Here is a 112,745-nt window from a genome sequence, read left to right as displayed (position 1 = left end):
CTGATCTCGTAGAGGGTGACGCTGGCGGCGATACCGGCGTTGAGGCTCTCGGCCGCAGCGGTGATCGGCACGGACACGATGGCGTCGCAGGTCTCGGTGACGATGCGCGACAGGCCCTTGCCCTCCGAGCCGACGACGATGACGAGGGGCTGATCGGCGAGCTCGAGCCCGGGGAGCTGCACGTCGCCGCCGCCGTCGAGGCCGAGCACGAACACGCCCGCCTCTTTGAACGACTTCAGGGTCTGCGTGAGGTTCGACGCCATGGCCACCGGGACGCGGGCAGCGGCACCCGCCGACGTCTTCCACGCCGACGCGGTCACTCCGACGCTGCGGCGCTGAGGCACGATGACGGCCTGACCGCCGAACGCCGCGACGGAGCGGATGATCGCGCCGAGGTTGCGCGGGTCGGTGATGCCGTCGAGCGCGACGAACAGCGGCTTCTGACCGCGGCGACGCGTCTGCTCGAGCAGCTCCATCGGGTGCGCGTACTCGTAGGGCGGCACCTTGAGCGCGAGACCCTGGTGCACCGAGTCGGGGCCGGTGAGGCGGTCGAGCTCCGGGCGCATGACCTCCAGCACGGGGATGCCGCGACGGGTGGCCAGCGTCAGCACCTCCTTGACGCGGTCGTCCATCTCGAGGCGGGCGGCGATGTAGAGCGTCGACGCGGGGATGCGCGCGCGCAGGGCCTCGAGCACCGAGTTGCGGCCGGTCACGATCTCGCTGTCGTCGGAGGCCTTCTTCGAGCGCGGCGGAACGGTGCGGTCGACGGCGGTCCGGGCCGTGCGGATCGGACGCTCAGCCTGGCTGCCGGCCTTGCCGCGGGCGGAGGCCAGGCGATCCTGCGCCGCCTTGCGCTTTCCGGCGGGGTGGTACGGACGGTCTTCGGCCTTCGGCGTGGGCTTCTTGCCCTCGAGGGCCTGGCGACCCTGGCCGCCGGACCCGACCTGCTTGCCCTTGCCGCCCTGGCGGACGGCGCCCGGGCGACCCTTGCGCTCACCTGACGTGTTCTTCATTGTTCAAGACTCCAATGCGACCCCGAGGGGCTGTCTTCGATCGTGATGCCCGCAGCGGCCAGGTCGGCTCGAATGCGGTCGGCGTTCGCGAAATCCTTGGCGGCTCGGGCGCTGTTGCGAGCCTCGAGCAGCTTGTCGACCAGGGTGGCCAGCGCGGTGTGCGCGGCGCCCTCGTCGGACCCCCTCCACTCCGGAGCGTACGGGTCGAGCCCGAGGACCTCCACCATGGCACGGGTGTGCTGCCATTCGCGCGCGGCGGTGTCGAGGTCGTCGTCGTCGAGGGCTGCGTTGCCGCGGCGGACGCTGTCGTGCAGGGCGCCGAGGGCCTGGGGCACGTTGAGGTCGTCGTCCATGGCCTCGGCGAAGGCGTCGGACACGACCCGGCTGCCGACTCCGACGAAGCGGGTGCCGGCCAGGCGGCGACCGGCCCGGCCGAGGAACACCTCGACGCGGTCGAGTGCGGCCTCGGCCTCTTCGAGGGCGCCGTCGTGGTAGTCGATCGTCGAGCGGTAGTGCGCCGCGGCGAGGAAGTAGCGGACCACGATGGGGCGCGCCATGGCCAGGAACTCCGACGCGAAGATCGAGTTGCCCAGCGACTTCGACATCTTCTGGCCGTCGACGTTCACGAGGCCGTTGTGCATCCAGTGGTGCGCGAAGTCGTCGCCCGCGGCCGTCGACTGCGCCAGCTCGTTCTCGTGGTGCGGGAAGCGCAGGTCGAGCCCGCCGCCGTGGATGTCGAACGCGGCGCCCAGGTAGCGCTTCGACATGGCGGAGCACTCGATGTGCCAGCCCGGACGGCCCGGGCCCCACGGCGACTCCCAGCTCGCCGACTCGGGCTCACCGGCCTTGGTGCCCTTCCAGAGCGCGAAGTCGCGCGGGTCGCGCTTGCCGCGCGGATCGGCGTCGGTCGCCGACACCATGTCGTCGAGCTTCTGATTGGTCAGCGCGCCGTAGGTCGGCCACGAGACCGTGTCGAAGTAGACGTCGCCCGAGCCGTCGGGCGCCGGGTAGGCATGGCCTCGCTCGATGAGAGTCGCGACGATGGCCTGCATCTCGGAGACGCTCGCCGTCGCGCGCGGCTCGTAGGTCGGCGGCAGGATGCCCAGCGCCGTGTAGCCGGCGGTGAACTCGAGCTCGTAGCGGTAGGCGCGCGCCCACCACTCCTCCGCGGTGTCGGCGGCGAGGTTCAGGATCTTGTCGTCGATGTCGGTCACGTTGCGCACCAGCGTGACGCGCAGCCCGCGGTAGGTGAACCAGCGGCGCCACAGGTCGTAGACGAGAGCCGAGCGGAGGTGGCCGATGTGCGGCGACGACTGCACCGTCGGGCCGCAGACGTACAGGCCCACTTCACCGTCGACGAGCGGGACGAAGTCGGTGATCGACTGCGCGCGGGAATCGTAGAGGCGAATGGTCACCGCCACAGCCTAATCGGCGTGCGGCTCGCGAGTCAGCGCCGGCAAGCCGAGCCAGCGCCGGCATGGACCGCTCAGCGGGCGGCGACCTCGACGAGCGCCGTGGCGATGACTGTCACGCCCTCGCCGCGACCGGTGAACCCGAGGCCGTCGGTCGTCGTCGCCGAGACCGAGACGGGAGCGCCGACGATCGCGGTGAGCGCCGCCTCCATCTCCATGCGGCGAGCGGCGAGGCGCGGGCGATTGCCGACGACCTGCACCGACACGTTCACGATCCGGGCTCCGGCCTCGGCGAGCAGCTCGAGCGTGCCCTCCAGGAAGACGGCGCCCGACGCACCGGCGTAGCGCGGATCGGCCGTTCCGAACCGCGAGCCGATGTCGCCCAGCCCGGCCGCCGACAGGATCGCGTCGACCATGGCGTGCGCGACCGCGTCGCCGTCGCTGTGCCCCGCCAGCCCGGGCTCGCCCGGCCAGTCGAGCGTGCCGAGGCGAAGCGTCTGGTCGGCGTCGAAACCATGCACGTCGATCCCCACCCCCACACGGTGCTCGACAGGGGCATCGGGCGCAGGAACCGCACTGCCCCCGGCGAGCATCTCGGCTCGCTGCAAGTCCCACGGCGTCGTGATCTTGAACGCGTCGTGCGAGCCCTCGACGACGACGACGTCGTGCCCGGCGGCGGAGAAGAGGGCCGCGTCGTCGGTGTGGTCGACCTCCGCTTCGGCGTACGCGGCGTCGAGCGCCGCCCGCGGGAAGCCCTGAGGCGTCTGCATCGCGACGAGCTCCGACCGGTCGACGGTCTCGGCGACGAGGCCCGAGGATGTGATGCGCTTGATCGTGTCGCTGACCGGGAGCCCGGGAACGACGCCCCCACCCGTCTGCTCGACCATCAGGGCGACCGCCTCGAACTGGGCGGGCGGCGTGAAGCAGCGCGCCGAATCGTGAACCAGGACGGTGGTGACCGCGGGGGCGACGGCGGCGAGGCCGGCCGCCACGGAGGCCTGGCGGGAGGGGCCGCCCGCGACGACGGTGACGAGCGGGGCGGCGTGGCCGGCGGTGGTGGCGGCGAGTTCCTGCGCCCGGGTCGTCAGGCTCGGCGGGACGACGAGGACGATCTGGTACGGCACCGGGCACCGGAGGATGCCGCGGATCGACCACTCGAGGATCGTGCGGCCGGCGACCTCGACGAACGCCTTCGGGAGCCCCTGCGCCAGGCGGGTGCCGCTGCCGGCGGCGACGACGACGACCGCGCGGCTCGGAGCTTCGCCTACGATGCGAGGACCTCGTCGAGGACGGTCTCGGCCGCCGCCTCGTCGGTGTTCTCGGCCAGGGCGAGCTCGGACACCAGGATCTGCCGCGCCTTCGCGAGCATGCTCTTCTCGCCGGCGGAGAGGCCCTTGTCGTGGTCACGGCGCCACAGGTCGCGGACGACCTCGGAGACCTTGATGACGTCGCCGGAGGCCAGCTTCTCGACGTTCGCCTTGTAGCGACGCGACCAGTTCGTGGGCTCTTCGGTGAAGGAAGCGCGCAGCACGTCGAACACCTGCTCGACGCCCTCGCGGCCGATGACGTCGCGGACGCCCACCAGGTCGACGTTCTCGGCCGGGACCTCGATGACGAGGTCGCCCTGCGTGACCTTGAGGGTGAGGTACAGCTTCTCTGCGCCCTTGATGACGCGCGTCTTGACAGCCGTGATCTCTGCCGCACCGTGGTGCGGATAGACGACGGTCTCGCCGACCTCGAACTGCATGCTGGGGCTCCGTTCCGGTGGCCCAGATTACCATGCGGGCGCCCTACCAGACCCGCCCGTGACATCGACGAGGGCCGCTCTAGGCTAGGCTGGGAGAGCATTCGAAACCCGTTCTGGAGGAACCTGTGAGAGCACGCACCACGGCAGCCGTCGTCATTGCCGGAGCCGTGATGGTCCTCACCGCGGGCTGCAACTTCATCAGCCCCCAGGCCACCACCGAGCACTACGACGCGAGCGACGGGGTCAGCATCAACGTCGGCGACGTCGAGGTCCGCAACGCGATCGTGTTCACCGACAACGGCGACGAGGCCAGCCTCAGCGTCACGCTGCTCAACGAGGGCTCCTCCGACGCCAACGTGAAGATCCAGTACGAGTCGCTCGGGTCGCCGAAGACCGTGAGCGTCGACGTCCCGGCCGGCGAGACCGTCAGCCGCGGCACGCAGGGCGGTGACGAGCAGATCCTGATGAACGGCATCGGCGAGCAGGCCGGCTCCCTCCTCAAGGTCTACATCCAGTACGGCTCGTCCACCGGCAAAGACCTCAAGGTGCCCGTGCTCGACGGCTCGTTCGCCGAGTACGCGACGCTCCTCCCGTCGCCGGTCGCGACCAATGACGTCGTGCCGACCGACTCGGCGACGCCGGCTCCGTAGCGATCAGCCCACCCCCGCACTTCTCACGAAGGCCCCCACCTCGCGGTGGGGGCCTTCGTCGTCCTGCGCGGTGCGCCCGGGTGCTTGGGCGGGTGCCCGTCGGCTTCGGCGCGTCTCCGGAGACGCCCCGAAGCCGACGAACCCCCGCCGACCCGAGCGGTCAGGCCTCGATGCGATAGCCGAGACCGCGGACCGTCACGAGCGCCTTGGGCTCGGAGGGGACGGACTCGATCTTCGAGCGGATGCGCTTGATGTGCACGTCGAGGGTCTTGGTGTCGCCGAAGTAGTCGGACCCCCAGACGCGGTCGATGAGCTGACCGCGGGTCAGGACGCGGCCGGCGTTGCGCATGAGCAGCTCGAGGAGCTCGAACTCCTTCAGCGGCATGGCGATGTCCGTGCCGCGGACCGTGACGACGTGGCGCTCGACGTCCATCGAAATCTCGCCGGCGGTCAGGGTCGAGTCGCTCAGCTCCTCGAGGTCGACGCGGCGGCGAAGGACGGCCCGGATGCGAGCCAGCAGCTCGCGCGTCGAGTACGGCTTGGTGACGTAGTCGTCGGCGCCGAGCTCGAGCCCCACCACGATGTCGACCTCGCTGTCCTTGGCGGTCAGCATGACGATCGGCACCTGCGAGCGGTTGCGCAGCTCGCGGCAGACCTCGGTGCCCGGCAGTCCCGGCAGCATCAGGTCGAGCAGCACGAGGTCGGCGCCCTCCCGGTCGAACGCCGCGAGCGCCTTGGGGCCGTCGTCGGCGACCGTGATCTGGTAGCCCTCACGCTCCAGGATGAACGCGAGGGGCTCGCTCAGGGATTCTTCGTCTTCGACGATCAGGATGTGGGTGGGCATGTCAGTTGTCTCCTCGGACGGGGACCGTGGCCGTTGAGGCCTCGGGAAGACGGATGGTGAAGGTGGATCCGGAGCCGAGCTGCGACCACAGGCGGATGTCGCCGCCGTGATTCTGCACCACGTGCTTGACGATCGCGAGGCCCAGGCCGGTGCCGCCGGTGCGACGCGACCGCGCAGGGTCGACCCGGTAGAAGCGCTCGAAGATGCGCTCGCGGTCGGCATCGGAGATGCCGTCGCCCTGGTCGGTGACCGCGACCTCGACGATCCCCTGGTCGGTGATCGTCGCGCCGATGCCTATCCGCGAGCCGTCGGGCGAGTAGTGGACGGCGTTCGCCACGAGGTTGTGGACGGCCATGGCCAGCTGATCGGCGTTGCCGACCACGGTGGCCTTCTTGCCGCCGCGGGCGAGGATCTCGATCCCTCGCGCGTCAGCCTCGACGCGATTGCGCTCGACGGCCGCCCGGATGACTGTGCGGATGTCGACGATCGACGGCTCGGACAGCGGATCGACCGCCTGCAGGCGCGAGAGCTCGATGATGTCCTGCGTCAGGCGTCCGAGTCGGAGCGACTCGCGAGTGAGGCTCTTGGCGAAGTAGCGCACCTGCTCCTCGTCGTCGGCGGCCTGCTCGAGGGCCTCGGCCAGGAGGCCGACCGCGCCGATCGGAGTCTTGAGCTCGTGGCTGATGTTCGCCACGAAGTCGCGACGGACCTCCTCGAGGCGGTGCGACTCCGTGTTGTCCTGAGCGAGGACCAGTACGTAGCGCGTACCGAGCCGGGCGGCCCGGACGTGCATCCGCAGGTCGGTCTCCTGGCGGAGGGTGCGCGCGATCAGGAGGTCTTCGGTCACCGGGTCCTCCGAGAGCCGCGCCCGCTCGATGAGGTCGACCATCTCCGAGTGCGACACCTGCTGCATCGCGACGAGGCCGTGGGCGATAGCCATCGCGGAGGCCTTCTGGACGTTGTTCGACGGATCGACGACGAAGCCGGCGGTGTCGAGCGCGTCGAGGATGGCGCCGACGCCATCGGGAAGGGACACGTCGCTGAGAGCACGAGCCCGACGACCGCGTTCGGCCGCAAAGAAGATCAGGAGAACGAGCCCCGCGCCGATGACGATGCCGAATGCCAGGGAGATCGGCACCAGCCAGGGGGAGTACATGGTTCTCAGGTTAGTGAACAGCAGGTGGACCGCCAGTGCCGCGGTGTCGGCGGCCGCACTAGGTTGGAGACTGTTCTCCTGCGGCTCACCGGTCGTTAACCTGGGCGGTGGAGGCTCGGTCACACTGCGCGGGCGAGATTCTGCGGATCGAGACAGATAATTCTTGACGGGCGCGTCCTGAACCAGGACGCCCCGCACCATGCGGCATGCCGCAACGAAAGGGTCGACCAAGACAATGCGCGAGGTATTCCAGCTAGAGCTCCAGGAGGTCCAGGAGCGGCTCGTAGAGATCTCGTCGATGGTTGCCGTCTCGATCGAGAACGCCACGCGCGCGTTCGGCGAGTCGAACGTCAGCCTGGCCGAGCAGGTCATCGTGGACGACGAGCGGATCGACTCCCTCGCCATCAGCCTCGACGAGCTCGCCATCGACATCCTGGCCCGCCAGCAGCCGGTCGCCCGCGACCTCCGCATCGTCGTCAGCGCCCTCCGCATCTCGGCCTCGCTCGAGCGCATGGGCGACATGGCCGAGCACATCGCTCAGCTCGCCCGCTACCGCTTCCCCGAGAAGGTCGTGCCGAAGAGCCTTCGCCCCACGTTCACCGAGCTCGGCCAGCTCGACGTCGCGATCGCGAAGAAGCTCACCGAGCTCCTCACCACCGAAGACATGCGTCTCGCCGAGGAGATCCGCAACGACGACGACCGCATCGACGAGCTGCACCTGAGCGTGTTCGACAAGGTGCTCGGCGAGACCTGGAAGGGCGCTCCGGCCGACACGGTCGACGCCACGCTGGCCAGCCGCTACCACGAGCGCTTCGCCGACCATGCGGTCTCGATCGCCAAGAAGGTCCAGTACCTCGCGACCGGAGACTGGGTCGGCGCCGAGGTCTAGATCCGCGGGGGAAGGGGGCCTCGAGCGCTGCTCGAGGCCCTTTTCAGTTGCGTCTCGGTTTGCGTTCAAGTCTTGACGACAGTCATTTCGAGGGCAATGATTCGAGCGTGTCAAATCTCCAAGGTCCACCGGCGGACCGCAGGCAGTTCCCGCCTGCCGGGCAGAGTCCCGGCTCGCAGACCTCCCTCCGCAAGCGCAATCAGCAGCGTGTCGTCGAGACGCTCATGCGCGTCGGGGCATCTACTCAGGCGGACCTCGCCCGCAGCACCGGCCTCAGCACCGCGACCATCTCGAACATCGTCACGTACATGGCGAAGAACGGCATGGTCAGTCTCACCCCGACGACCAGTTCCGGCCGCAGAGCTGTGTCGGTGCAGCTCATCACCCAGAACGGCACGGTCGCCGCGGGGATCGGCTTCGGCCGCCGGCACCTCAGGGTCGTGCTCGTCTACCCCGACTACACGATCGCGGCCGAGGAGAACGTCGTCCTCGAGCAGAAGTACGATCCGCGCCACGGCTTCGACGTCGCCAAGCAGGTCCTCACTCGCTTGATGGAGCAGACGGGGGTCTCGTGGGAGGCGCTCTCGGGTGTCGGCGTCGGCATCCCGGGATCGATCGACCGCCGCGACCTCATGCCCGTGATCGGCACCGTCTGGGCCGAGTGGGCGTTCGTCGACGTGGTCGTCGAGCTCGAGGACCGCCTCGGCGTCCCGGTCGTGCTCGACAACGACGCCAACCTCGGCAGCGTCGCCGAGACGATCTGGGGGCTCTACGGCGGCACCCGCAATCTCGTGTACCTCAAGGTGGGCTCCGGCATCGGCGCCGGGCTCATCCTGAACGGGCAGCCGTTCAACGGGGCCACCGGCGTGACCGGCGAGGTCGGGCACGTGCAGGTCGTGCCCGACGGTCAGGCCTGCCGCTGCGGCAACCGCGGCTGTCTCGAGGCAGAGGCCTCGATCACCGCGATGCTCGACCGGCTCGGCACCGTCACGCCCATCCAGTCGACGGAGCAGCTCGTCGCCTCGGTCCAGGCGGGCGACGTGGCGGCCCTGCGCGTCATCGAGGATGCCGGCCGTCTCATCGGCCGCGTGGTCGGCGACCTCGCCAGCATCATCAGCCCGGAGGTGATCGTGCTCGGCGGCCCCCTCGCCGTGCTCGGCGACACCCTCCTCGAGCCGATCTCGCGCTCGTTCGCGCGTCACGTCCTGCCGCTGGTCCGCGACGCGACCGAGATCGTGGCCTCCACGCTCGACGATCGGGGCGAGGCGCTGGGCGCCGCGGCCCTGGTCTTCCACCAGGCGGCAGTCCGCGTTATCTGAACCTTGCTCGCCTTCAGGCCGCAACGGAGTAGACCGAATGTGAGCGCTCCCAATGGCAGAGGTTCGTGAAGCCGTTACAAATTCGTTGCGTTAACCTTTTGACGCCAGCGCCGGATCGGCCTACTGTGATCCCGGGCCAAGTGGCCAGCGGGGCGACGAAGCTCAACCCGACAACGATGTCTTTAGAAAAATGGCGGTGCACAATGGCTGGTTCACCAACCATCCTCGAGATGCGCTCGATCACCAAGGAGTTCCCTGGTGTGAAGGCCCTCTCTGACGTGAACCTGACCGTGAAGGCCGGCGAGATCCACGCGATCTGCGGCGAGAACGGTGCAGGCAAGTCGACCCTGATGAAGGTCCTCTCGGGCGTCTACCCCTTCGGGACGTACTCGGGCGACATCGTCTACGAGTCGCAGGTCGCCCAGTTCTCGGGCATCAAGCAGTCCGAGGCCGCAGGCATCGTGATCATCCACCAGGAGCTCGCGCTCATCCCCGAGCTGTCGATCACCGAGAACATCTTCCTCGGCAACGAGCCCGGCAAGCGCGGCGTCATCAACTGGATCGAAGCCCAGCGCACGGCGAAAGACCTGCTGGCCCGCGTCGGACTCACCGAGAACCCCGACCAGAAGATCAAATCGCTCGGCGTCGGCAAGCAGCAGCTCGTGGAGATCGCGAAAGCCCTCAACAAGAGCGTCAAGCTGCTCATCCTCGACGAGCCCACCGCCGCGCTGAACGAGCAGGAGTCGCAGCACCTCCTCGACCTCATCGTCGGCCTCAAGGCCCGCGGCATCACCTCGATCATGATCAGCCACAAGCTGAACGAGATCGAGCAGATCGCTGACACCATCACGATCCTCCGCGACGGCAAGACGATCGAGTCGCTCGACGTCAAGGCCGACGGTGTCAACGAAGACCGCATCATCCGCGGCATGGTCGGCCGCTCGCTCGAGAGCCGCTTCCCCGACCGCACGCCGAACATCGGCGAGAAGTTCTTCGAGGTCACCAACTGGACGGTGCGCCACCCGCTCGACCCCGAGCGCCTCGTCTGCAAGAACGAGAACTTCTTCGTCCGCCGCGGCGAGATCGTCGGCTTCGCGGGCCTCATGGGCGCCGGCCGCACCGAGCTCGCGATGAGCATCTTCGGCCACTCGTACGGCACCTTCGTGTCGGGCGAGGTCTACAAGGACGGCCGCGAGATCCGCACCGACACGGTGGCCCACGCCATCAAGAACGGCATCGGCTACGTCTCCGAAGACCGCAAGGCCCTCGGCCTGAACCTGCTCGACACGATCAAGCGATCGACGGTCGCCGCGGGCCTCCCCAAGATCACGCACAACGGCGTCGTCTCCTCGGTCGAGGAGTACGAGGTCTCCGAGCGCTACCGCCGCAGCCTCCGCACGAAGGCCTCGAGCGTCGACCAGGGCGTCTCGAAGCTGTCAGGCGGCAACCAGCAGAAGGTCGTCCTCGCCAAGTGGATGTTCACCGACCCCGACCTGCTGATCCTCGACGAGCCGACCCGCGGCATCGACGTGGGCGCCAAGTTCGAGATCTACGGCATCATCCAGGACCTCGCGGCCCAGGGCAAAGCCGTGATCCTCATCTCCTCCGAGCTCCCGGAGCTCCTCGGCCTCTCGGATCGCATCTACACGATCTTCGAAGGCTCCATCACCAATGAATTGACCGCAGCCGAGGCCGACCCCGAGTCGCTGATGGTGAGCATGACCTCGAAAAGGACAACGGTTCGATGACGAACATCAAGAAGAACATCGACAGCATCCTCGGCAACAAGGGGGGCGGGATCAGCCAGTACGGCATGATCATCGCGCTGATCGTGATCATCATCGGCTTCCAGATCTGGACCGGTGGCAACACCCTCGCTCCCGGAAACGTCATCAACGTCTTCCAGCAGTACTCGTACATCCTGATTCTGGCCATCGGCATGGTGATGGTAATCGTCGCCGGTCACATCGACCTGTCGGTCGGCTCCGTCGCGGCGTTCGTCGGCATCATCGTGGCGCAGGCCATGGCGGTCTGGCACTGGTCGTGGTGGGCCGCGATCATCCTCGGCCTCGTGGTCGGCGTGCTCGTCGGCGCATGGCAGGGCTTCTGGGTCGCCTACGTGCGAGTCCCCGCGTTCATCGTGACCCTCGCCGGTCAGCTGATCTTCCGAGGCGCCAACCAGGCCATCGGCAACTCGACCGCCGTGCCGGTGCCCGACGACTTCCAGAACATCGGCAACGGCTACATCAGCGACTTCGGCCCCAACACCGGCTTCAGCAACGGCACCCTGCTCCTCGGCATCGTCACGATCGTCGCGATCGTCATCTTCGAGTTCCGTGCCCGCAACAACCGCGTCAAGATGGGCGCGCAGCCGGCTCCGCTGTGGACCAGCATCGTCCGCATCGTCGTGCTCGGCGGCGTCACCGCCTACGCCACCATCCTGTTCGCCTCGGGTCGCCCCAACACGTCCGTCCCGATCGTCGCGATCATCCTCGGCGTGCTCGTCATCATCTACGGCTTCGTCACGAACACCACCACCTTCGGCCGCCACCTCTACGCGGTCGGCGGCAACTCGAACGCCGCGGTCCTCTCGGGCGTCAACTCGCGCCGCGTCAACTTCCTCGTCATGCTCAACATGTCGGTGCTCGCCGCCGTCGCCGGCATGGTCTTCGTCGGCTACTCGGGTTCGTCCGGCCCGGCTGACGGAACCGGCTGGGAGCTCGACGCGATCGCCGCCGTCTTCGTCGGTGGAGCCGCGGTCGCGGGTGGCGTCGGAACCGTCGTCGCCTCGATCATCGGCGGTCTCGTCCTCGCGTTCCTGGCCAACGGCCTCTCGCTCAAGGGCATCGACACCAACCTGGTCCAGATCATCCGCGGTCTCGTCCTCCTGATCGCCGTCGCGTTCGACGTCTACAACAAGACTCAGGGCCGCCCGTCGATCACCGGCTACCTGACCCGCGGCTTCGGTCGCAAGAACAAGAAGGACGACGGACCCACGTCCGGCGGCCTGAAGGGCTCCGGCGCGCAGCCGCAGTCGATCGACCAGGACTCACAGGTTTTGCTTCCCTGAGCGGCGCACTCGCAGGCCCCTCAGGCACCAGCAGAAACACGGGATGCACCACTCGTCCCACAGCACCGGATGCACCAGCACCCACACCACGTGCGCCCAGGCGCACACCACCACAGAAATGAAAGAAGCCTTTCAATGAAGAAACAGCTCATCGGCGGCCTCGCGGTCGCTGCTCTGACCGTCGTCACGCTGACCTCGTGCTCCGGAACCGCCCGCGGCGGCTCGGACTCGGGTTCGTCGGTCGACATCCCCAAGGGCTCGACCATCGGCGTCGCGCTGCCCGCCAAGACCTCGCAGAACTGGGTGCTCGCCAAGGCCGCGTTCGAGAAGTCGCTCGCCGCCGCCGGCTTCAAGGCCGACGTGCAGTACGCCGCCGCCTCGTCGACGGTCACCGACCAGCAGAACCAGATCTCGGGCATGGTCACCAAGGGCGACAAGGCGATCATCATCGCCGCCCAGGACGGCTCGCAGCTCGGCACCCAGGTCAAGCAGGCCAAGGACGCCGGCATCCCCGTCATCGCATGGGACCGCAACATCACCGGCACGAAGAACGTCGACTACTACGTCGCGTTCAACAACTTCAAGGTCGGCCAGCTGCAGGGCCAGGCGCTCCTCGACGGTCTCGCCAAGCTGAAGGGCGACGGCCCGTACAACATCGAGCTGTTCGCCGGTTCGCCCGACGACGCCAACGCCCCGGTGTTCTTCAACGGCGCCATGGACGTGCTCCAGCCGAAGATCGACGACGGCACGCTCAAGGTCGTCTCGAAGCAGACCACCTTCAAGCAGGTCTCGACGCAGGGCTGGCTCGCTCAGAACGCCCAGTCGCGCATGAGCAACCTGCTCCAGGCCGACTACTCCGGTTCGACGAAGCTCGACGGCGTCCTCTCCCCCAACGACACCCTGGGCCGTGCGATCCTGCAGGCCACGAAGTCCGCTGGAAAGCCCAACCCGGTCGTCACGGGTCAGGACTCCGAGACCGCGTCGATCCCGCTCATCATGAACGGCACGCAGTACTCGACCATCTACAAGAACACCGACACCGAGGCTCAGGCCGCGGTCGACCTCGTCACCACCCTCTCGAAGGGCGACAAGCCGAAGACGGTGCTCGACAAGAAGAACAACTACAACGGCGTCAAGACGGTTCCGGCCATCGAGCTGACCCCGATCCTCATCACCAAGGACAACGCGGTGAAGGAGTACGCCAACAACTCGACCCTCGAGGCGCTGGCCAAGGCCGGTCAGTAACACCTCCCGGCTCGCACAGGACCCCCGCTCGGCTTCGGCCGGGCGGGGGTCCTCGCGTCGAGGCGCGGGCGCAGGAACTGCCTGCCGTCGATCAGCTGAGCCGTCATCGGCGGGTACTCGTCCATTCGGGCTCACCCCCGGAGGCCTGCCCGTTCCGGCGGGCACCCGCCGAAGCGCCCCCTACTGCCGCGCGGCGATCTCGCGGTCGAGCCACTCGCCCAGCAGCTCGCGCTCCGGCACCGACAGCGACTCGAGCGAGGGCGAGACGGCACGCAGGGCCACCGCAGCGGCCAGGACGCCTGCGTCTGCGGCCGGGCGCGCCGGCGCGTCGGTCAGGATCTGAGCCAGCACGGCCTCGTACATCGCGTCGGCGGTGCCGAGGTCGTAGCGCTCGAGGACGCCGGCCCGAGCGTCGCCGACCGGGCCGCGCGCCAGCGTCGTGGTGATCGCGCCGACGCCCGCCGAGCTGATCATGTCGACGGCACGGCTCTCGCTGACGCGGAGCCGCCCGGTGAGCGCTACGCGGTGGAGCCTCGCCTCGAGCACGCGCTGCCCGGCCTTCGCGGAGGGCGAGTGCCGCACCCGCAACGGGTCGCTGAGCAACGAGAAGAGGGCCGGGCTCGACAGTCCGAACTCGAGCTGAGCCGTCCAGCCAGCGCGAAGGTCGACGAGCGGATCGATGTCGCCGGCCTCGGCATCAGCCACGACCGCCGCCTTAGCCGAGACGAACGCCTCCATGACCGTCTCGGCGACGGCCTCGAGCAGGCCCTCCTTGTCGCCGAAGATCCGGTAGATGGTCGGGGCCTGGACGCCCGCGGCCTGGGCAACACCCCGCGTCGTGACGGCGACAGGCCCCTCGTCGCGGAGCAGCCGGGCAGCCACGTCGACGATCCGGGTGCGTGTATCGGCACGGTCGCTGGCCTTGGCGGTCTCGGTCATGAATCGACGATAACGCAGTCTTGCTATCAATGTGTTTCCGCTGGTAGCGTCCCACTGTAGTCATCGATAACGGTGATTCGTCGAACGCACGAGAGGCACACCCATGATCGTCATCACCGGAGCCACCGGCGCGCTGAACGGCGCGACCGTCGACCAGCTGCTCACGAGGGTTCCCGCCGCCGAGCTCGCAGTCGTCGCGCGCGACGTCGCGAAAGCCCAGCACTTCGCCGACCTCGGCATCGACGTGCGCCGCGGCGACTACGCCGACGCGAAGTCGCTTCCTTCCGCGTTCGACGCCGCCGACCAGCTGCTGCTCGTGTCGTCCAGCGACCCCCGCGCCGATGCCGTCGAGCTGCACCGCACGGCCATCGGCGCCGCCGCAGCCGCGGGCGTCGGCCGGATCCTCTACACGAGCCACCAGGGCGCCGCCGCCGATACCCCGTTCGGCCCGGGCCGCGATCACTACGCGACCGAGAAGCTCCTCGCCGAGTCCGGCGTCGCATGGACCTCGCTCCGCAACGGCTTCTATGCCCACAGCCTCGCCTGGCTGCTCGGCCCCTGGCGCGAGACCGGAGTGATCGAGGTGCCCGCCGACGGACCCGTCTCGTGGACCTCGCGCGGCGACGCGGCCGAGGCTGCGGCGCATATCCTGACCGCGGCGACTCCGCGCGAGGGCCTCGTCACGATCACGGCGAGCGCCGCCCCCACCTTCGTCGAGGTCGCCGCGATCGCCTCCGAGCTGACCGGCCGCGAGGTCACGACCCGCGTGGTCGACCCGGAGGAGTGGGTCGCCCGTCAGGTGGCAGCGGGCCAGCCGGAGTTCCTGGCGCGATTCATGCTGGGCATGTACGAGGCCGCCGACCAGGGCTTCTTCGCCGGCACCGATCCCCTGCTCGGCGAGCTGCTCGGGCGCCAGCCGGTCACGGTGCGCGAAGTGCTGGCCGCCCCGGTACCCCAGGGGCACTAGGCCGGGCGCCGGCGGAGACGCGAGCGGCCCCCGCCGTCGGGGTGCGACGGCGGGGGCCGGTTCCTGCGCCCGTGTCGGGACTCAGATGGACGAGGTCAGGCCTCTTGCAGCGTGGCCTCGGCGCGCTCGGGAGTGCCCTCGGCGAGACCCGTGGCGATGGCCCGGCGCGATGCGAGCCACAGCACCACAGCGGCGACGAACACCAGGATCTCGGTGACGGTGAGCGACCAGATGATTCCGCCGAGGCCGAACCAGAGGTTGCCGAAGATCACGATCGGGATGAACAGGACACCCTGCGCCATCGAGATGACGATGGCCGCCGTGGCACGGCCGGTCGCTTGGAAGAGCGAGGTGAGAAGGCCGGTGAAGCCGTTGGCGATCATGGCGACGAGCTGCGCCGTCATGATGGTGGCGCCGATGGCCAGCACCTTCGGGTCGCTGACGAAGGCCGAGAAGATCGGGTCGCGGAAGACGAAGACGACGACGGCCGAGACGACGGTGATCGTTCCGACAGTCAGTGCGCCGGCTCGGAGCGCCGAGGCGAGACGAGCGCCGTCGCCCTTGCCGAACGAGTAGGCGAGGAGCGGCAGGATGCCTAGCGTGACGCCCATCACCAGGAACTCCGGCACCTGAGCGATGCGGACGGCGACTCCCATGGCGGCGAGCGGACCGTCGCCGTAGCCGGCGGCGAGGTTGTTGAGCACGAGCGACGTGACGATGAGGAAGGCCGACTGGAGCAGCTCGCCGACTCCGACGCCGAAGACCGGCTTGACGATGGCGGGCGAGAGGCTGAACCACTTCGGCGCCAGGCTGATGTTCTCGCTGTGGCGGGTGAGCCAGGTGACGAAGTAGACGATGGTGACGACGTTCGAGAGGCCGATCGCCAGAGCGGCGCCTGCGACGCCCCAGTGGAGCACGAGGATGAACAGCACGTCGAACACGAGGTTCGCGACGGTGGAGGCGATCAGGCCGATCATGACCTGGCGGGCTGCGCCCTCGGCGCGCACGATCTGCTCGAGGCAGAACGCGGCGGCCAGCACGGGCACGAACGCCAGCATCACGCCGACGAAGGCGGCTGTCGGTGCGACGGCCACCCCGTGGGCGCCGAGGACCCCGACCAGCGGGTGCAGGAGCACGAGGCCGAGGCCGCCGAGCACGACGCCGACGATGACAGCGCCCCACACCGCGAACGACGCGACGTGCTTGATGTCGCCGGCCTTCTCGGGATCGTTCTCGCTGGCTCCGAGGAGGCGCGAGATGAGTGCGCTTCCGCCGACGCCGAAGACGCCGCCGACGGCCATGACCAGGCCGAGGATCGGCGAGCCGAACGTGACTGCGGCGAGGAGGGCGGTGTCGTGGAGCGAGCCGATGAAGCCGGCGTTGATGACGTTGTAGACGGCGCCGACGATCATCGCGGCGGCCATGGGCACGCAGAGGTGCAGGAGGGCACGCACCATGGGCGCGTTGGACAGGTACCACCGGTTGGACCGCGCGGACGTCTCGACGTTCGGGGAGGAGGTTTCGGTGCTCATGACTGCTCCTTTCCGGGCAGGGCAAAGCTTCTTGTCGACGGGGCCGACGAAGAGAGAGGTAAGAGGGAGCGCTACTCGGGCCGGGTCGGCTGCGGAAGCACGGAGGTGATCTTGGCGAGCAGGTCGTGGAGCGTGACACGCTCGGCCTCGTCGAGGGGGGCGAGGATCGACTCCTCGGCATCGCGCATGGCGACGTCGAATCCGTCGATGAGCTCGACGCCGGCCGGGGTGGCGAACACGCGCTTGCTGCGCGAGTCGCCCCCGGAGGTGCGGCGCTCGATGAGCCCTCGCCGTTCGAGCCCCTGCAGGAGGCTCGACACGCTCGCGGCGCTCGTCCGGGTGATCGCAGCGATGTCGCGCTGGATCGATCCGGGGTTCTGAACGAGGAATCCCAGTGCGAAGCTCTGCTCGTGCGTGAGCTCGCGCTCGCGAATCCAGTCCATGCCGGCTTCGCGCTGCGCCCAGCCGATCCAGCGCAGGAGGTCCAGGCTGGTCGTGAGGGGTGGGGTGTCCGCGTTCATGGTTAGAACTCTAACCGTTTGAGTTCTAACTGTCAATACTCGAACCTTTGGCGGGTGGCGAGGTGGCCTTCGCCGTCGCACGGCGGACGGCGACCCGACGACGAGGGCCATCTCGAGCCCCGGCGGGCACCGACGTCCGGGACCGTTCGTTCTCCAGCGCCGCCCGCGGCACGCCCGCCGACCCGACGCGGGAGGCCACCTCGCGGACGCCGACCGACGCGGACAGGACGCGGCGCACGCCGGCGCGAAGAGCGCCGGCACATCCGGCAGGATTGACCCATGGCCCAGGTCGCAATCATCGTCAACGGCACCCCCGATCCCCGCAAGACCGAGATCGCCCGCGCGCTCGGAATCCTGCTCGGGTGCCCCGTGCTCGACCCGTCCGTCGTTCAGGAGGCGATCACGAAGCAGACCGGCCCGGTGGCGCCGCGTGAGGCCGTGCGCACGCTCGGCGTCGAGACCGTGTGGCGGACGGCTGGGCTCATCGAGGCGGGCGTGATCGTCGACGCGACCCTCACGGCCGACGACGCCGAGACCGTTCGCGCCGGCATCGCGACGGCCGGAGCCCCCCGCGTCGTCGAGGTGTGGTGCGGCCCGGCCGGCGGCGCACTGGACATCACGCCGCTCGTCGAGGTCGACGATGTAGCGACCGTCGACATGGACGCCCTCGTGCAGCAGATCAGCGCCCTGTTCGTCTAGCTGCCGCCCGCGACCCGCGCCGCTGAGCCGCTGAACTGCGGCAGCGCGGCAACGCGGAGGCGCTGAAGCCTCCCGATCGGCGCCAGCGATAGTCCCCGGACACCTGTTCAGGCCGATCTCGAGGGTCGAGCGGAGCGGGCGGGCGGGACGGGCGCGGCGGAGCGGGCGGGGCGGGCGGAGCTACAGCAGCCGCCGCTCCAGCGCCCACGCCGTCAGCTCATGGCGCGACGAGAGCTGCAGCTTGCGCAGCACGCTCGACACGTGCGTCTCGACGGTCTTGATCGAGATGAACAGCTCGCTCGCGACCTCCTTGTAGGCGTAGCCGCGCGCGATGAGGCGCATCACCTCGCGCTCGCGGGCCGAAAGGCGGTCGAGCTCGTCGGCCGCGTCAGCCTGCTCGCCGCTCGCGGCCCCGAAGGCGTCGAGCACGAAGCCCGCCAGCCGCGGCGAGAACACGGCGTCTCCCCCGGCGACCGCACGCACGGCGGCACTCACCTCGGCACCCGAGCTGGTCTTCGTGATGTAGCCGCGGGCGCCGCCCCGGATGACCCCGACGACGTCCTCTGCCGAGTCCGAGACGCTCAGCGCCAGGAAGCGCGTGCCGGGAACCCGCGACACCGTCCGCTTCAGCACCTCGGCCCCTCCACCGCCCTGCCCTCCGGGAAGATGCACGTCGAGCAGCACGACGTCGGGCTTCCGCACCAGGATCTCCTCGACGGCGGTCGGCACGTCGGCGGCCTCGGCGAGGACGTCGAGGTCGGGATCGAGGTCGGCGCGGAGTCCCGACCGGAAGATGGAGTGGTCGTCGACGATGAGCACCGAGATGCGCGGGGCCTGGTCGGCGCCGGGGAGTTCCTGCGCGTCGGTCATTCGTCGTCTGCCTTCTCGAGATGGAGCTGCACTTCGGTGCCCACGCCGCCCGCGCCCGGCCGCACGCGGGCGGTTCCGCCGGCGCGGCGCATGCGACCCAGTATCGACTCCCGCACGCCGAGGCGGTCTTCGGGCACGTCGTCGAGCCGGAATCCGGGGCCGCGATCGCGCACGAAGACGTCGACCGAGGCCCGCGTGCTCTCGAGGTAGACCGACACCTCGCCGCCGGCGTGGCGCGCGGCATTGAACATGGCCTCGCGGGCGGCCGCGGCAAGCTCGCCGGTGCCGAGCTCGCTCGTGTCGCCGACCACGACGACCTCGATGCGCACGGCGTAGTCGAGCTCCAGGGCGGCGGCGAACTCGCGGAGCTCTCCGGCCAGGTCGCGCCCGGAGGAGGTCGCGCCGGCGTAGAGCCAGTCGCGGAGCTCGCGTTCCTGCGCCCGGGCGATGCGCGCCACCTCGCTCGAGGCGCCCGCCCGGTTCTGGATCAGCGCCAGCGTCTGCAGCACCGAATCGTGCAGGTGCGCGGCCATCTCGGCGCGCTGCTCGTCGCGGACAACCGCGGTGCGGCGGTCGGCGGCATCTCGACGCAGCGTGAGCACCTGCGGCCCCACGGCGACGGCCGCGGCGGCAGCGGCGACCACGGCGACCAGCAGCCACAGCCACCCCGCCCGCGGCAGTGTCGCGGTCGCCGCCAGCAGCACTGCCACCAGCACGAGACCACCGAAGACCCCGACGCGCAGGAACTGCGCCGACCGCCGCCCCTCCCCCGTCAGCGGCGGCTCGATCGACCGCGACCACCCGACCGCGCCGAGTCCCAGCGCGACCGCCAGCGGCACCGTCACCCCGAACGCCGACGTCGTGCCGGCCGTCAGGGTCACCCCGAACGCCCCCGCCACGAGCACCGTTGCGGATGCGACGAGAAGCGCCGGGACGGAGACCGTCCGGGTCGGCGTCGTATCGCCGGGACGGACGGGCGTCAGCGCCCACAGCCACAGGTAGAGCAGGACGCCCGCGCCGGCGGCGAGGTTCGAAAGCACGAAGGCCCACCGCACCGCGGACGGGCTCCAGCCGAGGTGCTCGGCGACTCCGGCGCTGACCCCGCTCACGACGCACTCGCGCGGACGCGTCACCACGCGCGCGGATCGAGGGGTCGGAGTGGTCACCCCAGAATCAAACCATCCGCGGGCTGGTCATCGGGGGCTCGGGGCCGGATCTCAGGGTGCGATCAGGGTGTCACCCCATAGCGGGGACCGCGACGCGGGGCCACCATCGGAGCATGTCAGATCACACCTCCTCTCCGTCCCCGGGGGCCTCGACCTCCGGACGACCCGCGCCGACTCCCGGCCAGGGCTTCTTCGACTGGGTGCGGCGCCTCGGGATCGTCCGTGGCGACGCCTGGGTCGGCGGCGTCTGCGGCGGGATCGCCGCGCGCCTCGGCATCGACCCGCTCATCGTCCGCGGCATCGCCGTCGTCGTCGCACTCCTCGGCGGGCCCGCCTTCCTCGTCTACGCGATCGCCTGGCTCCTGCTCCCCGACGAGGTCGACCGGATCCATCTGCAGACCCTCATCGGCGGTGTGTTCGAGGCGGCGACGGCCGGCGTGATCGTGTTCGTGCTGCTGTCGTTCCTGCCGTTGGCGCAGGGCGTGTGGTGGGCGGCCGCCTGGCCGTTCGGCAGCAGCATCGGCTGGGCCGACAGCCTGGGGCGCGTCTTCTGGAGCGCCCTGGTCATCGGAGCCATCGTGTGGCTCGTCGTCTGGGCGACGCGGCGAGCGGGGTGGAACGGCCGCTCGTGGGGGGCGTCGGCTTCTCAGGACGCACCGTCCAGCGCTTCGGCCCCCGCTGCTCCGGACTCTGCTGCGCCGGCCCCAGCTGCTGCGGCGGCCGCGGACGCCCGGACCATGGCGGCCAGCTTCCTCGACAAGGAGCCGGCGGGCGCCGCACCGACCGCACCACCTCGTCCCGCGGCCGGCGCGACCCCGGCCGCCGTCGACGAGTGGCGCGCACGGCAGGACGAGTGGCGCGCCCGCTACGACGAGTGGAAGGACCGGCAGGCCGACTCCAACCGCGCCGCCCGCGAGCAGCGGAACGCCGAAGCTGCGGCGCGCAGCGCCGAGGCCTTCGAGCGGGCCCGACTCGACCGCATCGCCAACCCGCGCATCAGCGGCTCCTTCGTTGCGATCACGCTCGGACTCGCCCTGATGGCCGGTGCGATCTGCGTGGCGGTGGGCTGGTCGATGCCCGGGGTCCGCGGCTGGGAGGCGGCGGTCGGCACGGCCGCAGCGACGGTCGTCGTCGGCCTGGCGATGATTGTCGCCGGTGCCCTGAAACGACGGAGCGGCGTCCTGGCGTTCTTCGCCATCGTGCTGACCGTGGTCACCGCGATGCTGCTCCTCGGCACGACCTTCATCGGTCGCGGCTACTCGCTCTACTTCACGTACTGAACCGAAAGCGATCATCATGAACGACACCAGCACTCCGGCTACGCCGTCGCGCGAAGGGCCCTCGGGCCCGGCTTCAGAACCCGCCACCGCGCCGTTCGCCGCCACCCCGTTCGCCGCCCCGCCGGCCCCCTCGACTCCGGCGCTCCCCCGGGTCCGCTGGGCCGGGATCGTCTGGGGCGCCGTGTTCGCCGCCCTCGGCATCACGGTCATGAGCGTGCTGTCGAGCGACGCCTCCCGCTACTCCTTCGCCGTCTGGGCGCAGAGCCTCGGCCCGTGGGGGGCCGGCCTCGTGGCGGTCGTCGCGCTCGGGGCACTGCTGCTCGTGACCGGCGTGCTCGGCGCGATCGCGCGAGCTCAACGGCCGCGCTGAGCCTCCGCTCGCTGAACTTCCGCTCGCCGACTCTCCGCTCGCTGACCCTCCGCCCCGCCTGAACTCTCCGAACCGGGCCGAACCCTCCGAACCGGGCCGAACCCTCCGAACCGGGCCGAACCCTCCGAACCGGGCCGAACCCTCCGAACCGGGCCGAACCCTCCGAACCGGGCTGAACCCTCCCAACCGGCCACCGGATCCGCCCGCGGACGGGTGCTCAGCCCGGATCAGGGGGCCTAGCGTGTCCGGGCCTAGGACGGCCAGGCCTGGCGCACCCCGGCCTGACGCACCCGGGTCAGGCGCCGAGCGCCCCCGTCACGAACCGGAGCGCATCGGCCTGCGAGACGCCGAGCCGCGCGATCCTCTCCGCGTAGGCCTGAGCGGCCTCCTGGGCCTGCTGCGCGGCGACCTCGCCCTGAGCCCGCACGACCGTCCCGTTGCGTCCGCGTGTCTCGACGAACCCGTCGGCTTCGAGCTCTCGGTAGGCGCGCGCCACCGTGTTGGGAGCGATCCCGAGGTCCTCGGCAAGGCGGCGCACCGTCGGCAGTCGCTGGCCCATGGGGAGGGTGCCGTCCCGCACCTGCTCGGCGAGCTGGAGGCGCAGCTGCTCGAAGGGCGGTACCGGCGACCGCGGGTCGAGGATGATCATGCGTGCCGCGCCTGGGCGCTCTCGCGTTCTCGACGCGCTTGACGCTCCTCCGGCGTTCCGCGCCGCGCGTTCGGCCACAGCTGCGTGAGGTACCAAGTCGGGGTCGACCGGTAGATCCAGGCGAACACCGCGTACACGCCCAGAAGAGACAGCGCCACTCCGATCGACAGGCCCGACGGGCTCGCCGGGCCCGGCGTGATCACCGTCCAGTACGAGCCGAGGCCGACCGCGAGCACGGGCGCGTAGAGCATGTCGCGGAGAGCCGACGAGGTGAGAGCGTCATTCCAGACGAGCTCGTCGGTGGAGGTCGACGGACGCCCCCGCCGCACGAGTCGGCGGCCGAGCACTTCGAACAGGATCAGGCACGCGACGGCGATCACCACCAGGACCTCGCCCGGCCCGACGCTGAGGCCCGGGCCTCGCAGCGCGCCCTGCTGCCAGCGGACCACGGCGACGGTCACCGCGGCGAGCACCACGACCGCCCAGGCGAGCCCTCTGAGCAGAGAGACGATGTAGTCCGAGATCGTCACTACGTCGGCGCGAGCGATTCGCGGTCGATCGTCGAGTCGCGTCTCGGCCCGTAGCGCCGCCCACGCCGTTCCCAGGGCCGTCCCGGTGGCGGAGCCCGCAAGCACGACGTACAGGGCGACCAGCTGCTCGTTCATGTCGCCGCGGGTCCAGCCGTAGCCCCACGAGAAGAACACGCAGGGCACCAGCCCGATGACACCGCCGATGCTGCTGGCCAGGAGCCGCGAGGCCACTCGGTCGCGGATCATGCCGTCGAGCTCGTCGGGCACGCCGAGCCCGACGCGTTCGGCGAGCTTGCCGATCCGCCAGGTCTGGAACGCAGGAACTCGCGAGAGCACCGCCGTGCCCACCAGCAGGCCGCCCAGGATGACGGACTCGACTACGAAGAAAAGACTCATCAGCTACTCCTTTGTAGCGACTATTGTCTCAATGTGTTGCTACAAAAGCAACGGGTCGCGTGGGCGCTCTACTTCTTGCCCTGCGCGGCGACAGCGGCAGCACCGGCGGCAGCGGCCTCGGGGTCGAGGTACCTGCCCGGGCCGGTCGGGTGGAAGTCGTCGTCGAGCTCGTAGACGAGCGGGATGCCGGTGGGGATGTTCAGCTCGGCGATCTCGTCGTCCGAGATGCCGTCGAGGTGCTTGACCAGCGCGCGCAGCGAGTTGCCGTGCGCAGTGACCAGCACGACGTCGCCGGCGGCCAGGCTCTCCGTGATGTCGCTCTCCCAGTAGGGGATCATGCGCTCGATGACGAGTGCGAGCGACTCCGTGCGGGGGGCGTCGATCCCGAGCTCGGCGTAGCGCTTGTCGTGCGCCTGCGAGAACTCGCTGTCGTCATCGAGCGGCGGCGGCGGCACGTCGAACGAGCGGCGCCAGGTCTGGAACTGCTCGGGGCCGTACTCCTCGAGGGTCTGCGCCTTGTCTTTGCCCTGGAGGGCGCCGTAGTGACGCTCGTTCAGACGCCAGGATCGCTTGACGTCGATCCAGAGGCGGTCGATCTCTTCGAGAGCGATGTCGGCGGTCTGGATCGCCCGGGTCAGGCGCGATGTGTAGAGGATGTCGGGCAGCAGGTCGGCTTCGCGGAGAAGCTCGCCGGCGCGCTTCGCCTCGGCGAGACCCTGCTCGCTCAGGCGGACGTCGACCCACCCGGTGAAGAGGTTCTTCTGGTTCCACTCGCTGTTGCCGTGCCTGAGGAGGATGAGGGTCGAAGTCATGGCCACGATCCTATCGCCGCCTCTCGGCAGGCGACGCCGTCTTACGATGGGTGCCATGCCGATCGGTCAGGTCACACGGGGGACGACGGGCGCGAACCGTCTTCGCCGCGTCGATCGGTGGATCGCCGCGCTTCCCGAGTTCCTGCGCTCCCCTGATCCGCTCGTGGTCGACCTCGGCTACGGTGCCAGCGCGACGACTCCGCTCGAGCTGCACCAGCGCCTCTCGCGGGTGCGCGACGACGTCGAGGTGATCGGCATCGAGATCGAGCCGGAGCGCGTGGCGACGGCATCGCTGTCGGCGAGGCCCGGGGTGTCGTTCCGGCTCGGCGGCTTCGAGGTGCCGCTCGACGGCGACCGGCGGCCCGCAGTGATCCGCGCGTTCAACGTGCTGCGGCAGTACTCCGAAGCAGACGTCCCCGCCGCCTGGGACCTCATGACGTCGCGCCTGGCTCCTGACGGGGTGCTCGTCGAGGGCACCTGCAACGAGGTCGGCCGGGTCGCGAGCTGGATCGACCTCACCGCCGACGGCCCGCGCACCTTCACTGCCTCGCTGCACCTGGCGTCGCTCGAGACTCCGTCGATCATCGCCGAGCGGCTTCCCAAGGCGCTGATCCACCGCAATGTCGAGGGTGAGCGCGTGCACGCCTTCCTCGACGACCTGAGCCGGAACTGGCAGTACAACGCCGGGCTCGCCGTCTACTCGCCGGTGCAGCGGTGGCTCGCCACCGTCGATGCCATGCGCGACGGGGGCTGGCCCGTGCTGCACGGCCGCACCCGCTGGCGTCTCGGCGAGATCACGGTGCCGTGGGCCTCGGTCGCGCCGGCTGCTGCGACCCTGCCGCCGGGGGCGCAGTAGCGGCCAGCTCAACCCCCGTGCTCGCCGGGCCGGACGCCGGCTAGAGCGCCGGCAGACGCCCGCGGGCGTCGTCGTGCGCCATCCCCGTCGCCATGAGCAGGTCGATGACGAGCGGGCGCAGCATGAGCACGAGCACGGTCTCGCCGACCGGCGCTCCGGGCAGGACGAGAGCCGGGTCGAGCCGGCCGCCGACGGCCTCCAGCGCGTCACGGGCAGCGGGCCGCTTCTCGACGTCGGCGAGCGACTCCCCCAGCACCTGGGTCGCGACGGCGATCCGCGATACGAGGTCGGCCAGCTCGGGACGTCGTCGGCCGTCGCCGATCGTCGTGTCGATTCGGCGCGTGACGACCCGCAGGTTGCGAACGGCGAGGTCGAGGTAGCGCAGCAGGCGGGCCTCCTCGGTCACGGCAGGGAGCCGCCGCCTCAGGAAGGGCGAGATGCGCGAGATCGACTGCGCCGTTCCGAGGGTCGCCGCCCAGTCATCCAGAAGCGGCTGCGTCGCCCGCAGCCGGTCGAGCGCCGCGTCGGCCCTGCGCACGTCGTCATGCCGCAGAGCGGCGACGATCGCGGCGAAGGCGGGCTCGAGCTCGGCGAAGAGACGCCGGGCGTCGGCGCGAGCGAGGCCGATCGGGTCACGCGGGATGATCGCCGTGACAGCGATCGCGACGCCGCCTCCGACCAGGCCGTCGAGCGACCGGGTGAAGGGCCCTCCCGCAGGATCCGGCAGCAGCATCACGAACATCGACTGGGTCGCTGCCGCCACCGCGAACGCGCTCGACGCCGAGAAGAACCTGGCGATCACGAGCGCGGCGAGCAGCACGACGCCGTACTGCCAGACGCCCTTGCCGAACACGATGAGCAGCAGCTCGCTCAGGGCGATGCCGATGACGACGCCGATCGCATTCTCGAGCACCCGCCGGGGGCGTGCGTCGCGGGCGAACCCGAGCGACGAGATGGTGACCGTCACGGCCAGGATCGGGATGGCGTGCCCGATTCCGTAGTGCGTGATGGCGTAGGCCGCGCCCGCGGCGAGGACGATCTGGATTATCGCCGGGATCGACGACCGGACCCGGGCGAGGGAGGTGACGAGATCGGTACGCGAGAAGAACGGGACGCGCACGGTCAGCGCCGCACGGCTCCCAGGCGCGGCAGACGCGGGACACCCGCGGCGGCACCGGCCTCGGGAGGCACGATGACCTCCTGCGCGGCCGCGATCTCGATGCCGTCGGCGCTCACGACGAGCTGCGCGCTCACGTCGACCGTCCGCTTGACGACAGCCAGCGCGATCGGGCCCAGCTCGAAGTGGATCGCGCTCGACGTGATCGAGCCGACCTCGTTCTCACCGGCGAAGACGGGGGATCCCGGCGCCGGCAGCACGGTGTCGGAGCCGTCGAGGTGCAGCATCACGAGGCGTCGCGGCGGGTGCCCCAGGTTGTGCACCTTCGCGACGGTCTCCTGGCCGCGGTAGCAGCCCTTGTCGAGGTGGACGGCCGACCGGAGCCAGTCGAGCTCGTGGGGGATCGTGCGCTCGTCGCGCTCGTGCACGAGGCTGGGCCGCCAGGCGGCGACGCGGAGCGCCTCGAGGGCGAGCGAACCGGCCACGGGCACGCCGGACGCCGCGACCTCGGCCAGCGACTCGCGGCTCACGACGGTCTCGCGATACGACCAGTCGCGCGCGGGGTGGATGGCGGCGTCGGAGTAGCCCACGCCGCCGACCGCGATGGACGCCCACGGGTCGAGCCAGACGAGCGGGACGCCCGACGGCGCGGCGGCGGGAAGCCCGAGCTCGCCGAACGAGCCGAGCACGGCGAAGTCGGCGCTGCGGTCGGCGACCTCGACGCGGAGCATGAATCGCATCCGGTCGAGCCAGACGGCGAACGACTCGACGGCAGCCGCGTCGACGAGGAGCCACGTCGTCTCGCCGTCGTCGACGACACCGGCAGCGTGCTCGACACGGCCCGAGGGATCGAGGAGGAGCGTCTCGGTCGAGACACCGGGAGCCAGCCTCTTGAGGCTCTGGCTGGTGAGCGAGTCGAGCCACGAGAGGCGGTCCGGGCCGGTGACCGTGATCAGACCCCGGGACGGCACCTGGACGACCGCGGTGCCGGCGCCCAGCGCCCTCTGCTCCACCAGCGGATTGCCGAAGTGCGCGGCGACACCCGTCGCCTCGTCGGCGACGAAGCCGGGCCGGGTGGAGAACGGAGAGGGAGTGCTGATCGACGCGTCAGTCGACATGAGCGAGTCGCCCCGATGCATGGGTGCGGAGCTCATGGCCGAGCGCCGCTACGTCCCACGCCCAGAGGAGGTGGTTGTCGACGAGGCCGTACATGCGGGTGGCCGCCGAATACTCTTTGGCGTGGCTCGACCGCACGACGGCGTCGGTCGAGAGGTCGATGCGCGGGCCCTTGACCCGGCCGAGGTAGAGCTCGTTGACACCCGTCGGGTGCACCAGCGACACCTCGAGGTTGAAGCCGTCGTCCGGGGTGCGCAGGACCTCGACGGCGCGAGCGGTCGTGAAGGGCTGAATGCCGACGCCCGGGAGCATGCCGGGACCGCGGTCGCCCTCTTCGGCGGGGCGGTCGAGCCGCCAGTAGCCGGTCTCGCTCACCAGCGGCGTGCGCTCGTCGTCGAGCAGCCAGCTGTACGAGCTGTAGTTGAGGAACGGCAGGCCGTCGTGGCTGAAGCTCACGCGCTGCCCGAACTCGTGGGTGCGTCGCGAATCGGGGTCGTCGCCCGTCTTGTAGTCGACGACTCCGGTGCCTTCCCAGACGCCGAGGAGCCACGACAGGGGCACGAGCTCGGCCGGCAGATCGGTGGGGATGTCGATCATGCGGCGCCGATCTCAGGGGCCACTAGCGCTGTCCTTTGAACAGCTTGACCAGAACGGTGACCGCGACGAAGGCGATGCAGAGGGAGGCCAGTACGAGCAGGCCGATGTAGAACATCTCGAGGGGAAGCAGCGAGTCCATAGGCTCCATGCTACCCGCGACCCCCGTCAGAGCGAGAGAAGAGCGAGGACTCCGGTCGCGATTCCCAGCACCACGAGACTGCCGCTCAGGCTCAGCATCGTGCGGTCGACGAGGCCGTCCTTCTCCCGCGTCGCCAGCTGCAGGCAGAACGTCACCAGGATCGAGGCCCCGAGCACCAGAGGCAGCCAGGTCAGGAACCCGTCGCCCTTGACCGTCAGACCGACCACGATCGCCCCCGCGAGAGCGACGCACCAGACCGGAATCGTCGTGGCGAGACGGAGACGGGTGCGGCGCGAGATGGTTTCCACGACCACCATCCTCCCCCACTCGAGCCTTGCGGGCACCCACTAGGGTTATCGGGGGCAAGTTCGGCGTGACTTAGAATCGTCGAGAGTACATCTACTGGAGGTCGTGTGGCGCAGCTCTTGGTCCTGACCTCCTCCGGTACGTCTGAAGTCCTTCCGGCGCTGGCTCTCCTCAGCCACCGCACCCGGCAGATCCCCGCAGAGCCCGCGCACCTCGTGAACGCCCCGTCGAGCGACCTCATCTTCGTCGACGCCCGGACCGACCTCTCCAGCGCCAAGGCGCTCTGCAAGATCCTTCGCACCACCGGCGTCACCGTTCCCCTTGTCTTGGTGCTCACCGAGGGCGGCCTCACCGCCGTCAACTCCGAGTGGGGCGTCGACGACGTCATCCTCGAGTCGGCCGGCCCCGCCGAGGTCGACGCGCGCATCCGCCTCGTCACCGGCCGCCTCGCGCAGAGCCAGTCGGGCTCCAAGATCCAGGCCTCCGGCGTCGTGATCGACGAGGCCAGCTACTCGGCCAAGGTCCACGGCCGCCCGCTCGACCTCACCTTCAAAGAGTTCGAGCTCCTCCGCTTCTTCGCGACGCACCCCTCGCGGGTCTTCACGCGCGAGCAGCTGCTCAGCGAGGTGTGGGGCTACGACTACTTCGGCGGCACCCGCACCGTCGACGTCCACGTTCGGCGCCTTCGCGCCAAGCTCGGCGACCTCGAGTCGCTGATCGGCACCGTGCGAAACGTCGGCTATCGCTTCAACGTCTACGACGACGACCAGCGAGATGTCCTCACCTCATAGTGCGCTGACGACGCTGGCCGCCGAGGCGGCGGCGGCGGACGGCGCTCCTCCTTTCTCCGACCAGGCACTGGTCGAGGCGCGCTCGGGCGACGCCCGCGTGATCGGCGGCGACGACGCTGCCGCGATCCTGCGCCCGGGCGAAGCCGAGCTCGTCGTGCGTCCGTCCGCGCGCGGCAGGGGCCTCGGAACCTCCCTTCTCCACTCCGTGCTCGACGCGACCACCGGCCCGCTCGCCGTCTGGGCGCACGGCGACCACCCGGGTGCGCGCCGTCTCGCCGAGGGGTTCGGGTTCACCCCCACGCGTCGGCTCCTCCAGCAGCGCGCCTCCGTCCCTTCGGGATTCACGGCGCAGGAACTCCCTGGCGGCACCACCGTCCGAGCGTTCCACCCCGGCGCCGACGACACCGCCTGGCTCGAGCTCAACGCCCGCGCGTTCGCCTCGCACCCCGAGCAGGGCTCCCTGACGCAGCTCGACCTCGATGCGCGAATGGCCGAGGAGTGGTTCGACGCCGACGACTTCCTCCTCCTCTCGCTCGGCGACGAGCTCGTGGCGTTCGCCTGGCTGAAGGTGGAGCCGGACGCCTCGGTCGGCGAGTTCGCTGCGCCCATCGGCGAGTTCGCTGCGCACATCGGCGAGTTCGCTGCGCCCATCGGCGAGTTCTATGCCGTGGGTGTCTCCCCGGATCACCAGGGCGAGCACCTCGGAGGAGCAGTGGTCGACGCCGGCCTGGCACGCCTGGCGGCGCGCGGCGTCGCGACCGCGTCCCTCTACGTCGAGGGCGACAACGACGCGGCCCTCGGCCTCTACGCGACCCGCGGCTTCACCGACCACGCGATCGACGTGCAGTACTCCCTCGCCCGCTGACCTCGCCGCCCGCCCGCCCCGGCACTTCGTCGGGGTACTGCAGGGCGACGATCCCGAGCGGAAGAGCAAGGACGATCGCCACCACGCCGACGGCGACCCCCGATCCGGTGATGGTGACCGTGGGCGTCGCGCTGACATCTCGAACGCCATCGAAGGTCGCGACGAGCGGGATGCCGATGCTCGTGCCGTTCGCGAAGGCGACCGCTGCCAGCACCATGCCGACGACCACCACGACTCCGATCGCGATCAGGAGAGCGCAGACGACAACGAAGACGCGATCGATTCTGGGAGACATGCGTCGGGACGAAGGGCCACCCGTTTCCCAGTCGGGGAGCCGATCGGCGAGACCTATGTCAATCACTGACCACGACCTCCGGGCCGACGGTTGCTACGGGTGGAAACGCGAAGCTGATCATCGTGATGACCGGAATGGCCGTGATGACTCCGGCAACCACCCAGAGCATCACCATCGCGCGCTTCGACTGACGCACAGTCGTGAAGCGCGCGGCGAGCGCGACCAGAAGACCCCCGCCCGGGACGATGGCGCCAAAGACGATGATTCCCAGAACGAATAGGGCCACCGCACGACCGTCCACGGCGACCTTCCCGACCGGCACTGCCTCAGGACGCACGGCTCGTCATCGTTCCGTTGGCCTTCAGCATCATGGACATCGCCAGCGTCCAGTTGATCGGACTGCCGTTCGCCACCGCCTGCACCTTGTAGGTCTCGCGGTTCACGACGTTCGCGCCGGAACGCGGCTGAGTGCAGGCGACCGTAGCAACGTTCACCCCGAAGCCCCAGCTGCCGGCGACACCGCAGGAGTGCGATCCTTTCTTGCCTCGGTACGTCTGCTCCTTCGACCAGGCCCTCGCCCCGTCGTAGTAGAACGTGCCCTTGTGAATCTCCTTGTACGTCCCGCCGTACTTCGTCTGACTCCACGCCTTCGAGCGGACCGTGCCGGCTTTGACGGCGCGAGCGAAGCCAGTCTGGTCCGCGTCGACCACGACGTCGTCGAGCTCGGACGCATCGACGACGATCGTGGGGCCAGACGTCGACTCCGTCACGACGGAGCAGACGCTCGCGACCTCCGTCATCGATCCCCCCACCTCGACCACGGCCTGCTTGCAAGCCGAATCCACTTCTGTGGCGCGCCCACTCCTCGGCTCCCCATCAGCGGCAGAGGCCGGCAGCGCATTCGCCCCGACGAGAACCCCGACAACCGCGAGTCTGGCAACGATCCTGCTCTTCACAACCCCTCTCAATCCCCCTGCGGCCATTCATTAATACATCACACACGGATTTCACCGCAATGCGGCCGGAGTTACCAACAGTTCACGCTCGGCCGCACGGTCGGGCACCGGCGGGTGGCAGGATTGAGCAATGGACAGCGAACCCTACGTTGACGGCGCAGCCGTGAGCAACGACCTCATGGACGACTTCGACGACATCGTCTCGTTCGACGGCGATGGCACCCTGCCCACCGACCGCTTCCTCGACCGCGAGATCAGCTGGCTGGCGTTCAACCAGCGCGTTCTGGAGCTCGCCGAAGACCCCACGACGCCGCTTCTCGAGCGGGCCAACTTCGCCGCCATCTTCGCCAGCAACCTCGACGAGTTCTTCATGGTGCGCGTCGCCGGTCTCAAGCGCCGCATCTCGACCGGCCTCGCGGTGCCCACCAACATCGGCACGGCCCCGAAAGACGTCCTGGCCTCGATCAACCGCAAGGCGTACGCCCTGCAGGCCCGGCACGCGGCGGCCTTCCAGGACTCCATCAAGCCCGACCTCGACACCGCCGGCATTCATGTCGAGATGTGGTCCGACCTCGCCGAGGCCGACCGCGCGACCATGCACGACGTGTTCTCGAACCAGATCTTCCCCGTGCTCATGCCGCTCGCGGTCGACCCGGCGCACCCCTTCCCCTACATCTCCGGCCTGTCGCTGAACCTCGCTGTTCGCGTCCGCAACCCGAAGAACGAGAAGCAGGAGTTCGCGCGCCTCAAGGTGCCCCAGGTGCTCCCGCGGTTCGTGCAGCTCCCCGACGACTCGAGCGGCCGCCTGCGGTTCATCCCCCTCGAAGACCTCATCGCGAACCACCTCCAAGACCTCTTCCCGGGCATGGAGATCATCGAGCACCACGTCTTCCGCGTCACGCGAAACGAAGACGTCGAGATCGACGAGGACGAGTCCGAGAACCTCATCCAGGCCCTCGAGAAAGAGCTCCTGCGCCGTCGTTTCGGTCCGCCGATCCGTCTCGAGATCACTGAAGACATGGATCCCGTGACGCTCGAGCTCCTCGTCCGCGAGCTCGACATCACCGACCAGGAGGTCTACCGCCTCCCGGCGCCGCTCGACCTCGCCGGTCTGTTCGAGATCGCCAAGATCACGAACCCCGAGCTCCACTTCGCCAAGCACCTGCCGACCACTGCCGTCCAGCTGCTCCCGACCGAGCCCAACATGAAGCCCGACATCTTCGCGAGCATCGGCCGACGCGACGTGCTGGTGCACCACCCCTACGAGTCCTTCGCGACGAGCGTCCAGGCCTTCCTGGAGCAGGCCGCCGCCGACCCCAACGTGCTCGCCATCAAGCAGACGCTCTACCGGACGTCGGGTGACAGCCCGATCATCGAGGCGCTCATCGACGCCGCCGAGGCCGGCAAGCAGGTGCTGGCCCTGGTCGAGATCAAGGCCCGCTTCGACGAGCAGAACAACATCACCTGGGCCCGCAAGCTCGAGAAGGCCGGCGTCCACGTCGTCTACGGACTCGTCGGCCTGAAGACGCATTGCAAGCTCGCCCTCGTCATCCGGCAGGAGAAAGACGGCCGGCTGCGTCACTACACGCACATCGGCACGGGCAACTACAACCCCAAGACGAGCCGCATCTACGAAGACCTCGGCCTCTTCACCGCTGACGATCAGGTCGGCAAGGACGTCACGCGCCTGTTCAACGAGCTGTCGGGCTACGCGATCGAGAAGAAGTTCAAGCGACTCCTCGTCGCACCGCTCCACCTGCGCAAGGGGCTCATCAAGCGCATCGCCGTCGAGGCCGAGAACGCCGCCGCGGGAAAGCCCTCGGGCATCCGCATCAAGATCAACTCGATGGTCGACGAGGAGATCATCGACGCGCTCTACCACGCGAGCAACGCCGGGGTGCCGATCGACATCTGGGTGCGCGGCATCTGCGCGCTGAAGGCCGGCATCCCCGGTCTCAGCGAGAACATCCGCGTCCGCTCCATCCTGGGCCGCTACCTCGAGCACTCCCGCCTGTTCTGGTTCCACAACGAGGGCGACCCCCAGGTCTACATCGGCAGCGCCGACATGATGCATCGCAACCTCGACCGTCGCGTCGAGGTCCTGGTCCGCCTCGTACAGGACGACCACCTGGCCGAGATCTCCGCGCTCTTCGACCTCGCCATGTCGCCCGAGACCACCTCCTGGCACCTCACGCCGGACGGCGAGTGGACCAGGCACGCGCGCGGTGACGACGGCCAGATCCTCTCCGACATGCAAGACGGCCTCATGCGGCAGATCAGCAAGAGAAGGCGCTCCGCCCGGTGAGCATGCGAGACGCTTCGACGGTCCACCCCGGCGCGCGCTCCTCGGCGACCACCGTCGTCGCCGCGGGAGCCGTGTGCTGGCGCATGGTGGAGGGCAAGGTCCGGGTGCTGCTGATCCACCGCGACCACCGCCACGACGTCTCCTTCCCGAAGGGCAAGGTCGATCCCGGCGAGTCCACCCCGCAAGCCGCCGTGCGCGAGATCGCCGAAGAGACGGGCTACCGCGTCGGCCTCGGCGCACCCCTCGGCACAGCCGAGTACCTGCTGCCCGGAGGGCGCGACAAGGTCGTCCACTACTGGGCGGCCGAGGTGACCGACGAGCAGCATGCCGCCGCCGGCGTCTTCGCACCGAACGACGAGGTGGCACGGATCGAGTGGGTCCCGATCGCCAAGGCCCGCCACCAGCTCACCTACGAGCGCGACGCCGAGATACTCGATCGCTTCGCCGACCGCGTCGCCGCCGACCAGGCCAGGACGTTCGCCATCGTCGCCCTTCGCCACGCGAAGGCCATCTCGCCCGGCGAATGGGCCGGGAGCGACTCGACGCGGCCCCTGCTTCCCGCCGGCCGCAAACAGGCGAGGAGCGTCGCGCCCGGTATCGCGGCCTGGCGCCCCCGGAAGATCGTCAGCAGCACGGCCGCCCGGTGCCTCGCGACGGTCGAGCCCCTGTCGACGGCGACGCGCGTCGGCGTGAAGGACAGTGATGCGATCAGCCAGGACGCCTACGAGTCCGGCACCGATGACATCGCCGGCGCCGTGAAGAAGCGGCTCAAGAAGCAGGTCGACGCCGTGCTCTGCAGCCACGGACCCGTGCTGCCCGAGATCATCCGCCAGGTGGCGTCGCAGACGCGCGGCGGCCACCGCCTCGATCTGAGGCAGTACGCGTCGCTGGGGCTGGCCGACTACACCGTGCTGCACGTCGCGCACTCGGACGGCACGCTGGTCGCCGTCGAGACGCACGGTCCGACCGTCTAGCGACCACCCCGAGTTCCTGCGCCCGATTCGGGCCCCGCGCCCGCGCTCAGCGCGACGAGGCGGACCGTGAACGGCTCATTACTCCGCGGCGGTCTCGAAGCCGCGATGCCCGGCGCTTGTTCCCCCGGCGTTAACCTTCCGTTCACCCAATCGGACGAACGTCGTTAACGCGCAAACGTAGCCTCGCTCGCGGGTCAGCACCGGCCCGATGCTCGACGAGGTCCAGCGCCTGAGGCACTGCGATGCGACGAGCAGGTCCAGCATCACGACACGACTTCCCCGAAAGGAAATCTGTGAACATCAAGCGAGTTGGCAGCATCGCCGCCATCGCCCTCGTCGGCACCATCGCGCTCTCCTCCTGCGCTTCGAACGAGGATGCCGCCCCCGGCAGCTCGTCGAGCGGCGGAACCAGCCTCTCCGGCACCATCAACGGCATCGGCTCGTCCGCCCAGGGCGTCGCCGAGACCACCTGGGCCGCAGGCTTCCAGGAGGCCAACGGAACCGGCGTCACCGTCAACTACGACCCGCAGGGTTCCGGCGCCGGGCGCACCAGCTTCATCTCGGGTGCCGCCGACTTCGCCGGCTCCGACGCCGCTCTCTCGGACGACGAGATCAAGTCGACCTTCGCCGGCTGCGCAGCCGACTCGAAGGCCATCGACCTCCCCGTCTACATCTCCCCGATCGCCGTCGCGTACAACGTCGACGGCCTCAAGGACCTCATCCTCGACGCCGACACCATCGCCGGCATCTTCAGCGGCAAGATCACCAAGTGGAACGACTCGGCGATCGCCAAGCTGAACCCCGACGCGACGCTGCCCAGTGCCTCCATCACGGTCGTGCACCGCTCCGACGACTCGGGCACCACGCAGAACTTCACCGAGTACCTCGCCGCCGAGGCGAAGTCGGTCTGGACGAAGCCCGCTTCGCAGACCTTCCCCTACTCGGTGGGTGACGCGGCCAAGGGCACCTCGGGTGTCGCCGACGCCACGAAGAACTCGAAGAACTCGATCACCTACATCGACGAGTCGGCCGCAACCGGCCTCTCGGTGTCGCAGCTCGTCGTCGGTGGCACCGCCACCAAGATCAGCGCCGACGGTGCTGCCGCTGTCGTCGCGAAGTCGCCGCTCGTCGAGGGCCGCGCCGACAACGACCTCGCCATCAACATCGACCGCACCCTCACGGACTCGGGCGACTGGCCGATGGTCCTGGTCTCGTACATGATCGCCTGCGACACGTACAAGGACAGCGCCAAGGGCGACCTGGTCAAGGCCTACGCCACCTACGCCGCGAGCGACGCCGGCCAGAAGGCCGCCGCTGCTCAGGCCGGTTCCGCTCCCCTCGACAGCGACCTCGCTGCCAAGGTCGCGACCGCCGCTGCGACGATCAAGTAGCACCCGCTCCACCCAGCATCACCTGGTCCGGGTCGCAGCCCCCGCGGCTGCGACCCGGACCTCCTCTGATTCACCTGGCATTCGCCCAACGCGCTTCACCACCCGACAGTCATGCGGCCCCCGGCCAGAGCAGGATTTCACTTCATGACCGCTTCCGCGGAAAGCCCCACGAAGACCGCCACTCCCCCGAAGGCGGTCATCCGGATCGGCGACCGGGTGTTCTCGCTCGCGACCGTGCTGTCCGGCTCCCTGATCCTGGTCGTCCTGGCTGCGACCGCTGTCTTCCTGATCGTCCAGAGCCTTCCGGCGCTGACGGCGAAGCCGGGCCAGATCCCGAACGACGCGGCCAACTTCTGGGTCTACGTCGGCCCGCTGGTCTTCGGCACCGTCTGGGCGGCCCTGCTCGCGCTCATCATCGCGACCCCGCTCTCGATCGGCATCGCGCTCTTCATCTCGCACTACGCGCCGCGCCGGATCAGCCAGCTGCTCGGCTACATCATCGACCTCCTGGCGGCCGTCCCCTCCGTCGTGTTCGGCCTCTGGGGCGTGCTCGTCCTGGCCAAGTTCATTCAGCCGTTCTACACGACACTCGTCAACACGCTGGGCTGGATCCCGCTCTTCCAGGGTCCGGTGTCGGGCACCGGCAAGACGATCCTCACCGCCGCCATCGTGCTGGCCGTGATGATCCTGCCGATCATGACCGCGGTCATGCGCGAGATCTTCCTCCAGGCCCCGCGCCTCCACGAAGAGGCGGCTCTGGCCCTCGGCGCGACGCGCTGGGAGATGATCCAGATGGCCGTCCTGCCGTTCGCCCGCTCCGGCATGGTGTCGGGCATCATGCTCGGGCTCGGTCGCGCGCTCGGCGAGACCCTCGCCATCGCCATCGTCCTGTCGCCGGCGACGGTGATCAACGTCTTCCTGCTGACGAGCCAGAACCCGAACACCATCGCGGCGAACATCGCGACGCAGTTCCCCGAGGCCCAGGGCGTCGCCCTGAACACGCTCATCGCGTCCGGCCTCGTCCTCTTCGTCATCACGCTGCTGGTCAACATGGCCGCGCGATTCATCGTCAACCGCCGCAAGGCCTTCTCGGGAGCCAACTGATGTCGGTCGCCGTCCGCAACACCCGCGCGAACACCCTCACCGCCGGGAAGCTCCCCAAGGGCGCACCGTGGGGCCTGCTCATCGTCAGCTGGCTCATCTTCATCGGCGTCTTCGCTCTTCTGCAGGCATCCGGCACGACCACGGACTTCAACTTCGTGGGCGCCTTCTTCTTCGGCACGATCCTCTTCGACATCCTCATCGTCGTCATCTCGATGGTGGTCGAGGGCGGTCGCAAGGCGAAGGACCGCCTCGTCACCTCGCTGGTGACGACGGCCTTCATCATCACGCTGCTGCCGCTGATCTCGCTGATCTACACGGTCATCTCGCGAGGCGTCGCACGGTTCGACTCCGCCTACTTCAACGAGTCGATGCGCAACGTCATCGGCGCCGGCGGCGGCGCGGTCCACGCCATCGTCGGAACCCTCGAGGTCACCGCCTTCGCCGCGCTCATCTCGATCCCGATCGGACTGCTCACCTCGATCTACCTGGTCGAGTACGGCCGCGGTCGCCTGGCCCGCGCCATCACCTTCTTCGTCGACGTCATGACGGGCATCCCGTCGATCGTCGCCGGGCTCTTCGCCTACTCGCTCTTCGCCCTCTTCGCCGGCCCCTCGATCCGCGCCGGCATCGTCGGCTCGGTCGCGCTCAGCGTCCTGATGATCCCGGTCGTCGTCCGGTCGTCGGAGGAGATCCTCAAGATCGTGCCGAACGAGCTGCGCGAGGCCAGCTACGCCCTCGGCGTGCCGAAATGGCTCACGATCGTGAAGATCATCCTGCCCACGTCGATCGCCGGCCTCACGACAGGCGTCATGCTCGCCATCTCACGCGTCATCGGCGAGACCGCGCCGCTGCTGATCACCACGGGCTTCACGACGAGCATGAACTACGACCTCTTCAGCGACCGCATGATGACGCTCCCCGTCTTCGTCTACACGCAGTACGCGAACCAGGGTCCTGACGCGACGCCGTTCCTCGAGCGCGCCTGGACGGGCGCCCTGGTGCTCATCCTGATCGTCATGGCGCTGAACCTCCTCGCTCGCCTGATCGGCCGCCTCTTCTCTCCCAAGCTCCGCTAGATAGCGGAAGCAACAGCCTCCGCTAGAAAGCGGAAGCAACAGCCTCCGCTAGACAGCGGAAGCAACAGCCTCCGCTAGCCAGCAATCTCGACTAAGGAAACCGTGTCCAAGCGCATCGAAGTCAAAGACCTCAACGTCTACTACAGCAAGTTCCGCGCTGTCGAAGACGTCAACATCACCATCGAGCCCCGCACCGTCACGGCGTTCATCGGTCCGTCCGGCTGCGGCAAGTCGACCTTCCTCCGCACCCTCAACCGCATGCACGAGGTCATCCCCGGCGCCTACGTCGAGGGCGAGGTGCTCATCGACGGCAACGACCTGTACGGCGAGGGCGTCGACCCGGTGCTCGTGCGCCGCCAGGTGGGCATGGTCTTCCAGCGCCCGAACCCGTTCCCGACGATGTCGATCCGTGAGAACGTCCTCGCCGGCGTGAAGCTCAACAACCGCCGCATGGGCAAGGTCGAGGCCGATGAGCTCGTCGAGAAGTCGCTGACCGGCGCCAACCTCTGGAACGAGGTCAAGGACCGCCTCGACAAGCCCGGCTCCGGCCTCTCGGGCGGTCAGCAGCAGCGCCTCTGCATCGCGCGCGCCGTCGCCGTCTCGCCCGACGTGATCCTCATGGACGAGCCCTGCTCGGCCCTCGACCCGATCTCGACCCTCGCCATCGAGGACCTCATCGAGGAGCTCAAGCAGCAGTACACGATCGTCATCGTGACCCACAACATGCAGCAGGCCTCGCGCGTCAGCGACAAGACCGCGTTCTTCAACATCGCAGGCACCGGCAAGCCGGGCAAGCTCATCGAGTACAACGACACTGCGACGATGTTCTCGAACCCGTCGGTCCAGGCCACCGAAGACTACGTCTCGGGCCGCTTCGGCTGATCGGCGGCCACGCGCTAAACGCGTGAGCCCCAGTCGTCTGACTGGGGCTCACGCCTTTCGCGGTTGCGCTCCCTCACACACAGAGAGGCGCAGGAACTTCCTGGCGGCGGCTAAGCGCTCTGCAGCGCGACCACCGGCGTCGAGGTCGGCTGCTTCGACCCTCCGGCCGGCTCGACCGTGATGCCCACGGTGTCGCCCTTCTGCAGGTCGCCCTGGAGCACCTGCGTCACGGAGTTGCCGTTGACGGCCATGGTGCCGGCCGACTTGACGTCGGAGCCCTTGATGTACCAGAGCTGGTAGGTCTTGCCCGAGGGCAGGGCCGTGGCGCCGTTGACGACGACAGCCGAGCGCTGGAGGTCGTTCGACCAGTACAGGGTCGCCTTGCCGCCGGTCGAGATGTCGGCCGCGGTGTGCTGGACGTCGTTCGCGGCAAGGATCGAACCGATGTCCGGGCCGATGGCAACCTGGCTGCTCGGCGAGGTCGCCGGGTTGAGCTGGTCGTTGAGGGCGACTCCGCCAAAGATCAGCGCACCGGCTGCGGCCACGCTCAGGAGCATGACGCCGGGACGCATGAACCAGCGCTGACGCGCCAGCGGGATGGGCTCGAGAATCTCGGCCTCGGTCGATACGGCGGGGGCGTCGGCGGTGGGCCGGCGTTCCTGCGCCACATCCGTGACGTCGGGAGCGGAGAGCCGGGGCAGCTGCGGCGTCGAGCCGATGAGGTCGAGGACGCTCGCACGAAGAGCCGGCGAAGGAGTGATGGGCTCGACGGCGTAGCCGAGGAGCAGGGCCGTGTCGGTCAACTCGGCGGTCTCCTGTCTGAGGTCGGGGTCGTCCGCGAGGCGGGCTTCGAACGCTTCGCGCTCAGCCTCGTCTAGGGCGTTGAGCGCATATGCGCCGGAAAGGGTGTCGATGTCAGGGTTCATGGGGCCGCCGCCGGACGTCGAGCTGTGCCTGCTCATGACGCCACTCCTAGTTCGTCGCGAAGGCGGATCATGCCGTCGCGGAGTCGGGTCTTCACCGTTCCGATGGGAACGTGAAGCATGTCGGAGACCTCGCTGTGCGAGTAGCCCCCGTAGTAGGCGAGAGTCACAGCCTGTCGCTGCAGCTCCGTCAGGCGGCCGAGCGCTCGCTCGACCCGCTCGTGCTCGATGCGGATCTCGACCTGCTCGGTGACCGAGTCGTAATCGGTCTCGAAGTCGCGGATTCCGATCTTGGTGTCGCGGTCGCGGCTCGACTGGCTGGCCCGCACGCGGTCGACCGCTCGGCGGTGGGCCATCGTGAGCATCCAGCTCGAGGCCCCGCCCTTGTTGTGGTCGAAGCGGGTCGCGGTCTGCCAGATCTCGAGGAACACCTCCTGGGTGACCTCTTCGGACTGCGAGTGGTCTTTCAAGAGTCGCTTGATCAAGCCCAGCACGCGGGGTGCCGTCATGTCGTACAACTGCGCGAAAGCCTCGCGGTCGCCTTCGGCAACTCGCTCGAGGAGTGCCTCGGGAGTCGGCGGGACTCCCGTGTCACGCCCGGGATCATCCATATCTCGGCTCACAAGCTCCAGCATGTCAGGTTGCACCTCCATCCGCACTTGTCGTGGTTGTCGGCGCTGGTACTGAGGTGGCCCTCCCGCACGAACGCCGTCTGGGATGGCCGGAGCCCGGGTGCGTGCGAGAGGACCACCTCGGTGAACCGGACCTAGGGAGTCCGATTAGCGCCTGGTGGAGATGTTTGCGGGTTGTTCTCTCGCAATGTGTTCGGCACCGCGGCCCCGGGGGTTTGGCCTGCCTGGGAGGTTTCTTGAAAGACCTCCTTAACGGGAAAGCGCCGGGCCGCAGAAACGCCTCTCGGCGCGAGGCCGCTCGAAGCGGCTAATTTTGGAGCCCGGGGTTTGCTGCGGCCCGGCGACATCCACTGTAGCGAGAACCTCGACCGCGGGCCGGGGAGTCCGCACAGAGCGAACTCGGGAATAGCCGGGCGTGTGTCCTGCTCGTCTTGTCGAGGCTGCCGTCTTGTCGAGGCTGCCGTCTAATCCAGGCTGCCGTCGCGCCAGCGGGCCGAGCAGGCGTGCAGGTCGGTCGCCAGCTCGGTGAGGCGGAGCGCGCGACGGGTGAGCTCGACGGAGCGGTCGGGCTCGATGACGTCGAGGTCGTCGGCGACGCTGGCCGCACCAGACGCCGCCAGACGGGCGAAGGCGGCGCCGCGCTCGAGAGCGAGGCCGAAGTCGCCCTCGAAGACGCCGCGCAGGATACGGTCGGCGAGCTCGAGGATCTCTTCCGGGCTGGCCGGCATCGGCGCACCCGCCACGATCGGGTCGATGGTCGCGCTGATGCGGGAGCCGCGCTCGAACAGGTAGGTGATGTCGTCCGGGCTCTGGCGGATCACGGCGCGCAGCAGGTAGATGCGCCAGAGCGCGCCGGGCAGGCTGTGCGGGGTCGCGCCAGCCCACAGCTCAGCGAGCGCGTCGATCCCGTGCGAGTCGGTGAAGGCGACCAGGCGGTCGAGGATCTCGGGGGTGGGATCGTTGCGGACCCGCGCCAGAAGGGCCGCGGCCGACTCGTGGGCGACGCGGTGCATGACGGCCGGGTCGTCGCCGCCCTGGAACGCCTCGAACTCGTGGCCGGCGAACTGCGTGGGGCGGTGGAAGTCGCGTGGGGGCACTCGCCCAAGGGTACGCCTGGTCGCCCACGAGGTTGCTAGGCTTGATGACTGCACGGGCCTCTAGCTCAGTCGGTAGAGCATCGGACTTTTAATCCGTTGGTCGTGGGTTCGAGCCCCACGGGGCCCACTCGTATCGTAACGGCGGCGACGTTGCCTTCTCAGACAGCTGCGGGGCCGTCCGCCGGGTCTGTCGCCCGCTGGAGGGCGGCGACTAGGGGGCCGGGGAGTAGGCGACGCCCCACCGGCCGGTCCAGGTCTCGCCGGGGGCGAGCCACACCAGGCCCTCGCCCGAGGCCAGCGCGTTGGCCGGAGCACTCATCGGCTCGGCCGCGAAGGCCAGGCCCTTCACGCCGTCGCGCGGGAAGTTGCGGGGCGTGAACACCTGCATGTACGGGTACGCGGCGTCCATCCACATTGTCGTCGACGAGCCGTCGGGGGCCGCGAGCGTGATGTGGCGGTGCCCCTCGCCGTCGGTGGCGATGTCGGTGTAGCCGGCGTCGATGTCGAGGTCGCCGAGCAGCGGGGAGCCGGTCAGGTCGAACGGAGTGCCCGCGACGGGCGCCGTGCCGACGGGGATGCTGCGGACGTTCGTCTCGAAGCGGGTGGCGGCGTCGAGGGTGACCCGGAGGGAGGCGGGGTCGTGGCCGCCGACACGGAAGAACGGGTGGGCCCCGACGGCGATCGGCGCAGTTCCTGCGCCCCGGCCGGTCACGGTGTGCGTGACGACCATGCCTCCGTCGACGAGCTCGTGCCGCACGGTGGTGTCGAGGCGGAACGGGTAGCCGTGCTGCGGGAAGACCGACGCCGACTGCGTGATCGCGTGCTCTTCGACCGAGACGGCGCGGTAGGGCGAGAAGCGGAGGAGGCCGTGGCTGGCGTTGCCCTTGGCGACCTCGGTGATGTCGAGCTGCTGGGGCTTGCCGTCGAGGGTCCAGGTGCCGCCGTCGACGCGGTTGGGCCACGGGACGAGGGTGATGCCGGAAGCCGACGGGGGCGCCTCGTGCTCGGAGAAGGTCTCGGCGACGGCCACTCCGCCGACCTCGAGGGCGCGGAGACCCGCGGCGACCTCGGTGACGATGGCCGTCACGACGCCGCCGGGGGCGTCGAGTCGGAGGTGGTACTGCTCGCCGGTGGGCGGGGCGACGTCGGTCACGCGGGACTCCTAGGTCGGGATGTCAGCTGGAAAGAGGCGCATCCGCCTCGACCACGGCGAGCCCGGCCGCTCGGAGGGCGGCCACGCTCTCCGTCGAGGCACCGGCGGTGACGAGCCCGTCGAACCTGTCGAGCGGACCGATCACGCCGAGATGCGCTTCTCCCATCTTGCCCCCGTCGGCCACGATGATCGAGCGCCGGGCGGTCTTGACCATGAGGCGCTTGAGGTCGGTCTCGGGGAGGTTCACGTTGGTGACCCCGTGGTCGACGTCGATCCCGGTGCAGCCGAGGAAGGCGATGTCGGCGGTGATGCCGTCGAGCACGGTGGTCGCCAGGGGATTCACCAGCGAGTGCTGCAGCGGGCGGAGCGTGCCGCCGGTGACGATCACCGTCAAGCGCGGCACGGCGCGCTCGAGCTCCAGGGCGATCGTGAGGCCGTTCGTCACGACGGTCACGCCGATCAGGTCGGTGCGCTCGAGGAGGGCGAGAGCGACCTGCGTCGTCGTCGTGCCGACGTCGAGCACGACGCACTGGCCGTCGCGCACCATCGCGGCGGCTGCGACCCCGATGGCGCGCTTGGCGTCGGAGCCGACGGCCTCGACCTCTTCGAACGACCGCTCGACGGGGGCCTGGTCGACGGCCATCGCTCCCCCGTGCACGCGGACCACGCGCGAGGACGCCGCGAGGGCCTCGAAATCGGTGCGGATCGTGACCTCGGAGGTGCCGAACTCGCGCGCCAGGTCGGCGGTGCGGGCGAAGCCGTGCGCCTCGACGTAGGCGACGACCCCATCTCGCCGACGTGCGGCTGTGGCGCCGGAGGTGGATTCCATGACCCGATCTTCGTATACTTTCAACTGCCTTCGCAAGCGAAAGACGCACTGCGGCCTGGCACCGTGCACACCCAAGGAGGGGCATGCCCATCGCGATCCGCCCGACCGTCCTCGCCGACGGTCGCGAGCTCATCTACTTCGACGACGCCGACACGACGCTGTCGCCGGAGCGCAAGCCCGACCTGCGCCCGCTCGACCCGCGCCCCGAGACCGCGACGATGCGGCAGGACGTCCTGACGGGCGAGTGGGTGTCGATCGCCGCATCACGTCAGAACCGCGCCTTCCTTCCCCCGGCCGAGCTCGACCCGCTGGCTCCGGCCAGCGAGACGAACCCGTCCGAGATCCCCGACAACTACGACGTGGCCGTGTTCGAGAACCGCTCGCCGTCGTTCGGCCCCGAGCTCCCGCCCGACGCCGCCAACGCGCCGCACGACCTCGCCGACCTCTCGTCGCTCGGCTTCGGCCGCACTCGCACGTCGGTCGGCCGCTGCGAGGTCGTCTGCTTCAGCCCCGACACCTACGGCTCGTTCGCCGGGCTGTCGGAGTCACGAGCCCGCACGGTCGTCGAGGCGTGGGCGCACCGCACCGAGGCGCTCAGCGCGCTGCCGGGCATCCAGCAGGTCTTCCCGTTCGAGAACCGCGGCGAGGCGATCGGCGTCACGCTGCACCACCCGCACGGCCAGATCTACGCCTACCCCTACGTCACGCCGCGCACCCAGCGCCTCCTCACGAGCATCGACCAGTACGGGCCGACGCTGTTCGCCGACCTGCTCGAGAGCGAGCGCACCGGCCCGCGCGTGCTTCTGTCGGGCGAGCACTTCACGGCGTTCGTGCCGTTCGCCGCGCGCTGGCCCGTCGAGATCCACCTGCTGCCGCACCGCCACGTACCCGACTTCGCCGGGCTCACCCCGGACGAGCGCGACGAGCTCGCCGTGATGTACCGCCGCCTGCTGCGCGGCGTCGACGCGCTCTACGACGACCCCACGCCGTACATCGCCGCGTGGCACCAGGCGCCGATCAATGTCGGTCGCGATACGGTGCGTCTCATGCTGCAGATCACGTCCCCGCGCCGGGCGGCGACGAAGCTCAAATTCCTGGCCGGCTCGGAGGCCGCGATGGGCGCCTGGATCGGCGACCTCGTCCCCGAGAAGAGCGCCGAACTGATCCGAGAGGCAATCGAGCGAGCATGACGTCACCATCTTCTTCCGAGAGCAGCGCATCTTTCGAGGGCGCCACCTCCTTCGAGGGCGCCTTCGACACCGCCGTCGTCGGGCGCTGGGCGGCCCCCGGCCGGGTCAACCTGATCGGCGAGCACACCGACTACAACGACGGCTTCGTGCTTCCGCTCGCGATCGACCGCGACACGACCATCACCGTCGGAGTCCGCGACGACCGACTCCTCCGCGTGGCCTCCTCCTTCGAGGCCGGCGTCCACGAGATCTCGCTCGACGACCTCGACACGACGCAGATGTCCGGCTGGTCGGCCTACGTCTTCGGCATCGCGTGGGCCCTGCAGCAGAAGCTAGGGGCGCAGGGCAGTGATTCGCAGGAACTCACCACCGCCGCCGGCCTCGACATCTGGGTCGACTCCGACGTCCCCGTGGGCGCGGGCCTGTCGTCGTCCGCGGCCATCGAGTGCGCCGTCGCCGTCGCCCTCACCGACCTCTGGCACCTCGACGTGACCCGGCCGTTCCTGGCCTCCGTCGGGCAGCTCGCCGAGAACGACGCCGTCGGAGCCCCCACCGGCATCATGGACCAGTCGGCGTCGCTGCTCGGCCGCGCCGACTCCGCCGTCTTCCTCGACTGCCGCAGCCTCGACGCCGAGGTGATCGACCTCGGCTTCTCCGCCGCCTCGCTCGAGCTGCTTGTGATCGACACCCGCGTCGAGCACGCGCACGCCACCGGCGGGTACGTCGACCGCCGCGCCTCGTGCGAGCGCGGAGCCCGCGAGATGGGCGTGTCGTCGCTGCGCGACCTCGACGTCGACGACCTGCCTCGCGCCGCCGAGGTGCTCGACGACGAGACGTTCCGCCGCGTGCGGCACATCCTCACCGAGAACCGGCGCGTGCTCGACACCGTGCGCACCCTCCGCGAGAAGGGCCCGGGCGCCATCGGCGCGCTGCTCGACGCCTCGCACGCGTCGATGCGCGACGATTTCGAGATCTCGGTGCCCGAGCTCGACCTGGCCGTCGCGACGGCGCAGGCCACCGGCGCCGTCGGCGCACGCATGACCGGCGGCGGCTTTGGCGGCTCGGCGATCGCGCTCGTGCCGACCACCGCGCGCGACGCCGTGACGGCGGCCGTGCTGGCGGCGTTCGCCGTCGCGGGGTATCGCGAGCCGACGGTCTTCGCGGTGCACGCCGCCGACGGGGCGCGACGGGTCTAGCTCGCTCTCGAAGCCGGCCGCCCCGAGTTCCTGCGCCCCGGGTCGGGGGTGTGCTCGCTGTGCTTGGCGTTGCCCGCCCCGCCGAATCGGCACAAGCCCGCCGGGCAGACGGCGGGGCTCTGCCGTTCCGGCGGGGGTTCGCGCCCGGAGCCACGGGGCTAGGCCGTTCCGGCGGGCACCGGCCGGTCCTGCGGGGCCACCGCGGCCAGCGGCCACGCCCGCCGGATCGGCACGATCCCGGGCCTTGCCCGCCGAATCGGCGCGATGCCGCCGAAGAAACCGCGGCGCTCCGCCGTTCCGGCGGGCGCCGTGCCGTGACCGCGGCGAAGTGCCGGTGGGACGTTCTCCACAGGGCCGCTCCTCATGGCGGGCTCTCCACAGATCGGCGGATCGTGCCGCGCGGGGGCGAGGCCATCGGACACCATCGGTGCATGACCGACGAGCTCCCCCTGATCCTCCGCACCGCCGACCGCCGACGCATAGGTCTCGACGACCGAGGGCTCCGGACCGACCACGCTCGGGGGCTCCTGCACCGGGTCGCTCCGGGAAGCTACGTCGATGCTGCCGAATGGCGCGCGCTGTCCGAGCGCACACAGTACGAGGTCGTGATCCGTGCGCAGATGGCGCGGTTGTCGCCCGACGTCGTGGTGTCGCACGACTCGGCGGCGGCCCTCTGGCGGATGCCGTCACTCGACGGCTGGCCAGGCCGCGTGCACGTGATCGACCCGGCGCGCGAGACCCCGTTGACGCGCGGACTGGTGGCTCGGCACGTGGGCCCCCTGGACGAGGCCGATGTGGTGGGCGGCCGGGAGTTCCTGGTCACGAGTGTCACGCGAACCGCCCTCGACCTCGCGCTTCGCGACGGCTTCCTGGTCGCGCTGCTCGTGTTCGACCATGCGCTCCGCTACTACGGTGTCACCCACGACGATCTGCGGGCGGCGCTCGGCCGACGCGAGAAGGCCCGGCGCCGGGTGGCCGTCAGTCGCGCGATCGACTTCGCTTCGGCCGACTCCGAATCGCCGGGCGAGTCGATCAGCCACGCGCAGATGCTGCTGCTCGGGTTCGAGCCGCCCGAATTGCAGAAGGAGTTCACGGAAGACGATCGCGTCGTGGCGCGAACCGACTTCTACTGGAGCGGGGTCGGCGTCGCAGGAGAGTTCGACGGAGACGAGAAGTACCTCTCGGCCGCGATGCGCGGGGGCCGGAGCGCCGAGCAGGTGGTCGTGGACGAGAAATGGCGGACGGAGGAACTCCTCGACCGGCACGACGTCAACCGGGTGGTGCGCTGGAACTACCGCGTGGCCCGGACGCCCGCTCTGCTGGAGGAGCGGCTCCGGCGTGCCGGTGTGCCGCGACGGAGCCCCGCCGGAGCGGCGCGGCCCCGCCAAAACGCTGGAGGGGATGTGCCGATTCGGCGGGGCTGAGGCCAGCACCGGCCGCGGGCAGGGCGCCGACGGCGAGGCGCCGGAGGACGGCCGCGGCTAGCGGCGCTCGGCCGCCTCGACCACGTTCTTGAGGAGCATGGCGCGGGTCATCGGGCCGACTCCGCCGGGGACGGGCGAGAGGTACCCCGCGACGGAGGCGACCGACGGGTCGACGTCGCCGCGCAGCTTGTACTTGCCGGTCTCCTCGTTCAGCACGCGCGTGATGCCCACGTCGATGACCGCGGCGCCGGGCTTCACCCAGTCGGGCTTGACCAGGCCGGCGACCCCGGCCGCGGCGATGACGATGTCGGCTCGGCGCACCTCGGCTGCCACATCGACCGTGCGCGAGTGGGTCAGGGTCGCCGTCGCTTCCAGGCGCGTGAGCAGGAGCCCGAGGGGGCGCCCGACCGTGAGGCCCTGGCCGATGATCGTGACGTGACGCCCCTCGATCGGGATGTCGTAGGCGCGGAGCATCTCGACGATGCCGCGCGGGGTGCACGGCAGCGGGGTGTCGATCGAGCCCTTGCCGCCGGGCACGGCCAGCACCAGCTCGCCGAGGTTCAGCGGGTGCAGCCCGTCGGCGTCCTTCGACGGGTCCATCAGCTCGAGCATCGACGTCGGGTCGATCCCGTCGGGCAGCGGCAGCTGGATGATGAACGCCGTCACGAGGGGGTTCTGGTTCATGAACCGGATGGCGTCGCGGATGTCGCTCTCGGACGCCGTCTCGGGCAGGTCGAGGCGGATCGACTCGATGCCGACCTCGGCGCAGTCGCGGTGCTTGCCCGCGATGTACGAGAGCGAGCCCGGGTTCGAGCCGACCAGGATCGTGCCGAGCCCCGGGTGCACGCCGGTCGCCTTGAGGGCGGCGACGCGCTCCCGGAGGTCGTCCTTGACGGACGCCGCCAGGGCGGTGCCGTCGATGGAGACTGCCCGGCTGACGCCGATCTCTGCCGACATCAGGCGTAGAGCGGGAAGGCCTCGGTGAGCGCCTTCACGCGGGCGGCGAGGGCCGCGATGTCGGGGTTCGGCATCAGGGTCAGAGCGATGATGTCGGCCACCTCGGTGAACTCGACGTCGCCGAAGCCGCGGGTCGCGAGCGCCGGCGTGCCGATGCGGACGCCCGACGTGGTCATCGGCGGGCGAGGATCCCACGGCACCGAGTTGCGGTTGACGGTGATGCCGACCTCGTGGAGGAGGTTCTCGGCCTGCTTGCCGTCGACCTCGCTGGCGCGGAGGTCGACGAGCACGAGGTGCACGTCGGTGCCGCCGGTGAGGACGTCGACGCCGGCGGCCTTCGCGTCGGCCTCCATCAGCCGCGAGGCGAGCAGCTTGGCACCGCGGATGGTGCGCTCCTGGCGGTCCTTGAACTCGGGCTCGGCCGCGAGCTTGAACGCGGTCGCCTTGGCGGCGATGACGTGCATGAGCGGTCCGCCCTGCTGGCCGGGGAAGACGGCCGAGTTGAGCTTCTTGAAGAGCGACTCCTCGTTGGAGAGGATCACGCCCGAGCGCGGGCCGGCGAGCGTCTTGTGCACCGTCGACGACACCACGTGGGCGTGCGGGAGCGGCGACGGGTGGAGGCCCGCGGCGACGAGCCCGGCGAAGTGCGCCATGTCGACCCACAGGTACGCGCCGACCTCGTCGGCGATGGCGCGGAACGCGGCGAAGTCGAGCTGGCGGGGGTACGCGGACCAGCCGGCGATGATGACCTTCGGCTTGTGCTCGAGCGCCTGCTGGCGGACGGTCTCCATGTCGATCAGGTAGGTCTTCGGGTCGACCTCGTAGGCGACGGCGTTGTAGAGCTTGCCCGAGAAGTTGAGCTTCATGCCGTGCGTGAGGTGGCCGCCGTGCGAGAGCTCGAGGCCGAGGATGGTGTCGCCGGGGGTCGCGATCGCGGCGAGGACGGCCGCGTTGGCCTGTGCGCCGGAGTGCGGCTGGACGTTGGCGAAGTCGGCGCCGAAGAGCTTCTTGGCACGCTCGATGGCGAGGTTCTCGGCGATGTCGACGAACTCGCAGCCGCCGTAGTAGCGGCGGCCCGGGTAGCCCTCGGCGTACTTGTTCGTGAGCACGGAGCCCTGCGACTCGAGCACGGCGCGCGGGACGAAGTTCTCGCTGGCGATCATCTCGAGGTAGTCGCGCTGGCGGCCGAGCTCCTGCTCGAGGACCGCTGCGATCTCGGGGTCGACCTCCGAGAGCGGGGCGTTGAAGGTGGAGGGCAGGCGATCTGAGGTGACAGTCATGGAAAGCTCCAATGCACACGGATAGAAGGAGATGGTCCAGCGGCAGCCCAGGCGTACGGCTGCCGACCGTGTGAGTCGCTCCCCGGTGGTAGACCACCCGAACGCCAGTTGCGACTCCTGGAGCATAACAACTCACAGGCACGGCTCTCAATAAGTCGTGCCACCCTGGACTCTGTGAGCATGACCCTCGACGAGACCGACCTGCGTCGTCTCGAAGCCCCCGACGTCCCCTGGGTGACGCTCGTCTGGGACGACCCCATCAACCTGATGTCGTACGTGTCGTTCGTCTTCCGCACGTACTTCGGATTCCAGTCGAAGGAGGCGGAGCGGCTGATGATGCAGGTGCACACGAAGGGCAAGGCCGTCGTCGCGACCGGCGCACGGGAGCAGATGGAGATGCACGTCGAGGCGCTGCACGGCTACGGACTCTGGGCGACCGTGTCGAAGGCCGACGAGTGAGCCTGTTCCCGTTCTCCCGGAAGCGCGACGGCGTCCACTTCTCGTTCGCCGGTCACGAGAGGTCGCTCATCGAGCAGCTCGTCTCGCAGATCGTGACCCTGCTGGAGGAGCGCGACGAGGCCGACCCGGCCGTCGCGCGCCTGCTGCCCGCCGGCTATCGCGGCGACGACGACGCCGATGCGGAGTTCCGGCGACTGACGGTCGACGATCTCACGGCGCGCAAGGTCGAGACGGCGACGCTCGTGCTCGAGACCCTCGCGGGAGACCCGAAGGCGCCGCTGTCGAAGGAGGCCGAGCAGGCCTGGCTGCGCACGCTGAACGACGTGCGGCTCACGCTGGGCACGCGGCTCGGCGTGACGGCCGACGGCTTCGACGCCCCGGCCGACCAGGAGGCCGCCTACCTGCGGGCCGTCTACGAGTGGCTGGGCTTCGTGCAGGAGACCCTGGTCAGGGCCCTCGACCGCTAGGCGCCGAGGCGCCGCGCCTCTCGTGCAGCCCTCCGAGCGGCCTTCCGCCGGGCATCCCGGCGCGTGAGCAGGCGGTCGGAGAGCAGCACGACGGCGAGCATGACGACCGCGATCACGATGTAGAGGCGCGGCAGCGCGCCCAGCCCGGCGCCGGACAGCACGAAGCCGCCGACGAGCGCGCCCGAGCCGATGCCGAGGTTGAACGACGACGTGTAGAACGACGAGGCGAGGTCGCGGATGCGGGCCGGGGCCATCTGAAGGAGGCGCGTCTGCAGCAGCGGGGGCAGGGCGCCGAAGGTGATCCCCAGCACCACGAACACCACGAACGAGGCCACGGGGTTGCCCTCGAACACCAGGAGGCCGACAACTGTGACGGCGACGAGCGCCATGAACAGCGGGATGCTCAGCGACACCCGCTTGCCGAGCACGAGCCCGACGAGCAGGAGGCCGAAGGCGCCGGCGATCCCGTAGGCGAACAGCGCGACGCTGAGCGAGTCGCCGGTGAGCCCGCTCGACCGCGTCAGGAACGGGGCGACGTAGGTGTACAGCGAGTAGTGCCCGACCATGAAGAGGCCCGTCACGATGCACGTGAGCACCACGCCGAGCACGCTCGGGTCGACCTCCTCTCGGGGCAGGCGTCCGTTGCGGATGATCGGGATCGAGCCGGTCGCGAGGGCGCCGGGGCCGACCGGCGTCGCACCGGTCATGGCGTCGCTGGCCTCGCGCCGGAGGGTCGCGGCGTCTTCGGCACCCGATCCGACGTCGGGCAGGAGCCGCCAGACGAGCACGGCCCCGACGACCATGAGGCCGGCGAGGATGCCGAACGCGATCCGCCAGCCGACGGCCTGGCCGAGGGCCGTCCCGAGCGGCACGCCCAGCACGAACGCCAGGGTTCCGCCCGACGACGACACGGCGAGCGCCCGACCGACCTGCTCGCGCGGCACCAGGTGGGCGGCGTAGGCGCCGGTGATGGCCCAGAAGACGCCGTGGGCGAGTCCTCCGACGACGCGGGCGGCCACCATCCACGCGTACGTGGGCGCCAGCGCGGTGCCGACGGCGCCGATCGCGATGATCAGGATCAGGCCTACGAGCAGGCGGTGCCTCGGAAACCGGGCCGTCAGCGAGGTGAGGACCGTGCTGGTGCAGACCACGGTGAAGGCGAAGACGGTGACGAGCAGCCCCACGGCGGACTCGCTGACGTGCAGGTCGCGACCCATCTCGGGCAGGAGGCCCGTAGGCAGCATCTCGCCCGAGATGGAGAGGAACGAGGCGATGGCGAGGGCCAGCAGACCGGCCCAGGGAAAGCGGGCACGGGTGGTCGTCGTCACCGGAAAAGCCTAGTGGCAGGTCGGACGAGTACAACGGACCGGTGGACGAGAAGACCTGCCGATCGTGCGGACGGCGCATCGAGCGGCGCGCGAAGTGGGCGAAGAACTGGGACGAGGTCGCGTACTGCAGCGACGCCTGCCGCAAGCGGAAGGTGCGCCCGGTCGACCGGGAGCTCGAGGCGAGCATCCGCCGGCTCCTGGAGGCACGCGCCGCGACGTCGACCATCTGCCCGTCCGACGCGGCTCGCGACGTCTACCAGGGCGACGACGAGGGCTGGCGAGAGCTGATGGAGCCGGCCCGTCGGGCGGCGAGACGCCTCGTCGCCGCGGGCGAGGTCGACATCACCCAGGGCGGCAGCGTCGTCGACCCGTCGACCGCGAAGGGCCCGATCCGCATCCGGCGGCACCGCTAGGTTGGTCGGCGTGCGCCGAGTCCTGACCGAGAGACCATGGCTCGCGGTGCTCGCGGTCTACGCCGCGTCGCGCGTGCTGTCGTCGGCTCTCCTCGGCGCGATGTTCGCGCTTGCGACCGCTCAGGGCTGGACGTTCGCGAGCCACCGGTCGAATCCGTCGTTCTTCACGTTCTCCGGCTCCTGGGACGCCTCGTTCTACAAGACGATCGCCGAGCACGGGTATCCGACGACGCTCCCGGTCGACGCGACCGGCCACGTGGTGCCGAACCCGTGGGCCTTCCTCCCCGTCTTCCCAGGGATCGTCCGGTTCGTGTCGGGCGCGACGGGGCTCGGCTTCTATCCGGCGGGCGTCGTGGTGGCGATGCTGTTCGGCGCCGGGGCCGCCCTGATGCTCTACCGCGTGCTGGTGCTGCGAGTTCCTGCGCCCCGGGCCCTGTTCGCAGTCGCGCTGTTCTGCGTGGGGCCCATGGGGTTCCTGCTGCAGGCGGCGTACGCGGAGAGCGCCTTCCTGTTCTTCCTGTTCGCGGCGCTGTGGTGCCTGCTGACGCGGCGCTACCTCGCGCTGATCCCGTTCGCGGTGCTCGCCGCCTTCACCCGGCCGGGGATCCTCGCCCTGGCCCTGGCGCTCGGCGTCCACCTGCTGATGCGGTGGCGGTCGCGGGAGACCGACCCGCTTCCCGGGCGCGACGTCGTGCGGATCGTCGTCGCGGGAGCCGTGACGTGCGCTGCCGGCCTGGCCTGGCCGCCGATCGCCACGGCCGCGACCGGCCACCCGGGCGCGTACCTCGACACCGAGCTGTCGTGGTGGGTCGGCTTCGTCGGCCGCCGGCACTTCACGCCGCTGACCCCGTGGTTCACGATGGCGTCGACTTATCTGGGGTGGGCCGGCGTGGCCGTGGTGCTCGCCGCGATCGCTGCCGGCGTGTTCTGGCTGACCCGCAGATCGACGCAGGAACTCGGCCGCGACCTCGTGGCGTTCACGGCCTCGTACTGGCTGTACCTCGTCGCCGTGTTCCTCCCGCAGCAGAGCCTCGTCCGCCTGATGATGCCCGTCGCGCCCCTCCTCGGCAGCGAGCTCTTCTCGAAGACGCGCCGCCGACGCGTCGTCGTGCTCGCGTCGGCCGTCGTGCTCCAGGCCGTCGCGGTCGTGCTGCTCTGGTTCGTCGGCTACCCGTGACCGATTTATACAGCTAGACTGTAGATCTCCGTGACTGCAGAGTAGGCGATCCCCCACGTACAAAGAGACCGGCTTCGGCCCCCGCTTCGTCATCCCGATCCTGTTCGGGCCCCTTCTGAACCCGATCAACACCACCATGATCGCCGTGGCGCTGGCGCCCATCTCGAGAGACCTCGGCATCGGCAGCGACCAGGCCATCTGGCTGGTGTCGTCGCTCTACCTGGCGAGCGCCATCGCGCAGCCGACGATGGGCAAGCTGGCCGACCGGTTCGGGCCGAAGAAGATCTTCCTGATGGGGATGGCCGTCGTCATCGTCGCCGGCATCCTGCCCGCGGTGCTCCCGACGTTCGGGGCGGCTCTCGTCTCGCGCGTCCTGATCGGCATCGGCACCTCGTCGGCCTACCCCGCGGCGATGAGCGCGATCCGCAACCAGTCCGACCGCCTCGGCATCGTGACGCCGCCGCTCGTGCTCGGCGGGCTGTCCATCTCGTCGCTCGTGTCGGCCGCGGCAGGCCCTCCGCTCGCCGGCGTGCTCATCGGCGCCTTCAGCTGGCACGCGATCTTCCTGGTCAACGTGCCGCTCGCCGGCATCGGCCTCGTGCTGGGCGCGCTGTGGCTGCCGTCCGACCGGATCCGCCCGATCCGCGCCACCCCGCTGCCGATCCGCCAGGCCATCGACCCCGCCGGCCTCGCCCTGTTCGCGATCACGATCGGCAGCCTGCTGGTCTTCCTGCTCGACCTGTCGTCCGGGCTCTGGTGGCTCCTCGTCGTCACGGCGCTCGCCCTCGCGGCGCTGATCCTGTGGGAGCGCCGCGCGGTCGCGCCGTTCATCGACGTGCGGATGCTCGCCTCGAACGGCGCGCTGACCCGCACCTACCTGCGCCTCTTCCTGCTCTACGGGATCGCCTACACGATGACGTACGGCTTCTCGCAGTGGGTGCAGGACGTCGCGCGCATCTCGTCGCAGACGGCCGGCCTGATCCAGCTGCCCGGCGCGATCCTGGCGGGCGTCGCCTCGTTCTGGTTCGCCCGCAAGGCCGGCGTGCGCCTGCCGCTGATCGCGGCGGCCGTCATCCCCCTCGTCGGCGGCTTCATCGTGCTGTCGCTCACCGGCGGCTCGCCCGTCTGGCTGTTCGTGGTCGCGACGGTCTTCTTCACCATCCCGCAGGGCCTCGCCTCCGTGTCGAACCAGGCGGCCCTCTACCGCCAGGTCGACCCGGCGACGATGGGCGCCGCGGCCGGGCTCTCGCGCACGAGCATCTACATCGGCGCCATCGCGTCGACCAGCCTGATCGGCGTCGCATACGGCGACGCCCCGACGACCGGCGCCCTCCACGAGCTCGGCTGGGTCATCGTCGGGATCGCGGTCGTGCTGAGCGCGCTGACCATCCTCGACCGCGCCCTGCGACGGGGGCGCGCCCCCGTCGTCGCTCCGGAGCCCGAAACCGTGCCGGCGGCCTAAGCCTGGCCTCTATCCTTGACCGGTGAGCGAAACCCACTGGACCCTGACCCTCGTCTGCGAAGACCGCCCGGGAATCGTCCACGCGATCAGCGGCGCCGTGGTCGACGCCGGCGGCAACATCACCGAGTCGCAGCAGTTCTCGAGCCACGACACCGGCACGTTCTTCATGCGCCTGCAGGTCGTCTCCGAGACGGGCCGCCAGACGTTCGTCGACGCGCTCGCGCCGGTGACCGAGCGCTACGGCATGGAGTGGAAGCTCGACGTCGTCGGCCGCCCCCTCCGCACGCTCGTGCTCGCGAGCAAGGCGGCGCACTGCCTGAACGACCTGCTGTTCCGCCAGCGCGCCGGGCAGCTCCCGGTCGAGATCCCGCTCGTGCTCGCGAACCATCCCGACCTGGGCGGCCTCGCCGAGTTCTACGGCGTGCCGTTCGAGCACCGCCCCGTCGTCGGCCCGGAGCTCAAGGCCGAGTTCGAGCGCCGCGTGCTCGACGTGGTCGAGGAGCACGACGTCGAGCTGGTCGTCCTGGCCCGCTACATGCAGATTCTGTCGCCCGAGCTGTGCGCAGCGCTCGAGGGCCGCGCCATCAACATCCACCACTCGTTCCTCCCCGGCTTCAAGGGGGCCAGCCCCTACCGCCAGGCGCACGCCCGCGGGGTGAAGCTGATCGGCGCCACCGCGCACTTCGTCACGAGCAACCTCGACGAGGGCCCGATCATCGAGCAGAACGTCGTGCGCGTCGATCACACGCGCACCCCCGAAGACCTGATGGCGATCGGCCAGGACGAAGAGAGCCGCACGCTCACCCAGGCCGTCCGCTGGTTCGCCGAAGACCGGGTGCTGCTCGACGGCGCCCGCACGATCGTGTTCCGCTAGCGAGGCGCCGTGTTCGACACTCCCAAGCGCAGGCCCGGTCGCGGCGGCGGCGACGGCGGCCGGGGCTTCACGCTGACCGCCAACGACGTGCTGCGGTTCGTGCTCGAGCTGTTCGCCTTCTTCAGCCTCGGCTTCTGGGGCTACTACGCCTGGCCCTACCCGTTCCCGGCCTGGTTCTTCATCGTCGGCGCCCCGCTGTTCGCGATCGTGCTCTGGGCGCTGTTCCGGTCGCCGAGGGCGCCGGTGAAGACCGACCCCGTCGGCCGCGCCATCGTCGAGATCGCCGTCATGGGGTCGGCGGCGTACTGCTGGGTGAGCCTCGGCTACCCGCTGGTCGGCGCCGTGTTCGCCGTCGTGGCGCTGGTGTCGGGAGTGGTGAACTTCCGCCGCGAGAACCGCGCATGAGGTCGTTGCTGCGCGATGCGGCGGTGCTCGATGCGCGGGGTGAGTGGGCGAGTTCCTGCGTTCTCATCGAAGCGGGGCGGATCGCCGCCGTCGGAGGCCCCGGCGACTTCGTGGGCGCCGTCGTCGACGAGGAAGTCGAGCTCGGCGGCGCGACGCTCACGCCCGGCCTCATCGACCTGCACGGCCACGGCGGCGGCGGCTTCTCGTTCGACGACGGCGCCACCGACCCCGCGGCGTTCGAGGCTGCGCTGGCCGTGCACCGCGCGCACGGCACCACGCGCTCGGTGATCAGCCTCGTCGCGAATCCGGTGCAGGAACTCCGCGCCTCCCTCGCCGCGATCAGCGACCTCTGCGCGTCCGACCCCCTCGTGCTCGGCGCGCACCTCGAGGGCCCCCTCCTGTCGCCCGGCAACCGCGGGGCGCACAACCCGGCTTTCCTCTCGGCCCCCGACGGTGCCGTTCTCGACGCGCTGCTGGAGGCCGGCGGCGCCGCGCTCCGTCAGGTCACCGTCGCCCCCGAGCTGCCGGGAGCGCTCGATGCCATCGCGCGGCTGTCGGGGGCGGGCGTCGCCGTGGCACTGGGGCACACCGTCGCCGACTACGCCACGACGCGCGCGGGCTTCGACGCCGGCGCGCGGCTGCTGACGCACGCCTTCAGCGCCATGCCCGGCATCCACCACCGCGCCCCGGGCCCCGTCGTGGCCGCGGTCGACGACGGGCGCGTGACGCTCGAGCTCATCCTCGACGGGGTGCACGTGCATCCGCGGGTCGCCGCGATGCTGTTCGCCGCCGCCCCCGGCCGCATCGCGCTGATCACCGACGCGATGGCCGCCGCCGGTGCGGACGACGGCGAGTACCGTCTCGGCTCGCTCGACGTCACGGTCGCCGACGGAACCGCCACGCTGTCGGGAACCGACACGATCGCGGGCTCGACCCTCACGCAGGACGCGGCGCTGCGCCTCGCGATCGGCCAGGTCGGGCTCCCGCCGGCTCAGGCCGTCGCCGCCCTCACCCTCACGCCGGCCGCCGCGCTCGGCCTCGAGGGCACGCTCGGCCTCGTCGAGCCGGGCTTCGCCGCCGACCTCGTCGCGTGGACGCCCGGCTGGACGGTGGAGCGCGTCTGGGCCGCGGGGTCGCCGATCGTGCCATGATCGTCGGATGACAACGACGTCACTCCTGTTCATCGGCGGTACCGGCCAGATCAGCGCCTCGTGCGTCCGAGAGGCGTGCGCGAACGGGATCGCGGTGACTGTCCTGAACCGGGGCACGACCCTGTCGCGGGAGCTGCCCGCCGGGGTGGAGGTCATCACCGCCGACATCCGCGACGAGGACGCCGTCCGCACGGCCCTCGGCGACAGGCGCTTCGACTCGATCGCCGACTTCATCACGTTCACGCCCGCCGAGGTGGCTCGCGCGGTCCGGCTGTTCGGCGACCGGACCGAGCAGTACGTGTTCATCAGCTCCGCGTCGGCGTACCAGAAGCCGCCGGCCCGGCTGCCGATCGATGAGGCGACCCCGCTGCACAATCCGTTCTGGCAGTACTCGCGCGACAAGATCGCGTGCGAGCGGCTGCTGCGCGACGAGCACGCCGCGGGGCGCATCCGGGTGACGGTCGTGCGGCCGTCGCACACGTACGACCGGACGCAGGTTCCCCTGCTCGGCGGCTGGACGGCCATCGACCGGATGCGCCGCGGCCTGCCCATCGTGCTGCACGGCGACGGGACCTCGCCCTGGGCGATCACGCACTCCGACGACTTCGCGACCGCGTTCGTGCACGTGCTGGGTGCGCCGGAGGCGATCGGCGAGGCGTTCAACATCATGTCGCCCGAGCTGCTCACCTGGAACTCCATCGCGCTGGACCTGGCCGACGCCGCCGGCGTGGAGGTACCCCATCTCGTGCACCGGACGACCCACGATCTCGTGCAGGAGGCGCCCGTCTGGGACGAGGCGCTGCGCGGCGACCGGAGCCACGCCGCCATCTTCGACACCTCGAAGATCGAGTCGCTCGCCCCCGGCTGGGCGCCGCGCATCCCCTTCGCCGAAGGGGCCCGGCGCATCCTGGCCTGGCACGACGCCGACGCGAGCCGCCGGGTCGTCGACCGGGATGTCGACGCGCTGTACGACCGCCTCACCGCCTGAGCCCGGGGGCTCGAGGGTGTCCCCCGAAGGTCCGACTGCGCCGGTGCCGCCCGGCCCCTAGCCTCGGGGTATGAACTCAGGCGCGCGCGGACTCACCGAGCGGATCGCCATCATCTCGGGGATGGTCGGCGGTCTGTTCCTCATCGCCGCGATCACTCTCATGCTGACGACCGCGCCCATCATGGCCGCGGCGATCTGCCTTCCGATCGGGTTCGTCGGACTCCTGCTCGGCATCGGGCTGACCCTCTACCTGCGCCGTGGTGTCGCTGGCGACACCTGGCCGCGGTCGGGTCGCAAGGCGCCGCGCTAGCGGGACCCCTACCCCGCACAGCGCCACCGCGCCCTCGCCTCGTGCGGGGGCGTGCCGTGGTTGCGCGGCTTCCGGCGTGCCGTCCTCGTCGCCCGGGTCAGAACCGCGTCTCTATCGTCGACGTCACCAGAGGCAGGCCGCGGGCCTCGCCGAGGTGGTCCTCGATGACGGCGATCTCGTTCCACTTGTCGATCGTCGTGCACGGGTGCGAGATGCCGAGCCGCACGAGGTCCCCCACGGCGAGCGCCGACTCGGGCGGCACGGTCACGAAGGCGTGCTGGTCGTTGAGGCCCGTGACGACGGCGCCCTGCGCGGCACCCGGCACGCGGCGGGCGTCGGAGCCCTGCACGCGGTACGCCTCGATGACCAGCGGCAGGCCCTCGTCGTCGGCGGTGTCGCGACGGCCGACGTTGAGGAGCGCCAGCGTCGGCTCGGGCCGGGAGAGCACGCTCGCCCAGAGGTCGAGGGCCGGGCGGAACGACTCCGCCGCGTCAAGCCGCTCGAAGGGCGTGAGCCGGCGGTACAGGTCGTGGTCGTGCGTGACGTAGGAGCCGGAGCGGAGCACCACTCGCGTCCGTGCACCGCGGAGCCCCTCGGGGTCGTGCCGGAAGCCCAGAGCCTCGACGACGCGGTCGAAGTAGACGCTGCCGCCGGCGGTCAGGATCACGTCTCCGCCGCGGGCGAGCCACGGGCCGAACGAGTCGCCGTCGAGCAGGTCGCGGAACTCGATCATCGTCGCCAGGTAGTCGTCGATCAGCTGCAGCGCCGCCGAGTCTGTTCCGTGCGTCAGGGCCCCCTCGTAGCCGGCGACGCCCGCCAGCACCAGGTGGTCGGCCTCGCCCACCGCCGCCGCCACAGCGAGCGCCGCCTCGATCGTGCGCGCCCCCGTGCGGCCGCCCGCCGCGCCGATCTCGACCAGGATCGGCAGCGACCGGTCCGGCGCGATCCGGGCCAGCGCCTCGTCGACGAGCCGGACGCCGTCGACGGAGTCCAGCCACATCATGACCTCGCTCCCCGGCCGGGCCAGGCGGGCCAGCGCGTCGGGGGCGAAGGTCGTGCCCGCCATGATGATGTTGGCGATGCCGGCCTCGCGCGCGATCTCGGCCTGGTAGGCCGTCGCGACGGTGAGGCCCCAGGCGCCGGCGTCGATCTGCCTCAGCCAGACGTCGGGCGACATCGTCGTCTTGCCATGCGGGGCGAGGTCGACGCCGGCCTCACGGCACCAGCCGGCCATCGTGTCGATGTTGTGCCGAAGTACCTCCGAGTCGATGGTCAGGACGGGTGTCGGGAGCTCCCCGAGGGGGACGGGCCAGGCCCTCCCGGTGAACGCGACCTTCGACGGCTGCTCGGCGCTGAGTGTCATGGGCCTGATCCTTCGCTCGGGTGGGTGGTGCAGTAGCGTCGTTGGGTAGGACGAACGCGATGCACGACAGGATGGACCCCACGATGGCCGAGAGCAAGATCCGCGTCGAGACGACCGGAGCGCCCACCCCTATGACGGCATTCTCGCAGGGAGTGAAGAAGGGCGGGTTTGTCTCCGTGTCGGGCCAGGGGCCGCAGGATCCCGCCACCGGCGAGTACCTCCACCCGGGCGACGTCACCTCGCAGACGATCCGCACGCTCGACAACGTCAGGGCCATCGTCGAGGCCGCCGGGGGCACCTTCGACGACGTGCTCTCGCTCCGCGTGTTCCTGACCGAGCGCCGCGACTTCGCCGAGATGAACGCCGCCTACGCCGAGTACATCCGGGCCAACGTGCCGTCGGGCGTGTACCCGACCCGCACCACGGTGTTCGTCGAGCTGCCGAACGAGGCCATGCTCGTCGAGATCGACGCGCTCGCGGTCGTCGGCTAGCTCCCCGCTTCAGGGCTGGGTCAGCGCCTGGCCGGGACCCTCGCGTGCGCGGCCAGCCAGTGCGCGACGCCGTCATCGGCGTTCGAGCCGATCACCCCGGTCGCCGCCTCGCGGACCTCCGCGCTCGCGTTCGCGACCGCGTACGACGCGTCCGCGACCCGGAACATCGCCAGGTCGTTGCGGTTGTCGCCGAACACCACGACGCGGTCCGCGCCGAGCAGGCTCTTCAGCTCGAGCACCCCGTGCCCCTTGTCGGCGCCGGGCGCCGCCAGCTCCAGCCAGTAGATGCCGGGCAGGTAGGTCTCCTCCTGGAGCGTGGCCGTGACGTGACCGGCGAATTCGCGCTCGATCGTCCGCCGCACCGGCTCGAGGTCTGACTCGGGAGCGAGCGCGACGATCGAGAACGTGCCCTCGCGCGTCAGGTCCGCGGGGCTGTCGACGGGCCGGAACCTCGGGTCGTCGCCCCGGTCGCCGAGGTACCAGGCGATCCCGGGGCCCTCGTGGCCCCGCACCCAGCCGACCGTGTCCGCGTGCTCTCCGGCGCCGGCGACGGTCTCCTCCGAGGCCTCGGCCGCAGGATCGAGCGAGTACACCAGCGGCGAGGTCCCCGTGCGCGCGAACACGTCGAGGATCCCGTCGACCACGGCTGTGTCGAGTACCCGCTGCACGAGGGTCTCGCCGGTCGAGAGGTCGACCACGAACGCACCCCCGTAGACGCAGGCCGGGCCGCGCAGGTCGAGGTCGCCGACCACGCGGCGCAGCGACACGGCCGAGCGGGCCGTCGCCACAGCGACGTGCACGCCGTGCGCGACGAGGCCGTTCACGGTGTCGACGGTGAAGGCGCTCGGGCTCGCCTCGGGCCTGAGCAGGGTGCCGTCGAGGTCGCAGACGTAGAGGGTGGTCACGCCCTCATTGTGTCTCGCCCGCCTTCGGGCCTCTCGCCCCAGTGCTGGGGTGTCGCTGCACGCGGGCCTCCCGCCCTCCGGTGAGGGGTCGCTCGTTGCTCTCTGCGCGCTTCGCCGCGAGCAACGAGCGACCCCTCACCGGCTTCGACGGCGTGCTGTTGACTGGAGAGAACAGACGGGCGGCGCTTGTGCGACGCCGTGAGAGGCACCCATGACGCGACCGCACGTCCTGATCTCCGGCGCGAGCATCGCCGGCCCATCGCTCGCCTTCTGGCTGGGCCGCTACGGCTGGCGCACCACTGTCGTCGAGCGGGCGCCAGCGTTCCGCGAGGGCGGCCAGAACATCGACGTGCGCGGCGCCGCCCGCGAGGTGCTCCGACGCGCCGGGCTCGAGGACGCCGTCAAGGCCGCTACGACGGGCGAGCTCGGCACGCGCTTCCTCGGCGCTGGCGGCGCGGTCGTCGCCGAGTTCCCGGCGACGGCGTCCGAGACGAGCGGCGCGACTGCGGAAGTCGAGATCCTGCGCGGCGACCTGTCGCGGATCCTCGTGGAGGCGACCAGCGACGCGGGGTCCGGCGCGACACGCGGCACGTCCGGCACGTCCCGCACGTCGGCCGTCGCACCATCCACCGGCACCACCGAGTACGTCTTCGGCGACCGCATCACCGGACTCGACGACACCGGCGACGGTGTCGATGTCACGTTCGAGCACGGCGAGCCGCGCCGGTTCGACCTCGTGATCGCGGCCGACGGCATCGGCTCGTCGACCCGTCGGCTGGTCTTCGGCGACGAGGCGGTGGTCCGGCCCCTCGGCATGGAGATGACGTACCTGACGATCCCACGCACCGAGTCGGACGTCGACTGGTGGCGCTGGTACAGCGAGCCCGGCGGGCTCGCAGTGACCCTGCGGCCCGACCGCCACGGGACCACCCGCGCCGTGCTGACGTCGATCCTCTACGACGACGAGGCGACGCAGCGCGCCAGCCGGCGGAGCCCCGACGAGCAGCGGGCCCGCCTTCGCGACAAGTTCGGGAGCTCCGGCTGGGAGGCGCCGCGGGTGCTCGACGAGCTCGACAAGGCCGACGACGTCTACTTCGAGTCGGTCGGTCAGGTGCATGCGCCGAGCTGGTCGCGAGGCCGGGTCGCCCTCACCGGAGACGCCGCCTGGTGCGCGTCCCCCCTCAGCGGCATGGGCACGAGCCTCTCGCTCGTCGGCGCCTACGTGCTCGCGGGCGAGCTCGCCGCCCACGTCGATCACCGCGACGCGTTCGCCGGCTACGACCGGATCATGCGGCCCTTCGTCGACCAGGCCCAGAAGCTGCCGCCGGGGGTCCCCCGCGTCGCCAACCCGCGCACCCGGGCAGGTCTCGCGGCGTTCCACACCGGCCTCCGCGTCGCATCGAGCCGCGTCGCCTCCCGTCTCGGCGCCAAGCTCTTCTCCCCGCCCGCCGACAAGATCGCCCTCCCCGACTACGCGCACCTGGAGAGGTCCCCTCAGTCGTCCCTCTAAGGCCCGGTGAGGGGTCGCTCGTTGCTCCGAACCACCCTCTCGCCCGACAACGAGCGACCCCTCACCCGCTTTTGTTGGGGCCAGCAGGGGCAGCAGGGGCGGGGCGCAGGAACTGGCCGGCCGACGCCGCACCCACGCGCACCCCGCCGACCCACACGCCGGCGAGGCCCGCCGGGCTGCGCCGCGGGTCGTCGTACGTCGCCCGGTCGGCGTAGGCGCCGAGGTCGACGAGCTGCAGGTCGGCCGCGGCCCCGACCTCGATGCGGCCGCGTCGGGCCAGCCCGAACCGGTCGGCCGTGGCCGAGGTCATCCGCGCGAGGGCCGCGTCGAACGGCAGCACCCCCAGGGTCAGCGCCCGCGGGAAGGTGCCGTAGAGCCGGGGGTGCACGAATCCGGCCTCGCGCGGGAGCCCGTCGCTGCCGACGAGCGTGTGCGGCCACGCGAGGGCCTGCCGCACGCCGTCGGGGTCGGTGTGGAAGACGACGACGGTAAGCTGCCCGGCGGCCCCGACGACGAGGTCCGCGAGTGCGTCGAGGGGGTCCTGCCCCCGTGACGCGGCGATGGCGTCGACCGACAGCCCCTCGTACTCGGCCATCGTCGCGGGGAACCCCGCCAGGAGGACGCGGCCGGGCCCGACGGCGGCCCACTGGTTCTCGAGGGCGGTGGCGGGCCACGGGTGGTCGAGCCGCGCGAGGAGGGGCCGCCGCGTCGTCGGGTCGGACAGGAGCGCGACCAGTGCGCCCTGGGCGTCCGGCGGGAAGAGCGAGGCGACGGTCGTCGACCCGGCGTCGTACGGGTAGACGTCGGCAGTGACGTCGATCCCCTCGTCGCGGAGCGCATCGAGGTGGTCGATGATCGCCGGCATGCGGCCGGCGTTCGCGGGCCCGGTGACCTTGAGGTGGCTGATGTGGAGGCGAGCACCGGTGGCCCGGGCGAGGTCGGCCATCTCGTCGATGGAAGCACGCAGGTGGTCGGCCTCGTTGCGGATGTGCGCCACGAGCAGGCGGTCGTGCCGTGCGGCGGCGGTCGCCAGCGCGAGCAGCTCGTCGCGGGTGGCCTCGTCACCCGGTGCGTACATGAGGCCGAGCGAGATGCCGGCTGCGCCTGCGTCGAGGGCTGAGGCCGCAGTTCCTGCGATCGCATCGACTTCAGCCGCTGTGGCCGGGCGCCGTTCGAACCCGAGGGATGCTGCTCGCAGCGGGGCGTGCGGCACCAGCGCGACGGTGTTGACGGCTCGAGCCTCGGCGGCGATCTCGGCGAGATAGTCGCCGAACGTCGGCCAGTGCCGGTCGGGGAAGGGCCCGAGCACAGGCGTCGCGCTCTCGGCGAGGCCGGGCGACGACGGTGCGACGCCGAGCCCGCAGTTGCCGAGCACAGACGTCGTCACGCCCTGGCCGGTCTTCGGGTCGAGGCCGCCGGGGCGGAACAGCGCGGCGTCATCGTGCGAGTGCGCGTCGATGAAGCCCGGGAGCATCGCCCGGCCGGACGCGTCGACGACCTCGGCGCCGACGGGTGCCGGTGCGCCTGCTTCGACCGCTGTGATGAGGCCGGCCTCGACAACGACGTCGGCCGGTCTACCCGGCGCGCCTGTGCCGTCATGGACCGTCGCGCCGCGGAAGACCGCTACTCGAACCGCTGCCACGTCGGCTTGTTGGCGTACGTGTAGTCGTAGTAGTCGCGCAGGGTGAGCCGGGCCGCCGCCGCCTCGTCGACGACGATCGTCGCGTGCTCGTGGAGCTGGAGGGCCGACCCCGGGCACATCGCCGAGAGCGGCCCCTCGACCATCGCCGCCACCGCATCGGCCTTGGCTGCCCCCTGCGCGACCAGCACGACGCGCTTCGCCTCAAGGATCGTGCCGAGCCCCTGCGTGAGGCAGTGCGTGGGAACGTCGGCGGGATCGTCGAAGAAGCGAGCGTTGGCCTCGCGGGTCGACGGGGCCAGAGTCTTGATGCGGGTGCGCGAGGCGAACGACGACGAGGGCTCGTTGAAGCCGATGTGGCCGTTCGCGCCGATCCCGAGAATCTGCACGTCGATGCCGCCGGCCGAGCGGATCGCCTCGTCGTAGTCGCGCGTCGCCGCCTCGATGTCGGAGGCTCGCCCGTCGGGGACGCGGACCCTCGACGGGTCCATGCCGAGAGGCCCGACGACGTCGCGGGCGATGACCGACGCGTAGGACTCCGGATGGTCGAGCGGGATTCCGACGTACTCGTCGAGCGCGAAGCCCGACGCTCTCGACAGATCGAGGTCGCCGGCGTCGACCAGCGCCGCGAGCGACTCGTAGATGCCGAGTGGCGACGAGCCGGTCGCGAGCCCCAGGACGGCCTCGGGCTTCTCGCGCAACACCCGCGCGATCAGGGCCGCGGCCGTGCGGCCGACCTCGGCGGGGGTCGGCTTGACGATGACCTCCACGCGCTACTCCGCGATGTTCGCGACGAGCTCGGCGATGAACGCCGCGCGCTCCTCGCGAGTGGACGGACGACCGGGCACCCCCGGACGCATCTGCCACGGCAGCGGCCCCGACGCCTTCCGGTACTCCACGCCGATCGCGTCCAGCCGGGCGAGGTGCGCCTCGAGGCGCGGCTCGAACTCGGCGAAGTCGCGATCGCCCTCGGTCCAGACGGCCTCGGCGAGCGCGCACAGGCGCGGGAAGACGAGGTAGTCGACGGTGCGGGGCGAGTCCATGTGCTCGGTCCAGATGTTGCCCTGGCCGCCGAGCACGTGGGCGGCCTCGTCGGCGGTGAGCTGCGCGGGGACCGGCTCGAACGCGTAGACGTCGGCCACGGTGAGCGGGATCGAGACGGGGATGGGCTCGTCGGGGTCGGTCGACTGGCGGTAGTCGAGGTAGACCTGGTCGTCCGGGCAGGCGACGACGTCGTGACCGCGCTTCGCCGCCGTGACGGCACCCGTCATGCCGCGCCACGAGGCGACGATCGCCGACTCCGAGATCTCGCCCTCCAGGATCTCGTCCCAGCCGTAGATGCGGCGGCCCTTCGCGGTGATGTGCGCATCGAGCTCACCGATGAACCAGGTCTGCAGCTCGGCCTCGTCGGTGAAGCCGCGCTCGCGCATGATCTCCTGCGTGCGCGCGTCGGCCTTCCAGGCGTCGCGCGGGCACTCGTCGCCGCCCACGCCGATGATCGGCGACGGGAAGAGGTCGAGGATCTCGTCGAAGACGTCTTTGTAGAAGTCGACGGTCGACTGCTCCATGTTGAGCACGTCGTGGATGATGCCCCAGGCGGGGTAGACGTCGAGCTGCTTCGACGGGTCGAGGCCGAGCTCCGGGTACGCGGCGATGGCGGCCTGGCTGTGGCCGGGCACGTCGATCTCGGGCACGACCTGGATGTGGCGGGCGCTCGCGTAGACGACGACCTCGCGGATGTCGGCCTTCGTGTAGAAGCCGCCGTGCGGGCGGTTGTCGAAGGCGGCGTCGGGGCCCGCGCCGACCTGCGAGTTCTTGCGCCACGACGCGACCTCGGTGAGGCGCGGGTACTTGTCGATCTCGATGCGCCAGCCCTGGTCCTCGGTGAGGTGCCAGTGGAGCACCGACAGCTTGTGCATCGCCATCAGGTCGATGAAGCGGAGCACGTCGTGCTTCGGCATGAAGTGCCGGGCCACGTCGAGCATCGCGCCCCGCCAGCCGAATTTCGGGACGTCGACGATCGTCACGGCCGGGAGGGTCCAGGCCACGCCCTCCACACGGGATCGGCGGTACGACTCGGCGGGCAGGAGCTGAAGCAGCGTCTGGATGCCGTGGAACACGCCGGCCGCATCGCCGCCCTGCACGACGACGCCGTCGACGGTGACCTCGAGGCGGTACTCCGACGCGCGCAGGTCGGCGGCGAGGCCGAGCACGATGGCGCGGTCGGCGAGGTCGGCGTCCTTCAGCGGGAGGCCGGTCGACGGGCGGAGCGCCGCCTGCAGGAGCGCGGCCTCGCCGTCGAGGGCCTCCGGCGCGACCACGCGGGTGCGGGCGTCGAGGGCGAAGGAGCCGGTGCCCTCCACCAGGCTGGACGGACGGGGAACGAGTGAGATCGTCATCGGTACTGCTATCCCTTCACGGCGCCGGCCGACATGCCGGACACCAGATTGCGCTGGATGATCATGAAGAACACGACGACCGGCAGCGAGAACAGCACGGAGGCCGCCATCTGCCCGCCGAAGTCGGTGCCCGAGGTCTGAGTGGTGAACGACGCCAGCCACACCGGCAGCGTGTAGTGGCTCTGGTCCTGCATGAACGTGTAGGCGACGATGTAGTCGTTCCACGCCGCGATGAACGCGAAGACGCCCGAGGCGATCACGCCCGGCATGACCAGAGGGAAGAGCACCCGGGTCAGGACCTGCCACGTCGACGCCCCGTCCATCCGGGCGGCCTCCTCGACCTCCATCGGGATGGCCAGGAAGAACCCGCGCATGACCCAGATGGTGAATGGCAGGACGGCCGCGACGTAGGCGAGCATCAGGCCGACGTAGGTGCCGACGAGTCCGATCTGGCTGAAGATCAAGAACTGCGGGATCAGCAGGGCCGTCGCCGGCAGCATCTGGACGACCAGGATGACGACCATGATCGAGCGGCGCCCGCGGAACCGGAAGCGCGAGAGAGCGGCTGCGGCGAACAGGCCGAGCAGGATCGAGAGGATGACGGCACCCGACACGACGATCGCCGAGTTGCGCAGGTAGACGAGGAAGTCGCCCTGCGTGAACGCGACCGCGAAGTTGTGCAGCGTCGGGTGGTGGGGATAGAACTCCGGCTTGGACGTCATCGCCTCGGTACGGGGCTTGAAGGCCGTGTTGATCATCCAGTAGACCGGGAAGATCCAGACGATCGAGAAGACGACCGCGATCGTGTGGCTGATCCAGCGCGGGCGCTTGCGGCGACGCGTCGACTTCACCGCTGTCGGCGCCGATGCGGGGGCGTGGTCGGAGGCCTCGTCGGTCGAGAGGCGGGGCGCGGTCGTGGTCACAGGTCTTCTCCCGAGCGGATCAGGTTGCGGATGTAGAACACGGTGAGGATCAGCAGGATCAGCGTCGTCACGACCGAGATCGCGGCGCCCTGCCCGAGATGGAACCCGACGAAGGCCGTCGTGAACGTGAAGACGCCGAGGGTGGAGGTCGCATCGTCGGGGCCGCCCTGCGAGACGAGCCAGATCTGGTTGAAGACGTTGTAGTCCCAGATCACCGAGAGGATCGTGACGAGCAGGAGGGTCGGCTTGAGGAAGGTCAGGGTGATCGTCTTGTAGACGCCCCACTCGGAGGCGCCGTCGAGACGGACGGCCTCCTTGAGCTCCGTGGGAATCTGCGTCTCGGCCGCGTAGAGGGTGAGAGCGATGAAGGGCACCGCCTGCCAGACGATGAGCATCCAGATCGACGCGTACGAGAGGAAGGCGTTGTTCGACCAGTCGACGTTCGTCATGTCGCCGAAGACGTGCAGCTGCGTCAGGAACCAGTTCATGACGCCGTAGCCGGGCTGGAACAGCCATTTCCACACCAGCGAGGAGGCGACGTTGGGCATGCCCCACGCGAAGATCAGGACGATCGTGACGACGTAGCGCATCACCGTCGACAGCCGTGTCAGGAGGTGCGAGACACCGGTGCCGATCACGATGCTGCCGGCGACCATCGCGGCCGTGAAGAGCACCGTGCGGATCAGCGACCACCAGAAGTCGGGATCGGTGAACAGCGACAGGTAGTTCGCGATGCCGACCGAGTCGTAGGCGCCGGTGTAGAGCGTGCGCTGGTCGTAGTCGGTGAACGAGGTCACGACCAGGTAAATGATCGGTGCGACGAGCACCGCCAGCAGGACGATTCCCGCCGGGCTGAGCAGCCACAGCGGCGCGAGGCTCCTGCGAGGCCCCTTCGCCGCTCTGCGGAGGCCGGGGTTCACGGTCGAGATGGCCATTCGGTGCCCTTCGGTCGATCGGTGGAGCGCGATGAGAGGAGACGAGCGGGGCGGCGCCGGAGCGCCGCCCCGGCCCGTCTACTTCGCGTTGAGCGTCTTGTCCGCTGCGGTGTCGAAGCTCGACGCAGCCGATTCAGGCGTCTTCGAGCCCGAGGCGACGGCCGAGAAGAGCTGGTTGATGCTCTTGTCGCCCTCGAGGCCCGCCCACTCGCCCGAGGCCGGAGTGGCCTTCGAGTTGAGAGCCGCGTTGAAGAAGCCCTTGTCGATGTCGCTCAGCGTCGAGTCGGCCGCCTTGATGCCGTCGGTGCTGTTCGGGATCCAGCCGTCGTTGCCGTACACCCACTTCGACTGGACCGACGGGCTGGCCGCGATCTTGGCCCACTGCAGCGCGAGGTCGGTGTTCTTCGACTTCGCCGCGATGCCCCAGTCCGAGCCGCCGAGCATGACCGGCTGCGTCTTGCCCGACTTTCCGGGGAAGGGGAAGGTGCCGATGTCGCTGTCCTTCAGCTTCGGGTTGGCCTTCTTGACGAGGTCCACGTACCCGTTGGTCGAGAGGATGGCGCTGGTCTTGCCGTCGGCGAAGATCTGCGTGAAGTCGGGGCTGTCGGTGTCGAGCGTCCGAGAGGCCTTCGACGAGTACGCGTTCTGGAACTCCTTGAAGTCGGCGAGACCCTGCTGCGCCTTCGAGTCGCCGAGACCGGCGGTCCACTTGCCGTCCTTCTCGGTGGCGATCTCTCCGCCGGCGTCCCAGACGAACTGCATTCCGGCGTACCACTGCTGGCCCGGCAGGTAGAAGGGAGAGAAGTCGGAGGTCGACTTGTTGGCGGCGGCCACCTTGTCGAGGTCGGCGGTGAGCTCGTCGTAGGTGGTCGGAGCGTCGGTGACGCCGGCCTTCGCCCACGTCGTCTTGTTGTAGATGACCGCGCGGGCGCCGGCGAAGCCGGGCAGGCCGTAGAGCTTGCCGTCGACCGTGGCGGGCTCCGAGAGCCCGGTCAGCCAGGTCTGCCCCTGGGCGAGGTCCTTCTTGTACGGCGTGAGGTCGAGCAGCGCGCCGTTGGCGGCGTAGCTGGCGACCTGCGTGTTGCCGAGGTCCATGACGTCGGGCGGCGTGCTGGTGGCGAGCGCCGTCGAGATCTTGGTGGTGATGCCGTCCCACTGCTGGATCTGGACGTCGACCTTGGCGCCCGTCTTGGCAGTGAACTCCTTGTTGATCTCGGCGATGGTGGCGTCGGTGTAGTCGCCGGTCATCACCCAGACCTTGAGCGTCTTGCCGTCGCCCTTGGTGGTGGGCACCGACTGCGTGCCACCGCCGGAGGTGCCGGCGTTGCCGCTGCTGGAACAGGCGCTGAGCGCCACGACGGCGGCAAGGCTGAGGGCCCCGACCGCGGCGATCTTCGAAATACGCACTTTCTAACTCCTCGTGGTGAATGTGATCGGAAGGGAAGAGAACAGGTCAGGAGACGCCGAGCTCGGCCTGGAGGACGAGCGAGGCACCCCCCAGGAGGACGAGATCGGTGTCGCCGCCGGAGGTGCGCAGGGTGAGACCCCGGCCGACGGCCGAGAGCGTGCGCGCCTTGACTGTGGCGAGGGCGGCCTCCGCGAACGGACCGTCGAGCAGGGCGGCGGGGCCCGACAGCACGACCTCGTTGAGGTTCAGGGCGCTGATCACCGGGGCGGTGACGATCCCCAGAGCTCGGCCCGCACTGCGAAGTGCGGCGTCGCGTTCCTGCGCCGGAAGACCTGCCACGCGGTCGCTGAGGTAGCGGGCGCCGACGACCGTCTCGAGGCAGCCGCGGCGACCGCAGGTGCAGAGGGCGCCCTCGCTGCCGTCGGCCGACGAGTCGACGGTGACATGGCCCATCTCGCCGGCGGAGAACTGCTCGCCCTCGACGAGCGAGCCGCCGATGATGAGGCCGACGCCGACGCCGTGCTCGATCGTGATGACCATCAGGCTGAGGCCGGGCACGTCGCGGAAGGTGTGGACGCCGAGAGCGGCGACGTTCGCGTCGTTGGCGACCCGGACGGGCACGCGGAAGTGCTCCTTGAGACGCTGCTTCAGAGGCAGGTCGAACCACTCGAGGTGCAGGCCCTCGCGCACGACGCCCTGGTCGTCGACGATGCCGGGCGAGCCGACGCCGATGCCCAGGATGCGGCGGGTGGTCAGCGCGGCCAGGCGCTCGCCGAGTCGGATGACCCGGGCGATCGCGTCGTCGCCCACGGCGCCGTCGATCTCGAGCTCGGCGCGGTCGACGACCTCGCCTCGGAGGTTGACGACGGCTCCGACGAAGCGGTCGGCGCTGGAGAGGTCGAGCACGATCATGTGGAACGCGTCGGCGTTGATCTCGACGAGGGTGGCGGGCTTGCCCACCCTGACGTCTGCGCGCTGGCCGATCTCGGAGACGATGCCGTCGGCCTCGAGCTCGGCGACGAGCACCGACACCGTCGGGCGGGTGAGGCCCGAGTGGCGGGCGAGGTCGGCGCGGCTCATGGCGCCGTTGTGGAAGAGCGCCTGGAGCACCAGCGAGCGGTTGTGCACGCGGTTGTGCTGCGGCAGCGCCTTGACCGACACCCGTCGGCGACGGGGTGTCTGCTCCACGATCTCGCTTGTCATGCTCTCGCCTCTCGAAGGCCCGGACGGGCTGGTTGTGTTAGTAAATTGCCCTTACAAACAAAAGTCAAGAACTCTTTTCGGATGTAACCGAGACGAAACGTGCCCGTGATTTGAAGGATTTGTGACGCGCGAATCTTGCGCGCCATCGGATTCGTAAGATTTACTAACAAACATGCACGCCTCGACCCGCCCTTCCCCCGGCGCCCCGCGCGGAGCCCGCCGATGAGGGCCGGCCTCGACATCGGCGGCACCAAGATCGACGCGGTGGCGGTCGACTCCGACGGCACGGTCACCGGCAGCCTCCGTCTTCCGACCGGTTTCGGCGAAGACGAGGTCGTCGCGGGAGCCGCCGCCGCGGTCGAGGGTCTCCGCCGACTCACGGGCGCCTCGCTCGACAGCATCGGCGTCGGGATCCCCGGCCTCGTCGACCCGGCCACCGGGCGGGTGCGGCACGCGGTCAACCTCGGATTCCACGACACCCCCTTCGGCGAGGCGCTCGAAGCCCTCACGCACACGCCGGTCGCCGTCGAGAACGACGTCAACGCGGCGGCCCTGGGCGCCGTCCACCTCATGGGCCTCGAGGGTCCCGTCGCCTACCTCAACCTGGGAACCGGATTCGCCGCCGGCCTCGTCTTCGACGGAGCGCTCTGGCGCGGAGCCCGCGGCGTCTCCGGCGAGATCGGCCACATCCCCGTCGACCCGCAGCGCGACCTCTGCCTGTGCGGCCAGCGCGGCTGCCTCGAGACCGTCGCGGCCGGCTCGGCCATCGCCCGCCTCTGGCCCACCAGCCACCCCTACCCGGCGCAGGACCTGTTCCGCGCAGCCGCCGACGGAGACCCGCACGCCGTCGCCGTCAGCCGCCGAGTCTCCGAGGGAGTCGCGGCCGCCGTCCGCCTGCTCGTGCTCACGGTCGACGTCGAGCGGGTCGTCATCGGCGGCGGAGTCAGCCACGTCGGCGCACCCCTCCTCTCGGCCGTCCGTCTCGTGCTCGAGGAGTGGGCCGCCGCCTCGACGTTCCTCGCCTCGCTCGCCCTCCCCGACCGCATCAGCCTCCTGCCCGAGGGCCTGCCCGTCGCCGCGGTCGGCGCCGCCATGCTGGGGCGACCCTCCTCGGTGGTCCGCAGCGCCTAGCTTCGGGGCCTGACTCCGCCCGGCCCGGCCGCCGCGCTCCCGCGGGCCCGCGCCCCGTCGCGCCCGGCCTCGGGCCGTCGTGCCGCCCGCCGTCTTCCCCGCCCCGCCGCCGCCGCGCCGCCGCGCCGTCGCCGCGCCGTCCCCGCCGAGATGGCCACCGCCGTCGCCTCGCGGCGCCCAGCCCGACAACGCGGGCCACCTCGCGGACCGGCACGCGCGCGACGCGGCGGGTGCTCGCCGTCGAGTGCGCAGTTCCTGCGCCGAATGGCCCCCTGAGCCGCAGATTCCACGCACCCGGTACCCGGCCCGACCTCACCCGCCGCGAGATGGCCTCGCGCGTCGGGTCGGGGCGACCGACCCGAGGACAGCGGCCATCTCGCACCACCGCACCCCACCCATCCCGAGGTGGCCCTCCGGGTCGCCGCGGGGCGACCGACCCGACGACGGCGGCCATCTCGGCGGCCCTACGGGTACCTCGCCCGCGCGACAGACCACCCCACCCATCCCGAGATGGCCCTCCGCGTCGCCGCGGGGCCAGCACCCCGACGACGGCGGCCACCTCGCGCACGGCGAGGCGCGGCGGCGCGGCGCACGGTCCGGCGCCGCGGTGCACGGTCCGACGCGACCCGGAGCGCGCAGCTGGGCGCGGGCACGGCGGCGCGCACCCGCGGCCGGCCCGGCGCCGCGCGGGCACGCCGCGACGCACGCACCGAGCACGACGAAGGCCCCGCGCACCACGCGCGGGGCCTTCGTGCAGCGGAGCTAGAGCGCCGCGAGCGCCTCGTTCAGCGTCGCCGACGGACGCATGACCGCCGAGGCCTTGGCGTCGTCGGGACGGTAGTAGCCGCCGATGTCGACGGGGCTGCCCTGCACGGCGATCAGCTCGCCGACGATGGTCTCTTCAGCGCCGCCGAGCACGCCGGCGAGGCTGGCGAAGTCGGCCGCGAGATCGGCGTCAGCCGTCTGCTGCGAGAGCTCGTTCGCCCAGTACAGCGCCACGTAGAAGTGGCTGCCGCGATTGTCGATCGTGCCGATGGCGCGCCCTGGCGACTTGTTCTCGTCGAGGAACGACGCCGTCGCGCGGTCGAGCGTGTCGGCGAGGATCTGCGCGCGGGCGTTGCCGGTCGTCGTCGCGAGGTGCTCGAAGCTGGCCGCGAGGGCGAGGAACTCGCCCAGGGAGTCCCAGCGCAGGTAGTCCTGCTGGACGAGCTGCGTGACGTGCTTCGGAGCGGAGCCGCCCGCGCCGGTCTCGAAGAGGCCGCCGCCGTTCAGCAGGGGCACGACCGACAGCATCTTGGCCGAGGTGCCGAGCTCCATGATCGGGAAGAGGTCGGTGAGGTAGTCGCGGAGCACGTTGCCGGTCACCGAGATGGTGTCCTCGCCGCGGCGGATGCGCTCCAGCGAGAAGGCCATGGCGTCGACGGGCGAGAGGATCTCGATCTGCAGGCCCTCGGTGTCGTGGTCGCCGAGGTACGTCGTGACGAGCGTGATGAGCTGCGCGTCGTGGGCGCGCGACTCGTCGAGCCAGAACACGGCGGGGGCGCCGGTGGCTCGGGCACGCGTGACGGCGAGCTTGACCCAGTCGCGCACGACGACGTCCTTGGTCTGGCACATGCGCCAGATGTCACCGGTCTCAACCGCCTGCTCGAGCAGGACCGCGCCCGAGCCGTCGACTACGGTGACGGTTCCCTCGCCGGGAAGCTGGAACGTCTTGTCGTGCGAGCCGTACTCCTCGGCGGCCTGCGCCATGAGGCCGACGTTGGGCACGGAGCCCATCGTGGTCGGGTCGAAGGCGCCGTGAGCACGGCAGTCGTCGAGCACGGCCTGGTAGATGCCGGCGTAGCTCGAGTCGGGGATGACGGCGAGGGTGTCGTGCTCGGCGCCGTCCTTGCCCCACATGTGGCCGGAGGTGCGGATCATGGCGGGCATCGACGCGTCGACGATGACGTCGCTCGGCACGTGCAGGTTGGTGATGCCGCGGTCGGAGTCGACCATGGCCAGCTCGGGCCCCTTGGCGAGGACGGCCTCGAAGGCCGCCTTGATCTCGGCGCCGTTCGACACCGAGTCGAGCCCGACGAGGATCGCGTTGAGGCCGTCGTTCGGGTTGAGGCCCGCTGCGGCGAGGTCGTCGCCGTACTGCTGGAAGACCTCGTCGAAGAAGACGCGGATGACCTGGCCGAAGATGATCGGGTCGGAGACCTTCATCATCGTGGCCTTGAGGTGCACCGAGAACAGCACGCCCTCGGCCTCGGCGCGAGCCATCTGCTCCTTGAGGAAGGAGCGGAGTGCCGCGACGTGCAGGACGGTGGCGTCGATGACCTCGCCCTGCGTGACGGGCACGGCCGAGCGGAGCACGGTCTTCGTGCCGTCGGCCGCCGTGAACTCGATCGAGACGCTACCCTCGGCGGCGACGACCGTGCTTTTCTCGTTCGAGCGGAAGTCGTCGTGGCCCATGGTCGCGACGTTCGTCTTCGAGTCGGGAGACCAGGCGCCCATGCGGTGCGGGTGCTTGCGGGCGTACTGCTTGACGCTGGCGGGAGCGCGGCGGTCGGAGTTGCCCTCGCGCAGCACCGGGTTGACCGCGGAGCCCTTGACCTTGTCATAACGCGCGCGGACATCGATGTCTTCGTCGCTCTGCGGCTCGTCGGGGTAGTCGGGCAGGTCGAACCCCTGCGAGCGCAGCTCGACGATCGCGGCCTTCAGCTGCGGCACCGATGCCGAGATGTTGGGCAGCTTGATGATGTTGGCCTCGGGCGTCTTCGCGAGGGCGCCGAGGGCGGCGAGCTCGTCGGGTTCGACCTGCTCAGGCGTGAGGCGCTCGGGGAAGTGTGCCAGTATCCGTGCGGCGAGCGAGATGTCGCGGGGCTCGACCTCGACGCCGGCCTTGGCGGCGTACGCCTCGACGATGGGGAGGAACGAGTACGTCGCGAGCCGCGGGGCCTCGTCGGTCAAGGTGTAGATGATCTTGCTCATGCGAGTGGCGACTCCTTCGTTGGGCGGCCCGCCGCGGCTTGTGGCCCGGCAGAATGTCTTGATATCAAGATACCTTGTCGACCCGTGAGACCGCTGGCATCTCCGTCCACACTATTCGCTCGCCACCCCCTCGACGGAGTTATCCACAGGCGGGCGTAGGAACTGCGCTACGCCGCCACCGGGCTCGACGCCACGGGGCGCCCCGTGAGCCGCAGCGCCACCGCGTCCCCGAACAGGAACTGCTGCTCGACACCGTGCTGCACCGACACGATCGTGTCGTCGTCCAGGCGCACCGTCGTGCGGCGGAGCGAGCCGAGGAAGCTCGTCGATGCGACGGTCCCGGTGATGTCGGCCGGCGCGGCCTGGTCGAGGGGCACGAAGACCATGTCCTCCGGGCGGACGTAGGCCAGCACCTCCCCGTCGGGCAGCGTGGGGTCGATCGACGGCAGGCTGGCACCGCGCACCGTGATGGTGCCGCTCCGGAGCGTTCCCTGCATGCGGTTGCTGACGCCCACGAAGTCGGCGACGAACGGCGTCCGCGGCGTCAGGTACAGGGCCTCGGGGGTTCCGATCTGCTCGATCTCGCCGGCACGCATGACGGCGACGCGGTCGGCGACGGCGAGCGCCTCCTCCTGGTCGTGCGTGACGAAGACGGTCGTGATGCCGAGCTCGGTCTGGATACGGCGGATCTCCTCGCGGAGCGACACGCGCACCTTCGCGTCGAGCGCCGACAGCGGCTCGTCGAGGAGGAGCACGCGGGGGCGCGTGACGAGGGCGCGGGCCAGCGCGACGCGCTGCTGCTGGCCGCCCGACATCTGGTGCGCGTAGCGCTCGGCCAAGTGGTCGAGTCCGACCATCTCGAGCGCTTCGCGAGCCCGGACGGCGCGGTCAGCGGCCGAGACGCGGCGCATCTGCAGCCCGAACTCGACGTTCTGCAGCACGGTCATATGCGGGAACAGCGAGTACGCCTGGAACACCATTCCGATATCGCGCTTGTTCACGGGCGTCGACGCCACGTCGACGCCGTCGATGCGAATCGAGCCGGCGTTGATCTGCTCGAGGCCGGCCAGGGCTCGGAGGGCGGTCGTCTTGCCGCAGCCGGAGGGACCGAGCAGGGCGATGAACTCGCCGGGCGCGATGGAGAGGGACAGCTCGTCGAGGGCCCGAGTTCCTGCGCCCGGGTACTCCTTGACCACGCCGATCAGCTCGACGGTGGCGCCGTCGCCGAGGCGGGACAGGACGGGTGCGGGGCTGGTGGAGGTCATGGCTGGACCCTTCTGGGACGACGGCGGCGCGAGCCGGGGCTGGCGGCGCCGAAGCGGCCGATGATGAGGAGGATGACGAAGGCGAACACGAGGGCGGCGAGCGCGAAGATCGTCGCGACGTAGGAGTCGGTCTGGCTGATGAGCAGCAGTGCCGTCTGGAACGTGTTCTGGCTGAGGAAGGCGGCGATCGTGTACTCGCCGAGAACCACCGCGACCGTGAGGAACACGGCGGAGATGACGCCGCGTCGCATGTTCGGCAGAATGACGCGGTAGATCGCGACCGGCCAGCTGGCGCCGAGCGACCGGGCGGCCTCCGTGAGGGTGACCAGGTCGAAGGCAGCGATGTTCGTCGCGATCGGGCGGTAGGCGTAGGGCAGCACGATGATGCCGACCGCGAAGGCGAGGGTCCACGGCTGGCTGCCGAAGACGGCGGCGACCCGCTGGTAGACCGGCACGAAGCCGACGACGAGGACGATCGAGGGGACCGTGATCGGCAGGATGCAGACGAACTCGAGCACACGCCGCACCCTCGGGTAGCGGAGCTCGACGAGAAGCATCGTCGGCAGCAGGATCAGCAGGATGATCGCGACGGTGAGAAGGCAGATCAGGAGCGAGTTCCTGATTCCCTCGAAGAGCGGCTCGTAGCTGATGCCGAGGGCGGGATCGGTGTGGAAGATCGACGCGTAGTGCGCGAACGAGTAGACGCCGGGCTTGCCGCTGGTGCGGAGCGTGAACTCGAACATGGCGCCCAGCGGCACGAGGAAGACCAGGCCGACCGCGATCAGGATGATCAGGCGGGCCGCCTTGCTCGGCTCGGCCCCGACGCGGGGCGTCCTGCCCCGTCGGGGCGAGGGGCTGGGAACGGTGGTCGGCTCGACCGCGGTCGAGGTCAGCGGGACGGCGCTCATCGCTGCCACCTCGCGGCCCGGCGTTGGAGGAGCGAGTAGAAGAACATGACGACGACCATGATGACGAGCATTCCGAGGGCCAGGACGCCTGCCGTGTTGGAGACGCCGACGATCGTCTCGCTGGTGAGCTGCTGCTTGATCGAGAGCGGGACGATGCCGCCCTGGCTCAGGAGCGCGGCGGCCGTGGCGAAGGACGAGAAGCAGTTCGCGAACAGGAGCAGCACGCTGCCGAAGAACGCGGGGGCGAGGACGGGCATGGCGATCCTGGTCCAGTACTGGCGGCGGGTGGCGCCGAGGGTCGCGGCCGCCTCGCCCCAGGTGGACTTGAGGCCCTCCATCGCGGGCATGAAGGTCAGGACCATCAGCGGCACGGAGAAGTAGGTGTACGGCAGGATCAGGCCCGGGATCTTGTACAGCAGGGCCCCGTCGGCGTTGATGTCGAACCCGAAGGTGTTCTTGAGGTACAGCGTCACGATTCCCTGGAAGCCGACCGTCGCGATGAACGCGAAGGCGAGCATGACGCCGCCGAACTGCGCGAGCACGCTCGACGCGGAGTCGATGACCGTGCGCAGCATGCCCTCGGCCCTCGTACCGAGGAGGGCGAAGCAGACGAGCGCCCCGATGACGGCGCCGACGACCGCGCTGACGGCCGAGACCAGGAGCGAGCCCTGGAACGACTTGATGATGACCGGGTCGGTCAGCGCCTTCAGGTTGGCGAGGGTGAATCCGCCGTCGGCGCCGAAGAACCCGCTGGCGACCGCGATGACCGCAGGGATCGCCAGGAAGATGACGACGTAGGCGGCGAACGGCGTGAAGCCGAGCCAGGCCGCGCTCCGGCGCCGAGGGGCGGTGCCCCCGGCGCCGGTGCCGGTCTCGATGGAGGACGACGCGATCGACCCGCGAGCGCGGGGTCGTGCATCGGGAATCGATTGCGTCGTCATGATGGCTAGTTGACCGCCTTGGCCCAGCCGGCCGTGAGGAGCGCGGCGGCTTTGGTGGCCTGGTCGCTGGTCAGCTGGACGAAGTCGCTGGGAGCCTCGCCGACCGTGGCCAGGGTGTCCTTGTCGACCGTTCCGGCCTTTTCCATCGCGGCGAGCGTGGAGGGGTAGGCGCCGGCAGCCAGGTAGAGGTTCTGGACCTCGGGGGTGTAGAGGTACTCCTCCCACAGGCGTGCCGCGGCGGGGTGCGGGGCGTCGGCGTTGATGGCCTGGTTGTAGTACGAGCCGAGAGCCGTGCCCGGCAGGACGACCGTCTTCCAGTTCGGGTTGCCGGCCGAGCCGCCCGCGGGACCCCAGGCGAGGTTGTTGTAGCTCCACTGGAGCACGACAGGGGTCTCGCCCGAGTTCACCGTGGCCTGCGTGGGCAGGGTGGAGTTGAAGTTGCCGTCCGACTTGAGGGTCTTGAAGAAGTCGATGCCGGGCTGGATGTCGTCGGCCGAGCCGCCGTTTCCGAGTGCGGCCAGGTAGACGGCCGAGGCGGCCTCGTTGGCCTGCGTCGGGTCGCCCTTGATCGAGACCTTGTTCTTGTACTCGGAGCCGAGGAGGTCCTTGATCGACGTCGGGGCGGTCTTGATGACGCTCGAGTCGTAGCCGACCGACATGAGGCCGGTGTAGTCGTAGTACCAGGTGCCGTCGGCGTCCTTGAAGTCGTCGGGGATGTCCGACCAGTTCGAGACCTTGTACTTCGCCAGCAGGTCGGTGTTGTCGTTCAGGACGGCCGTGCCGAGGTCGAAGACGTCGGGAGCGGTCGACTGGCCCTTGAGCGACTTGGCCGCGGCGACCTCGTCGGCCGACGAGCCGTTCGGGTTGGCCGAGGTGATCTTGATGTCGGGGTACTTCTTCTCGAAGCCGGCGATGATCTTGCCGTAGTTGGCCCACGACGGCGGAAGCGTGATGACGTTGAGGGCGCCCTCGGCGTTGGCGGCCTTGACGAGGCCGTCCATGCCGCCGAAGTCGGCGGCGCTGGTGGCGGTCTTCGCGGTGGCGATCGCCGACGGGTCGGAGCCGGCGTTCGACGAGGTCGAGCAGCCGGTCAGGACGATGGCGACGGCAGCCGTGAAGGCGAGACCGGCGGCGATACGACGCGGTGTCGTGGAAAGGGCAGGCACTGTGAATTCCTCCAAGATCGCCGCAGGGGTCCGTGGTGCCGGACAGTAGGGATCCGCGGGCTGATCGGGGCAATGGTTGCCGTCCCCCGTTACGGGGACACGCTGGGTCGGTGAACGGTTTCCCAACACTCGGCAACCGTTCTCTCGCCCGGCCCGGGCCGTTCCGACCCCGCCCCTACGCTCGGACCATGATCGAATTGGCTGTCTTTGACATGGCAGGAACGACCGTCGACGACGGCGGCGCCGTGTACCGCGCCCTCGCCACAACCGTCACCGAAGCGGGGGCGATGCTCGATGACGCCGACCTCCAGACGTGGATGGGAACCGACAAGGTCACCGCCATCACAGCCCTCCTCCGCCTCGGCGGGGTCGAGCCTTCCGGCGCTCTGGTCGCCGAGCGCTTCGACCGCTTCAAGGACGCCCTCGCCGAGTCGTACCGCGACGAGCCGCCGGTCGCGTTCGACGGCGTGGCCGAGGCCCTGGGAGCCCTCCGCGCCCGCGGCATCAAGGTCGCGCTGACCACCGGCTTCGACCGCGACGTGGCCTGGGCGCTGCTCGACTCGCTGGGGTGGGGGCTCGCCCGAACCGCCCCTCAGCCCGGGGCGGTCCAGGAGAGTGGCCCGCAGAGCAGTGGCCCGCAGGAACGGGCCGTCGTGCTCGACGCCGTCGTGACCACCTCCGACGTCGCGGCCGGTCGCCCGGCGCCGTACATGATCCACCACGCCATGGAGCTCGCCGGCGTCGAGGCCGTCTCATCCGTCCTCGCCGCCGGCGACACCCTCGTCGACCTCCGCGCCGCTCGCAACGCCGGGGTGATCGCCGTCGGAGTGCTCACCGGAGCCCTCGGTCGCGCGGAGCTCGAGGCCGAGCCGCACGACTACGTCCTCGACGGCGTGGTCGACGTGCCCGGACTCGCGGAGTGCCGGCCGGCGGAGCTCGTCGCCCGGTAGTGCGACGCAGGCCTCAGCGGCTAGGCCGGCTTCACCCGAAGCGTCACCAGCTGGAATGGCCGGAGCGTCAGCTCGATGGGCGTGGCGGCATCCCAGCCGCCGTCGCCTCGGTCGCGCTCCAGGAGGTCGGTCGTCCACGCGGACGTGATCGGCACGCCGAAGCCCACCGTCGCTGTGGCTCGCCCGCCCTCGGCCTCGTAGAGCCGCACGATCAGATCGCCCGACCGGTCTTCGGCCAGCTTGACCGCCTCGGCGAACACGGCCGGCGAGGACACCGTCACGAGCGGCTCGACGACGTCGACACCCGCGCCGTCGATCGTCCGGACCGGCAGGTTCACGCGGTAGCCCTCCGCCGCGGCGTCGAGAACGCCGGGCGCGACGCCGAGGACGGTGCGGAGAACGTGGCGACCCTGGTCGGCCGTCGGGTCGGGGAAGCGCGGTGCGCGCAGCAGCGACTCGCGCACCAGCGTCGTGGTGCCGCCGTCATCGCGGGTGGTCCGAGTGATGTCGTGGCCGTAGGTCGAGCCGTTGGCGACGGCTATGCCGAAGCCGGGCTCGCCGACATGGACCCAGCGATGGGCGATGGTCTCGAACCGTGCGTAGTCCCACGACGTGTTCACGGCCGTGGCCCGCTTGATGTGGCCGAACTGGATCTCGGAGGACGCCTGGTCGGCCCGCACGTCGAGTGGGAAGGCCAGCTTGAGCAGCTTCTCGCGCTCGTGCCAGTCGATGACGGTCTCGATCTGGAGCGCGTGATCGCCGGCCTCGAGCCAGTACCGCTGAGTGAACGTCGATTCGCCGTGCACGTGGGTGACCTCGACGGTTCGGTCCGTGACGAGCACCTCGGTGGGGGTCCGAAGCTCGACGCGGTTGTTCTGGTAGTGCCGGTCGATGTCCCAGGCGTCCCACTGGTTCGGGGTGTCGCGGTAGATCTGCAGCACGGAGGCCGATTCGCCCGGGGCGACGAGGTCGCGGCCGGTGTCCAGGTCGCGCAGCGACACGAGGGCGCCGGAGTCGTCGAAGCGCGCGGAGACCTGTCCGTTGTCGAGGACGACCCCGCCGTCCACCCGCCGCGGCGCGATGCTTCTCGTCGTCGCGGCCACCGCGGCTCCCAGCGCGGGCACGCCTCCGGCGGTGACGGGGCTCGCGTTGAACGTGAGCTGCTTCTCGCCGTCGCCCGCGAGCGCCTTCTGCGCGGTCGCGATGATCTCCTCGAGCTCTCCCGTGATGCGCGCGTAGTTCTCCTCGGCCTGCTGGTGAACCCACGCGATCGACGACCCCGGAAGGATGTCGTGGAACTGCTGGAGCAGGACGGTCTCCCAGATGGCAGTGAGGTGCTCGTACGGGTAGTCCAGGAGCCCCGCGACTGCGGCGGCGGAGCTCCAGAGCTCGGCCTCGCGGAGAAGGTGCTCGCTGCGGCGGTTGCCCTGCTTCGTGTGGGCCTGCGAAGTGTAGGTGCCCCGGTGCAGCTCGAGGTACATCTCGCCCGACCACACGGACGGAGCGGGGAGCGTCGCCTTGGCCTCGTCGAAGAACTGCTTCGGCGATCCGATCGTGACCTTCGGCGAGCCCTCCAGATCGCGAGTGCGTGCGGCGGCGGCGAGCATCTCGCGGGTGGGCCCGCCGCCGCCGTCGCCCCAGCCGAACAGGGCCAGCGACACGTTCGACCGGCCCTTCTCGGCGTACTGGCGCTGCGCTCGGGCGAGGTCGGCGCCCGACAGGTCGGAGTTGTAGGTGTCGCTCGGCGGGAAGTGCGTGAAGATGCGCGAGCCGTCGATGCCCTCCCAGAGGAAGGAGTGGTGCGGCATGCGGTTGGTGTCGTTCCACGAGATCTTCTGCGTGAGGAACGAGTCGGAGCCCGCCGAGCGCGCGATCTGCGGCATGGCCGCGGTGTAGCCGAACGAGTCGGGCAGCCACACCTCGGTGGGCTCGTAGCCGAACTCGCGCAGGAAGAATCCCTTTCCGTGCACGAACTGACGGGCGAGAGCCTCGCCGCCGGGCATGTTGGTGTCGCTCTCGACCCACATTCCGCCCACCGGCACGAATCGGCCCTCGGCGACGCGGGCGCGGATGCGCTCGAACAGGGCAGGGTAGAACTGCTTCATCCAGCTGAACTGCTGCGCGCTCGAGCAGGCGAAGACGAAGTCCGGATCGGTGTCCATGAGCTGGAGCACGTTCGAGAAGGTCCGGGCGCACTTGCGGACTGTCTCGCGGGTCGGCCAGAGCCAGGCCGAGTCGATGTGGGCGTGGCCCACGGCGGTGACGGCGTGGGCGCTGGCGTAGGCGGGCGACGACAGCACGGCGGCGAGCGCAGCGCGACCTGCGGCGGCGGTCGAGGCGACGTCGTCGGGATCGACCACGTCGCAGACATCCTCGAGCGCGCGGAGGATCTCAGCGCGACGAGGAAGGCTCGGCTCGAGCTCGCGCATCAGGCCGAGCAGGCTCCACACGTCGCGCTCGAGCTCGTAGACGTCGATGTCGCGCTCGACGACGTCGACCTGACGGAGCGTGTAGATCGGGTCGGTGCCGGCGGTCGTCTTGTCGCCGAGCGGGGTCGGGATGTAGAAGAAGTTGCCGCCGACGTCGGGGTTCGACGCGGCCTCGATGTAGAGGTCGATCGCATCGCCGGGGCCGAGATCGATGAGCCCGCCGTCGAGAGGCACGTAGCCGTTGAACGGCTCGATGGCCTTCACGATGTCGCCAGCGGGCGTGTACACCAGGCCCTCGGCCTGGAAGCCGGGCTGGCGGCTGCTGAAGCCGAGGTCGACGAGAAGCTCGATCGCTGTTCCGTCGCCTCCCCAGCCGTCCGGGACGACGCCGGTCACGTGGAACCAGGTGGTGCCCCACGGCTTGCTCCACGGCATGCCCACGCTGAAGGGCACATACTGCTGCGCGACAGCCTCGGTGAACGGGACGGGCTCGTCGGGCACCTCCCAGGCCTCGATGGAGAGAGCGCGGGTGCGGCGGTAGACGGCTGGGACGAGGCGTTCCAGGACGAAGCGATCGACTCGGACTTCGACGGATGCGCTGTTGTCATGCATGGGTGGACTCCAGATTCTGCCCGCGGGCAGGACGAGGGTGGCGGTGGTGGATCGACACGGGGTGGCTGCGGGGGGATGCGACTGTGGAGACTTCGGTTCGTGCTACCCCTTCACGGCCCCAGCCAACGCGTTGCCGCTTTGCCTGTGCTGTGCTGAACATCCTGGTGCTCCCTTGCTCCATAGAGGGGCCTCGCACCGGCGAGATCGACCGGCGCGAGCGGCCCTGCTCGGCGCCATCGCCGAACCGCTCGGCATTACTCAATCGTATGGAGTAATCCGTGTCAACCCCTTCTGGAGAGGTTGTGGAGAACGCTTCAGACCGAGATCAGCATCGCCGACGGACGCGGCGAGAAGGCGTAGTCGAGCACCAGGCAGGCGGCCCCGACGGCGGCGACGTCCTCCCCGATCGACGACCGGTCGAAGAGCAGCGAGTGCGTGGGGATGAGGGCCGGGTCCGTCTCGACGGCGGTCGGCAGGACGGCCAGGAGCGCGTCGCCGATCTCGTCCCAGAAGGGCCCTCCGAAGACGATCTCGTCGAGGTCGAGGAGGTTGACGAGCACGACGACGGCGCGGGCGAGGTGGAGGCCCGCCTCGCGGAGGATGAGCTGGGCGGCGGGCTGGCCAGTTCCTGCGCTCTCGGCCAGACGCTGGAACGCGCGGCTGATCGCCGCCATGTCGGTCGGATCGTCGGCGTCGGGCTCGAGGGGAGGCAGGACCTGCGCGGCGATGGCCTGCTGGACGAGCGAGCGCGGCGTGATCAGGTCGCCGACGCAGCCGGCGCGTCCGCAGACGCAGACCGCGCCCGCCGGGTCGACCGTGATGTGGCCCGCGTCGCCCGCGTTCGCCGTGGAACCGCGGACGGCCTCGCGGTTCAGGACGAGCCCCGTTCCGAACCCGGTGCCGTAGTAGACGAAGGCGAAGTTCTGCCGCTCGTTCTCGCGCGAGAACCAGAGCTCGGCGACCGCGGCCGCCGTGACGTCTTTCTCGAGGAGCACCGGCAGCCCGGTCGCCTCGCTGAGCGCCGCGCGCAGGGGGACGTTCTTCCACATCGGCAGCATGGGCGGGTCGAGCACGGTCCCGGCTCCGGCGTCGATCGGCCCCGGCGAGGCGATCCCGACGCCGAGGACCAGCGACCGGTCGACCCCGGAGTCGTCGATGAGGTGGCTGATCGACCGGGCCATCAGCTCGATGACCTCGGCCGGCCGCTTCGCCGACGGGGTGCGCGTGCGCGAGTGCGAGACGACCGAGCCGCGCAGGTCGAGCACGACGTAGGTGATGACGGCGGGGTCGATGTGGACTCCGACCGCGTAGCTGCCGCGCCCCTCGAGCTGGAGGATCGTGCGGGGCTTGCCCGGTCCGTTGACGACCTTGCCGGTCTCGCGTACCAGGCCCTCGTCGAGGAGGCGGCGCGACACGTTGCCGATAGTCTGCGCGCTGAGGCCGGTGCGCTCCGCGAGCTCCACGCGGCTGAGGCCGTCGGAGGCCCTGCGGATGGCGTCGAGGACGACCGCCTGGTTGTAGCCGCCGATCGCCGGAAGGTTGGTGCCGGTGCGCATCAGCATCCTCCCGCCCTCGATCTGCCCGTCTTCAGCACTGTATCGGCACGGACGAGCGCGGTTGTCCACAGGTCTCTTCTGCCTCTGGGGCGCACCACCGGGTCGGGCGGTACTCTGTGGCCATGAGTGACCTCCGCCTCGAAGAGCTGTCGGCCAGGACGATCGTCGCAGCGAACACGCTGACCCTCAAACCGGGCCAAGAGCAGTACGTGGCGCCGGTCTCGCACTCCATCGCCGAGGCGTACGTCAATCCGTCGACGGCGTGGCCGCGCGTCGTGCTCGACGGCGACGAGGTCGTCGGCTTCATCATGGGCAACTTCGACCCCGACAGCGACAACGAGTCGCTTCGCAGCTGCATCTGGCGGATCAACGTGTCGGCCGACGCGCAGGGCCGCGGTATCGGCCGGTTCGCCGTTCATGCTCTCGCCGCCGAGGCGCGCAGCCGCGGGTTCGACCGGCTGACCGTCATGTACGAGCCCGGCGACGACGGTCCGGAGGCGTTCTTCCTGCACGTCGGCTTCGCCGTCATCGGCGAGACCCCCTACGGCGAGCACCTCGCAGCGCTGACCATCTCGCCGTCGCCGCAGGGTGACGAGGGCTGAGGCCGAAGGGCTCGAGCCCGACGGCGCCGATGCTGTCGCACTCGCGGCCGATGACGCCCAGGCCCTCGAGCCCGACCCTGACGACTGGTTCTCGCGAGTGCTCGAGGTCGTCGAGACGATCCCGTCGGGGCGCGTCATGACGTACGGCGGCGTAGCCGCCGCGCTCGGCTCCCGCTCGTCTCGCGGCGTCGGCAAGGTCATGGCGCACTCCGGAGCCGAGACGCACTGGTGGCGGGTGATCCGGGCCTCCGGGCACCCCGCGTTGGGCCACGCGCAGCGGGCCCTCGAGATGTACCGGGTCGAGGGCACGCCGCTGCGGTGGTCGCGCGACGGCGCCTCGTGGCGCGTCGACCTGGCCGTCGCGGAGTGGGCGCCCGGGAGCTGACGAGGCACCCTGGCACCCGCGGCGTGCGGGCACCAGGCGCCAGCGATGCCCGCCCGCTCAGACCAGCGAGTCCCTCCACGCCGCGTGCAGCTGCGCGAACCGGCCCGTGCCCGAGATCAGGTCGTCGGGCGTGCCGTCTTCGACGATGCGGCCGTACTCCATGACGAGCACCCGGTCGGCGATCGCCACCGTCGACAGCCGGTGCGCGATGATGAGTGCTGTCCGGTCGGAGAGCAGCGTCTGCAGCGCCTCCTGCACGAGCCGCTCGCTCGGGATGTCGAGCGATGCCGTCGCCTCGTCGAGGATCAGCACGGCCGGGTCGGCGATGAACGCGCGGGCGAACGAGAGCAGCTGCCGCTGGCCGGCCGAGACGCGCCCACCGCGCTTGTTCACGTCGGTGTCGTACCCGTCGGGCAGCGCCACGATGAACTCGTGCGCGCCGACCGCACGGGCAGCCCGCTCTATCTCGTCGCGCGTGGCGTCCGGCTTTCCGAGCGCGATGTTGTCGGCCACGGAGCCCGAGAACAGGTACGCCTCCTGGGTGACCATGACGATCGCTCGTCGCAGGTCCTTCGGATGCAGGTCGCGCAGATCGACGCCGTCGAGCTTCACGCTGCCCCGCGAGGGGTCGTAGAAGCGCGCTATCAGCTTGGCGAGCGTCGACTTGCCGGCGCCCGTCGAGCCGACGAGGGCGATGGTCTGCCCGGCCGGCACGTGCAGCTCGAACTCGGGCAGCACGATGGCGTCCCTGTTGTAGGCGAACTCGACGTCGTCGAAGTCGATCGCGCCCTTGGCGTGCCACAGGTCGGTGGGTCGCACCGGGTCGGGAACGCTGGGGCTCTCCTCCAGCACGCCCGAGATCTTCTCGAGCGCGGCCGAGGCCGACTGGTAGCCGTTGTAGAACATGGCCAGCTCTTCGGCCGGGTCGAAGAAGCGCTTCGCGTATAGCGCCACCGCGAGCAGGGCGCCGACCTCGAGGCCGCCGTCGATCACGCGGAACGCGCCGAACAGTACGACTGCCGCCAGTGTCGCGTTGCCGATGAGGACGAGTCCCGGATCGAACGTTCCGAACAGCTGGAACACCCGCGAGTTGGCCTTGCGGTAGTCCTCGACGTAGCCGCCGTACTGCTTCTCGTTGCGGCCCTCTTTGCGGAAGGCCTGGACAGCCCGGATGCCCGTCATCGTCTCCACGAATTGGACGATCACGCGGGCGCTCGTCGTGCGCGTGGACCGGAAGAGCTTCTGCGAGCGCGTCTGGAACCAGCGGGTCAGCACGACCAACGGAATCAGCGCGACCCCGAGGATCAGACCTGAGGGGGCGTCGAGGCTCACCAAGGCGATCGCGGTGAACACCATGTAGAGCAGCCCCTGCACGAGCTGGTTGATGCCCGAGTCGAAGAGCTCGCGGATCGAGTCCAGGTCGCTGGTCTGCCGGGAGATGATGCGCCCCGACGTGTAGCTCTCGTGGAACTCCAGGCTCAGCCGCTGCGTGTGGAGGAAGAGCCGCTTGCGCAGGTCGAACAGGATGCTCTGGCTCACCCGGGCGAAGATCACCGTGTACTGGGCCATCAGGATCGCGCCGACGATTCCGACCACGAGGTAGAGGCCGACCACCACGATGGCGGGCATCCAGTCGTTGTTCTTCACCAGCGCGGGCAGCGCGTTGTCGATGCCGTACGCGATCAGCGTCGGTCCGGCGACCTGCGCCGCCGTCGAGATGACGACGATGACGGCGGTCACCGCGATGCGAGCCCTCAGGGGCTCGAGGAGCGACGCGAGAAGGCGCCGCGAGCGGAGGCGGAGGCGCGCGCTCTCCTCCTTGGAGAAGTCGTCGCGCTCCTCGCCCTTCACGCCCTGGGTGGTCGTGGTGCTCATGCCAGCACCTCCTCTCGGGTGGTCTGATCGTCGTCGTCGAGCGACGAGATCACGTAGCGGTAGTGGTCGTTGGTGGCGATGAGATCGGAGTGGGTCCCGACCGCGGTGACCCGGCCGTTCTCGAGGAGCGCGACCCGGTCGGCGAGGTTCACCGTCGAGGGGCGGTGCGCCACGATGAGCGAGGTCGTGTCCGCGAGGACGCGGCGCAGGCCGGCCTCGACTCGGGCCTCGGTGTCGACGTCGAGTGCTGACAGCGGATCGTCGAGCACCAGCACCGAGGGGCGCGCCGCTATGGCGCGCGCCAGGGCGAGCCGCTGCCGCTGCCCTCCGGAGAGGCTGAGACCCTCTTCGCCGACGGTCGTGTCGACGCCCTCGGGCAGGTCGTCGACGAAACCGGCCTGAGCGATCTCGAGCGCCTCGCGCATGACCGCCTCGGCCTCGTCGCCCGATAGGTCGGGGCGGCCGAGGAGCACGTTGTCGCGCACCGTGGTGCTGAACAGCGTGGCGTCCTCGAAGGCCATCCCGATGTGGCGCCGGAGCTCCTCCCGGGTCAGGTCGCGTACATCGACGCCGTCGAGCAGCACCTCGCCGCCGGTGACGTCGTAGAGCCGCGGCGCGAGTGCGAGAAGCGTGGTCTTGCCCGAGCCGGTCAGGCCGACCAGCGCCATCGTCTCGCCCGGCTCGAGCACGAGGTCGACGCCGTCGACGAGATCGGCGAACTGCGCCGGGGAGTCCTGGTACCGGAAGTGCGTGTTCCGGAACTCCAGGCGCCCGCGGGGCTCGGTGATCGTCTTGGGGATCTCCGGGTCGGTGATCGTGTTGACGCTGTCGAGGACCTCGAAGAAGCGGTCGACGGCGGTGCGCGTGTCGAACGTCATCGAGAGCAGGAAGCCGATCGACTCGACCGGGAACCGCAGCACGGTCGCCGTCGCGAAGAACGCGAACAGCTCGCCGACGGTCATGCTGCCGCCGGCTGCGAGCCCGATGCCCGCGAAGAGGCACAGGGCGAACGCCACGTCGGGCACCAGGAGGAGCCACAGCCACAGCTGCGCGATAGCCTTCGACTTCTCGATCTCGGTGCCACGCAGGTCTTCGGCCCGCTTCGCGAAGTCGCGGAGCGAGTGCTTGCCTCGGCCGAAGGCCTTGAGCACGCGGATGCCGTGGACCGACTCCTCGACGCTGGTGGCGAGATCGCCGACCTGGTCCTGGCTACGCCGGGCGATCACCGAGTACCGGGTCTCGAACCGGATGCTCACGACCCAGATCGGCACGGACGCCACGAGGAAGATGATGCCGAGCAGCCAGCTGTAGAAGAACAGCACGACGAAGCCCACCAGGATGGTCAGGAAGTTGACCACCAGCAGCACGACGCCGAACGCCAGCCAGCGGCGGATCAGGCTGAGGTCGCTCACCGAGCGGCTCAGCAGCTGACCGCTCTGCCAGCGGTCGTGGAATGCGACGGGGAGGTCCTGCAGCTTCGCATAGAGGCCGTTGCGCATGCTCGACTCGACGTGCGTGCTCGGCGTCAGCACGAGCCAGCGACGTCCCATGATCATCAGCGCTTCGACGACGCCGAGGCCCAGCACGATCGCGAATGCCGGCCAGACCTGCGACGAGTCCCCGCTCGAGAGCGGGCCGTCGACGAGCCGCTGGAGGACGTTCGGGATGAGCAAGGCCACGACCGACGCGATGAGTGCCGCGACCATGCCGAGGATGATGCGCGACATCGCGGGTTTCACGAAGGGATAGAGACGGCTCAGCGTGCGCAGCGTCGACGTCTTGGGGGTGGGAGGGGGGTGGTGGGACATGGTTGATCCAGGTTCGTTCTGACGGGTCGCCGGAGCGCCGTCGATATGGGTCGTGTCACCCCGCGTCGGTCATGCGCGGCGAGGTGCAGGCGGAGGTGTCCGCGGGCCGAGGCCCTGAGGCGCGCGTCAGCGCGGCTCGTGATCGGTTGGTGCGGGAGCCGGTGAGCTAGGCCGCTGGCGTCGCGGGACGCGGGGAGCGGCGGAACTCGAGGGAGGCGCGCACGAAGACGGTCACCGTCTGGACCGTGGTCTGGGCTGTGTTCGTCATCATGTCCTCCCGAGGCATTCGCATTCGCATGTCGTCACGTGGTGCATTTCGCAGTCACTTCGAAGGCGACCGCAAGCAGCCTTTTAGGATATGGGGACCGTGGTCACGATTGCAAGGCTTCCGAACGAATCCGTTCTCATCCCGCGCTCGTCAGTACTGTCGGCGCCGTCAGCCCCGGTAGTACGGTCAGCCCCGTCAGCCCTCAGTGGAAGAAGTGGCGCTCGCCGGTGAAGTACATCGTGACGCCGGCCTTCTGTGCCGCGGCGACGACCTCCTCGTCGCGGATCGACCCGCCGGGCTGGACGACGGCGCGCACGCCGGCGGCGAGCAGCACCTCGAGTCCGTCCGCGAACGGGAAGAACGCGTCCGACGCCGCCACCGATCCGCGCGCCCGGTCGCCCGCGCGGTTCACAGCGAGGTGGCACGAGTCGACCCGGTTGACCTGGCCCATGCCGACGCCGACCGAGGCGCCGTCGTCGGCGAGGAGGATCGCGTTCGACTTGACGGCCCGCGAGGCGATCCAGGCGAACTCGAGGTCGGCGCGCGTGGCGTCGTCCGCCTCGTCGCCGGCGACCAGCGTCCAGCCCTCCGACGAGAAGCCGGTGAAGCGGTCGCTGTCCTGCAGCAGGATGCCGCCCGAGATCTGCTTGATCTCCCGCTCGCCCAGCGCGAAGTCGGCGGGCAGCTGCAGCAGGCGGATGTTCTTCTTCGTCTGCAGGAGCGCCAGCGCCTCGGGCTCGAAGCCGGGTGCCACGACTACCTCGGTGAAGATGTCCTTCACCGTCTCGGCCATCGCGACGGTGACCGTGCGGTTTGCGGCGATGACCCCGCCGTACGCCGAGACCGGGTCGCAGGCGTGGGCGCGGGCGTGCGCATCGGCGATCGGGTCGGCCTCGAGCAGGCCGCCCACGGCGATGCCGCAGGGGTTGGCGTGCTTGATGATCGCGACGGCCGGCGCCTCGAAGTCGAAGGCCGCGCGCACGGCCGCATCGGCGTCGACGTAGTTGTTGTACGACATCTCCTTGCCGTGCAGCTGGGTCGCCTGGGCGATGCCCGTGCCGCCGGCCTGCGCGTAGATCGCGGCGGCCTGGTGCGAGTTCTCGCCGTAGCGGAGCGTGTGCTGGAGATCTGCGGTGACGGTGAGCTCGGGGGCGAACGCGGCAGTCTCGAGTTCCTGAGAGACACTGCCCTGAGAGACACTGCCCTGCGCGGCACTGCCCTGCGGGACACTGCCCTGCGCGGGGTTCTTGATGCCCACGCTCGCCGCGAAGTACGCCGCGACCGCGCTGTCGTACGCGGCCGTGTGGGCGAACGCCTCGCCAGCCAGTCGCTGGCGCTGCGCAAGTGTCGTGCCGCCGAGCGTGAGCGCTTTGACGATCTGGCCGTATGACGTCGGCGACACGGCGATGGCGACGTTGGCGTGGTTCTTGGCGGCGGCGCGGACGAGCGCGGGCCCTCCGATGTCGATGTTCTCGATCACCGTCGGGGTGTCCGCACCCGACGCGACGGTCTCGACGAACGGGTAGAGGTTCACGACGACGAGCTCGAACGGCTTGATGTCCAGGTCGCGCAGCTGCTGCTCGTGGCTCTCGAGGCGCAGGTCGGCGAGCACTCCCGCGTGGATGCCGGGGTGAAGCGTCTTGACGCGGCCGTCGAGCGACTCCGGGAAGCCGGTCACTGCGCTCACGTCGGTGACGTCGTGGCCGGCGTCGCGGATGGCCTGAGCGGTCGATCCCGTCGAGACGATCTCGACCCCGGCCTTCGCCAGCGCGCTGGCGAGCTCGAGCAGGCCGGTCTTGTCGCTCACCGAGATCAGCGCCCGGCTGATCGGCACGGCGTCGCGGTCGCGGTAGAGGCTGGGGTCGATGGCGTGTCCGCTCATGCGGGGGTCTTCTCCGTCAGGTCGAGGGTTCCGTTGGCGATGTCGAGGACGCTCTGCACGAGCAGCCTCCGCTCGACGACCTTGATGCGGTCGTGGAGCGTGGATTCGGTGTCGCCGGGGAGCACTGGGATGCGCTCCTGCGACAGGATCGGGCCGGAGTCGACGCCGCCGTCGACCACGATGACGCTGGCACCGGTCTGGCTGACGCCTGCGGCGAGAGCGTCGCGGACGCCGTGGGCCCCGGGAAACTCGGGCAGGTACGCCGGGTGGGTGTTGATCAGGTGGGGCGTCAGCGCCTCGACGACTCGGATCGGCAGCAGGCGCATGAATCCGCTCAGCACGACGAGGTCGGCACCCCACTGCTCGATCGTCGCGAGCAGCTCGTCGCCCCACGACTCGCGGTCGGGGAAGCTCGTGAACGGCACCGAGAACGTCGGGATGCCGAAGGCCTCGGCGTGCTCTAAGCCGTCGGCGTCGCGGTCGGCGCCGATCGCGATCACGCGGGCCGGATACTCGGCGTCGCTCGCGGCCTCGAGGAGGGCCCGGAGATTCGAGCCTCCGCCGGAGATGAGCACCACGAGCTTGAGCACCCGCCAAGCCTAGCGTTCGCGGTCGGCCCTACCGCTTTCGGTCGGTCTCCCCGTCGAGGGCGTCTGCGAGAGAGGGCAGGCCCGAGGTGAGGTCGTCGTGGTCGGCTACGGCGTCGTCCCTCTCGGCCGCCTGCGGCTTCACCGGTGCTTCGGGCGCAGGAACTGCAGCTCCCCCAGCCGCCCCGCCGCCCTCGGCCTCCCGCCGTGGCAGCCTGTCGGCCACGGCCACCGTCAGGTCGCTCAGCGCCCAGTCGGGCTGCCGCACCATGAGGGCGAGCATCGCCGGCACACCGATCTCGAGCGCCGCGAAGCCGCCGACTGCGAAGGCGTCGGGGCCGACCTCGGCGAGGCGACCCGGTCCGGCGGAACCCGCCGAGAGGGCAGCGGTGACACCGATGATCAGACCGGCCGCGACTCCCGTCGCGGCGCCCGCGATGACGCGGACCAGGAGCGAGTCGACCTCGCCCAGCGCCCGCTGGAGCGCCGGCCGGAACAGCGTCACCACGACGAACGACGCCACCACCGGCACGAGGATGCCGACGAACGCGAAGCTCGACGTCGAGGCGGGAAGCGCACCGAGAAAGGGAACAGCCGGCATCGGCCCCAGCGTCGTCGCGAGTGGCGACACCGACGACCCGGCGCCGATCGCGAACCCCGGACCGACGAGCCATGCCGCCGCCCAGGCCACGACATTCGGCAGCAGCGCGATCTGGCCGATCGTCAGCGCGAGCCCGCCGAGGACGCCGCCGTGCGCGCCCTCGAAGAGCGCGATGATCGCCGCGTAGTGGGTGGCCAGCAGCAGGGCGACCAGCAGACCGGCGACGGCGAACACGACGACCGAGATGGCCAGGCCCGAGCGGATGGCGGCGACGGCGACCACTCGGCCGACCTTCGGGATCTCGTCGAATGCTCGGAGACTCAGACCGATGAACACGCCTGGCGGCTGATCCCGGCGACGACGGTTCACCTCGACCGCGATGAGCAGGGGGACGCCGAAGAAGAGCGTCGGAAAGACGGTGCCCTGCACCAGTGACACGTCTGCCGAGGGCTGGCGCGCTGTCACGGTGACGATGGCGGCGTACACGGCGAACGACGCGATCGCGGCGACGCTGCCGACGACGCGGTGGTTCGTCTCGGCGAGCCGGCGGCCCGCGCGAGCGCCGAGCAGGAAGGTCGTGAGCGCGAATCCGAGAGCGGCCATCGAGATCAGGATCGGCGCCCCCGCACCGGAGATGCCCGTGGCGCTGGCGGCCGACTTCGAGAGGGTCAGCGTGAGGTCAGCGCCGTGGCCGACCAGCCAGACGTCGGCGCCAGCCCGCCAGAACACGCTCCAGTCGATCTGAAGGCCGTACTGGAACGCCCACAGGAAGGTCAGCGAGACCACCGGGACGCCCACGCCGATGCCCACGACGAGCAAGGACTCGAGCGCGGCGAAGACGGCGGTGAGAGGGCGGTTCATACGGCGATGACTGTACCGGCGGCGGCCGACGCCGAAGGGCCGCCCCGCCGACGGCGGAGCGACCCTTCAGGAAGTCGCCGCTCTCGCAGGGCGACACCGGCGACGGCCGGCGTCCGAGTGCGACAGCGGTGGCGCAGCGGCTACAGGCCCGCGGCCGCGCGCTCTGGTTCGGCTCGCGAGCTCGCCGCCGTACCCTCTGGTTCAGCTCGCGAGCTCCCTGAACACCTCGCGCAGCAGCGCAGCAGTCTCGCTCGGCGTCTTGCCGACCTTGACACCCGCGGCCTCGAGGGCCTCCTTCTTGGCCTGGGCGGTGCCCGCCGAGCCGGACACGATCGCACCCGCGTGGCCCATGGTCTTGCCCTCCGGAGCCGTGAAGCCGGCGACGTAGCCGACGACCGGCTTAGTGACGTTGGCCTTGATGTAGTCGGCGGCGCGCTCCTCGGCGTCGCCGCCGATCTCGCCGATCATGACGATCGCACGGGTCTCGGGGTCGGCCTCGAACGCGGCGAGCGCATCGATGTGCGTCGTGCCGATGACGGGGTCGCCGCCGATGCCGATGGCGGTCGAGAAGCCGAGGTCGCGCAGCTCGAACATCATCTGATAGGTCAGGGTTCCCGACTTCGACACGAGGCCGATCGGCCCCTTGCCAGTGATGTTGTTGGGAGTGATACCGACGAGGGACTCGCCGGGAGTGATGATGCCGGGGCAGTTCGGGCCGATGATGCGGGTCGTGCCGCCCCTCGACTTGGCGAGCGCCCAGAACTCGGCGGCATCCTGCGCCGGAATGCCCTCCGTGATGACGACGACGAGCGGGATGCCCGCCTCGATGGCCTCGACGACCGCGTCCTTGGCGAAGGCCGGGGGAACGAAGACGATCGAGACGTCGGCCCCGGTCGTCTCGATGGCCTCGGTGACCGTGCCGAAGACGGGGAGCTCGACATCGCCGTGGGTGACGGTCGTGCCGGCCTTGCGGGCGTTCACGCCGCCGACGACCTGGGTTCCGGCCTTCAGCATGAGCGCGGTGTGCTTCGTGCCCTCGCCGCCCGTGATGCCCTGGACGATGACCTTGCTGTCTTTGGTGAGGAAGATCGACATTGGTTGCTGTTCCTTACTTCTCGACCGCGGCGGCGGAGGCCAGCTCGGCCGCCTTGTCGGCGGCTTCGTCCATGGTGGCGACGACGGTGACGAGCGGGTGGTTCGCCTCGGCGAGGATGCGGCGCCCCTCGTCGACGTTGTTGCCGTCGAGGCGCACGACGAGCGGCTTGGTGGCGGCGTCGCCGAGGATTCCGAGAGCCGCGACGATGCCATTCGCGACCGCGTCGCAGGCGGTGATGCCGCCGAAGACGTTGACGAAGACGCTCTTGACCTGCTCGTCTCCGAGGATCACGTCGAGGCCGTTCGCCATGACCTCGGCCGAGGCTCCGCCGCCGATGTCGAGGAAGTTGGCGGGCTTGACGCCGCCGTGCTTCTCACCCGCGTAGGCGACGACGTCGAGCGTCGACATCACGAGGCCGGCGCCGTTGCCGATGATGCCGACCTCGCCGTCGAGCTTCACGTAGTTGAGGCCTGCGGCCTTGGCCTTCGCCTCGAGCGGGTCGGCAGCAGTGGCGTCCTCGAGCTCGGCGTGACCGGGGTGCCGGAAGTCGGCGTTCTCGTCGATCGAGACCTTGCCGTCGAGGGCGACGATGTCGCCCTGCTCGGTGAGTACGAGCGGGTTCACCTCGACCAGGCTCGCGTCTTCGCCCTTGTAGACGTCGTACAGCTTGACGAGCACGGGCGCGACCTTCTCGACGAGGTCGTCGGGGAAGCCGCCGGCCTTCGCGATCGCGACGGCCTTCTCGAGGTCGATGCCGGTCAGCGGGTCGACCTCGACGCGCGCCAGCGCCTCGGGACGCTCGACCGCCAGCTCTTCGATCTCCATTCCGCCCTCGACGCTGCAGAGCGACAGGTACGAGCGGTTCGCCCGGTCGAGCAGGACCGAGAAGTAGAACTCCTGCTTGATCTGCGCGCCGCCGGCGATCATCACGCGCTTGACCGTGTGGCCCTTGATGTCCAGGCCCAGGATCGCCTCGGCGGCACTGTATGCGTCGTCGGCGGTCTTGGCGACCTTGACGCCTCCGGCCTTGCCGCGGCCGCCCACCTTGACCTGCGCCTTGACGACGGTCACTCCGCCGATCTTCTCGGCGGCCGCCTTCGCCTCCTCGGCGGTGTCGGCGATGATGCCCGGCAGGACCGGGACGCCGTAGGCCTCGAAGAGGTCTCTGGCCTGGTACTCGAAAAGATCCACGCTGTTCTTCCAATCCGCATCGCTGCGCGTCGAGCTCAGCTTGCCAAAACACGCTTGTGGCGTGCCGGGGCCGCTGAGGATTCTGTCTCGATCTCTCTCGACATCGAGACATTCGGGCCGGAGTCAGCCTAGCGCCTCGGCCCCGGGCGGGCCCGACTCGAGGGCGTGCCTGTGGAGACAGCTCACCTCCTCCTCTCCACAGGCGCAGGACCCGAGGAGTCATCCACAGATACCTCCTGCGGCCCGCGGCGCATCCGCTGGTTGCCGCATCGTCGGTGCCATGAACCAGCTCGCCGCGCCACAGCGCTCCTCCCGCCACCCCCTCCGTGTCCTCGTCCTCCTGATCGCCGTCCTGGCGGCGATCGTCACCCTCTCACCCGTTACGACCGCGCAGGCGCTCCAGTCCACCGGCCATGGCCGCGGCCACCTCTGGGCCGGCGACGGCACCTCGTGGCTCGGCACCTACCGGCTCGCCGACGGGCGATTCGCGTTCTGCCTCGAAGTCGGCAAGGCCTCGCCCGTCGGCCATGACTACGTGCTCTCGACCGACCCTCCGGGTCTCGGCCTGGGCGCCACCGACCTGGCGAAGTTGGCATTCATCTCGCGCACCTGGGCGGGGACGACCAACGCCGACACCGCTGCGGCCGCTCAGCTCGCTGTCTGGTCGGTCACCGGCCTCGACGGCCGCACCCTGAGCTACTACGCCGGCCGGGCCAACGGCAGCCGCGATGCCGTCCTGGCCAAGGCGCACACGTTCATCGCGCGCGCAGCGGCCGAGGCCACGACGGCCGTGGCCGCGACCGTGACACTGAAGCTCGGCGCGACCGGCACGGGGACTGTCGCCTCCGGTCTGACGACGACCCTGTCGAAAGGCGGCACGGCACACGTCGCGGCCGGGACGCACTCCGGCACGATCACGCTGGCCGGAGCGAAGTTCGGCACCGGGCAGGCAACGTCCAAGTCGGTTGCGAACGGGCGCAGCCAGACCATCCGGGCCACGGGCTTCGGCCCGACGAACACCGTCAGGGCGACCGTCTCGTTCGGCGATCTGCCGTACCGGTCGACGGTCACCGTGGGGTCGAGCGGCGCAGGAACCCAGAAGCTCCTCTTCACGACCGCTCCCACCACCACGGCGACGAAGAGCACGACGGCAACCGCGGTGTCCCCTCGCCCGTTCTCCCCCCGCGTGGTCACGGCGACGAGCGCGACCACCGCGGAGGCCGGCGCCGAGATCACCGACAAGCTGACCGTCTCGGTCAAGCCCGTCGTCGACCAGCTCACCGAGTGGGGCGTCTACGCGGCCGCCGGCACGACGAAGCCGATCCCGGTGACTGTCCGGAGCACCCTGCTCGGCCCGTTCGCCACGCAGCCGAAGCGGTCGTCGACCTGGCCCTCCGACGCGCCGGTCGTGTGCGCCGTCGCGACGAAGGTGCAGAACGGGCCGGGCGTGTACCGGACCAAGGCGTGCACCCTGCCGTCGTCCGGCTACTTCGTCTGGGTCGAGTCGATCGACCCTGCCGACACTCCGATCGCCAAGGGCCGTGACCGCGTCGGTGCCTGGAAGTCGGCGTTCGCGACGGCCACCGAGGTGTCGTTCGTCCCCTCGGCACCCACCATCAGGACGACCGTCGACGGCTCCAGTCACGAGCCGGGCGCCTGCGTCCCCGACACCCTCATCGCCGTCGGCTTTCCCGGCGTCGACGTGCCTGTGGAGTCCCTCCTGCTCGGCCCGTTCTCCGAGGCGCCGGCGGAGGGCACCGACCTGGGCGACCTCGAGTCGCACCCGGTGGCCGGTCGTGCCCAGACGGTCGTCTCCGCTGACGGGACCTACCGATCGCCGTGCATCGATGCGTCCGAGCCGGGGCACTACGTCTACGTCTTCCGGTCGGAGGGGTCTGCCCCGCGCGAGGACGGCTCGCAGGAGGTCCCGGCCTTCGCCGACCTGCTCGCGCACGACGACGAGTCCTTCGCGATCGACGAGCCGTCGACTCCGGAGACCCCCACTGCTCCCCCGACACCGCGTGTCACGGTCACTCCGCCGGTTCCGGTCACTCCCCCGATGACCGAGACGCCCTCGACGCCGACCGCGGCGGTGCCGCCGACGCCGGAGTCTCCCGCTCCCCCGCGTCTGCTGGCCTTCACCGGCAGCGTCGGCGCCGCTCCGATCGCGGCCGCCGGCGCGGGCACCCTCCTGCTCGGCACCCTCGCCCTGGCAGCGGTGCGTCTCATCCGGAGGGTCCGAGACCGCCGGGCGCTCGAGGCCGACGTCATGGACGCGCTGTGAGCGGCGAGTCCGGACGCAGCCCCCGGGAACACGGCCCGGGAGGGCACGTCACCCTAGAGCTTTGTGATCGGCGCGACCTTGATGAGCAGCTTCTTGCGCCCCGACTCGTCGAACTGCACCTCGGCGATGCGTCGCGGCCCGTTGCCGGTGACGGCCACGACCCTGCCCTCGCCGAAGTCGACGTGCATGATGCGGTCGCCGGCCTCGAGCTCGAGGTCGCCGTTGTCGCGGACGGTGCCGGTGACGCGGTTGGTCCACTCGGTCTTGGGGCGCGTCTTGGCTGCCGCGGCTGCCCGGTCGTAGCTGCCGCCGCCCATGCCGCCGCCGCCGCTCATGCCGCCCGACCTCGGTCGGCCGCCGAAGCTCCGGTCGGTGAATCCGCCGTCGCGGGACGCATTGAGGGCCCGCGGCTGCGTGCCGCCCCGGCTGTTGGCCATGCCGGGCGACTGCTTCCAGTCGATGAGCTCGGCGGGGATCTCCTGGAGGTACCGGGAGGGCATCGCGACATTGACCTCGCCGAACTGCGCGCGGGTCATGGCCAGCGACAGGTACAGGTTCTTACGAGCGCGCGTGATGCCGACATAGAAGAGACGACGCTCCTCGGCCGGGCCGCCGGGCTCGGACGCCGACATGCGGTGCGGGAGCAGGTCTTCCTCGACCCCGGTCAGGAACACCGCCTCGTACTCCAGACCCTTGGCGGTGTGAAGGGTCATCAGCGAGACGGTGCCGCTGGTGTCGTCGAGATCGTCAGCCGCGGCGACCAGTGTGACCTCCGTGAGGAAGTCGAGGAGCGTGCCCTCGGGGTTGTTCTTCTGGAACTCGCGCGTGACGGCGACGAGCTCCTCGATGTTCTCGGCGCGCGCTTCGTCTTGCGGGTCGCGCGATGCGCGGAGGGCCGCCACGAGGCCGCTGCCCTCGATGAGCGCGGTGAGGACGTCGCTCACGGGATCGGTTGCCGACGTCGCACTGACGTCGTCGAGCAGCTTGGCCAGTCCCGTGATCGCGCCCGTCACCTTGGGCCCGAGACCGAGCTCGCCCGCATTCCGCATGGCGTCGCGGAGGCCGACCTCGTTCGTGTCGGCGTAGCGCTGCAGCGCCGTCTCGGTCGCGGGGCCGATGCCGCGCTTCGGCGTGTTCATGATGCGACGGAGCGCCATCGGATCGGCCGGGTTGGCAACCGAGATGAGGTACGCCATGGCGTCCTTGATCTCGGCGCGCTCGTAGAACTTCGTGCCGCCGAGCACCCGGTACGGGATGGCGGATCGAATGAAGATCTCCTCCAGCGCGCGGGTCTGCGAGTTGGTCCGGTAGAAGACCGCGACGTCTTTGAAGGCGGTGCCCTGGTCGTGGAGCGCCTGGATCTCGTCGGCGACGAACTGGGCCTCGTCGTGGCCGGTGTAGCCCGTGAACCCGACGATCTTGTCGCCCGACCCGACCGTCGTGAACAGGTTCTTGGCCTGCCGGTCGAAGTTGTTGGCGATGACCGAGTTCGCCGCGTCGAGGATGTTCTGGGTGGAGCGGTAGTTCTGCTCGAGCAGAATCACCTTCGAGTGCGGGAAATCGTGCTCGAACTCGGTGATGTTGCGGATGTCGGCTCCGCGGAACGCGTAGATCGACTGGTCGGAGTCGCCGACCACGGTGAGCGAGGCGCCGGGGATCCTCCCGCTGCCGTCCTTCAGCGTCGCGACGAACTGGCCGCCGCGCTCCAGTTCGTCGACGTGCTCGGGATCGACGGGTCGGGTCAGTTCGCGGATGAGCGCGTACTGGGCGTGGTTGGTGTCCTGGTACTCGTCGACGAGGATGTGCCTGAATCGGCGCTGGTAGACGGCCGCCACATGCGGGAAGGCGCGGAACAGGTAGACGGTCTGCGCGATCAGGTCGTCGAAGTCGAACGCGTTCGCCCGCTGGAGCTCCCGCGTGTACTGGCGGAAGATCTCGAGGAACATGACCTCCTGCGGGTCGCCCATGTTGATCTGCCGCGAGTAGCTCTCGACGTCGCTCAGCTCGTTCTTGAGCTTCGAGATCCTGCCCGAGGCCTGGCTGACGGTGAAGCCGAGGCTGTCGGCGTCGAGCTCCTTGATGATCCGCTTGAGCAGCGCGCGCGAGTCGGCGCTGTCGTAGATGGTGAAGCTCTTCGTGAAGCCGAACTGCTCGGCCTCGCGACGGAGGATGCGAACGCAGGCGGAGTGGAACGTCGAGATCCACATGCCCTCGGACGACTGCCCGATCAGCGCCGCGACTCGCTCGCGCATCTCGGCGGCGGCCTTGTTGGTGAATGTGATGGCCAGGATCTGGCTGGGCCAGGCCTCGCGGGAGTCGATCAGGCCCGCGATACGGCGGGTCAGCACGCTGGTCTTGCCGGATCCTGCGCCCGCCACGATCAAGAGGGACTGACCGCGGTACTCGACCGCCTCGCGCTGCTGCGGGTTCAGCCCTGCGACCAGGCGCTCCGAGAACGAGGCGCGCGGAGCACCGCTGTCGCCGGCCTGGTTCTCGCCGGAGTTGTCGAAGGGCTCGAGCACTATCGTCATGATCCGACAAGCTTAAGCGCCGCCACCGACATCGACCTCAGTCGGCGGCGACCTCCGTCCGGAGCGCCTCGCGGGCGAGCTCCGGGAAGTCTGCGAACAGCCCGTCGACGCCGGTCGAGGCGATCTCGGAGAACTCGGTGCGCCAGTCGCCGTGCTCCGCGCGAGCGCCGCCCGACCGGTTCGACCTGGCCAGGAAGGCGTTCTCGGGGCGGAGGGTCCACGTGTAGATCGCTAGCCCTCGAGCGTGAGCGAGGCCCACCAGGGCCGGGTCGGCCTCGCCGGTCGGCCCGAGCAGCATCTTCTTCGGCACCGAGATCCCGTCGAGCCCCGACGCGAGGCCGTCGAGACCGGCGGCGGTCAGCTGAGACGCGTACGTCGAGGCCGCGGAGCCGTCGCGCGAGACCAGGTCGTAGGCGGCTCCCTCGGCGTCGAGCAGGTAGACGTAGCTGCCGCCCGCGCCGCGGGTGCGGAGGTCGTCGAGAACGGTCCGCTCGAAGCTCTCGAACGTGAGGCGGGGGTCGTCCGTCCAGCCCGCGGCAGCCAGCTCGGCCGCGACGAGCTCGCCGAGCGGCAGGCCGATCGAGTCGAAGTACGTCGCGTGCTTCACCTCGGCCACCAGCCCGACCCCGCGGGCGCGGGCCTCATCGCCGTCGAGAAGCGAGAGCAGGTCGCTCAGGCGCAGGATCCCGCCCTCCCCGTCGTGGGCCGCACTGGCGGGGCGCAGTTCCGGCAGCCTCTCGCGCACGCGCAGCGTCGACAGCTCGGCCCAGGTGAAGTCCTCCGTGAACCATCCGGTCTGCACGGCTCCGTCGACCTCCTTCGTGGTCTTCAGGCGCAGGAACTCGGAACGCCGCCCCACATCCGTCGTCCCGGAGATCTCGTTCTCGTGCCGCAGCACCAGCACGCCGTCGCGGGTCGCGACGATGTCGGGCTCGATCGCGTCGGCGCCGAGCTCGACCGCGAGACGGTACGCGTCGAGGCCGTGCTCCGGGCGGTGTCCGCTGGCTCCGCGGTGGGCGATGACGAGGGGTTCGTGGCTCACGCGTCAACGCTAGCCGCACTGTGAGCCGCAACTCTGCACGATGTGCATGTTCGCCTCTCGCGAATCAGCCTCTCATCAGGCATATTCTCAGCGCTCTCGCGACAGGTGCCGATACAGTGAACGCTCAACAAGGCATCAGCGATCACCACGCACCGATCACCACTGCATCACCCACCAGCAACGGATCCCCGGAGGACCCAATGGCTCACTCGAATCCCGGCTTCAGTCAGTCGCCGGCCTTTTCGAACAACGGCAACGACCTGAGCAAGTGGCGTCAGGAGCAGAACGCCGCACTCTCGCTCGCGAAGGCCGACATGACGGCCGAGCAGCTCCAGGAGCTCTACAGCAAGCCCAGCGCGTCGCCCGACCAGACCGACCGCATGACCTACGAAGACACCATCGCGAAGACGTTCGGCGCGTTCGTCGTCCTTCTCGCCGGCGCCGCTGTCGGCTGGTGGGTTCCGCAGCTCATGCTCGTCGGCGCCATCGTCGGGTTCGTGCTCGCGATGGTCAACATCTTCAAGAAGAGGCCGTCCGCCGCGCTGGTCCTGGCCTACGCCGGCTTCGAGGGCATCTTCGTCGGCGGCATCTCGGCGATCTTCGAGTCGCGATGGGATGGCATCGTCATCCAGGCGGTCCTCGGCACGCTCGGCGTCTTCGCCGTGACGCTCGCCCTGTTCGCCTCGGGCAAGGTCCGCGCCTCCAAGCGCGCGACGCAGATCTTCCTGGTCGCCATCGTCGGCTACGCCGTCTTCTCGCTGATCAACTTCGTCCTGCAGCTGACCGGCGTCACCTCAGGCCAGTTCGGCCTGCGCTCGATCGAGTTCCTCGGGATTCCGCTCGGCTTCTGGATCGGCATCGTCGTGGTGCTGCTCGCCGCGTACTCGCTGGTGCTCGACTTCACGCAGATCAAGGTCGGCGTCGATAACGGCGCCCCGCGCATCTTCGGCTGGCAGGCCGCCTTCGGCCTCGTCGTCACGATCGTGTGGCTGTACACCGAGATCCTGCGCATGCTCGCGATCCTGCGCGGCAACAACTAGCCGTCGCTGAAGGGCCGTCCTCCCCCGGGAGGGCGGCCCTTTCGTGTGCCCGGGCGCGCGAGATGGCCGTGCGCGTCGGCCTGCGCCCGGCAGGGCGACGGGCAGAGCCACTTCACGGCACGCACGCCCCGCCCGAGTCGCGCCGGGACAGCCCCGGCCCGCCCGAGATGGCTCTCCACGTCGGCGAACTGGGTCCGAGCCGACGGCCACGGCCATCTCGGCGCTCACGCTCTCGCCGATCTCGCGCGCGCCCGCGGCACCGCGGCGCCGCGCCGCGAACCCGCGGCGCCCCCGCGACGAAATGGCCACGCCTGTCGTCCGGGCACGCCTCCCCCACGACAAGAGCTATCTCGCGCCGGGCACGCCTCCGCCGACGACAAGAGCCATCTCGCGCCGTGCACACCTGCGGCGACGGCAAGGGCCACTTCGCGCCGGGCACGCGAACGCCGGCCCCGAACGCCGCCCCTAGCGCCGCGCGGCTACTCCCACTCGATGGTTCCCGGCGGCTTCGAGGTGACGTCGAGGACGACGCGGTTGACCCCGGCCACCTCGTTCGTGATGCGGTTCGAGATGCGCGCGAGGACGTCGTACGGCAGGCGCGTCCAGTCTGCGGTCATGGCGTCTTCGGACGAGACGGGGCGGAGCACGATCGGGTGCCCGTAGGTGCGGCCGTCGCCCTGGACGCCGACCGAGCGGACGTCGGCGAGCAATACGACCGGGCACTGCCAGATCTCGCCGTCGAGACCGGCGGCGGTGAGCTCGGTGCGGGCGATCTTGTCGGCCTTGCGGAGCAGCTCGAGGCGGTCGTGGGTGACCTCGCCGACGATGCGGATGCCGAGGCCGGGGCCGGGGAAGGGCTGGCGGCCGACGATGACCTCGGGCAGGCCGAGCTCGCGGCCGATAGCGCGGACCTCGTCTTTGAAGAGCGTCCGAAGCGGCTCGACGAGCTCGAACTGTAGATCTTCGGGGAGGCCGCCGACATTGTGGTGGCTCTTGATGTTCGCGGTGCCGGTTCCGCCGCCCGACTCGACGACGTCGGGGTAGAGGGTGCCCTGCACCAGGAACTTGACCGGCTCGCCGTTGCCCGAGGCGTCGGACTCGAGGACGAGCGCCGTCGCGGCCTCCTCGAACGACCGGATGAACTCGCGGCCGATGATCTTGCGCTTCTGCTCGGGGTCGGTGACTCCGGCGAGGGCGTCGAGGAACTGGTCGCGGGCGTCGATAGTGACGAGGCGCACGTTGGTCGCGGCGACGTAGTCGTTCTCGACCTGCTCACGTTCGTCGGCACGGAGGAGACCGTGGTCGACGAAGATGCAGGTCAGCTGCTCGCCGACGGCCTTCTGCACGATGGCGGCCGCGACGGCGGAGTCGACGCCTCCCGACAGGCCGCAGATGACGCGCGACGAGCCGACCTGCTCCTGGATGCGGGCGACCTGCTCGGCGATGACGTTGCCGCTGTTCCAGTCGGCGGGGATGCCGGCAGCGCGGTGGAGGAAGTTCTCGAGCACGGCCTGGCCGTAGGTCGAGTGCTTGACCTCGGGGTGCCACTGCACTCCGTAGAGACGACGGGCGTCGGAGGCGAAGGCCGCGACCGGGGTCGAGGCGCTCGATGCGAGGACCTCGAAGCCCTCGGGTGCCTTCGAGACGGAGTCGCCGTGGCTCATCCAGGTGGTCTGCGATCCGGGCTGGCCGTCGAGCAGGGTCGACTCGGTGCCCGTGATGGTCACGTCGGTGGCGCCGTACTCGCGGTCGCCGGTCTGGGCGACCTCGCCGCCGAGCGCGACGGCCATGGCCTGGAATCCGTAGCAGATGCCGAGCACGGGGACGTCGAGATCGAGGATGCCGCCGTCGAGCGCCGGGGCGCCCTCTTCGTAGACGCTGGACGGCCCGCCGCTGAGCACGATGCCGACAGGGCTCTTCGCCGCGACCTCGGCCGCGGTGATCGTGTGCGGCACGATCTCGGAGTACACGCCGGCCTCGCGCACCCGGCGCGCGATCAGCTGGGCGTACTGGGCGCCGAAGTCGACGACGAGAACCGGCTTCTGGACTGTCTCCTCGCTCATGCGGCAGCCGCCTGAACCGAGGCGCGGTCGGCCTGCAGGGTCTCGTACTCGGACAGTGCGATCTGAGCCATGCGGCGCTCCACGAAGAAGGACATCAGGGGGACGACGCCGCCGAGGGCGATCAGGATGAACCGCGAGAACGGCCAGCGCATGATGCTCCAGAGACGGAAGTCGGTGAACAGGTAGACGACGTAAAGCCACCCGTGGGCGATGAGGATGCCTAGCGAGAGGTCGAATGCCCCGCCAGCGATCGTGCCGCGCGGCACGAGGAACCCGCGGGCATCGCCGATGGCCATCTCGGTCGCCAGCGGCGTGTACTTGATGACCATCTCGAAGACCAGCAGCAGAAGCATCACGCCCGTCACGTAGGCGGAGATCTTGTACAGGCGCACCGCCCCCGGGATCTTGGGGATGTTGCGCGGGCGGGGCTTGAGGGGCATGGGGGCAAGTCTAATCGAGGTCGGTCCGGCGGCCGTCGGCGGGTGCCCCGGCGTCGAGAGAGGCTGCGGCGGCGGGGTCGGAGGCCGCGAGGAGTTCCTGCGCCTCTTCGATCTCGCGCTCGAATGCGTCGCGCACCAGACGGAACCAGAGGAAGATCGCGAAGCCCGCGAACACGGCCCACTCGACCGCGTAGAACAGGTTGAGCCAGTTGATCGTCGCCTTGTCGATCGGCGGCGGCGAGGAGATCGCGGTCAGGTCGCCGTAGGTCGTCGCCGAGACCACGTAGCCGTTGTAGACGTCGCCTGAGAAGTCGTTCCACTCGTTGATGAGCTCGGGCACCGAGAGCACCGTCGCCTCCCCCTGCTGGAATTTGCCGTCGTCGGCGGCTTCGCTCGGCAGGTACCGGCCGTCGAGAGAGATCGAGGTCGCAGGAACGTCGACCTCCGCCGCCCGGGCTCCCGCCGCGGTCGGGGCCCACCCCACCGCCACCGCCAGGGTCGCGTCGTTCGCCGAGTCGACGAATCGGCCGACCAGCCAGTAGCCCGTCTTGCCGTCGTTGAGGCGGCCGCTCAGCACGCGGAAGTCGCCCTGCTCGAACGCGCCGGTCGCCGATACCTTCTGGCCGGTGAGCCGGTCGAGGAAGTCGGTCTGCGGCTCGGTGATGTCGGAGAGCACCTTGCGGGTCTCGGAGCCAGTGTTGGCCGGCTTGAGGCTCTCGACGCTGCGGTCGAGCTGCCAGTGCCCGAGGAACGCGAACAGCGCGGCCACCGCGAGCGCGAAGACGAGCGCGCCGATCCAGCGGGGTCGACGAGCGACCTCCCACATCGTGTCGGGAAGGGTCGCCTCTGTCGGGCCTGGCCTCACGTCGGTGTCGTGCATCAGTACTCGGGGTCTCTCTGTCGTACCGGATCGGGCTGCCGTGTCGCGCGCTGGTCGGACTGCTGCCCGGCCTGCTCTGCGGCGGCGTCGAACACGGGCTCGTCATCGGGCAGGAACTCGCCGTAGTCGTCGTAGGGGTCGTTCTGCGCCGCGGCCGTCACCGGCTCGCGCACCCCGGGCCGAGCGTCGCCGCCCGACTCGATGCCGTCGGCCTCGTCGTCGCTGCCGACTCCGTCGGCGTCGTGCTCGTCGGACACGTCGCCGGCCAGCGCTGCTTCCATCAGGGCGATCCCCTCGGCGCCGCGCGGAGCGGTGATGTCTCGGGGTTCGACCTCGCTGTCGCGACCGGCCTTCGCCGGGCGCTTCCGCGAACGCAAGAGTACGCCGCCGATCCTGGTGGAATTCGCCGCGAGCAACGGACCGATGACCGCCATCACCAGCACGTACAGGCCGGCGAAGGGCTGAATGCGGTCATCGAGCCCCGCGCCGAGCGACAGCGTGGCGAGGATCAGCGCGAACTCGCCGCGGTTGTGGAGGATCGCGGACGCGTTGATGCCCGCCTGCGGCCCCAGCTTGTTGATCCACGCCACGAACTGGCCCGCGCCGGCGTTCAGCACGATCGTCATCAGGACGGCTCCCGCGACGGGCCACACCACCTCGGGGAAGGTGCCCGGGTTGAGACTCAGACCGAAGTTCAGGAAGAAGAACGCGGCGAACACGTCGCGCATCGGCAGCGCGAAGGTCTCGATGCGGTTGCGGAACCGCGTGGCACCGCAGACGAGTCCGATGAGGAAGGCGCCGATCGCATCCGTGACGCCGAGGATCTCGCCGATGCCCGCGAACAGGACGGCCAGCCCGAAGAAGAGGACGGTGAAGAGCTCGTCGTCTTTGGTGCGCATGAGCCGTGAGACGTACTTGCCGCCCCACCGCGCGACCGTGAACATCACGATCAGGAACAGGAACGCGACCCCGAGCTTGCCGACGACCGGCAGCGGGTCGGTCTCGCCGCTGAGGACGACGGAGACGATCGCGAGATAGATCGCGATGAAGATGTCTTCGACGACGGTGACGCCGAGGATCATCGGCGTCTCGCGGTTCGCCAGCCGGCCGAGCTCGATCAGGAGCTTCGTCACGATCGCGCTCGACGAGGTGGCGGTGATACCGGCGACGATCAGGGCTTCGCGACTGCCCCACCCGAGCCAGAAGCCGAACGCGAGCCCGACGACCATGTTGATGGCGATGTAGCTGCCGCCCGAGAGGACGAGACGGCCGACGTTGCCGAAGAACTCGTCTTGGTCGAACTCGAGCCCCAGGTTGAACAGCAGCAGGATGAGGCCGAAGATCGCGATGAGCTCGATCTTGTCGGAGTGGAAGTCGAGCGGGAACCAGCCGACGTGCGGGCTCGCGAGAAGGCCCACGAGCATGTAGATCGGGATGGTGGGAAGCCCGATGAGCTTGGCCAGCCTGCCGAGGACGTACGCCAGAAGAAGGAGTACGCCCAGTACGACGAGCTCTTCGCCAAGGTGCATCTACTAAGCCCCCGGCGGCGAGTCGATGGAGGCGACGGCCGCGGCGGCCGCTTTGACTCCGCCGCTCCGGTAGAACGAGAACGCCTTGGCGACCTTCTCGGGCGAGCCGGCGACGACGAGGGTGTCGCCCGGGAACACGCGGAAGTCGCCCGACGGGGCGGGGTTCGCGGTCTCGCCGCGGACGACGGCGACGACGGTCAGGCCGACGACGCCCTTCGCTGCCAGGTCGCCGAGCGGCTGGCCGGCGATGTGGTCGTCGTAGTCGACGGTGAACCAGTCGATGGTGAGGCCGGGCAGGGTCTCGAGGGCAGAGAGCGACTCGGTGATGCGCGTGCCGCCCAGCAGCTCGGCGAGCGTGTGGGCCTCGTCTTCGCTGAGGCGCAGCGACACCTTCGTCGCCGCGTCGCCGTCAGCGGCGTCGCTGAAGGTGATCAGGTCGCTGTGACCGGATCGGTGGGTGATGACACCGCACTTGCCACCGTCGTCGGTGATGAAGGTGTGAAGGACTCCCACCCCGGGGAGTTTCACACGACGCACGTCAACCATCTGATGGTCTCCTGGAGCTCGGGGGCAGTCGTCTCAGCTTACCGTCGCGGAAATCGACGGAAGCCGGGCTGCGCCACTCCTGTGGATAACTCTCCAGGAGACGAACTACTTCCCTGCCGCGGGCCCCGGCCGGAAGCCCACAGCGAACTCGGGCAGGGCGCAGGAACTCGCGAGCGCCGCTACTGCTTGTGGTATGGCGCGACGACGACCCTCTGTCATCTCGCGCGCTGGAACTCCCGGCCGCTACTGCTTGTGGTAGGGCGCGACGACGACCTCGACTCGCTGGAACTCCTTGAGATCGCTGTAGCCGGTCGTCGCCATCGAGCGACGCAACGCGCCGATCAGGTTCGCCTGACCGTCGGCGGTCGGCGCCGGCCCGAAGAGGATGTTCTCGAGGGTTCCGGTCGAGCCGACCTGGACGCGGCGGCCGCGGGGCAGCTCGGGGTGATGCGCCTCGGCGCCCCAGTGGTAGCCGCCGCCGGGCACGTCGGTGGCGCGGGCGAGCGCGGCGCCGAGCATGACGGCATCGGCTCCGACCGCGACGGCCTTGACGATGTCGCCGGACGTGCCGAGTCCGCCGTCAGCGATGACGTGGACGTAGCGTCCGCCCGACTCGTCCAGGTAGTCGCGGCGCGCGCCGGCGACGTCGGCGAGGGCCGTGGCCATGGGCGCGTGGATGCCGAGCGAGGTGCGGGTGGTCGACGCCGCGCCTCCGCCGAATCCGACGAGCACACCCGCCGCGCCGGTGCGCATGAGGTGCAGCGCCGCGGTGTAGGTCGAGGCCCCGCCGACGATGACGGGCACGTCGAGCTCGTAGATGAACTTCTTGAGGTTGAGCGGCTCGCTGCTCTTCGAGACGTGCTCGGCTGACACCGTGGTGCCGCGGATGACGAAGATGTCGACGCCGGCGTCGACGACCGTCTGGTAGAGGTCCTGGGTGCGCTGCGGGCTGAGCGCCCCGGCGACGGGCACGCCCGCGGCGCGGATCTGGGCGAGGCGCTCCGTCACGAGCTCCGGACGGATCGGAGCGGCGTAGATCTCCTGCATGCGGGCGGTGGCGACCTCGTCGGGCAGCTCGCGGATCTCCCGCAGGACGGCCTCGGGGTCGTCGTAGCGGGTCCACACGCCCTCGAGGTCGAGGACGCCGAGTCCGCCGAGCCGGCCGATGCGGATCGCCGTCTCGGGGCTGACGACGGAGTCCATCGGGGCCGCGATGATGGGCGTCTCGAACTGGAACGCGTCGATCGACCACCCGACGTTGACATCGCGCGGATCGCGCGTCCGCCTCGACGGGACGACCGCGATGTCGTCGAACGCATATGCCCTGCGCGCGCGCTTGGCGACGCCGATCTCTACCTCAGTCACGGCTCAACCCTAGCGGTCGCCCTCTGGCGGGGCCGGACGGCGGCCGCCGGAGTTCCTGCGCCGGGCCCTCCTGAACGGCACGACCCCGCCTGCGGACAGGCGGGGTCGAACCGAAACGGCGGGGTCGAGGCGGGAGCGGCTAGCCGCGGTAGTTCGGCGCCTCGACGACCATCTGCAGGTCGTGAGGGTGGCTCTCTTTGAGGCCGGCGGCGGTGATGCGGACGAACTTGCCGCGCGCCTTCAGCTCGGGGACGGTGCGGCCGCCGACGTAGAACATCGACTGGCGCAGGCCGCCGGTGAGCTGGTAGACCACGCCGCCGAGAGCGCCGCGGTAGGGCACCTGGCCCTCGACGCCCTCGGGGATGAGCTTGTCGTCGCTGGGCACGTCGGCCTGGAAGTAGCGGTCTTTCGAGTACGACGTGTTCTTGCCGCGCGTCTGCATAGCGCCGAGCGAGCCCATGCCGCGGTAGTTCTTGAACTGCTTGCCGTTCACGAAGACCAGGTCGCCGGGGCTCTCGTCGCAGCCGGCGAGGAGCGAGCCGAGCATGACCGTGTCGGCGCCGGCGACGAGCGCCTTGGCGATGTCGCCCGAGTACTGGAGGCCGCCGTCGGCGATCACCGGCACTCCGGCCTCGCGAGCGGCGAGCGACGCCTCGTAGACCGCCGTGACCTGGGGCACGCCGACGCCGGAGACGACGCGGGTGGTGCAGATCGAGCCGGGGCCCACGCCGACCTTGATGGCGTCGGCGCCCGCGTCGATGAGCGCCTGGGCACCGGAACGGGTCGCGACGTTGCCGCCGATGACGTCGATGTGGGCGAACGACGGATCGGCCTTGATGCGCTTGATCATGTCGAGCTCGCCGTAGCTCTCGCCGTTGGCCGTGTCGACGACGAGCACGTCGACGCCCGCGTCGCGGAGCGCCTGGGCGCGCTGCCAGGCGTCGCCGAAGAAGCCGATGGCGGCTCCGACGCGAAGGCGGCCGGCGTCGTCTTTCGTGGCGTTCGGGTACTTCTCGGTCTTGTCGAAGTCCTTCACCGTGATGAGGCCGCGGAGCCTGCCGGCCTCGTCGACGAGGGGCAGCTTCTCGATCTTGTGCTGCGCGAAGATCGCGACGGCGGAGTCGGGGTCGACGCCCTCGGGGGCCGTGATGAGCGGGGCCTTGGTCATGACGTCGCGGACGAACGTCGTGGCCATCTCGAACTTCGAGACGAAGCGCATGTCGCGGTTGGTGATGATGCCGACGAGCGTGCCGTCGGGCTCGACCACGGGGAGGCCGGAGACGCGGAACTGGCCGCACAGGGCGTCGACGTCGGCGACCGTCGCGTCGGGCGTCGTCGTGACGGGGTTGGTGATCATGCCCGACTCGCTGCGCTTGACCTTGTCGACGTGTGCGGCCTGGTCGGCGATCGAGAGGTTGCGGTGGATGATGCCGAGACCGCCCTGACGCGCCATGGCGATGGCCATGCGCGACTCGGTGACGGTGTCCATCGCGGCGGAGAGCAGCGGGACGGCTACGCGGATCCGCTTCGTCAGCTGCGACGAGGTATCGGCCTCGGAGGGGATGACGTCGGTGTGCCCGGGCAGGAGCATGACGTCGTCGTACGTGAGTCCGATGAAACCGAAGGGGTCCGGCTGGTCCATGTGCCACCTTTTGAGTGAATGAAGCTGCGACTGATGGGGCCCGGTTTTCGCCTTCGATGACCGGTGATACATCTTAACCCGGCAGTCGGCGGATCATTCCCGCCCGTCGGGGCCGTCCTGGCGCGTGGCAGCCCTAGGAACCATTTAGACTCCTGTGTCTCGACCGTGTTTTCGCGGAAACACAGCCGACACATAGGGAAAGTACTGTCAACGACGACGGCGAGCCAGACCCTCGGGGAAATGTCCGACTGGGCCGTTCAGGAGGTTCTGTGATTCTCGTACCCACGAACACACCACCGCTTCGGAGCTCGCGCTCCGTGCGCGTCGGACGCCGGCATTCGCTGGTCGTGCTCGCATCGATGCTGATGCTGGGACTGCTGGCGACCATCGTCTCGCTCGCCTTCGCCCCCGGCGCGGCGAGCGCGGCGACGTCGTCCACCTGCACGGTGGACGCCACGACCGGCTGCATCCAGGGCACGCTCTTCACGAGCGACCGCAAGCCGGCCGAGGGCGTGACCATCACGGCGAAGCCCGACTCGGGCGACGCCCTCACCGGCACGTCGAACGCCGCGGGCAAGTGGGCCATCCCCGTCAAGACGGCGGGCACCTACACGGTGTCGCTGGACGAGTCCACGCTGCCGAGCGGCCAGTACCTCGCCAACGCCGCGACGAACGACCGCAAGGTGCAGGTCTCCCTCGGCTCGCAGGCTGGCACGCTGTTCCAGCTGTCGACCACCAAGGGCGCGACGATCGACAACAACAACTCGGGCAACGACTTCTCGTGGCAGCGCTTCGCGCAGCAGCTGATGTCGGGCATCCGCCTCGGCCTGCTGCTCGCCCTGGCCGCGATCGGCCTGTCGCTGGTCTACGGCACCACCGGCCTGCAGAGCTTCGCCCACGGCGAGCAGGTGACCCTCGGCGGCCTCCTGGCCTACACGTTCGCCAACGTGCTCGGGCTC

The 112,745-nt window shown here is 70.0% G+C and carries 102 protein-coding genes, 1 tRNA gene and 1 riboswitch (2 of these 104 running past the window's edge); of the genes, 42 read left to right on the top strand and 61 right to left on the bottom strand.

Translation table 11 applies throughout. The annotated features are described in order from the left end of the window. The 4 genes from rlmB to AC3CBB_RS17130 all read right to left on the bottom strand — a co-directional run. Window positions 1-1,013, bottom strand: partial view of a 23S rRNA (guanosine(2251)-2'-O)-methyltransferase RlmB gene (rlmB, locus tag AC3CBB_RS17145; RefSeq protein ID WP_488625482.1) — the 5' portion only. The gene continues 25 nt to the left of window position 1, outside the view; 1,013 of the gene's 1,038 nt are visible here — the first part of the coding sequence; it begins with the start codon at window positions 1,011-1,013; its stop codon lies beyond the left edge, outside the window. Then, window positions 1,010-2,428, bottom strand: a complete 1,419-nt coding sequence (gene cysS, locus AC3CBB_RS17140; RefSeq protein ID WP_123507075.1) for a cysteine--tRNA ligase — start codon at window positions 2,426-2,428, stop codon at window positions 1,010-1,012. The genes rlmB and cysS overlap by 4 nt, the downstream gene beginning before the upstream one ends. 71 nt (window positions 2,429-2,499) lie before the next feature. Then, on the bottom strand, window positions 2,500-3,696 hold the full coding sequence (gene ispD / locus AC3CBB_RS17135; RefSeq protein WP_488626763.1) for a 2-C-methyl-D-erythritol 4-phosphate cytidylyltransferase: 1,197 nt from the start codon (window positions 3,694-3,696) through the stop codon (window positions 2,500-2,502). Then, window positions 3,690-4,172, bottom strand: coding sequence for a CarD family transcriptional regulator (locus tag AC3CBB_RS17130; protein WP_488625481.1), 483 nt, complete (start codon window positions 4,170-4,172; stop codon window positions 3,690-3,692). Before AC3CBB_RS17130 ends, ispD begins: the two co-directional genes overlap by 7 nt. 125 nt (window positions 4,173-4,297) lie before the next feature. Between AC3CBB_RS17130 and AC3CBB_RS17125 the strand changes: the two genes are divergently transcribed. After that, window positions 4,298-4,822, top strand: a complete 525-nt coding sequence (locus AC3CBB_RS17125; RefSeq protein WP_488625480.1) for a hypothetical protein — start codon at window positions 4,298-4,300, stop codon at window positions 4,820-4,822. A gap of 160 nt (window positions 4,823-4,982) precedes the next feature. Here AC3CBB_RS17125 and AC3CBB_RS17120 read toward each other — a convergent pair whose 3' ends face one another. Next, complete coding sequence (locus tag AC3CBB_RS17120) at window positions 4,983-5,666, bottom strand: response regulator transcription factor (RefSeq protein WP_123507071.1); 684 nt, start codon at window positions 5,664-5,666, stop codon at window positions 4,983-4,985. A gap of 1 nt (window position 5,667) precedes the next feature. After that, entirely contained in the window at window positions 5,668-6,822 is a 1,155-nt protein-coding gene (locus AC3CBB_RS17115; protein ID WP_123507070.1) for a sensor histidine kinase, read from the bottom strand. Window positions 6,823-7,057: 235 nt separating this feature from the next. On the opposite strand from AC3CBB_RS17115, the gene phoU reads away from it, so the two are divergent. The 5 genes from phoU (at window position 7,058) to AC3CBB_RS17090 (ending at window position 13,345) form a co-directional block, all read left to right on the top strand. Then, window positions 7,058-7,711, top strand: a complete 654-nt coding sequence (gene phoU / locus AC3CBB_RS17110; RefSeq protein ID WP_123507069.1) for a phosphate signaling complex protein PhoU — start codon at window positions 7,058-7,060, stop codon at window positions 7,709-7,711. A 107-nt stretch (window positions 7,712-7,818) separates the two neighbouring features. Further along, entirely contained in the window at window positions 7,819-9,030 is a 1,212-nt protein-coding gene (locus AC3CBB_RS17105; RefSeq protein ID WP_488625479.1) for an ROK family transcriptional regulator, read from the top strand. A gap of 203 nt (window positions 9,031-9,233) precedes the next feature. Next, a complete protein-coding gene (mmsA, locus tag AC3CBB_RS17100; protein ID WP_123507067.1) occupies window positions 9,234-10,778 on the top strand; it encodes a multiple monosaccharide ABC transporter ATP-binding protein in 1,545 nt (514 codons plus the stop codon). Then, entirely contained in the window at window positions 10,775-12,100 is a 1,326-nt protein-coding gene (mmsB, locus tag AC3CBB_RS17095; protein WP_123507066.1) for a multiple monosaccharide ABC transporter permease, read from the top strand. Before mmsA ends, mmsB begins: the two co-directional genes overlap by 4 nt. A gap of 135 nt (window positions 12,101-12,235) precedes the next feature. Further along, window positions 12,236-13,345, top strand: a complete 1,110-nt coding sequence (locus AC3CBB_RS17090; RefSeq protein WP_123507065.1) for a substrate-binding domain-containing protein — start codon at window positions 12,236-12,238, stop codon at window positions 13,343-13,345. Between the two features lie 180 nt (window positions 13,346-13,525). On the opposite strand, the gene AC3CBB_RS17085 is transcribed toward AC3CBB_RS17090, so the two are convergent. Then, a complete protein-coding gene (locus AC3CBB_RS17085; RefSeq protein WP_488625478.1) occupies window positions 13,526-14,284 on the bottom strand; it encodes a TetR/AcrR family transcriptional regulator in 759 nt (252 codons plus the stop codon). 103 nt (window positions 14,285-14,387) lie between these two features. Here AC3CBB_RS17085 and AC3CBB_RS17080 point away from each other — a divergent pair, with 103 nt between their 5' ends. Then, the gene (locus AC3CBB_RS17080) at window positions 14,388-15,251 is read left to right on the top strand and encodes an NmrA family NAD(P)-binding protein (RefSeq protein WP_488625477.1); all 864 of its coding nucleotides are present in this window, start codon (window positions 14,388-14,390) and stop codon (window positions 15,249-15,251) included. Window positions 15,252-15,346: 95 nt separating this feature from the next. On the opposite strand, the gene AC3CBB_RS17075 is transcribed toward AC3CBB_RS17080, so the two are convergent. Then, a complete protein-coding gene (locus AC3CBB_RS17075; protein WP_488625476.1) occupies window positions 15,347-16,783 on the bottom strand; it encodes an MATE family efflux transporter in 1,437 nt (478 codons plus the stop codon). A gap of 71 nt (window positions 16,784-16,854) precedes the next feature. After that, a complete protein-coding gene (locus AC3CBB_RS17070) occupies window positions 16,855-17,304 on the bottom strand; it encodes a MarR family winged helix-turn-helix transcriptional regulator (protein WP_123507061.1) in 450 nt (149 codons plus the stop codon). Window positions 17,305-17,583: 279 nt separating this feature from the next. Between AC3CBB_RS17070 and AC3CBB_RS17065 the strand changes: the two genes are divergently transcribed. Next, window positions 17,584-18,003: a hypothetical protein gene (locus AC3CBB_RS17065; protein WP_488625475.1), complete on the top strand. Its 420-nt coding sequence runs from the start codon at window positions 17,584-17,586 to the stop codon at window positions 18,001-18,003. A gap of 180 nt (window positions 18,004-18,183) precedes the next feature. Here AC3CBB_RS17065 and AC3CBB_RS17060 read toward each other — a convergent pair whose 3' ends face one another. Both AC3CBB_RS17060 and AC3CBB_RS17055 read right to left on the bottom strand, forming a co-directional pair. Beyond that, window positions 18,184-18,873: a LuxR C-terminal-related transcriptional regulator gene (locus tag AC3CBB_RS17060; protein ID WP_123507059.1), complete on the bottom strand. Its 690-nt coding sequence runs from the start codon at window positions 18,871-18,873 to the stop codon at window positions 18,184-18,186. After that, window positions 18,870-20,039 (bottom strand): ATP-binding protein, encoded by a 1,170-nt coding sequence (locus AC3CBB_RS17055; RefSeq protein ID WP_488625474.1) that lies wholly within the window; start codon window positions 20,037-20,039, stop codon window positions 18,870-18,872. Before AC3CBB_RS17055 ends, AC3CBB_RS17060 begins: the two co-directional genes overlap by 4 nt. Before the next feature lie 113 nt (window positions 20,040-20,152). On the opposite strand from AC3CBB_RS17055, the gene AC3CBB_RS17050 reads away from it, so the two are divergent. Then, entirely contained in the window at window positions 20,153-21,319 is a 1,167-nt protein-coding gene (locus AC3CBB_RS17050; protein WP_123507057.1) for a PspC domain-containing protein, read from the top strand. Between the two features lie 16 nt (window positions 21,320-21,335). Continuing rightward, a complete protein-coding gene (locus tag AC3CBB_RS17045; RefSeq protein ID WP_488625473.1) occupies window positions 21,336-21,689 on the top strand; it encodes a hypothetical protein in 354 nt (117 codons plus the stop codon). A 295-nt stretch (window positions 21,690-21,984) separates the two neighbouring features. Here the strand turns inward: AC3CBB_RS17045 and AC3CBB_RS17040 are convergent, their stop codons facing one another. From AC3CBB_RS17040 to AC3CBB_RS17030, 3 genes are all read right to left on the bottom strand, one after another. Next, entirely contained in the window at window positions 21,985-22,338 is a 354-nt protein-coding gene (locus tag AC3CBB_RS17040; RefSeq protein ID WP_488625472.1) for a GntR family transcriptional regulator, read from the bottom strand. After that, entirely contained in the window at window positions 22,335-23,264 is a 930-nt protein-coding gene (locus AC3CBB_RS17035) for a hypothetical protein (RefSeq protein WP_488625471.1), read from the bottom strand. Before AC3CBB_RS17035 ends, AC3CBB_RS17040 begins: the two co-directional genes overlap by 4 nt. 68 nt (window positions 23,265-23,332) lie before the next feature. After that, a complete protein-coding gene (locus AC3CBB_RS17030) occupies window positions 23,333-24,082 on the bottom strand; it encodes a phosphoglyceromutase (protein ID WP_488625470.1) in 750 nt (249 codons plus the stop codon). Window positions 24,083-24,122: 40 nt separating this feature from the next. Between AC3CBB_RS17030 and AC3CBB_RS17025 the strand changes: the two genes are divergently transcribed. Then, window positions 24,123-24,932 carry a class I SAM-dependent methyltransferase gene (locus AC3CBB_RS17025; RefSeq protein ID WP_488626762.1) on the top strand — a complete coding sequence of 270 codons (810 nt, stop codon included), beginning with the start codon at window positions 24,123-24,125 and terminating at the stop codon, window positions 24,930-24,932. A gap of 40 nt (window positions 24,933-24,972) precedes the next feature. Here the strand turns inward: AC3CBB_RS17025 and AC3CBB_RS17020 are convergent, their stop codons facing one another. The 4 genes from AC3CBB_RS17020 to AC3CBB_RS17005 form a co-directional block, all read right to left on the bottom strand. Next, window positions 24,973-26,052: an FUSC family protein gene (locus tag AC3CBB_RS17020; RefSeq protein ID WP_488625469.1), complete on the bottom strand. Its 1,080-nt coding sequence runs from the start codon at window positions 26,050-26,052 to the stop codon at window positions 24,973-24,975. A 2-nt stretch (window positions 26,053-26,054) separates the two neighbouring features. Continuing rightward, window positions 26,055-27,167: a CAF17-like 4Fe-4S cluster assembly/insertion protein YgfZ gene (gene ygfZ, locus AC3CBB_RS17015; RefSeq protein ID WP_488626761.1), complete on the bottom strand. Its 1,113-nt coding sequence runs from the start codon at window positions 27,165-27,167 to the stop codon at window positions 26,055-26,057. Beyond that, a complete protein-coding gene (locus tag AC3CBB_RS17010) occupies window positions 27,157-27,762 on the bottom strand; it encodes a nitrobindin family protein (RefSeq protein WP_488625468.1) in 606 nt (201 codons plus the stop codon). The genes ygfZ and AC3CBB_RS17010 overlap by 11 nt, the downstream gene beginning before the upstream one ends. A 165-nt stretch (window positions 27,763-27,927) precedes the next feature. Next, a complete protein-coding gene (locus tag AC3CBB_RS17005) occupies window positions 27,928-28,209 on the bottom strand; it encodes a hypothetical protein (protein ID WP_148061228.1) in 282 nt (93 codons plus the stop codon). Between the two features lie 105 nt (window positions 28,210-28,314). Here AC3CBB_RS17005 and AC3CBB_RS17000 point away from each other — a divergent pair, with 105 nt between their 5' ends. After that, window positions 28,315-28,998, top strand: coding sequence for a winged helix-turn-helix domain-containing protein (locus AC3CBB_RS17000; RefSeq protein WP_123507047.1), 684 nt, complete (start codon window positions 28,315-28,317; stop codon window positions 28,996-28,998). Continuing rightward, window positions 28,982-29,863 (top strand): mycothiol synthase, encoded by an 882-nt coding sequence (mshD, locus tag AC3CBB_RS16995; protein ID WP_488625467.1) that lies wholly within the window; start codon window positions 28,982-28,984, stop codon window positions 29,861-29,863. Before AC3CBB_RS17000 ends, mshD begins: the two co-directional genes overlap by 17 nt. Here the strand turns inward: mshD and AC3CBB_RS16990 are convergent. From AC3CBB_RS16990 to AC3CBB_RS16980, 3 genes are read right to left on the bottom strand one after another with little or no spacing between them, the layout of a single operon-like run. Beyond that, entirely contained in the window at window positions 29,820-30,158 is a 339-nt protein-coding gene (locus AC3CBB_RS16990; protein ID WP_123507045.1) for a hypothetical protein, read from the bottom strand. The genes mshD and AC3CBB_RS16990 overlap by 44 nt on opposite strands. Before the next feature lie 58 nt (window positions 30,159-30,216). After that, complete coding sequence (locus AC3CBB_RS16985; protein ID WP_123507044.1) at window positions 30,217-30,480, bottom strand: hypothetical protein; 264 nt, start codon at window positions 30,478-30,480, stop codon at window positions 30,217-30,219. A gap of 4 nt (window positions 30,481-30,484) precedes the next feature. Continuing rightward, on the bottom strand, window positions 30,485-30,958 hold the full coding sequence (locus AC3CBB_RS16980) for a hypothetical protein (RefSeq protein ID WP_148061226.1): 474 nt from the start codon (window positions 30,956-30,958) through the stop codon (window positions 30,485-30,487). A gap of 286 nt (window positions 30,959-31,244) precedes the next feature. Between AC3CBB_RS16980 and AC3CBB_RS16975 the strand changes: the two genes are divergently transcribed. The 6 genes from AC3CBB_RS16975 to pstB all read left to right on the top strand — a co-directional run bounded on the left by AC3CBB_RS16975 (window position 31,245) and on the right by pstB (window position 38,846). Then, complete coding sequence (locus AC3CBB_RS16975; protein WP_123507042.1) at window positions 31,245-33,419, top strand: RNA degradosome polyphosphate kinase; 2,175 nt, start codon at window positions 31,245-31,247, stop codon at window positions 33,417-33,419. A 2-nt stretch (window positions 33,420-33,421) separates the two neighbouring features. Beyond that, entirely contained in the window at window positions 33,422-34,393 is a 972-nt protein-coding gene (locus AC3CBB_RS16970; protein ID WP_488626760.1) for an NUDIX hydrolase, read from the top strand. Between the two features lie 293 nt (window positions 34,394-34,686). Then, complete coding sequence (gene pstS / locus AC3CBB_RS16965; RefSeq protein WP_488625466.1) at window positions 34,687-35,784, top strand: phosphate ABC transporter substrate-binding protein PstS; 1,098 nt, start codon at window positions 34,687-34,689, stop codon at window positions 35,782-35,784. A 144-nt stretch (window positions 35,785-35,928) separates the two neighbouring features. Continuing rightward, entirely contained in the window at window positions 35,929-36,888 is a 960-nt protein-coding gene (gene pstC, locus AC3CBB_RS16960) for a phosphate ABC transporter permease subunit PstC (protein ID WP_123507038.1), read from the top strand. Beyond that, window positions 36,888-37,964, top strand: a complete 1,077-nt coding sequence (gene pstA, locus AC3CBB_RS16955) for a phosphate ABC transporter permease PstA (protein WP_488625465.1) — start codon at window positions 36,888-36,890, stop codon at window positions 37,962-37,964. Before pstC ends, pstA begins: the two co-directional genes overlap by 1 nt. Before the next feature lie 102 nt (window positions 37,965-38,066). After that, entirely contained in the window at window positions 38,067-38,846 is a 780-nt protein-coding gene (gene pstB / locus AC3CBB_RS16950; RefSeq protein ID WP_123507036.1) for a phosphate ABC transporter ATP-binding protein PstB, read from the top strand. A 110-nt stretch (window positions 38,847-38,956) separates the two neighbouring features. Here pstB and AC3CBB_RS16945 read toward each other — a convergent pair whose 3' ends face one another. The 3 genes from AC3CBB_RS16945 to AC3CBB_RS16935 all read right to left on the bottom strand — a co-directional run bounded on the left by AC3CBB_RS16945 (window position 38,957) and on the right by AC3CBB_RS16935 (window position 41,498). Beyond that, the gene (locus AC3CBB_RS16945; RefSeq protein ID WP_488625464.1) at window positions 38,957-39,808 is read right to left on the bottom strand and encodes an anti-sigma factor; all 852 of its coding nucleotides are present in this window, start codon (window positions 39,806-39,808) and stop codon (window positions 38,957-38,959) included. Next, on the bottom strand, window positions 39,805-40,404 hold the full coding sequence (locus AC3CBB_RS16940; RefSeq protein ID WP_488625463.1) for a sigma-70 family RNA polymerase sigma factor: 600 nt from the start codon (window positions 40,402-40,404) through the stop codon (window positions 39,805-39,807). The genes AC3CBB_RS16945 and AC3CBB_RS16940 overlap by 4 nt, the downstream gene beginning before the upstream one ends. Window positions 40,405-40,865: 461 nt before the next feature. Continuing rightward, window positions 40,866-41,498 (bottom strand): DNA-directed RNA polymerase subunit beta, encoded by a 633-nt coding sequence (locus AC3CBB_RS16935; RefSeq protein WP_123507033.1) that lies wholly within the window; start codon window positions 41,496-41,498, stop codon window positions 40,866-40,868. Window positions 41,499-41,552: 54 nt separating this feature from the next. On the opposite strand from AC3CBB_RS16935, the gene AC3CBB_RS16930 reads away from it, so the two are divergent. Continuing rightward, window positions 41,553-41,625 (top strand) — tRNA-Lys (locus AC3CBB_RS16930). Between the two features lie 84 nt (window positions 41,626-41,709). Here AC3CBB_RS16930 and AC3CBB_RS16925 read toward each other — a convergent pair. After that, a complete protein-coding gene (locus tag AC3CBB_RS16925; RefSeq protein WP_488625462.1) occupies window positions 41,710-42,651 on the bottom strand; it encodes an aldose 1-epimerase family protein in 942 nt (313 codons plus the stop codon). A 22-nt stretch (window positions 42,652-42,673) separates the two neighbouring features. Next, the gene (locus AC3CBB_RS16920) at window positions 42,674-43,480 is read right to left on the bottom strand and encodes a DeoR/GlpR family DNA-binding transcription regulator (RefSeq protein WP_123507031.1); all 807 of its coding nucleotides are present in this window, start codon (window positions 43,478-43,480) and stop codon (window positions 42,674-42,676) included. A gap of 83 nt (window positions 43,481-43,563) precedes the next feature. Here AC3CBB_RS16920 and galT point away from each other — a divergent pair, with 83 nt between their 5' ends. From galT to AC3CBB_RS16905, 3 genes are all read left to right on the top strand, one after another. Continuing rightward, on the top strand, window positions 43,564-44,670 hold the full coding sequence (gene galT / locus AC3CBB_RS16915) for a galactose-1-phosphate uridylyltransferase (RefSeq protein WP_488625461.1): 1,107 nt from the start codon (window positions 43,564-43,566) through the stop codon (window positions 44,668-44,670). Continuing rightward, window positions 44,667-45,866, top strand: a complete 1,200-nt coding sequence (galK, locus tag AC3CBB_RS16910; RefSeq protein ID WP_488625460.1) for a galactokinase — start codon at window positions 44,667-44,669, stop codon at window positions 45,864-45,866. The genes galT and galK overlap by 4 nt, the downstream gene beginning before the upstream one ends. A 431-nt stretch (window positions 45,867-46,297) precedes the next feature. Then, the gene (locus AC3CBB_RS16905) at window positions 46,298-47,290 is read left to right on the top strand and encodes a hypothetical protein (protein ID WP_488625459.1); all 993 of its coding nucleotides are present in this window, start codon (window positions 46,298-46,300) and stop codon (window positions 47,288-47,290) included. Window positions 47,291-47,347: 57 nt separating this feature from the next. On the opposite strand, the gene AC3CBB_RS16900 is transcribed toward AC3CBB_RS16905, so the two are convergent. Beyond that, window positions 47,348-48,247: a bifunctional methylenetetrahydrofolate dehydrogenase/methenyltetrahydrofolate cyclohydrolase gene (locus AC3CBB_RS16900; RefSeq protein WP_488625458.1), complete on the bottom strand. Its 900-nt coding sequence runs from the start codon at window positions 48,245-48,247 to the stop codon at window positions 47,348-47,350. After that, a complete protein-coding gene (glyA, locus tag AC3CBB_RS16895) occupies window positions 48,247-49,527 on the bottom strand; it encodes a serine hydroxymethyltransferase (RefSeq protein WP_123507026.1) in 1,281 nt (426 codons plus the stop codon). Before glyA ends, AC3CBB_RS16900 begins: the two co-directional genes overlap by 1 nt. Window positions 49,528-49,565: 38 nt before the next feature. Further along, window positions 49,566-49,649: riboswitch (ZMP/ZTP riboswitch) on the bottom strand. A 58-nt stretch (window positions 49,650-49,707) separates the two neighbouring features. On the opposite strand from glyA, the gene clpS reads away from it, so the two are divergent. Beyond that, window positions 49,708-49,986 (top strand): ATP-dependent Clp protease adapter ClpS, encoded by a 279-nt coding sequence (gene clpS / locus AC3CBB_RS16890; RefSeq protein ID WP_123507025.1) that lies wholly within the window; start codon window positions 49,708-49,710, stop codon window positions 49,984-49,986. Next, window positions 49,983-50,453: a DUF2017 domain-containing protein gene (locus AC3CBB_RS16885; RefSeq protein WP_158614266.1), complete on the top strand. Its 471-nt coding sequence runs from the start codon at window positions 49,983-49,985 to the stop codon at window positions 50,451-50,453. Before clpS ends, AC3CBB_RS16885 begins: the two co-directional genes overlap by 4 nt. Here AC3CBB_RS16885 and AC3CBB_RS16880 read toward each other — a convergent pair. Next, window positions 50,450-51,781, bottom strand: a complete 1,332-nt coding sequence (locus AC3CBB_RS16880) for an MFS transporter (RefSeq protein WP_233580049.1) — start codon at window positions 51,779-51,781, stop codon at window positions 50,450-50,452. The two genes, AC3CBB_RS16885 and AC3CBB_RS16880, sit on opposite strands and share 4 nt — an antisense overlap. A gap of 41 nt (window positions 51,782-51,822) precedes the next feature. Between AC3CBB_RS16880 and AC3CBB_RS16875 the strand changes: the two genes are divergently transcribed. The 8 genes from AC3CBB_RS16875 to AC3CBB_RS16840 all read left to right on the top strand — a co-directional run bounded on the left by AC3CBB_RS16875 (window position 51,823) and on the right by AC3CBB_RS16840 (window position 58,561). After that, window positions 51,823-52,194 (top strand): DUF3253 domain-containing protein, encoded by a 372-nt coding sequence (locus tag AC3CBB_RS16875; RefSeq protein WP_123507023.1) that lies wholly within the window; start codon window positions 51,823-51,825, stop codon window positions 52,192-52,194. 10 nt (window positions 52,195-52,204) lie between these two features. Continuing rightward, a complete protein-coding gene (locus AC3CBB_RS16870) occupies window positions 52,205-53,371 on the top strand; it encodes a hypothetical protein (RefSeq protein ID WP_488625457.1) in 1,167 nt (388 codons plus the stop codon). A gap of 34 nt (window positions 53,372-53,405) precedes the next feature. Next, the gene (locus AC3CBB_RS16865) at window positions 53,406-54,833 is read left to right on the top strand and encodes an MFS transporter (RefSeq protein WP_488626759.1); all 1,428 of its coding nucleotides are present in this window, start codon (window positions 53,406-53,408) and stop codon (window positions 54,831-54,833) included. 22 nt (window positions 54,834-54,855) lie between these two features. After that, window positions 54,856-55,707, top strand: a complete 852-nt coding sequence (gene purU / locus AC3CBB_RS16860) for a formyltetrahydrofolate deformylase (RefSeq protein WP_123507020.1) — start codon at window positions 54,856-54,858, stop codon at window positions 55,705-55,707. Window positions 55,708-55,716: 9 nt separating this feature from the next. Continuing rightward, window positions 55,717-56,112 carry a YrdB family protein gene (locus tag AC3CBB_RS16855; protein ID WP_488625456.1) on the top strand — a complete coding sequence of 132 codons (396 nt, stop codon included), beginning with the start codon at window positions 55,717-55,719 and terminating at the stop codon, window positions 56,110-56,112. After that, window positions 56,109-57,263: an N-acetylglucosamine-6-phosphate deacetylase gene (nagA, locus tag AC3CBB_RS16850; RefSeq protein WP_488625455.1), complete on the top strand. Its 1,155-nt coding sequence runs from the start codon at window positions 56,109-56,111 to the stop codon at window positions 57,261-57,263. Before AC3CBB_RS16855 ends, nagA begins: the two co-directional genes overlap by 4 nt. Window positions 57,264-57,270: 7 nt before the next feature. Beyond that, window positions 57,271-58,251, top strand: coding sequence for an NAD-dependent epimerase/dehydratase family protein (locus AC3CBB_RS16845; RefSeq protein WP_488625454.1), 981 nt, complete (start codon window positions 57,271-57,273; stop codon window positions 58,249-58,251). Between the two features lie 70 nt (window positions 58,252-58,321). Beyond that, window positions 58,322-58,561 carry a hypothetical protein gene (locus tag AC3CBB_RS16840; protein ID WP_488625453.1) on the top strand — a complete coding sequence of 80 codons (240 nt, stop codon included), beginning with the start codon at window positions 58,322-58,324 and terminating at the stop codon, window positions 58,559-58,561. Window positions 58,562-58,658: 97 nt separating this feature from the next. Here the strand turns inward: AC3CBB_RS16840 and AC3CBB_RS16835 are convergent, their stop codons facing one another. Next, the gene (locus AC3CBB_RS16835) at window positions 58,659-59,924 is read right to left on the bottom strand and encodes an alanine racemase (RefSeq protein WP_488625452.1); all 1,266 of its coding nucleotides are present in this window, start codon (window positions 59,922-59,924) and stop codon (window positions 58,659-58,661) included. Window positions 59,925-60,007: 83 nt separating this feature from the next. Between AC3CBB_RS16835 and AC3CBB_RS16830 the strand changes: the two genes are divergently transcribed. Further along, window positions 60,008-60,415 carry a RidA family protein gene (locus AC3CBB_RS16830; RefSeq protein ID WP_488625451.1) on the top strand — a complete coding sequence of 136 codons (408 nt, stop codon included), beginning with the start codon at window positions 60,008-60,010 and terminating at the stop codon, window positions 60,413-60,415. Between the two features lie 20 nt (window positions 60,416-60,435). Here AC3CBB_RS16830 and AC3CBB_RS16825 read toward each other — a convergent pair whose 3' ends face one another. Next, window positions 60,436-61,320: an HAD family hydrolase gene (locus AC3CBB_RS16825; protein ID WP_488625450.1), complete on the bottom strand. Its 885-nt coding sequence runs from the start codon at window positions 61,318-61,320 to the stop codon at window positions 60,436-60,438. 211 nt (window positions 61,321-61,531) lie between these two features. Between AC3CBB_RS16825 and AC3CBB_RS16820 the strand changes: the two genes are divergently transcribed. Further along, window positions 61,532-62,830, top strand: coding sequence for an FAD-dependent monooxygenase (locus tag AC3CBB_RS16820; protein WP_488625449.1), 1,299 nt, complete (start codon window positions 61,532-61,534; stop codon window positions 62,828-62,830). Between the two features lie 61 nt (window positions 62,831-62,891). Here the strand turns inward: AC3CBB_RS16820 and AC3CBB_RS16815 are convergent, their stop codons facing one another. The 7 genes from AC3CBB_RS16815 to AC3CBB_RS16785 all read right to left on the bottom strand — a co-directional run bounded on the left by AC3CBB_RS16815 (window position 62,892) and on the right by AC3CBB_RS16785 (window position 71,337). After that, the gene (locus tag AC3CBB_RS16815; protein WP_488625448.1) at window positions 62,892-64,472 is read right to left on the bottom strand and encodes an N-acyl-D-amino-acid deacylase family protein; all 1,581 of its coding nucleotides are present in this window, start codon (window positions 64,470-64,472) and stop codon (window positions 62,892-62,894) included. Beyond that, complete coding sequence (nagB, locus tag AC3CBB_RS16810) at window positions 64,454-65,239, bottom strand: glucosamine-6-phosphate deaminase (protein WP_488625447.1); 786 nt, start codon at window positions 65,237-65,239, stop codon at window positions 64,454-64,456. The genes AC3CBB_RS16815 and nagB overlap by 19 nt, the downstream gene beginning before the upstream one ends. A 3-nt stretch (window positions 65,240-65,242) precedes the next feature. Continuing rightward, window positions 65,243-66,868, bottom strand: coding sequence for a beta-N-acetylhexosaminidase (locus tag AC3CBB_RS16805; RefSeq protein ID WP_488625446.1), 1,626 nt, complete (start codon window positions 66,866-66,868; stop codon window positions 65,243-65,245). Window positions 66,869-66,876: 8 nt separating this feature from the next. Beyond that, the gene (locus tag AC3CBB_RS16800) at window positions 66,877-67,791 is read right to left on the bottom strand and encodes a carbohydrate ABC transporter permease (RefSeq protein WP_488625445.1); all 915 of its coding nucleotides are present in this window, start codon (window positions 67,789-67,791) and stop codon (window positions 66,877-66,879) included. Then, on the bottom strand, window positions 67,788-68,726 hold the full coding sequence (locus AC3CBB_RS16795; protein ID WP_488625444.1) for a carbohydrate ABC transporter permease: 939 nt from the start codon (window positions 68,724-68,726) through the stop codon (window positions 67,788-67,790). The genes AC3CBB_RS16800 and AC3CBB_RS16795 overlap by 4 nt, the downstream gene beginning before the upstream one ends. Before the next feature lie 78 nt (window positions 68,727-68,804). After that, the gene (locus tag AC3CBB_RS16790) at window positions 68,805-70,133 is read right to left on the bottom strand and encodes an extracellular solute-binding protein (RefSeq protein WP_123507008.1); all 1,329 of its coding nucleotides are present in this window, start codon (window positions 70,131-70,133) and stop codon (window positions 68,805-68,807) included. Window positions 70,134-70,179: 46 nt separating this feature from the next. Beyond that, window positions 70,180-71,337, bottom strand: a complete 1,158-nt coding sequence (locus tag AC3CBB_RS16785; RefSeq protein ID WP_488625443.1) for an ROK family protein — start codon at window positions 71,335-71,337, stop codon at window positions 70,180-70,182. Window positions 71,338-71,559: 222 nt separating this feature from the next. Here AC3CBB_RS16785 and AC3CBB_RS16780 point away from each other — a divergent pair, with 222 nt between their 5' ends. Then, window positions 71,560-72,468 carry an ROK family protein gene (locus AC3CBB_RS16780; protein WP_488625442.1) on the top strand — a complete coding sequence of 303 codons (909 nt, stop codon included), beginning with the start codon at window positions 71,560-71,562 and terminating at the stop codon, window positions 72,466-72,468. Window positions 72,469-73,230: 762 nt separating this feature from the next. Here the strand turns inward: AC3CBB_RS16780 and AC3CBB_RS16775 are convergent. The 5 genes from AC3CBB_RS16775 to AC3CBB_RS16755 all read right to left on the bottom strand — a co-directional run bounded on the left by AC3CBB_RS16775 (window position 73,231) and on the right by AC3CBB_RS16755 (window position 79,721). Then, window positions 73,231-75,441 (bottom strand): NADP-dependent isocitrate dehydrogenase, encoded by a 2,211-nt coding sequence (locus tag AC3CBB_RS16775; RefSeq protein ID WP_488625441.1) that lies wholly within the window; start codon window positions 75,439-75,441, stop codon window positions 73,231-73,233. A gap of 167 nt (window positions 75,442-75,608) precedes the next feature. Then, window positions 75,609-76,706 (bottom strand): ABC transporter ATP-binding protein, encoded by a 1,098-nt coding sequence (locus AC3CBB_RS16770; protein WP_123507004.1) that lies wholly within the window; start codon window positions 76,704-76,706, stop codon window positions 75,609-75,611. Next, a complete protein-coding gene (locus AC3CBB_RS16765; RefSeq protein WP_123507003.1) occupies window positions 76,703-77,614 on the bottom strand; it encodes an ABC transporter permease in 912 nt (303 codons plus the stop codon). Before AC3CBB_RS16765 ends, AC3CBB_RS16770 begins: the two co-directional genes overlap by 4 nt. Then, complete coding sequence (locus AC3CBB_RS16760) at window positions 77,611-78,555, bottom strand: ABC transporter permease (protein ID WP_488625440.1); 945 nt, start codon at window positions 78,553-78,555, stop codon at window positions 77,611-77,613. The genes AC3CBB_RS16765 and AC3CBB_RS16760 overlap by 4 nt, the downstream gene beginning before the upstream one ends. A gap of 5 nt (window positions 78,556-78,560) precedes the next feature. Continuing rightward, entirely contained in the window at window positions 78,561-79,721 is a 1,161-nt protein-coding gene (locus tag AC3CBB_RS16755; protein WP_199738285.1) for an ABC transporter substrate-binding protein, read from the bottom strand. 188 nt (window positions 79,722-79,909) lie between these two features. Between AC3CBB_RS16755 and AC3CBB_RS16750 the strand changes: the two genes are divergently transcribed. Next, window positions 79,910-80,671, top strand: coding sequence for an HAD family hydrolase (locus tag AC3CBB_RS16750; protein ID WP_488625439.1), 762 nt, complete (start codon window positions 79,910-79,912; stop codon window positions 80,669-80,671). A gap of 20 nt (window positions 80,672-80,691) precedes the next feature. Here the strand turns inward: AC3CBB_RS16750 and AC3CBB_RS16745 are convergent, their stop codons facing one another. Continuing rightward, window positions 80,692-83,712 carry an alpha-mannosidase gene (locus tag AC3CBB_RS16745; RefSeq protein ID WP_488625438.1) on the bottom strand — a complete coding sequence of 1,007 codons (3,021 nt, stop codon included), beginning with the start codon at window positions 83,710-83,712 and terminating at the stop codon, window positions 80,692-80,694. Between the two features lie 314 nt (window positions 83,713-84,026). Continuing rightward, window positions 84,027-85,268, bottom strand: coding sequence for an ROK family transcriptional regulator (locus AC3CBB_RS16740; RefSeq protein ID WP_123507124.1), 1,242 nt, complete (start codon window positions 85,266-85,268; stop codon window positions 84,027-84,029). A gap of 122 nt (window positions 85,269-85,390) precedes the next feature. Here AC3CBB_RS16740 and AC3CBB_RS16735 point away from each other — a divergent pair, with 122 nt between their 5' ends. After that, a complete protein-coding gene (locus AC3CBB_RS16735) occupies window positions 85,391-85,870 on the top strand; it encodes a GNAT family N-acetyltransferase (RefSeq protein ID WP_123506999.1) in 480 nt (159 codons plus the stop codon). After that, complete coding sequence (locus AC3CBB_RS16730; RefSeq protein WP_233580047.1) at window positions 85,857-86,255, top strand: MGMT family protein; 399 nt, start codon at window positions 85,857-85,859, stop codon at window positions 86,253-86,255. The genes AC3CBB_RS16735 and AC3CBB_RS16730 overlap by 14 nt, the downstream gene beginning before the upstream one ends. Before the next feature lie 57 nt (window positions 86,256-86,312). Here AC3CBB_RS16730 and AC3CBB_RS16725 read toward each other — a convergent pair whose 3' ends face one another. The 7 genes from AC3CBB_RS16725 to sucC form a co-directional block, all read right to left on the bottom strand. Further along, window positions 86,313-88,130, bottom strand: coding sequence for an ABC transporter ATP-binding protein (locus AC3CBB_RS16725; protein WP_123506998.1), 1,818 nt, complete (start codon window positions 88,128-88,130; stop codon window positions 86,313-86,315). After that, window positions 88,127-89,938, bottom strand: a complete 1,812-nt coding sequence (locus AC3CBB_RS16720) for an ABC transporter ATP-binding protein (protein WP_488625437.1) — start codon at window positions 89,936-89,938, stop codon at window positions 88,127-88,129. The genes AC3CBB_RS16725 and AC3CBB_RS16720 overlap by 4 nt, the downstream gene beginning before the upstream one ends. A gap of 470 nt (window positions 89,939-90,408) precedes the next feature. Further along, a complete protein-coding gene (purH, locus tag AC3CBB_RS16715; protein ID WP_488625436.1) occupies window positions 90,409-92,088 on the bottom strand; it encodes a bifunctional phosphoribosylaminoimidazolecarboxamide formyltransferase/IMP cyclohydrolase in 1,680 nt (559 codons plus the stop codon). Continuing rightward, a complete protein-coding gene (purN, locus tag AC3CBB_RS16710) occupies window positions 92,085-92,678 on the bottom strand; it encodes a phosphoribosylglycinamide formyltransferase (protein WP_488625435.1) in 594 nt (197 codons plus the stop codon). Before purN ends, purH begins: the two co-directional genes overlap by 4 nt. Window positions 92,679-92,706: 28 nt before the next feature. Beyond that, window positions 92,707-94,137, bottom strand: coding sequence for a cell division protein PerM (locus tag AC3CBB_RS16705; RefSeq protein ID WP_488625434.1), 1,431 nt, complete (start codon window positions 94,135-94,137; stop codon window positions 92,707-92,709). A 201-nt stretch (window positions 94,138-94,338) separates the two neighbouring features. Next, window positions 94,339-95,232 (bottom strand): succinate--CoA ligase subunit alpha, encoded by an 894-nt coding sequence (sucD, locus tag AC3CBB_RS16700; protein ID WP_123506993.1) that lies wholly within the window; start codon window positions 95,230-95,232, stop codon window positions 94,339-94,341. Between the two features lie 13 nt (window positions 95,233-95,245). Next, the gene (gene sucC / locus AC3CBB_RS16695; RefSeq protein ID WP_488625433.1) at window positions 95,246-96,424 is read right to left on the bottom strand and encodes an ADP-forming succinate--CoA ligase subunit beta; all 1,179 of its coding nucleotides are present in this window, start codon (window positions 96,422-96,424) and stop codon (window positions 95,246-95,248) included. A gap of 280 nt (window positions 96,425-96,704) precedes the next feature. Here sucC and AC3CBB_RS16690 point away from each other — a divergent pair, with 280 nt between their 5' ends. Then, the gene (locus AC3CBB_RS16690) at window positions 96,705-98,708 is read left to right on the top strand and encodes a hypothetical protein (RefSeq protein WP_488625432.1); all 2,004 of its coding nucleotides are present in this window, start codon (window positions 96,705-96,707) and stop codon (window positions 98,706-98,708) included. A gap of 53 nt (window positions 98,709-98,761) precedes the next feature. On the opposite strand, the gene AC3CBB_RS16685 is transcribed toward AC3CBB_RS16690, so the two are convergent. Together AC3CBB_RS16685 and AC3CBB_RS16680 are read right to left on the bottom strand one after the other, a co-directional pair. Beyond that, window positions 98,762-101,239 (bottom strand): ATP-dependent helicase, encoded by a 2,478-nt coding sequence (locus AC3CBB_RS16685; protein WP_488625431.1) that lies wholly within the window; start codon window positions 101,237-101,239, stop codon window positions 98,762-98,764. A 37-nt stretch (window positions 101,240-101,276) separates the two neighbouring features. Further along, on the bottom strand, window positions 101,277-102,281 hold the full coding sequence (locus tag AC3CBB_RS16680; RefSeq protein WP_488625430.1) for a glycerophosphodiester phosphodiesterase family protein: 1,005 nt from the start codon (window positions 102,279-102,281) through the stop codon (window positions 101,277-101,279). Between the two features lie 200 nt (window positions 102,282-102,481). Here AC3CBB_RS16680 and AC3CBB_RS16675 point away from each other — a divergent pair, with 200 nt between their 5' ends. Then, the gene (locus tag AC3CBB_RS16675) at window positions 102,482-103,321 is read left to right on the top strand and encodes a Bax inhibitor-1/YccA family protein (RefSeq protein WP_488625429.1); all 840 of its coding nucleotides are present in this window, start codon (window positions 102,482-102,484) and stop codon (window positions 103,319-103,321) included. A 479-nt stretch (window positions 103,322-103,800) separates the two neighbouring features. Here the strand turns inward: AC3CBB_RS16675 and guaA are convergent, their stop codons facing one another. From guaA to guaB, 7 genes are all read right to left on the bottom strand, one after another. Beyond that, a complete protein-coding gene (gene guaA / locus AC3CBB_RS16670; protein ID WP_123506987.1) occupies window positions 103,801-105,384 on the bottom strand; it encodes a glutamine-hydrolyzing GMP synthase in 1,584 nt (527 codons plus the stop codon). Then, window positions 105,381-105,824: a DUF3817 domain-containing protein gene (locus AC3CBB_RS16665; RefSeq protein WP_488625428.1), complete on the bottom strand. Its 444-nt coding sequence runs from the start codon at window positions 105,822-105,824 to the stop codon at window positions 105,381-105,383. Before AC3CBB_RS16665 ends, guaA begins: the two co-directional genes overlap by 4 nt. 10 nt (window positions 105,825-105,834) lie before the next feature. After that, window positions 105,835-106,704: an SURF1 family cytochrome oxidase biogenesis protein gene (locus AC3CBB_RS16660; RefSeq protein ID WP_123506985.1), complete on the bottom strand. Its 870-nt coding sequence runs from the start codon at window positions 106,702-106,704 to the stop codon at window positions 105,835-105,837. Then, window positions 106,704-108,233: a cation:proton antiporter gene (locus AC3CBB_RS16655; RefSeq protein WP_488625427.1), complete on the bottom strand. Its 1,530-nt coding sequence runs from the start codon at window positions 108,231-108,233 to the stop codon at window positions 106,704-106,706. Before AC3CBB_RS16655 ends, AC3CBB_RS16660 begins: the two co-directional genes overlap by 1 nt. Window positions 108,234-108,236: 3 nt before the next feature. Further along, window positions 108,237-108,779: a cation:proton antiporter regulatory subunit gene (locus AC3CBB_RS16650; protein ID WP_123506983.1), complete on the bottom strand. Its 543-nt coding sequence runs from the start codon at window positions 108,777-108,779 to the stop codon at window positions 108,237-108,239. 243 nt (window positions 108,780-109,022) lie between these two features. Beyond that, on the bottom strand, window positions 109,023-110,144 hold the full coding sequence (locus AC3CBB_RS16645; RefSeq protein WP_123506982.1) for a GuaB3 family IMP dehydrogenase-related protein: 1,122 nt from the start codon (window positions 110,142-110,144) through the stop codon (window positions 109,023-109,025). Window positions 110,145-110,283: 139 nt separating this feature from the next. Continuing rightward, a complete protein-coding gene (gene guaB, locus AC3CBB_RS16640) occupies window positions 110,284-111,786 on the bottom strand; it encodes an IMP dehydrogenase (protein WP_488625426.1) in 1,503 nt (500 codons plus the stop codon). A gap of 347 nt (window positions 111,787-112,133) precedes the next feature. Between guaB and AC3CBB_RS16635 the strand changes: the two genes are divergently transcribed. Continuing rightward, window positions 112,134-112,745, top strand: the start of a protein-coding gene (locus AC3CBB_RS16635) for a branched-chain amino acid ABC transporter permease (RefSeq protein ID WP_488625425.1). 702 nt of this gene lie beyond the right edge of the window; 612 of the gene's 1,314 nt are visible here — the first part of the coding sequence; it begins with the start codon at window positions 112,134-112,136; its stop codon lies beyond the right edge, outside the window.

This window comes from Frondihabitans sp. OV104, assembly GCF_057787745.1.
The sequence above is the reverse complement of the archived record's forward strand: the minus strand, read 5'-3'. Positions and strand labels throughout refer to the sequence as shown.

What these genes read in the sequence shown, in the direction of transcription:
- ygfZ (WP_488626761.1), bottom strand. Translation starts at nt 27,167, where the DNA reads ATGTCGACTGACGCGTCGATCAGCACTCCCTCTCCGTTCTCCACCCGG.
- AC3CBB_RS16735 (WP_123506999.1), top strand. Translation starts at nt 85,391, where the DNA reads ATGAGTGACCTCCGCCTCGAAGAGCTGTCGGCCAGGACGATCGTCGCA.
- AC3CBB_RS17060 (WP_123507059.1), bottom strand. Translation starts at nt 18,873, where the DNA reads ATGACCGACGCGCAGGAACTCCCCGGCGCCGACCAGGCCCCGCGCATC.
- AC3CBB_RS16940 (WP_488625463.1), bottom strand. Translation starts at nt 40,404, where the DNA reads ATGCTGGAGCTTGTGAGCCGAGATATGGATGATCCCGGGCGTGACACG.
- AC3CBB_RS17070 (WP_123507061.1), bottom strand. Translation starts at nt 17,304, where the DNA reads ATGAACGCGGACACCCCACCCCTCACGACCAGCCTGGACCTCCTGCGC.
- guaB (WP_488625426.1), bottom strand. Translation starts at nt 111,786, where the DNA reads ATGGACCAGCCGGACCCCTTCGGTTTCATCGGACTCACGTACGACGAC.
- phoU (WP_123507069.1), top strand. Translation starts at nt 7,058, where the DNA reads ATGCGCGAGGTATTCCAGCTAGAGCTCCAGGAGGTCCAGGAGCGGCTC.
- glyA (WP_123507026.1), bottom strand. Translation starts at nt 49,527, where the DNA reads ATGACTGTCACCTCAGATCGCCTGCCCTCCACCTTCAACGCCCCGCTC.
- AC3CBB_RS16760 (WP_488625440.1), bottom strand. Translation starts at nt 78,555, where the DNA reads ATGACGACGCAATCGATTCCCGATGCACGACCCCGCGCTCGCGGGTCG.
- AC3CBB_RS17115 (WP_123507070.1), bottom strand. Translation starts at nt 6,822, where the DNA reads ATGTACTCCCCCTGGCTGGTGCCGATCTCCCTGGCATTCGGCATCGTC.
- AC3CBB_RS16900 (WP_488625458.1), bottom strand. Translation starts at nt 48,247, where the DNA reads ATGTCGGCAGAGATCGGCGTCAGCCGGGCAGTCTCCATCGACGGCACC.
- AC3CBB_RS16970 (WP_488626760.1), top strand. Translation starts at nt 33,422, where the DNA reads ATGCGAGACGCTTCGACGGTCCACCCCGGCGCGCGCTCCTCGGCGACC.
- AC3CBB_RS16805 (WP_488625446.1), bottom strand. Translation starts at nt 66,868, where the DNA reads ATGACGATCTCACTCGTTCCCCGTCCGTCCAGCCTGGTGGAGGGCACC.
- AC3CBB_RS16770 (WP_123507004.1), bottom strand. Translation starts at nt 76,706, where the DNA reads ATGACCTCCACCAGCCCCGCACCCGTCCTGTCCCGCCTCGGCGACGGC.
- AC3CBB_RS16685 (WP_488625431.1), bottom strand. Translation starts at nt 101,239, where the DNA reads ATGACGATAGTGCTCGAGCCCTTCGACAACTCCGGCGAGAACCAGGCC.
- AC3CBB_RS16740 (WP_123507124.1), bottom strand. Translation starts at nt 85,268, where the DNA reads ATGCGCACCGGCACCAACCTTCCGGCGATCGGCGGCTACAACCAGGCG.
- galT (WP_488625461.1), top strand. Translation starts at nt 43,564, where the DNA reads ATGCCCATCGCGATCCGCCCGACCGTCCTCGCCGACGGTCGCGAGCTC.
- AC3CBB_RS17080 (WP_488625477.1), top strand. Translation starts at nt 14,388, where the DNA reads ATGATCGTCATCACCGGAGCCACCGGCGCGCTGAACGGCGCGACCGTC.
- nagA (WP_488625455.1), top strand. Translation starts at nt 56,109, where the DNA reads ATGAGGTCGTTGCTGCGCGATGCGGCGGTGCTCGATGCGCGGGGTGAG.
- AC3CBB_RS16980 (WP_148061226.1), bottom strand. Translation starts at nt 30,958, where the DNA reads ATGACGGAGGTCGCGAGCGTCTGCTCCGTCGTGACGGAGTCGACGTCT.
- AC3CBB_RS16750 (WP_488625439.1), top strand. Translation starts at nt 79,910, where the DNA reads ATGATCGAATTGGCTGTCTTTGACATGGCAGGAACGACCGTCGACGAC.
- AC3CBB_RS16975 (WP_123507042.1), top strand. Translation starts at nt 31,245, where the DNA reads ATGGACAGCGAACCCTACGTTGACGGCGCAGCCGTGAGCAACGACCTC.
- AC3CBB_RS16650 (WP_123506983.1), bottom strand. Translation starts at nt 108,779, where the DNA reads ATGGTTGACGTGCGTCGTGTGAAACTCCCCGGGGTGGGAGTCCTTCAC.
- AC3CBB_RS17010 (WP_488625468.1), bottom strand. Translation starts at nt 27,762, where the DNA reads ATGATCGACATCCCCACCGATCTGCCGGCCGAGCTCGTGCCCCTGTCG.
- AC3CBB_RS16690 (WP_488625432.1), top strand. Translation starts at nt 96,705, where the DNA reads ATGAACCAGCTCGCCGCGCCACAGCGCTCCTCCCGCCACCCCCTCCGT.
- AC3CBB_RS17050 (WP_123507057.1), top strand. Translation starts at nt 20,153, where the DNA reads ATGTCAGATCACACCTCCTCTCCGTCCCCGGGGGCCTCGACCTCCGGA.
- AC3CBB_RS17045 (WP_488625473.1), top strand. Translation starts at nt 21,336, where the DNA reads ATGAACGACACCAGCACTCCGGCTACGCCGTCGCGCGAAGGGCCCTCG.
- AC3CBB_RS16990 (WP_123507045.1), bottom strand. Translation starts at nt 30,158, where the DNA reads ATGTCTCCCAGAATCGATCGCGTCTTCGTTGTCGTCTGCGCTCTCCTG.
- purH (WP_488625436.1), bottom strand. Translation starts at nt 92,088, where the DNA reads ATGAGCGGACACGCCATCGACCCCAGCCTCTACCGCGACCGCGACGCC.
- AC3CBB_RS16720 (WP_488625437.1), bottom strand. Translation starts at nt 89,938, where the DNA reads ATGTCCCACCACCCCCCTCCCACCCCCAAGACGTCGACGCTGCGCACG.
- AC3CBB_RS17040 (WP_488625472.1), bottom strand. Translation starts at nt 22,338, where the DNA reads ATGATCATCCTCGACCCGCGGTCGCCGGTACCGCCCTTCGAGCAGCTG.
- AC3CBB_RS16725 (WP_123506998.1), bottom strand. Translation starts at nt 88,130, where the DNA reads ATGAGCACCACGACCACCCAGGGCGTGAAGGGCGAGGAGCGCGACGAC.
- AC3CBB_RS16835 (WP_488625452.1), bottom strand. Translation starts at nt 59,924, where the DNA reads ATGACACTCAGCGCCGAGCAGCCGTCGAAGGTCGCGTTCACCGGGAGG.
- AC3CBB_RS16675 (WP_488625429.1), top strand. Translation starts at nt 102,482, where the DNA reads ATGGCTCACTCGAATCCCGGCTTCAGTCAGTCGCCGGCCTTTTCGAAC.
- AC3CBB_RS16655 (WP_488625427.1), bottom strand. Translation starts at nt 108,233, where the DNA reads ATGCACCTTGGCGAAGAGCTCGTCGTACTGGGCGTACTCCTTCTTCTG.
- AC3CBB_RS17025 (WP_488626762.1), top strand. Translation starts at nt 24,123, where the DNA reads ATGGGTGCCATGCCGATCGGTCAGGTCACACGGGGGACGACGGGCGCG.
- AC3CBB_RS17035 (WP_488625471.1), bottom strand. Translation starts at nt 23,264, where the DNA reads ATGAGTCTTTTCTTCGTAGTCGAGTCCGTCATCCTGGGCGGCCTGCTG.
- AC3CBB_RS16705 (WP_488625434.1), bottom strand. Translation starts at nt 94,137, where the DNA reads ATGAACCGCCCTCTCACCGCCGTCTTCGCCGCGCTCGAGTCCTTGCTC.
- AC3CBB_RS16660 (WP_123506985.1), bottom strand. Translation starts at nt 106,704, where the DNA reads ATGCACGACACCGACGTGAGGCCAGGCCCGACAGAGGCGACCCTTCCC.
- AC3CBB_RS17065 (WP_488625475.1), top strand. Translation starts at nt 17,584, where the DNA reads ATGGCCCAGGTCGCAATCATCGTCAACGGCACCCCCGATCCCCGCAAG.
- AC3CBB_RS16765 (WP_123507003.1), bottom strand. Translation starts at nt 77,614, where the DNA reads ATGAGCGCCGTCCCGCTGACCTCGACCGCGGTCGAGCCGACCACCGTT.
- AC3CBB_RS17085 (WP_488625478.1), bottom strand. Translation starts at nt 14,284, where the DNA reads ATGACCGAGACCGCCAAGGCCAGCGACCGTGCCGATACACGCACCCGG.
- AC3CBB_RS16920 (WP_123507031.1), bottom strand. Translation starts at nt 43,480, where the DNA reads ATGGAATCCACCTCCGGCGCCACAGCCGCACGTCGGCGAGATGGGGTC.
- AC3CBB_RS17120 (WP_123507071.1), bottom strand. Translation starts at nt 5,666, where the DNA reads ATGCCCACCCACATCCTGATCGTCGAAGACGAAGAATCCCTGAGCGAG.
- AC3CBB_RS17075 (WP_488625476.1), bottom strand. Translation starts at nt 16,783, where the DNA reads ATGAGCACCGAAACCTCCTCCCCGAACGTCGAGACGTCCGCGCGGTCC.
- AC3CBB_RS16780 (WP_488625442.1), top strand. Translation starts at nt 71,560, where the DNA reads ATGAGGGCCGGCCTCGACATCGGCGGCACCAAGATCGACGCGGTGGCG.
- guaA (WP_123506987.1), bottom strand. Translation starts at nt 105,384, where the DNA reads ATGAGCGAGGAGACAGTCCAGAAGCCGGTTCTCGTCGTCGACTTCGGC.
- galK (WP_488625460.1), top strand. Translation starts at nt 44,667, where the DNA reads ATGACGTCACCATCTTCTTCCGAGAGCAGCGCATCTTTCGAGGGCGCC.
- clpS (WP_123507025.1), top strand. Translation starts at nt 49,708, where the DNA reads ATGACCCTCGACGAGACCGACCTGCGTCGTCTCGAAGCCCCCGACGTC.
- sucD (WP_123506993.1), bottom strand. Translation starts at nt 95,232, where the DNA reads ATGTCGATCTTCCTCACCAAAGACAGCAAGGTCATCGTCCAGGGCATC.
- mshD (WP_488625467.1), top strand. Translation starts at nt 28,982, where the DNA reads ATGTCCTCACCTCATAGTGCGCTGACGACGCTGGCCGCCGAGGCGGCG.
- AC3CBB_RS16945 (WP_488625464.1), bottom strand. Translation starts at nt 39,808, where the DNA reads ATGAGCAGGCACAGCTCGACGTCCGGCGGCGGCCCCATGAACCCTGAC.
- pstC (WP_123507038.1), top strand. Translation starts at nt 35,929, where the DNA reads ATGACCGCTTCCGCGGAAAGCCCCACGAAGACCGCCACTCCCCCGAAG.
- AC3CBB_RS17130 (WP_488625481.1), bottom strand. Translation starts at nt 4,172, where the DNA reads ATGCAGTTCGAGGTCGGCGAGACCGTCGTCTATCCGCACCACGGTGCG.
- AC3CBB_RS16845 (WP_488625454.1), top strand. Translation starts at nt 57,271, where the DNA reads ATGACAACGACGTCACTCCTGTTCATCGGCGGTACCGGCCAGATCAGC.
- AC3CBB_RS16830 (WP_488625451.1), top strand. Translation starts at nt 60,008, where the DNA reads ATGGCCGAGAGCAAGATCCGCGTCGAGACGACCGGAGCGCCCACCCCT.
- AC3CBB_RS16785 (WP_488625443.1), bottom strand. Translation starts at nt 71,337, where the DNA reads ATGACAAGCGAGATCGTGGAGCAGACACCCCGTCGCCGACGGGTGTCG.
- AC3CBB_RS16775 (WP_488625441.1), bottom strand. Translation starts at nt 75,441, where the DNA reads ATGAGCAAGATCATCTACACCTTGACCGACGAGGCCCCGCGGCTCGCG.
- mmsB (WP_123507066.1), top strand. Translation starts at nt 10,775, where the DNA reads ATGACGAACATCAAGAAGAACATCGACAGCATCCTCGGCAACAAGGGG.
- AC3CBB_RS16905 (WP_488625459.1), top strand. Translation starts at nt 46,298, where the DNA reads ATGACCGACGAGCTCCCCCTGATCCTCCGCACCGCCGACCGCCGACGC.
- AC3CBB_RS16745 (WP_488625438.1), bottom strand. Translation starts at nt 83,712, where the DNA reads ATGCATGACAACAGCGCATCCGTCGAAGTCCGAGTCGATCGCTTCGTC.
- AC3CBB_RS16665 (WP_488625428.1), bottom strand. Translation starts at nt 105,824, where the DNA reads ATGCCCCTCAAGCCCCGCCCGCGCAACATCCCCAAGATCCCGGGGGCG.
- AC3CBB_RS16795 (WP_488625444.1), bottom strand. Translation starts at nt 68,726, where the DNA reads ATGGCCATCTCGACCGTGAACCCCGGCCTCCGCAGAGCGGCGAAGGGG.
- AC3CBB_RS17090 (WP_123507065.1), top strand. Translation starts at nt 12,236, where the DNA reads ATGAAGAAACAGCTCATCGGCGGCCTCGCGGTCGCTGCTCTGACCGTC.
- pstA (WP_488625465.1), top strand. Translation starts at nt 36,888, where the DNA reads ATGTCGGTCGCCGTCCGCAACACCCGCGCGAACACCCTCACCGCCGGG.
- AC3CBB_RS16840 (WP_488625453.1), top strand. Translation starts at nt 58,322, where the DNA reads ATGAACTCAGGCGCGCGCGGACTCACCGAGCGGATCGCCATCATCTCG.
- AC3CBB_RS16820 (WP_488625449.1), top strand. Translation starts at nt 61,532, where the DNA reads ATGACGCGACCGCACGTCCTGATCTCCGGCGCGAGCATCGCCGGCCCA.
- mmsA (WP_123507067.1), top strand. Translation starts at nt 9,234, where the DNA reads ATGGCTGGTTCACCAACCATCCTCGAGATGCGCTCGATCACCAAGGAG.